This is a genomic window from Akkermansia sp. N21169 (genome assembly GCF_029854675.1).
GTDB lineage: Bacteria > Verrucomicrobiota > Verrucomicrobiia > Verrucomicrobiales > Akkermansiaceae > Akkermansia.
Genome location: NZ_JARWNC010000035.1, coordinates 1 through 115,343, shown reverse-complemented (window position 1 = coordinate 115,343; position 115,343 = coordinate 1). Strand labels below are relative to the sequence as shown.

Annotated in this window: 77 protein-coding genes, 1 tRNA gene and 2 pseudogenes (1 of these 80 running past the window's edge); 33 read left to right on the top strand and 47 right to left on the bottom strand. The window is 51.2% G+C overall.

Features of this window, described 5'->3' with window-relative positions:
• Both QET40_RS05350 and QET40_RS05345 read right to left on the bottom strand, forming a co-directional pair.
• A protein-coding gene (locus QET40_RS05350) for an NUDIX domain-containing protein (RefSeq protein ID WP_280126157.1) crosses the window boundary here: on the bottom strand, positions 1 to 678 show its 5' portion. Its footprint begins 30 nt before the window's first position; 678 of the gene's 708 nt are visible here — the first part of the coding sequence; the start codon lies at positions 676 to 678; its stop codon lies off the left edge, out of view.
• 275 nt (positions 679 to 953) lie between these two features.
• Positions 954 to 2,039, bottom strand: coding sequence for an autotransporter outer membrane beta-barrel domain-containing protein (locus QET40_RS05345; RefSeq protein WP_280126139.1), 1,086 nt, complete (start codon positions 2,037 to 2,039; stop codon positions 954 to 956).
• Positions 2,040 to 2,253: 214 nt separating this feature from the next.
• On the opposite strand from QET40_RS05345, the gene QET40_RS05340 reads away from it, so the two are divergent.
• Positions 2,254 to 3,039: a hypothetical protein gene (locus QET40_RS05340; protein WP_280126138.1), complete on the top strand. Its 786-nt coding sequence runs from the start codon at positions 2,254 to 2,256 to the stop codon at positions 3,037 to 3,039.
• 103 nt (positions 3,040 to 3,142) lie between these two features.
• Positions 3,143 to 5,698: an alpha-N-acetylglucosaminidase gene (locus tag QET40_RS05335; protein WP_280126137.1), complete on the top strand. Its 2,556-nt coding sequence runs from the start codon at positions 3,143 to 3,145 to the stop codon at positions 5,696 to 5,698.
• A 69-nt stretch (positions 5,699 to 5,767) separates the two neighbouring features.
• Here QET40_RS05335 and QET40_RS05330 read toward each other — a convergent pair whose 3' ends face one another.
• The 7 genes from QET40_RS05330 to QET40_RS05300 form a co-directional block, all read right to left on the bottom strand.
• A complete protein-coding gene (locus QET40_RS05330) occupies positions 5,768 to 7,948 on the bottom strand; it encodes a family 20 glycosylhydrolase (protein WP_280126136.1) in 2,181 nt (726 codons plus the stop codon).
• Positions 7,949 to 8,050: 102 nt separating this feature from the next.
• On the bottom strand, positions 8,051 to 10,276 hold the full coding sequence (locus tag QET40_RS05325; RefSeq protein WP_280126135.1) for an alpha-galactosidase: 2,226 nt from the start codon (positions 10,274 to 10,276) through the stop codon (positions 8,051 to 8,053).
• Between the two features lie 47 nt (positions 10,277 to 10,323).
• Complete coding sequence (locus QET40_RS05320) at positions 10,324 to 11,553, bottom strand: hypothetical protein (protein WP_280126134.1); 1,230 nt, start codon at positions 11,551 to 11,553, stop codon at positions 10,324 to 10,326.
• A gap of 18 nt (positions 11,554 to 11,571) precedes the next feature.
• Positions 11,572 to 12,933: a hypothetical protein gene (locus tag QET40_RS05315; protein WP_280126133.1), complete on the bottom strand. Its 1,362-nt coding sequence runs from the start codon at positions 12,931 to 12,933 to the stop codon at positions 11,572 to 11,574.
• A 15-nt stretch (positions 12,934 to 12,948) separates the two neighbouring features.
• Complete coding sequence (locus tag QET40_RS05310) at positions 12,949 to 14,130, bottom strand: hypothetical protein (RefSeq protein WP_280126132.1); 1,182 nt, start codon at positions 14,128 to 14,130, stop codon at positions 12,949 to 12,951.
• 19 nt (positions 14,131 to 14,149) lie between these two features.
• Positions 14,150 to 14,824, bottom strand: coding sequence for a hypothetical protein (locus tag QET40_RS05305; protein WP_280126131.1), 675 nt, complete (start codon positions 14,822 to 14,824; stop codon positions 14,150 to 14,152).
• A 166-nt stretch (positions 14,825 to 14,990) separates the two neighbouring features.
• A complete protein-coding gene (locus tag QET40_RS05300; RefSeq protein WP_280126130.1) occupies positions 14,991 to 15,221 on the bottom strand; it encodes a hypothetical protein in 231 nt (76 codons plus the stop codon).
• On the opposite strand from QET40_RS05300, the gene QET40_RS05295 reads away from it, so the two are divergent.
• From QET40_RS05295 to mgtA, 5 genes are all read left to right on the top strand, one after another.
• Positions 15,220 to 15,744 carry a hypothetical protein gene (locus tag QET40_RS05295; protein WP_280126129.1) on the top strand — a complete coding sequence of 175 codons (525 nt, stop codon included), beginning with the start codon at positions 15,220 to 15,222 and terminating at the stop codon, positions 15,742 to 15,744. The two genes, QET40_RS05300 and QET40_RS05295, sit on opposite strands and share 2 nt — an antisense overlap.
• A 35-nt stretch (positions 15,745 to 15,779) precedes the next feature.
• Positions 15,780 to 16,097: a thioredoxin gene (trxA, locus tag QET40_RS05290; RefSeq protein WP_280126128.1), complete on the top strand. Its 318-nt coding sequence runs from the start codon at positions 15,780 to 15,782 to the stop codon at positions 16,095 to 16,097.
• 206 nt (positions 16,098 to 16,303) lie between these two features.
• Positions 16,304 to 17,674 carry an asparagine--tRNA ligase gene (gene asnS, locus QET40_RS05285; RefSeq protein ID WP_280126127.1) on the top strand — a complete coding sequence of 457 codons (1,371 nt, stop codon included), beginning with the start codon at positions 16,304 to 16,306 and terminating at the stop codon, positions 17,672 to 17,674.
• A 141-nt stretch (positions 17,675 to 17,815) separates the two neighbouring features.
• A tRNA-Val gene (locus QET40_RS05280) sits at positions 17,816 to 17,890 on the top strand.
• Positions 17,891 to 18,877: 987 nt separating this feature from the next.
• Complete coding sequence (mgtA, locus tag QET40_RS05275) at positions 18,878 to 21,565, top strand: magnesium-translocating P-type ATPase (protein ID WP_280126126.1); 2,688 nt, start codon at positions 18,878 to 18,880, stop codon at positions 21,563 to 21,565.
• A gap of 118 nt (positions 21,566 to 21,683) precedes the next feature.
• Here the strand turns inward: mgtA and QET40_RS05270 are convergent.
• Both QET40_RS05270 and QET40_RS05265 read right to left on the bottom strand, forming a co-directional pair.
• A pseudogene (locus QET40_RS05270) lies at positions 21,684 to 21,872 on the bottom strand (ABC transporter permease); the annotation flags it as partial.
• Between the two features lie 100 nt (positions 21,873 to 21,972).
• Positions 21,973 to 25,947: a TIM-barrel domain-containing protein gene (locus QET40_RS05265; protein ID WP_280126124.1), complete on the bottom strand. Its 3,975-nt coding sequence runs from the start codon at positions 25,945 to 25,947 to the stop codon at positions 21,973 to 21,975.
• Positions 25,948 to 26,559: 612 nt separating this feature from the next.
• On the opposite strand from QET40_RS05265, the gene QET40_RS05260 reads away from it, so the two are divergent.
• Positions 26,560 to 27,627 carry a hypothetical protein gene (locus QET40_RS05260; protein ID WP_280126123.1) on the top strand — a complete coding sequence of 356 codons (1,068 nt, stop codon included), beginning with the start codon at positions 26,560 to 26,562 and terminating at the stop codon, positions 27,625 to 27,627.
• 108 nt (positions 27,628 to 27,735) lie between these two features.
• Here QET40_RS05260 and QET40_RS05255 read toward each other — a convergent pair whose 3' ends face one another.
• The 4 genes from QET40_RS05255 to kduI are packed head-to-tail and all read right to left on the bottom strand — an operon-like array spanning position 27,736 to position 32,091.
• The gene (locus QET40_RS05255; protein ID WP_280126122.1) at positions 27,736 to 28,890 is read right to left on the bottom strand and encodes an aldose epimerase family protein; all 1,155 of its coding nucleotides are present in this window, start codon (positions 28,888 to 28,890) and stop codon (positions 27,736 to 27,738) included.
• Positions 28,891 to 28,927: 37 nt separating this feature from the next.
• On the bottom strand, positions 28,928 to 30,373 hold the full coding sequence (locus QET40_RS05250; RefSeq protein ID WP_280126121.1) for an MFS transporter: 1,446 nt from the start codon (positions 30,371 to 30,373) through the stop codon (positions 28,928 to 28,930).
• Between the two features lie 23 nt (positions 30,374 to 30,396).
• On the bottom strand, positions 30,397 to 31,194 hold the full coding sequence (locus tag QET40_RS05245; protein WP_280126120.1) for a gluconate 5-dehydrogenase: 798 nt from the start codon (positions 31,192 to 31,194) through the stop codon (positions 30,397 to 30,399).
• Positions 31,195 to 31,248: 54 nt separating this feature from the next.
• Positions 31,249 to 32,091, bottom strand: coding sequence for a 5-dehydro-4-deoxy-D-glucuronate isomerase (gene kduI / locus QET40_RS05240; protein ID WP_280126119.1), 843 nt, complete (start codon positions 32,089 to 32,091; stop codon positions 31,249 to 31,251).
• A gap of 350 nt (positions 32,092 to 32,441) precedes the next feature.
• Between kduI and QET40_RS05235 the strand changes: the two genes are divergently transcribed.
• Positions 32,442 to 32,585 (top strand): hypothetical protein, encoded by a 144-nt coding sequence (locus tag QET40_RS05235; protein WP_280126118.1) that lies wholly within the window; start codon positions 32,442 to 32,444, stop codon positions 32,583 to 32,585.
• 42 nt (positions 32,586 to 32,627) lie between these two features.
• Here QET40_RS05235 and QET40_RS05230 read toward each other — a convergent pair whose 3' ends face one another.
• Entirely contained in the window at positions 32,628 to 32,948 is a 321-nt protein-coding gene (locus QET40_RS05230) for a helix-turn-helix domain-containing protein (protein WP_280126117.1), read from the bottom strand.
• Between the two features lie 163 nt (positions 32,949 to 33,111).
• Between QET40_RS05230 and QET40_RS05225 the strand changes: the two genes are divergently transcribed.
• On the top strand, positions 33,112 to 33,741 hold the full coding sequence (locus tag QET40_RS05225; protein ID WP_280126116.1) for an NAD(P)-dependent oxidoreductase: 630 nt from the start codon (positions 33,112 to 33,114) through the stop codon (positions 33,739 to 33,741).
• 223 nt (positions 33,742 to 33,964) lie between these two features.
• Here QET40_RS05225 and QET40_RS05220 read toward each other — a convergent pair whose 3' ends face one another.
• Positions 33,965 to 34,888 carry a tyrosine-type recombinase/integrase gene (locus QET40_RS05220; RefSeq protein ID WP_280126115.1) on the bottom strand — a complete coding sequence of 308 codons (924 nt, stop codon included), beginning with the start codon at positions 34,886 to 34,888 and terminating at the stop codon, positions 33,965 to 33,967.
• 341 nt (positions 34,889 to 35,229) lie between these two features.
• On the opposite strand from QET40_RS05220, the gene QET40_RS05215 reads away from it, so the two are divergent.
• The 8 genes from QET40_RS05215 to QET40_RS05180 are packed head-to-tail and all read left to right on the top strand — an operon-like array spanning position 35,230 to position 44,505.
• Entirely contained in the window at positions 35,230 to 35,799 is a 570-nt protein-coding gene (locus QET40_RS05215) for a TerD family protein (protein WP_280126114.1), read from the top strand.
• Positions 35,800 to 35,820: 21 nt separating this feature from the next.
• Positions 35,821 to 36,489 (top strand): TerD family protein, encoded by a 669-nt coding sequence (locus QET40_RS05210; protein WP_280126113.1) that lies wholly within the window; start codon positions 35,821 to 35,823, stop codon positions 36,487 to 36,489.
• Between the two features lie 22 nt (positions 36,490 to 36,511).
• Positions 36,512 to 37,150 carry a VWA domain-containing protein gene (locus tag QET40_RS05205; RefSeq protein WP_280126112.1) on the top strand — a complete coding sequence of 213 codons (639 nt, stop codon included), beginning with the start codon at positions 36,512 to 36,514 and terminating at the stop codon, positions 37,148 to 37,150.
• 47 nt (positions 37,151 to 37,197) lie between these two features.
• Positions 37,198 to 37,836: a VWA domain-containing protein gene (locus QET40_RS05200; RefSeq protein ID WP_280126111.1), complete on the top strand. Its 639-nt coding sequence runs from the start codon at positions 37,198 to 37,200 to the stop codon at positions 37,834 to 37,836.
• A 13-nt stretch (positions 37,837 to 37,849) separates the two neighbouring features.
• Positions 37,850 to 38,914 (top strand): TerY-C metal binding domain-containing protein, encoded by a 1,065-nt coding sequence (locus tag QET40_RS05195; protein WP_280126110.1) that lies wholly within the window; start codon positions 37,850 to 37,852, stop codon positions 38,912 to 38,914.
• Between the two features lie 5 nt (positions 38,915 to 38,919).
• Positions 38,920 to 40,299 carry a PP2C family serine/threonine-protein phosphatase gene (locus tag QET40_RS05190; RefSeq protein ID WP_280126109.1) on the top strand — a complete coding sequence of 460 codons (1,380 nt, stop codon included), beginning with the start codon at positions 38,920 to 38,922 and terminating at the stop codon, positions 40,297 to 40,299.
• Between the two features lie 2 nt (positions 40,300 to 40,301).
• Positions 40,302 to 41,780 carry a lipopolysaccharide kinase InaA family protein gene (locus tag QET40_RS05185; RefSeq protein WP_280126108.1) on the top strand — a complete coding sequence of 493 codons (1,479 nt, stop codon included), beginning with the start codon at positions 40,302 to 40,304 and terminating at the stop codon, positions 41,778 to 41,780.
• Positions 41,781 to 41,802: 22 nt separating this feature from the next.
• Complete coding sequence (locus QET40_RS05180; protein ID WP_280126107.1) at positions 41,803 to 44,505, top strand: calcium-translocating P-type ATPase, PMCA-type; 2,703 nt, start codon at positions 41,803 to 41,805, stop codon at positions 44,503 to 44,505.
• 212 nt (positions 44,506 to 44,717) lie between these two features.
• Here QET40_RS05180 and QET40_RS05175 read toward each other — a convergent pair whose 3' ends face one another.
• The gene (locus tag QET40_RS05175) at positions 44,718 to 48,059 is read right to left on the bottom strand and encodes an autotransporter outer membrane beta-barrel domain-containing protein (protein WP_280126106.1); all 3,342 of its coding nucleotides are present in this window, start codon (positions 48,057 to 48,059) and stop codon (positions 44,718 to 44,720) included.
• 169 nt (positions 48,060 to 48,228) lie between these two features.
• Positions 48,229 to 49,722, bottom strand: coding sequence for a carbohydrate porin (locus QET40_RS05170; protein ID WP_280126105.1), 1,494 nt, complete (start codon positions 49,720 to 49,722; stop codon positions 48,229 to 48,231).
• A gap of 158 nt (positions 49,723 to 49,880) precedes the next feature.
• On the opposite strand from QET40_RS05170, the gene alr reads away from it, so the two are divergent.
• Positions 49,881 to 50,987: an alanine racemase gene (gene alr / locus QET40_RS05165; RefSeq protein ID WP_280126104.1), complete on the top strand. Its 1,107-nt coding sequence runs from the start codon at positions 49,881 to 49,883 to the stop codon at positions 50,985 to 50,987.
• Positions 50,988 to 50,991: 4 nt separating this feature from the next.
• The gene (locus QET40_RS05160; protein WP_280126103.1) at positions 50,992 to 51,828 is read left to right on the top strand and encodes a deoxyribonuclease IV; all 837 of its coding nucleotides are present in this window, start codon (positions 50,992 to 50,994) and stop codon (positions 51,826 to 51,828) included.
• A gap of 1 nt (position 51,829) precedes the next feature.
• Here QET40_RS05160 and QET40_RS05155 read toward each other — a convergent pair whose 3' ends face one another.
• Complete coding sequence (locus tag QET40_RS05155) at positions 51,830 to 52,432, bottom strand: tyrosine-protein phosphatase (protein WP_280126102.1); 603 nt, start codon at positions 52,430 to 52,432, stop codon at positions 51,830 to 51,832.
• 111 nt (positions 52,433 to 52,543) lie between these two features.
• On the opposite strand from QET40_RS05155, the gene hrpA reads away from it, so the two are divergent.
• Positions 52,544 to 56,239 carry an ATP-dependent RNA helicase HrpA gene (gene hrpA / locus QET40_RS05150; RefSeq protein WP_280126101.1) on the top strand — a complete coding sequence of 1,232 codons (3,696 nt, stop codon included), beginning with the start codon at positions 52,544 to 52,546 and terminating at the stop codon, positions 56,237 to 56,239.
• Positions 56,240 to 56,254: 15 nt separating this feature from the next.
• Here the strand turns inward: hrpA and QET40_RS05145 are convergent, their stop codons facing one another.
• Complete coding sequence (locus tag QET40_RS05145; protein ID WP_280126100.1) at positions 56,255 to 59,539, bottom strand: VIT domain-containing protein; 3,285 nt, start codon at positions 59,537 to 59,539, stop codon at positions 56,255 to 56,257.
• Between the two features lie 266 nt (positions 59,540 to 59,805).
• On the opposite strand from QET40_RS05145, the gene QET40_RS05140 reads away from it, so the two are divergent.
• The gene (locus QET40_RS05140; RefSeq protein ID WP_280126099.1) at positions 59,806 to 62,427 is read left to right on the top strand and encodes a DNA topoisomerase 3; all 2,622 of its coding nucleotides are present in this window, start codon (positions 59,806 to 59,808) and stop codon (positions 62,425 to 62,427) included.
• Positions 62,428 to 62,627: 200 nt separating this feature from the next.
• On the opposite strand, the gene secG is transcribed toward QET40_RS05140, so the two are convergent.
• From secG to QET40_RS05110, 6 genes are all read right to left on the bottom strand, one after another.
• Positions 62,628 to 63,101: a preprotein translocase subunit SecG gene (gene secG / locus QET40_RS05135; protein WP_280126098.1), complete on the bottom strand. Its 474-nt coding sequence runs from the start codon at positions 63,099 to 63,101 to the stop codon at positions 62,628 to 62,630.
• Between the two features lie 40 nt (positions 63,102 to 63,141).
• Complete coding sequence (locus tag QET40_RS05130; protein ID WP_280126097.1) at positions 63,142 to 63,480, bottom strand: aspartate 1-decarboxylase; 339 nt, start codon at positions 63,478 to 63,480, stop codon at positions 63,142 to 63,144.
• Between the two features lie 65 nt (positions 63,481 to 63,545).
• Positions 63,546 to 64,490, bottom strand: coding sequence for a riboflavin biosynthesis protein RibF (gene ribF, locus QET40_RS05125; protein ID WP_280126096.1), 945 nt, complete (start codon positions 64,488 to 64,490; stop codon positions 63,546 to 63,548).
• A gap of 2 nt (positions 64,491 to 64,492) precedes the next feature.
• Positions 64,493 to 65,221 (bottom strand): tRNA pseudouridine(55) synthase TruB, encoded by a 729-nt coding sequence (gene truB, locus QET40_RS05120; protein ID WP_280126095.1) that lies wholly within the window; start codon positions 65,219 to 65,221, stop codon positions 64,493 to 64,495.
• Positions 65,222 to 65,257: 36 nt separating this feature from the next.
• On the bottom strand, positions 65,258 to 66,265 hold the full coding sequence (locus tag QET40_RS05115) for a DHH family phosphoesterase (protein WP_280126094.1): 1,008 nt from the start codon (positions 66,263 to 66,265) through the stop codon (positions 65,258 to 65,260).
• Positions 66,266 to 66,393: 128 nt separating this feature from the next.
• The gene (locus tag QET40_RS05110) at positions 66,394 to 66,558 is read right to left on the bottom strand and encodes a hypothetical protein (protein WP_280126093.1); all 165 of its coding nucleotides are present in this window, start codon (positions 66,556 to 66,558) and stop codon (positions 66,394 to 66,396) included.
• Positions 66,559 to 66,778: 220 nt separating this feature from the next.
• Between QET40_RS05110 and QET40_RS05105 the strand changes: the two genes are divergently transcribed.
• Entirely contained in the window at positions 66,779 to 69,292 is a 2,514-nt protein-coding gene (locus tag QET40_RS05105; RefSeq protein ID WP_280126092.1) for a pitrilysin family protein, read from the top strand.
• 139 nt (positions 69,293 to 69,431) lie between these two features.
• Here QET40_RS05105 and QET40_RS05100 read toward each other — a convergent pair whose 3' ends face one another.
• Positions 69,432 to 70,847 carry a glutamate decarboxylase gene (locus QET40_RS05100; RefSeq protein ID WP_280126091.1) on the bottom strand — a complete coding sequence of 472 codons (1,416 nt, stop codon included), beginning with the start codon at positions 70,845 to 70,847 and terminating at the stop codon, positions 69,432 to 69,434.
• 465 nt (positions 70,848 to 71,312) lie between these two features.
• Here QET40_RS05100 and gadC point away from each other — a divergent pair, with 465 nt between their 5' ends.
• The 5 genes from gadC (at position 71,313) to QET40_RS05075 (ending at position 88,285) form a co-directional block, all read left to right on the top strand.
• A complete protein-coding gene (gadC, locus tag QET40_RS05095) occupies positions 71,313 to 72,770 on the top strand; it encodes a putative glutamine/gamma-aminobutyrate antiporter GadC (protein WP_345783054.1) in 1,458 nt (485 codons plus the stop codon).
• 58 nt (positions 72,771 to 72,828) lie between these two features.
• Positions 72,829 to 73,743 (top strand): glutaminase A, encoded by a 915-nt coding sequence (gene glsA / locus QET40_RS05090; protein WP_280126089.1) that lies wholly within the window; start codon positions 72,829 to 72,831, stop codon positions 73,741 to 73,743.
• A 183-nt stretch (positions 73,744 to 73,926) separates the two neighbouring features.
• A complete protein-coding gene (locus QET40_RS05085; RefSeq protein WP_280126088.1) occupies positions 73,927 to 76,263 on the top strand; it encodes a PDZ domain-containing protein in 2,337 nt (778 codons plus the stop codon).
• A 212-nt stretch (positions 76,264 to 76,475) separates the two neighbouring features.
• A complete protein-coding gene (locus QET40_RS05080) occupies positions 76,476 to 85,532 on the top strand; it encodes a S6 family peptidase (RefSeq protein ID WP_280126087.1) in 9,057 nt (3,018 codons plus the stop codon).
• 59 nt (positions 85,533 to 85,591) lie between these two features.
• Complete coding sequence (locus tag QET40_RS05075; protein WP_280126086.1) at positions 85,592 to 88,285, top strand: glycoside hydrolase domain-containing protein; 2,694 nt, start codon at positions 85,592 to 85,594, stop codon at positions 88,283 to 88,285.
• 100 nt (positions 88,286 to 88,385) lie between these two features.
• On the opposite strand, the gene QET40_RS05070 is transcribed toward QET40_RS05075, so the two are convergent.
• The 4 genes from QET40_RS05070 to rlmB form a co-directional block, all read right to left on the bottom strand.
• On the bottom strand, positions 88,386 to 90,365 hold the full coding sequence (locus tag QET40_RS05070) for a glycosyltransferase family 10 (protein WP_280126085.1): 1,980 nt from the start codon (positions 90,363 to 90,365) through the stop codon (positions 88,386 to 88,388).
• A gap of 5 nt (positions 90,366 to 90,370) precedes the next feature.
• Positions 90,371 to 91,555 (bottom strand): hypothetical protein, encoded by a 1,185-nt coding sequence (locus tag QET40_RS05065; RefSeq protein ID WP_280126084.1) that lies wholly within the window; start codon positions 91,553 to 91,555, stop codon positions 90,371 to 90,373.
• Between the two features lie 319 nt (positions 91,556 to 91,874).
• On the bottom strand, positions 91,875 to 92,726 hold the full coding sequence (locus QET40_RS05060; RefSeq protein WP_280126083.1) for a metallophosphoesterase: 852 nt from the start codon (positions 92,724 to 92,726) through the stop codon (positions 91,875 to 91,877).
• A complete protein-coding gene (gene rlmB / locus QET40_RS05055; RefSeq protein ID WP_280126082.1) occupies positions 92,723 to 93,307 on the bottom strand; it encodes a 23S rRNA (guanosine(2251)-2'-O)-methyltransferase RlmB in 585 nt (194 codons plus the stop codon). The genes QET40_RS05060 and rlmB overlap by 4 nt, the downstream gene beginning before the upstream one ends.
• Before the next feature lie 249 nt (positions 93,308 to 93,556).
• Here rlmB and nadB point away from each other — a divergent pair, with 249 nt between their 5' ends.
• Positions 93,557 to 95,158, top strand: a complete 1,602-nt coding sequence (gene nadB, locus QET40_RS05050; RefSeq protein WP_280126081.1) for an L-aspartate oxidase — start codon at positions 93,557 to 93,559, stop codon at positions 95,156 to 95,158.
• Positions 95,159 to 95,169: 11 nt separating this feature from the next.
• The gene (locus tag QET40_RS05045) at positions 95,170 to 96,129 is read left to right on the top strand and encodes a hypothetical protein (protein WP_280126080.1); all 960 of its coding nucleotides are present in this window, start codon (positions 95,170 to 95,172) and stop codon (positions 96,127 to 96,129) included.
• 44 nt (positions 96,130 to 96,173) lie between these two features.
• Here the strand turns inward: QET40_RS05045 and QET40_RS05040 are convergent, their stop codons facing one another.
• From QET40_RS05040 to QET40_RS04990, 11 genes and pseudogenes are all read right to left on the bottom strand, one after another.
• Positions 96,174 to 98,078, bottom strand: a complete 1,905-nt coding sequence (locus QET40_RS05040) for a RecQ family ATP-dependent DNA helicase (protein WP_280126079.1) — start codon at positions 98,076 to 98,078, stop codon at positions 96,174 to 96,176.
• 67 nt (positions 98,079 to 98,145) lie between these two features.
• Positions 98,146 to 99,225 (bottom strand): acyltransferase, encoded by a 1,080-nt coding sequence (locus QET40_RS05035; RefSeq protein WP_280126078.1) that lies wholly within the window; start codon positions 99,223 to 99,225, stop codon positions 98,146 to 98,148.
• Between the two features lie 105 nt (positions 99,226 to 99,330).
• Positions 99,331 to 100,038 (bottom strand): hypothetical protein, encoded by a 708-nt coding sequence (locus QET40_RS05030; RefSeq protein ID WP_280126077.1) that lies wholly within the window; start codon positions 100,036 to 100,038, stop codon positions 99,331 to 99,333.
• 64 nt (positions 100,039 to 100,102) lie between these two features.
• On the bottom strand, positions 100,103 to 101,062 hold the full coding sequence (locus tag QET40_RS05025) for an AEC family transporter (RefSeq protein ID WP_280126076.1): 960 nt from the start codon (positions 101,060 to 101,062) through the stop codon (positions 100,103 to 100,105).
• Positions 101,063 to 101,117: 55 nt separating this feature from the next.
• The gene (locus QET40_RS05020; RefSeq protein WP_280126075.1) at positions 101,118 to 101,873 is read right to left on the bottom strand and encodes an HAD hydrolase-like protein; all 756 of its coding nucleotides are present in this window, start codon (positions 101,871 to 101,873) and stop codon (positions 101,118 to 101,120) included.
• Positions 101,870 to 102,472 (bottom strand): sugar O-acetyltransferase, encoded by a 603-nt coding sequence (locus QET40_RS05015; RefSeq protein ID WP_280126074.1) that lies wholly within the window; start codon positions 102,470 to 102,472, stop codon positions 101,870 to 101,872. The genes QET40_RS05020 and QET40_RS05015 overlap by 4 nt, the downstream gene beginning before the upstream one ends.
• 52 nt (positions 102,473 to 102,524) lie before the next feature.
• Positions 102,525 to 103,307, bottom strand: a complete 783-nt coding sequence (locus QET40_RS05010; protein ID WP_280126073.1) for a MurR/RpiR family transcriptional regulator — start codon at positions 103,305 to 103,307, stop codon at positions 102,525 to 102,527.
• A 185-nt stretch (positions 103,308 to 103,492) separates the two neighbouring features.
• Positions 103,493 to 103,606, bottom strand: a pseudogene (locus QET40_RS12540) (MBL fold metallo-hydrolase); the annotation flags it as partial.
• Between the two features lie 190 nt (positions 103,607 to 103,796).
• Complete coding sequence (guaA, locus tag QET40_RS05000) at positions 103,797 to 105,320, bottom strand: glutamine-hydrolyzing GMP synthase (protein WP_280126071.1); 1,524 nt, start codon at positions 105,318 to 105,320, stop codon at positions 103,797 to 103,799.
• A 25-nt stretch (positions 105,321 to 105,345) separates the two neighbouring features.
• Positions 105,346 to 106,797: an IMP dehydrogenase gene (gene guaB / locus QET40_RS04995; protein ID WP_280126070.1), complete on the bottom strand. Its 1,452-nt coding sequence runs from the start codon at positions 106,795 to 106,797 to the stop codon at positions 105,346 to 105,348.
• A 166-nt stretch (positions 106,798 to 106,963) separates the two neighbouring features.
• Positions 106,964 to 108,121 carry an FN3 domain-containing metallophosphoesterase family protein gene (locus QET40_RS04990; RefSeq protein ID WP_280126069.1) on the bottom strand — a complete coding sequence of 386 codons (1,158 nt, stop codon included), beginning with the start codon at positions 108,119 to 108,121 and terminating at the stop codon, positions 106,964 to 106,966.
• A gap of 191 nt (positions 108,122 to 108,312) precedes the next feature.
• Here QET40_RS04990 and mscL point away from each other — a divergent pair, with 191 nt between their 5' ends.
• Positions 108,313 to 108,738 (top strand): large-conductance mechanosensitive channel protein MscL, encoded by a 426-nt coding sequence (gene mscL / locus QET40_RS04985; protein ID WP_280126068.1) that lies wholly within the window; start codon positions 108,313 to 108,315, stop codon positions 108,736 to 108,738.
• On the top strand, positions 108,735 to 110,162 hold the full coding sequence (locus QET40_RS04980; RefSeq protein ID WP_280126067.1) for a cation diffusion facilitator family transporter: 1,428 nt from the start codon (positions 108,735 to 108,737) through the stop codon (positions 110,160 to 110,162). The genes mscL and QET40_RS04980 overlap by 4 nt, the downstream gene beginning before the upstream one ends.
• A gap of 30 nt (positions 110,163 to 110,192) precedes the next feature.
• On the opposite strand, the gene QET40_RS04975 is transcribed toward QET40_RS04980, so the two are convergent.
• A complete protein-coding gene (locus QET40_RS04975; RefSeq protein WP_280126066.1) occupies positions 110,193 to 111,053 on the bottom strand; it encodes an ankyrin repeat domain-containing protein in 861 nt (286 codons plus the stop codon).
• 6 nt (positions 111,054 to 111,059) lie between these two features.
• On the bottom strand, positions 111,060 to 112,541 hold the full coding sequence (locus tag QET40_RS04970) for an MFS transporter (RefSeq protein WP_280126065.1): 1,482 nt from the start codon (positions 112,539 to 112,541) through the stop codon (positions 111,060 to 111,062).
• A gap of 86 nt (positions 112,542 to 112,627) precedes the next feature.
• Between QET40_RS04970 and QET40_RS04965 the strand changes: the two genes are divergently transcribed.
• Positions 112,628 to 112,846 (top strand): hypothetical protein, encoded by a 219-nt coding sequence (locus QET40_RS04965; protein WP_280126064.1) that lies wholly within the window; start codon positions 112,628 to 112,630, stop codon positions 112,844 to 112,846.
• Positions 112,847 to 112,864: 18 nt separating this feature from the next.
• Here QET40_RS04965 and QET40_RS04960 read toward each other — a convergent pair whose 3' ends face one another.
• Both QET40_RS04960 and QET40_RS04955 read right to left on the bottom strand, forming a co-directional pair.
• Positions 112,865 to 114,325, bottom strand: a complete 1,461-nt coding sequence (locus QET40_RS04960; RefSeq protein ID WP_280126063.1) for a GDSL-type esterase/lipase family protein — start codon at positions 114,323 to 114,325, stop codon at positions 112,865 to 112,867.
• 206 nt (positions 114,326 to 114,531) lie between these two features.
• The coding region (locus QET40_RS04955) for an autotransporter outer membrane beta-barrel domain-containing protein (RefSeq protein WP_280126062.1) at positions 114,532 to 115,343 on the bottom strand (812 nt) is incomplete at its 5' end.

Genomic DNA, 115,343 nt, shown 5'->3' with positions numbered 1-115,343 from the left:
GCGTTTATCGAATTTATAATAGTGGGCAGCCCGGTGGGAAACATTGGTCTGTGTTTCGTCCAACACTTTGACGTAGGGCATGGAAGATATTTTTTTGTGAAAATTGCGGGCATCTATTTTGATCCCTGTAATGGTTTCATAGATCTTCCTAAGTTGTAGAGCCGTGAATTTGGGCGGTAGAAGTTTGAAGATAATGGCTGGTTGCCACTGTGCCATCTGACGGAGATACTCCACGGCTTCCTGCAGGATGAGATTGTGGTCGAAGATCAGCTTCGGCGTTGAATTGACCGGTACCCATCGGGCATTGAAAACTGTTGAAAATGTTTTTAACTTTGTCGAAATTCGGAATGTTGACATGAATCCGACGGTGACAACACGGTCAATATCCATACTGACTTGGTATTCCAGCCAAGCGCGATCATTGGGATTACTCGTTCTGTCCGGAGCTCCAAATGCTTTGAACTGGTGAAGATTCGACCGTTTGATGCCTGTCATTTCTTCGACAATATTGGAAGCGGCTGTTTCCAAATCTTCGTTTTCGTGAATGAGGCGACCGGGTAGTTTCATATTATTCCCTTCATGAACTCCGGTTTTTTCTACCAGAAGCGTGTGGAGGTTCGTTCCATCGAATCCGAATAGTACGCAGTCTACAGATACATGACGAAGGTACGCATTCATCATTGAATGAGGGGTTAGGGATGAATATCTTTTATATACAATACGGGAAATAAATATTTTTACTATCAAAAAATGATTGATTTTCAATAGTTTATATGAAAAATTATCATGTATTTCATGATAAGTGAAGACCTTTTCCCTTTTGTAGACAGTTCTTTCTGAAAATTTCTTGACGTGGAATTTTTACGATAAGCATTTTTCCTGTGAAAAAAATTACCCGGCCAGACTTTCCTGACCGGGTAATGAAAATGACGAATCAATGTCAGAACAATTGACTAAAACGATTGTGCGATGCCTAGTGCTGCCTGGTGTGCTGTCATGGAATCGCGGAGGATGATTTGGTATGTGAGATATATGGAAAATCCTCTGCTGCTGATGAAGCGGGAGATCACTTTGCCCTTATAGGCTTGCCGTGATGCCGGATAACCGCTTCCGTTGTAGATATCCTTATAATGGATATCGTTTTCCCACCAGTTATCCTCGAATGTGTAGTGAGGATTGTTACGGACTATATCAGGACAAAAGCTGCCGGAAATTGAATTTGTCCAAATTGCGCCACTGGAAAATGTAGCTGTATGTTCCAGAGTCAAACCGACATCGAGAGCAAGATTGTCGAATTTCCCACGGTTATCCCATCTGTTGCAACCGTCGTCATGCCAACAGCTGTCGTTGCGTTCTTGTTTGTTGTCGGCGTGGGTGTAGTCCAAACGAACGAAGGGAGCGATGGCAAAGGATTTCGTGGCTTGATAGCGCCATGTAACGGAAAGTGCCGTGTTATAGGTCCACGTATCCCAATCGGGAGTGTCGGGATGCTTGCATTCATTGCTCGTCGATGCAAAACCAAAATTCATGGACGTGATAAGGTAGGACTTTTTCCCGGTGGCAAAAAGAAGGCCGCCGTATAGGTTTGCCATGAAGGAATCTTGCGTGAAGCGGTCGCCTTCAATGGAACCATCGGGATGGTTGGGCATTTCCTTGATTTTCTGATGACCAAAGACCTGGCCGATTGAAAGCCCCAATATGCCTGAGGAATAGGGATCTCCTGCGCTGTAGTCGTATCCGAGGGCTCCACCCGCTGCCGAGTAATGGAATGCCGGGTGGTTGTTCCTGACGGATGTATTGCCAAATGCACCTAGACTGCTGAGCCAGAATCTAGAAGAGGAATCGTCATGGAAACGCTCCAGGTTGATGTGTGTTGACGAAAGTTCAGTCAGCGACTGCAAATGACCGAGTGAGGCCCACATGGAATCCAGCGATGTTTCGGGGCCGCTGGATGAATAAATATCGACTGCTCCGGCATGGTCGGGAATGAGTCCGGCAATTGCCGTCAGGAGCCATAACGTACGGAATGGAAGTTTCATGGCATTGGTGTTGAATGGATAATGGTGTGAAAATGAACACTGGTACGAATACGTACCGCCTTCTTATCAAGATAATCGAAACAGGATATTTTATTTGTGTAACGAATCGAAGAAAGAATGATTTTTTTTGATTTTATCTTAATGGTTTGGAGACATGGCTTAACTGTACCAACCCCTTTTTCAGGATAAGATCAAGGTATTCCAAATTTTTCTTATGATGACAATTACAAATACGATCGAAACGGTAGTTTTTATTCTTGGATGTTCCTGTGTTGTTGCCGGAAGGGCGATTTCTGCGGAACCTTCCGCTTGTTATACGGAAAGATCGATACTTGCCGACACAGGCATTCCTACGGTGGTTCAGCCGGAGCAGGATTGCCAGTTGGGCGTGAATATCGGTTGGTCGAGTAGATACGTGACCGAAGGAATCGACTGTTTGCCGGGTAGTTCCATCTGGGAAATAGCCCCATCCATTAAATACGAAGGAATGATTGTGTCCGCCTGGTATGCGCAGGGAGTTTCGGAATCCTACAAAGAGTTGGATCTCGTGCTCGGTTATGCCTGGCAAATTGACGGCTGGACGATCAATCCGTGGTACGAGCACCAGTTTTATCTGGATCAGGATTACAACGTCAGCAATCCTGCCCTGACTATTTCCCGCACGATAGATGACTGGTTGGAGGTTGGAGCGGAAATGCAAGTTAAGCTGGAACACAAGGTTGGAGAAGCCTATTACAGTGTGTTTTGCCAAACGGCATGGGAAGTGATGGAGCATGTAACTGTTTCTCCGATGCTCAGGTATGGCTACAATGGAGGATACAATCCGGGGGTTTCCGATGGCTCCAATTGCATCGACTATAGTTTGGGGATCAATTGGCAATATGCGGAGTCCTGTTCTCTGAAGGTATCGTTGAACTATTCACAAGCCGTTTCTTCTTTGCGCCGTGTTGGGCTTGGGGACGTTGTCTGGATCGGGCTTCAATGCGGATTCCGGTTTTGATTTCGTGCTTCCGGTGTTGATGTAATGACGGAAGGAGGAGGGTTGGTTTTGTGATAGATCATTCCCCGGACAGGCGTATTTAGTATGAAATATCTATTGTTCTATGATTATCAGCAATATTTTTCCCTGCGTAGCCTGCTTGTCCGTCTTGGTGGGATCGGTTGCGATGGCTCAGGATTGTACCGACCAGCAATTGTTGGTTCAGCGAGTTGCTCCTTTCTTCAAAGGCAGGATTGAATTTTCTTTGAATCCTGCTCTGACAAAAAGGTTTACGGTTGACGCGGAGAACGGAAGAATAAAAATTTCCGCCGGAGAGACTAAAAACCTGGCTCCTGCCCTGGGTTACTATTTGAGACATGGATGCGGATCCCATTGGTCCTGGAATGGAAACAGGATGGAAACGAAGCTCCCTCTGTCGAAATTCCATGCTGAAATCCAGGCTCCATGGGCTTGGAGGTATGCGTATAATTACTGTACTTTGTCCTATACTTGCGCCTTTTGGGGAACCAGAGAATGGGAGCAGGAAATTGACCGGATGGCGTTGAATGGCATGACTCACATGCTGGTTCAGGCCGGGCTGGAAAAGGTCTGGCAACTGACGCTTCGCGAACTTGGATACCCGGAAGATAGAATCCGGGCATTCATTCCCAATCCTGCTTCCGCAGCCTGGTGGAACATGGGAAATCTGGAAGGTCTGGGAGGTCCGCTAAGCCAGGGAGAGATCGATCGCGAGGGGGAACTGGGAAGATTTATTGTTCAGCGTATGGTCAGCCTTGGCATCCAACCTGTACTTCAGGGATTTGTCGGCCTTTTACCCCATGATTTCGACAAGTATTACAAGGGAACGGATGCCCGGTATTTCCCTCAGGGTAAATGGGTTTCCGGATTCCAGCGTCCAACGGTGATTGATCCGACAACCAAGGATTATGCCAGAATCGCAGAAGTCTGGTACCGGAATCTGGAACGCGTGTATGGTCTCAAGGCCAAGGCTTTCGGGGGAGACTTGTTCCATGAGGGCGGCAATTCAAAGGGTGTTGACTTGGCCTCCGTTGCCGGAGCTGTCCAGAATTCCATGCAAAAGGCGTCTCCTGGCAGTGTGTGGGTACTCCAGCATTGGGGAAGCAATCCGTCTCCCACGCTTTTGAGCGGGCTTGATGATGACAAGGCTGTTGTCGTATCCCTTGCCAACCGTTTGGAAACGGCAACGGATGGAAGCACAATACGTTCGTTTTGCGGAAAATCCTGGGTATGGTGCGAATTGTCCAACTTTGGCGGAAAACACGCTTTGTATGGCAGCTTGAAGGCCTTGGCTCATTTGGGAGATCTTCAAAAATCGCCTGAAAAGGAACGTCTGCTGGGGGTTGGCACAATATCCGAGGGATTGGAAACCAACCCGATTTTCTATGATTTGCTCTTTGACCGATTTTGGACCGACAGGCAGAAAAATATGTCTGACGAGGAACTGAAACTGTGGATTGCAGCCTACGTGCAACGTCGATATGGTGCGGCCTCTGAAGATGCTTCGCAAGCGTGGAATATTTTGGAACGTTCCGTCTATACGCCGGTTTCCGGACAAACAGATTGTCTGGAATCCATCTTGTGCGCCCGCCCAGGACGCCATGTTGACCGGGCTTCCAGTTGGGCTTCCGGAAGACCTTATTATCAGCCGAAGGAGGTTCAGGAAGCTGCTTTGCTGATGCTCAAGGCCGGGGAAAGCAATTCCGCCCTTTGGGGACAGGAAACTTTCCGCTATGATGTCGTTGATGTCGTCCGCCAGTTTCTGGCCGATATCGCCCGTCCTCTTCTTGCCGCAGCCATGGATGCATGGGAGAAGAAGGATGAAGCGGCTTTTAACCAGTATGCCGGAGATTTCCTGGGGCTGATTGCTGCCACTGATGAACTATGCGGGACGCACCCGATGTGGAGGCTGGGGCGTGCCTGTGAGATGGCGCGCGCCAAAGGCAAGACCCCGGAAGAAAAGAAAGGCATGGAAATTGCCTGTAAGCGGCTCTATACCACCTGGAGCGGGAAAATCGATGCCCTGAATGATTATGCCCATCGCCAGCTTCAGGGCTTGTTGAAGGATTACTATCTCACTCGCTGGAATATTTTCTTCACCGCTCACCGCGATGCCCTTGCCGGAAAACTTCCTGAACAGGATGTGATGTCGACTGTAGCCCGGCAGTTGAATGAGTTTGAACCGGCCTGGGCTACGAATGATACCCCCTATTCTTCAAAGCCGGAGGGTGATACGAAATCAGTAGCATACGACATCATGAACCGCTTTATGCCTGTTGCCGCCTCTGTCTCTTCATGGAACCAGATTGGGCGGCAATGGAAACTGGACCCTCAAACGGGAGTACTCGAATTCAATGTCTCTGACTCCATCCAGGAACCCGGAACATATGCTGCCACGTTTGTATGGAGAAACGGCAACAATGCCCTGTCGATCAGCAAGGTCTGCTTGTTTGAAGGGGATAAGCCTGTTTCCGAGGATGTGCATGCCGGGTACACTGGCGTCAAAAACGAAGCCAATACCTATATCATCCGCATTGACAAGCTACGGACCAACCTGGATGTCTATAAGCTGAAGGCGGAAGTGGAAGGTGTAGGCGGCGGTGATTCCTCGGGAGTGCTTTTGTTCCGCAAGATCAAGTAAGCTCTGGCTCTTTAGCACGAAAACCGGGCCAGCCAATTCCCTTGCCGGGGGGGGCTGGCCCGGCTGTATTTACGGTTGAGCCGGCTGGTTGGGCAGGTCAAATTTCAGGCCGGGAACTTCCCTGTAATGAAGGCCGTCCCACAGGACGGGGATGCAGCAGAAAAACCACTTTGTTTCGCTATTTTCACCTTTCCAGGGGCCGGCGACGCTTTTCACGAGTACTTCATTCAGTCCTTTTTTCAGGTGGATTGGCACCGGAGGGCGAAAGAAATATCCTTCCTGAGTCAGTGGAGCCTCTTCAATGCGACCTCGGCCCCAGCCTGTCCATGGGAGGCTCTTGAAGGGCCAATGGGGCGGAACTATCCGTTTGCGATTGATCCACACATCGCCGCCGCTGAAGTCCCAGCTGCCCTGTTCCGGAGCTCTGGCTGTCCTGTAACCGCCGGAGTGTCCCCACATGCCGTTCAGTCCAAACATGAGGTAAATATCCTGGTCTTTGGGACTGTCGATATAGGTCAGGGCATAACAAGTACCGGAGTCTTTGCCGACGGAGGAGGACATCAGTGTGGGCCAATGATTGAGGCGGTAGATCTTCCTGTGGGCATTGAACATAGCAAAGAGATGCCTGATATGAATGGCCCCTCCATAGGCAGGTTGCTCTATCCAGGATAAGGTGCGGTCTCCGTCCTGATAGCTGGGTTCAATAGAATGTTCCGGTCCGAAGGAAAGGTCATTCTTGCCATGGTGATTGAACGGACCGATCATTTGCCATGGGATATTGGCCTGTTTGACGTAGGAGAAGGGTTGCTTACGGAAGAAATGGTCGCGGTGAAAGACAAGACGGTCTTCAAAGTCTGAGAAATCCTGCCATTCTCTGGTCCCTTTTGGGGGTAATTGCGCCATAAGATCTTTGCGCTTTTCTGCTGCTCCACGCCAGAGGCGCTCGGCAAAGGTGAGAGTACAGGGATAGAAAGGATATTGTTCAAGAATTCTTCGCTCGTTGCTTAAAGCGCCATCGCACCAGACCGCCATGATGCCGCCGAGGCCCAGTCCGTTGCTCTCGGGCATTTCACAGGGTTGCTGGAAGAAGATCTGATAGACACCGGATTGAGCATCCATCCAGTCGAGATAGAAGCCATTGCAGTCAATGATGCGGGAACCCTTTTTCAAATGATGGCTCGCTTCATTTTCTCCCCAGCACATGAAGATGGCGTTGTCGTCCGGGATGGCTCCTGGGTGCCAGACGATGATATCCCTGCCTTTATTCCGTATGTAGGAAGCCATTTCGGGGATGAAGTTTTTCATTTTGACATGGACTTCATCGGAACCCATATGAAACCAGGGATCGGGGAATATATCCGTCATTTCGTCCACCACATCCTTGAGGCTGGAGATTCCTTTTTCGGATTGCATATCGACTCCGGTCGCCTTGGCGAAAGATTCGCTGTGACCGGGCATGTCGATCTCCGGGATGATACGAATGTTGAGTTTGGCACAAAATTGAACGAGATCCTTGAGTTCGTCCTTGGTGTAGTATTTGCCGGGGAGACGGGTTTTCCAATGATATTCCGGCTTTACCAGTTCCGGGTATTTGTCGATTTGGACACGCCAGGCCGGATTGTCCGTCAGGTGCAGGTGAATGAGATTAATTTTGTAAGCGGAGAGGTTGCGGGCGATTTCCTTGATGAAGGAGACGGACATGAAGTACCGTCCCGTATCCAGCATGACGCCCCGGATAGGGAAGGCTGGTGCGTCCTGGATCGAACAGTTGGGGATGAAACAGGCACCGTTCTTTCGGACGATGAGCTGACGGAGTGTTTGCAGGGCATTGAAATAGCCGCTGAAGCTGCGAGCGGCAATCGTGGCTTGCCCTTGCGGGGGAATGGTGATGGTGTAGGCCTCCGGGTTGTCTTTCTTCCATTGGTCATCCAGTTGTTCCAAATGGATAGCAAGTGTGTTACCTGCCGCATTTTTGGGAAAGGAACTATTGATGTGTCGGAGTTCGGCAGCGAGGTTTTCCTGCTCGGAGCTGGCAATGGACTGATGATTGTCGATAACCAAAGAACCGCATGCTCTCAGCTCACCCTTGCCCCAATCGATGCGGGCAGGGTAGGGAATCAGGGAGATAGCTTCTGGAGAATCGCTCTTGTGAAGGGGGGCCACTTGTACTTTTGCCTGTTCCGGGAAGGCAAAGGTATAAGATAGTTGCAGGCCCAGAATGATCAAAAGGGCACGAATGATAGGGGACATATGGGAGTCTTGTTTTGGTTATAAAACAACATTGTTCTGGATGGATGTCCAGGGCAATATGCACGAGAAGCGGATGTATCGCGGTAACGCGAATAAACGGAATCAAATCTCTTCCAATTCCAGAATAGCGGATTGGAGAGGTTTGCCGAAGTTGAAATGGACACCGTTGCCCATGAGGTAATCACCTCCTAGTTCCTTGTTGTCCAGTGATGTACGGTTGCCGGATTGATCGACGTTGAGTTCATGGATGCGGTAGCGTTTGTCGGCTCTTAACCCCTTGAGTTTAATGGGGGTGGTTTTATAGGTGAGCGTCTTATCCATGAGGCAGGCGAAGACGATAGCCTTTTGTTTGCCGTCTTTGCCATTGAGGACGTACATTAGCGAAGCTTCATTACTCTCATAGGGTGAGCGTAGACGATAGAGATCTCCTAATTGAACGGTAGGACGGATGCGCTTGTACGTTTCCAAAGCTTTTTTGGCAAACTCGGTTTCCTGAGGATTCATATCCTGGGGGCGAAGTTCGAAGCCAAGTCGGCCGGTTGTTGCAACATCAAAACGAAATTTGAGGGGTGTTTGCCTGCCGGTTTGGTGGTTCGGTGAAACCGTAACGTGGGAAGCCATGGCCATGGCCGGGAAGAGGTGGCCGATACCCCACTGCATCAGGACGCGTTCATAGGGATCCGTGTTATCGGATACCCAGAATTCGTGATGATATTTCATGGCGCCATAGTCCGCCCGTCCACCGCCGGAAGCACAGGCCTGGAAAATGACTTCGGGATGTTTTTTAGTAATGGCGTCCAATACCTTGTAGTAGCCGTTGACGTAATCGATAAACAGGTTTTTCTGGTTGGCGGCGGAGAGGTACGGGGAACCGGGATCGGCAATCTTGCGATTGCAGTCCCACTTGATGTAAACAATTTCGGGATTCTTGGAGAGGATGTCATCCATGCTGTCGATGATATACTGCTGGACGTCAGGGTTGGAAAGATCCAGGATCAACTGATTACGTTCCAGGCGTTTGTCGCGGTGAGGGAGTTGGATGACCCAGTCAGGATGTTGTTCAAAGAGTTCCGATTTGGGATTGACCATTTCCATCTCTACCCAGAGACCGAATTTAATGTTGCGGTCCTTAGCGGATTTGGTCAGGCCGGGCAGGCCGTTGGGAAGTTTCTTTTCATTGACCTTCCAATCGCCGAGTCCCGCTTTGTCGTTGTTGCGGGGGTACTTGTTGGCGAACCAGCCGTCATCCAGCACGAACAGTTCCACTCCCATGCCGGCGGCCCGTTCCATCATCGTTTGCAGAAGAGGCTCGTCAAAGTTGAAATAGGCTCCTTCCCAGGAGTTGAGGAGAGTCATGCGTTCCTGGTCGCCTCCGCGGATACCGCTTTCGCGTGCCCAGCGATGGATTTGGCGAGAGGCTTCCCCTTTGCCTTGCTGGCTGTGAGTCAGAATGAGGCGGGGGAGAGTCAGACTCTTGCCTGCTTCCAAGCGATAGGGGGCATCCTGCATGTCCGTTCCGAAGGAAGCGAACATCCGTCCGTACGGCGAGTATTTGAAACTAAGCTTGTAGTTGCCGGACCAAGCCAACGCTCCCATATATACTTCACCGTCGTCTTCCCGTGCCGGTTGACCAAGGGATAAAACGAATCCGGGCGTGCCTTCCTGGGCGGTACGGGCACCGACATCGGAAATCATGGTGAGGCAGTTGCCTTTCTGGACTTCCTCTTCCCGCATCAGGGACTCTCCTCCCCAAGTTCCGCGGAATGAGGTGACAAAATATTTGTCTGCTTTAACGTGCAAATGACCGGTAGCCCCCTGATCGATCGTAATGGCTTCCTGACCGTTATTGGTGATTTCTACCCATTGTTCGAAGACATTCGAGTCGTAGTTGGCCAGAACGTAAACCTGAACCTGGACGGGGTAGTGGGAATCCTTGAGACGGATGATGGCCAGCTCCTGTCCTGGTGTGGGTTTGGATACCTGCAGGGAATCGTACACGAGATCGAGGGAATTGGTTCCGTCTCCCTGTGTGATGGAAATGTCCAGCTCTCCGGAGCCGTTTTCCCAAGGTCCCATGGCATCCATTCGCGTGGGGTAGAGCAAGGTGGAAGAGGGAGAATCTGCATGAAGGATGTCTTCCGGATGGGCAAGCCGTGAACCGTAATAGGCGCGGTTGACTTTGTTCCCATTGACAGTGAATGTCATTTGGGAATCCTTAGAGAGGAGGTGGAAGGGCATTTGTTCGGCAACGGCATCCATGTTCAGGCATAATCCGGCGAGGGCCGCCGAAATGAGTAGTGGGGAATGAGGGGCAAATGTGATTTTCATGCGACGTTATTGTGGTGATGGAAGTTTGGCAATCGACTGGTTGTTTGTTAATCTGCAGCGATGGCGGCTCGAACGCGTGATAACGCATAAAGAGCATATCCTGTTCCGTAGAATTTGTGATAGTTGTACAGGGGGTAATCCCACCAGGAACCGTCTTTTTCCTGGAGGGGAAGTACGCCCTTGGAAACATACGCGGCATGTCTCACTAATTTTTCATGCGGTACGAAATCAAGACATTTGGCTGCGTAATAATATCCGTAAAAATAGAAATAACCCGAATTTTGAGCAAAACTCTCATGGGGCATTGGCTTTTTAAGGGCCATGCCAAGCCACCCGGAACGGCTCCAAAGACGGTCCAGCCCGTCTTCAAGTTGCCGTCTGGAGATCAGAGAAGGCTCATAACGCATCAGGGCAAGATCTCCGGCAGGCGTACGGGCGAGACTGCCTGTGTGGCGGTTAATCGGAGTTGTTGCGAATTTGATGTGTTCTCGCGAATAAACGTAAGTGCCGTTGGGTGTCCGCATGGATTTCAGAGTATTGAAGCAGCGGCGGAATACTTTCTGATTAGGTTTGAGACCGAAAATATCTTCCGCATCCTTGTAGGCCATGAAGACGGTTGCCGTCAGAAAGGAGGTGGGGGAACCGGCGGGGCGTTCGGTAAATACCTTGAATGTCAGATAGCCCCAGCCCCCGTTGATATCGGCCAAGGCATCCAGCATGCGGATGCGTTCTCTGGCAAATTCGCGGAGTTCGGCAAAGCGGTGGGAATCTTGGGGCAATCGTGTTGCCAAGGAACAGGCGGCTTCCAATGTGTAGGCATGCCCCCAGACATCGTAAACGCTCTGTGTATCGCCGCGTTTCAGTTTCGGCAGCCGGGAAAACATGAACTGCGTCGCTTTTTCCAACGCTGCCTGAACCTCGGGTGTATCTCGTTGAGGGGAAGCATTAAGGCCGATGATACAGAGACCTGTCGTACCGCTTCGGAAAGCTAGGGGGCCTGACGGATACGGGCAAAAAATGTTGATTCCCTTCGTACCGGTGTGGTCGCCCCATGATCCGTCCTTATTCTGATGGGTCAATAGGAATTGAACGCCGCGGGCAAGGGCTTTGTCCAGAGCCTCCAAAGTAGGGGGCGCTGTGTCTGGCAATTTGGGGATGGGGATGGAATCCGCCTTTTCCCGCGCCGGAGGAAGACTTGTTTGTGGCGGTATACCCCCTTCTTCGCCCCAGGCCGGGAGAAGGGTAGAACAAAGAAGAATGGGGAATATGTGCTTCATGGCCGGCAGAACTCAATCTCATGATGCCGGGCTTGAGGAAACCGTGGTACCGGCGGCGTGGGGCGATTCTACAGTGAACGGGATGGTACCACCCTGTAAAACGTCCCAAACCCGGGACATGGAATACAGAGCATATCCCGTACCGTAGAATTTGTGATAATTATACAGAGGGTAATCCCACCAGCAGCCGTCTTTTTCCTGAAGGTGAAGGATATCTTCCGAGAGTTGGGCGGCATGTCTTGGCAGATGTTCCTTGGGGAGCCAGTCGAAAGTACGGGCTGCGTAATAATAACCGTAGTAGAAAAAGTATCCTGCGTTTTGGGCGAAACTTTCGTGGGGGACAGGCTTTTTGAGTGCCATGTACAGCCAGCCGTCACGACTCCAGAGACGTTCGACATTGTCTTCCAACTGGGTCAGCGTAACGAAACCGGGATCGAAGCTCATGATGGCCATGTCTCCGGCCGGATTGCGTGCGAGGCTGCCCGTGTGCCGGTTAATGGGCGCGGTCCCATAGTACATGTGATCCCGGGAATACACAAAAGTCCCGGCGGGAGTACGCAGGGCTTTGAGCAGTTTAACGGCGCGTTTCAGAACATTCGGGTCGGAATCCAGCCCGAAGATGTCTTTGGCGTCCTTGTAAGCAAGCAAGACGGTCGATGTCAGGAAAGATGTCGGCATGCCGATGGTTTTCTGGGAAAACACATCGAAGGTATAGTACCCCCATCCTCCGTACGCTTCATCGCTTAACAAGTCGGTGGCATGAATAGCCTTGGCTGCAGCCTCCTTGAGTTCCTGAAAGCGAGGTGAATCTTTAGGGAGTCTTTTGGCTGCAGAGCAGTAGGCTTCCAGGCCATAGGCGTGCGCCCAGGTAGAGAGCAGAGTGATGGTGTCGCCTCGCTTGAGCTTGGGCAATTCGCGGATGAGGACATTAAGAGCCTTGTCTACGGCATTTTGTATGGCGGGATCGTCATGCAAGGGGGAAGCAGTCAGCCCTACGATGCAAAGAGCTGTGGATGCCAGGCGGAACGATCGGGGGCCTTGGGGATAGGGGCAAAGGACATTGAGGCCTTTGGTACCTGTGTGATCGCCCCATGATCCGTCTTTGTTTTGCCGGGGCAGGAGGAAAGAGGCTGCTTTACGGAAAGACGCCTCCAAGGCTTCGCGGGAAGGCGGAGGGACGTCCGGGACTTTGGCGATGTGAATGTTGTCGTGTTTCTCGGCAGAAATTGCTTTTTCCTGTTGCTCCGGGGAGGGAGATTCCTGGGGATTCTCCTCTCCCGTTACTGTAACGGTTTGTGTCCGGACAACGGTCTCGGCGGAAGAACAGAGGGACAATAAACCGGCTGCAATACCGGCAAGGAACAGAGATCCTGTACGCATGCTGCCGGTGGGAGTTTAGGCTTGTTGATCCTTGATGATCACCTGGACGGGCAACCCCGGAGCGAATATTTCGGCCGCAGGCGCCTGGGGAGTGATGATGATGCGGCGCTTGCCGTCGGCATCGGGAATAGGATCTGCGACGGTGACGGTACCGGGAAGCTGCTTGTTAGTGATCTTGACAATAACCTGATCGCCGACCTTCGGCGTCGGGGTGGAATCGGGCAGAACGGCTTGGATGATCAACTCGCTATCCGGGGGAACGATCGTTGCAATTTTGTCGAATGGCTCTAACTTGCCTCCGGGGCGGAGTTTCAGGGCTACGGAATTAGCAACCCATTTATCCCCGACATACCCTCCGTAAAGCAGGATACCGTCGGCAGGAGATTGGAATTGAGCCATGGCTCGATCCTTCTGCAAATCATTCAGGCGATCCTGTGCGCGTTTGAGGGCCACTTCCGCATCAGTGAGGGCAAGTTGTTTTTGCTCGACACTGAACTTGTATTTGGCCGCGACACTTTTTGCTTCAAGATCCCACTGATCGATGTTTTTCTGGAGGTCTTCTCCGTAACGATTGATCGTGCGAAGTTTAGCAAGTTCTGAGGTAAGCTTGGCTCCTTGAACGGCGAAGTCGGATTCACTCAATTCATTTTTAAGCCGGGTAAGGATGATTTCCTCCGTTTCTTCAGCTACCTGATCTTCCTTGTACATTTTGACAAGCTGGTTGAGTTCTTCCTGCTTGTAGGAAAGCTGGCGAAGAGCTTTATTGACGCGTTCTTCCTCTTCGGCAAGCATGCGAGCTTTGCGTTTTTCCTGAAAATCTTTCAAGTCTTCCTGGGCACGCTGGAGAGACAAGGTGGCTTCCTTGTTCTTTTGATTGGCTGTGGCTTTTTCCTGTTCGAGTTCGAAACGAAGCTTCAGCACATCCAGATTGCGAGCTTTGACATAACGGTCCATATCTTCGATCAGACGATCCAGACTCCTGAAGTCAGAGGAAGCAATGGCCTGACCTTGCTTGACCTTGGCCCCTTGAGGAAGAACATCAATAATGAAAATATCGGCAACGTTTTTGGGAGCAAAGGAAATAGCGTGCATTTCCTTTTTAGGTAGGAGAATACCTTGGGCGATAGAGTCGGCGAATAGAGGCATGGATGCCATGCCCGCTAAAACAGCTGTAAGGATAAATCGGGATTGAATCATGGGGTGGAAACGATGGTGTTTAACGTTGTGAAAAGGGAACGAAGCGTCCCTTGCGGGCGAGCACGACGGTCTGGAATGAGGTCTGCTTGCCTTTGTGAGAAGTGGGGACTGTGTCGAAAGAGACGTCGAAACCGGCTTTTTGCAGCGTGCGTTCCAATCGTTTATCCGGACGGGATAGGAGGATGACCAGCATGCCTCCCTGTTTCAAGGCAGCGTTGTAGTCGGTCGCCTCTGCAATTGTAAGCTGATTGCGGGAATGGGTTGAGCGCATCAGAATAGCATGGTATGCCTTGGATGTTTTTCTGGCGACCTGAAGTGCAGAATGGGATTCGATCGTGACGCGTGGATCGTGTAGCATGCCGGGGTGGAGGTTGCCCAGCAGTTTTTCATGCCACTCGACAAGATCGGAGCAGGGTTCCGCGACAATAAAACTGGCTTTTTCCTTGTTAATTTGCTCCATGGCTCCTTTGAGAAGGAAACCGAGGCCCAGACCATCAATCAGAATAGTCGGTTGGTTGGCACGTTTAATGGGTGCTGCCGCAATGGTAGCGATAGCATCGTCCCCACCGTGGGAAAAGCTGGAAGCCATTTGAATGCCGTCGGCAAGGAGGAAATAGGAATTGTCGCGTTCCCAGAGTTCCAAAGAGATTCCGGACGGAAGAATTGTTTCTGCGAGTTTTGTCAGTGGCTTCATGGAGAGGCAAATAGTACTTCCATCGTACAGAAAATGAGGTTACCTGCAAGTTTTCAACGTGTACAACACCCTCATATACGGGTAGAATGCGAAAAAAATTGCATAAATTTTCCACGAACATGATTCTTTTCTTGCATCTCAAGGGATGATAGGGGAGAAATCATAGTCAACACAAACCAGTCCACACACCTATGAGTAATCCTCCGCCTCCTCCCATCCCCGGTGGTGCCCCTGCTATGCCCCCGAGGCCGTCTGTTCCAGGAGTTCCGCCGGCTCCCGTGCCGCCGCCTTCCGCGGCGGCTGCTCCGATGCCGCCTCGTCCTGGTGTTCCCGGTGTTCCTGTACCTCCGCCGGCTCCCGGTGCTCCCATGCCCCCGCAAGTGCCCGGTGCTCCCATGCCCCCGCAAGTGCCCGGTGCTGCCGCGCCGGCTCCTCCAGCTCCTGGCGCTCCTGTACCTCCCGTGGCACCTGTTGCTCCGGTTGCTCCGGTTGCTCCGGTTGCTGACGGCGCAGTACCGCTTCGTCCTGCCGGTCTGGGTAGCGCTGCTCCCCTTGGCGGAGGATTGAAGACGATTGCTCTTGCCGGAACCGGTGCTCCCGTTGCTTTAAAGGCAGGTGCTCCTTCCGGGCCTCTTGCTTCCGGTCAGCCGACGGCTCAGTTGCCTAAAGCGACAATCGCCCTGACACCGACGCGTCCTATGTCGGCCGCCGCTCCTATTTCCTCCGTCCAGGCTTCCGTCAAAAATGTGGCTGACGAAGAGGAGGAAACCGGCACCGGCCTCCTGCTCGGTCTCTCCATTGCTTCGCTTGTGGCCGCTATCGCATTCCTCTTCATTCAGATCCAGACAGATGGTCTGGAAAACCGCGTGGAACCCGGCATGTTCGGTGATTCTGCATCTGCGGATACCATGTCTGAATGAACGAATGGAACAATACATGAGTCTTAACAGCAATCATGGCACTTACATTAACTGAATCAAACTTTCAGACGGAAGTACTCGAATCTCCGGTTCCCGTACTTGTAGATTTTTGGGCAACATGGTGCGGCCCCTGCCGCATGATCGGCCCCATTGTTGAGCAAATTGCTACGGAATTTGCCGGTAAGGCAAAGGTTGGCAAAGTGGACGTTGACAGTAACAACGGCCTTGCTTCCGCCTATAACGTCCGTTCCATTCCAACTCTGGTATTCATCAAAGATGGTCAGGTTGTGGATACGATCGTTGGGGCTACGTCCAAGGATGCCATCATGCAAAAGTTAAACGCGCTTATTTAAAGCACAGACATTTATTATTACTGACACACAAACCCGCCCTGTTGGTTTCAAACCGGGCGGGTTTGTTGTTTTCACCGGAATGTCTGAGGAATTCACTCTGGGATTAGTGCGCAGTGCTCCCTGTCGGCGGAAGAGGAAAATAGGAAAATCAGCCCTGCTGATGTATCCTTTTTGACATTTGGACCTATCCGTCATATTCCATGGACATGAACGTGAGAACGCTTGTCAAACATGCGCTGGATAGTGATGCCGAGCGCTCCGGAATTTTAATTGAAGGCTGGGTACGTACCCGGCGCGATTCCAAGGGTTTTTCCTTCCTGGAAATCAACGATGGTTCATGCCTCTCCTCTCTTCAGGTCGTGGCTGATGCCGGCATTCCCGGTTATGAGACGATTGGTCACATGGCTACGGGTTCTTCCGTTAGCATTGACGGAGACCTTGTCGCAAGCCCCGGGAAGCAGAAATGGGAACTGCGGGCCACCTCCATCCGCCTCCTTGGAGAGGCACCGGAAAGCTACCCATTGCAGAAAAAAGGACATTCTCCGGAGTTTCTGCGGTCCATTTCGCATTTGAGGCCGCGCACCAACCTGTACGGAGCCGTCTTGCGAACCCGCAGCAAATTGGCTACGGCTGTCCATCGTTTCTTCGGAGAGCGTGACTTTGTCTGGGTCCATACTCCGATCATTACTGCCAGTGACTGCGAAGGTGCCGGAGAAATGTTTCGCGTTACTACCTTGGATCCTCACAAGGATAAAGCTGCTGACTTCGAAAACGATTTCTTCGGCAAAGCTGCCTATCTCACTGTGAGCGGTCAGCTGGAAGCGGAAACCTTTGCCTGTGCTCTGGGACGCGTCTATACCTTTGGACCCACTTTCCGTGCTGAAAATTCCAATACCACTCGTCATGCTGCGGAATTCTGGATGATTGAGCCGGAAGTTGCTTTCTGTGATCTTCACGGCGATATGGATCTAGCCGAAGACTTCGTGAAATTTCTTGTTCGCGACATGTTGGAGAATAACCGGGAGGACATGGAGTTTTTCAATAAATTCATCGATAAAACTCTTTTGGAGCGTCTCCGGCATGTGCTTGACAGCCCCTTCGTCCGCTGTTCCTATACGGAAGCCGTGGACATTTTGGCCAAGAGTGGCAAACAATTCGATTACCCCGTTTCCTGGGGCATCAATCTTCAGAGCGAGCACGAACGCTATCTTACCGAAGAACACTTCAAGAGCCCGGTTATCGTCTACAACTATCCCAAGGCCATCAAACCTTTTTACATGCGCCTCAACGATGATGGGAAAACCGTGACGGCTATGGACGTTCTTGTTCCCGGCATCGGTGAAATCGTCGGCGGGAGCCAGCGTGAAGAGCGTCTTGATGTCTTGCTTGAAAATATGAAGAGTATGGGGCTTAGTGAAGAAGCCTACTGGTGGTACATAGATCTCCGACGTTTTGGCAGTGTTCCTCATGCCGGGTTTGGGGCTGGCTTCGAGCGTCTTCTCATGTTTGTGACAGGAGTTGGCAACATCCGAGACGTGTTGCCCTATGCCAGAACGCCCCGTAACTGCGAATTCTAATCCATTTCATTTCCTCCCGTATTCTTGTGCTTTCCCGGAAGCCAGAAATACGGGAGGTTTATTTCCGTGTTCTGGCCGGATATGTAAATTTTCCTTGCCAATTGTCTGCCGATTCACTACTAATCCTCCCACATAAAAAACGCGCGGTTAGCTCAGTGGTAGAGCACATCCTTCACACGGATGGGGTCACTGGTTCGAAACCAGTACCGCGTACCATCTTCATAAGCGCCTCGTAATCAAGTATTTCGAGGCGTTTTTCTTATTTGAAGTCGCGGAGGGAACAATAAAAACAGTGGAAAAACCGTTTTCCTCTGTAATAACCCAACAGGGCAAACTATTCGGCGAGAAGATTAACTGAACAACAGACTAAAAGCAATACCATGATGGGATGATGAAGACATATTTGCATGTTCTTTGATCTGTTATGGTACCAAGAGTATTGCATCCTGGAGATTTATCTCGATATTTCATTGAGAGGATGTGCTATAGAATTTGTTGCCGTAGTATTTGAACTCTTCGTTTTAGTTGTAGAATGATTTTATTGTTTAAAATTCCATGTTTTGTTCTGATTGTTTCAAAATTTGGACAACTTATTCATAATGTATTGTTTGAGATGAAAATTTTGTTGATCTATTAGACTTGATTTATTATCTAAAAGACATTAGTTTACTCCGTCCTGTAGCTTATCCGGCTAACAGGAGCGTCGGACTCCGACCGATTATGGAACCTGGTTGTGTTTTCTTTCGGAGTATATGTCAATCCCTAAAACAGCTGCTTTTTCAGCAAGCAGCTTACCCGTCTCAGGTAAGGACATGAATATATTACACAATCAAATCGTTGCCGGACAGCGATGCAAAACGGTCGAGCGGGACACCGTCTGTTACGTGCCGATTGTTTCCATACCGGAAATAAAACGGTGTATTTTGAATTTATTATCGGGGGTTGTCCGCGATTATTCCAGGAGAGGGTTTCCTCCGCCTAGTCGGTAAGACATTATTTTGTTAGGATTATCGATTGCGGAATATTTTCTCCGTAACGTCTTTGTTTTCTGATCTGCCTTGCGAGTTTACGTTTTGGCGTATCCTTTCGTTTGCCTGCTTTCCGGTGTCCGGTGAAGCGATGGCTTGTGACGGTTTGAAAACTTCTTTTGTTTCCCTGTAGCACAGGTATGCCCACACATACCGATTCCCCCCTATTCTTACTATGATTGCCAATAAGCAAAAAAGATTTCGTCAACTTTCCGGATCTTCCGGAAATATCGGTAACACTCTTATTTCCGCTGCCCGTTTGCCTGTGGATTCCCTCATGCGTGAACTGAATACAACGCTGTCAGGATTGAATGATGAACAAGTTGAACTCATTCGTTCTGTTGAAGGCGACAATACGACCAGTTATGAAAAGCAGGTTTCCATTGTTCACAAGTTGGTTGTGGCTTTTATCAATCCATTTACGATTGTCTTGCTGATTCTGGCCTGTGTGTCGTTATGGACCGACTATGTTGCCGTTGCTCCGGAAGATCGTGACCTGACGGCGGTTGTTATTATTGTGACGATGGTGACATTGAGCGGCTTGCTCCGTTTTTTTCAGGAATACCGATCGGATCAAGCGGCTGCCCGGCTTCAGGATATGGTCCAGACAACAGTTCTTGTTGAACGCCAGTCTTCAGGTAAACAGGAAATCCCCGTCGGGGACATTGTTTGCGGTGATATCGTCCATCTCGCTGCCGGCGATATGGTTCCTGCCGACATTCGTATCATCCAATCCAAAGATTTGTTTGTCAACCAAGCCTCGCTTACTGGAGAAAACGAACCTCAGGAAAAAGTATTTGAACCTGTATCCGAACGCGTTAAAAATCCTCTATCGTGCAGTAATCTCGCCTTTTTGGGGAGCAACGTTATCAGCGGTACGGCGGTAGGTGTTGTTGTAGCAACGGGAGAGCGCACCATTTTTGGTGTCATGGCTAAGGAACTTGTCAAACCCAAGGTCAAAACGAGTTTTGAAAAAGGCGTCAATTCTGTATCGTGGATTTTGATCCGCTTCATGTTGTGCATGGTTCCCGTCGTCTTTTTTATCAACGGGATCAGTAAAGGAGACTGGCTCGAATCCCTGCTTTTCGGTTTGTCGGTAGCAGTGGGGCTGACTCCCGAAATGTTACCGATGATCGTGACGACTTCACTTGCGAAGGGTGCTGTTAATATGTCTCGCAGGAAAACCATCGTCAAATCACTCCATTCCATCCAGAATTTCGGAGCGATGGATATTCTCTGTACCGACAAGACAGGAACCATTACGCAAAACAAAGTCCTTCTGGAATATCATCTCAATACGCATGGAGAAGAGGACGAACGTGTTCTGAGATATGCCTTTATCAATAGCTATTACCAGACCGGTCTCAAAAACCTGATGGACGTCGCTATCCTCGAACATGCCGGAGATTCCGACATTAGGGATCTATGTACCAGGTTTGACAAAATTGATGAAATCCCCTTCGATTTCAATCGGCGCAGGATGAGTGTCATTGTTCGTGACAATATGGGCAAAACCCAGATTGTGACCAAAGGTGCGGTCGAAGAGATGATCAGGATATCATCCCATACAGAATACGACGGCAAAGTGGAACCTCTGACAAAGGAACTCCGCAAGAAAATCCTGAGGATTACCCATAGTCTTAACGTTGACGGCATGCGCGTTATTGCTGTTTCCCAAAGAAATGTGAAGACAGATGAGATAGCTTTTTCTGTCAATGACGAACGGGATATGGTGTTGATCGGGTTCTTGGCTTTCCTTGATCCTCCCAAGGATTCAGCCGAGACGGCTATCCGTACTCTTGGAGAGCACGGAGTCACCGTCAAGGTGCTTACAGGTGATAATGACGCTGTCACGACCTGTATTTGCCGGAAGGTGGGAATGAAGGACAGAGATGCAATTCTAGGGGAGGAGATTGATCAAATGAGTGACCGGAGACTTGAGGAGGTTGCCCATACCCACAATATCTTTGCCAAGCTTTCCCCTTCCCAGAAGGCCCGTATTGTCGCAGCCCTTCGCAGGAGAGGGCATACGGTCGGGTTCATGGGAGACGGTATTAACGATGCCGTCGCCATGAAGGAAAGTGATGTCGCCATTTCCGTCGACAGTGCAGTCGATGTTGCCAGGGAATCGGCCGATATCATCCTATTGGAAAAAGACCTGATGGTTCTGGAAGACGGCATCATCGAAGGCCGTAAGACGTATGCCAACATGGTGAAATACATTAAGATGACGGCTAGCTCGAATTTCGGGAATATGTTTTCAGTGCTGATTGCTTCGGCTTTTCTCCCGTTTCTGCCTATGTTACCTTTGCAACTGCTGGTGTTGAACCTGATCTACGATCTGTCGTGTATTTCAATCCCCTGGGATAATGTCGATCCAGAATACTTGGGCAAGCCTCGCAAATGGGATGCCGGCTCAATCGGGAAGTTCATGCTCATGATTGGTCCGACGAGCTCTATTTTCGATATTACTACATACCTGTTGATGTTCTTTGTCGTATGTCCTTCGGTATGCGGCGGAGGATGGCATGAAGCGGGTATTGACCGGGCTTTGTTTATCGCTCTGTTCCATACCGGTTGGTTTGTCGAGTCCCTCTGGTCTCAGACCTTGGTTATTCACATGATCCGAACTCCTAAGTTACCTTTTATCCAAAGTCGTGCCTCATTACCCGTTTGTTTGGTAACGTGCCTTGGAATTGCCTTCGGGACCATTCTTCTATTAACGGCTCTCGGGCGGGAGCTGGACTTGACGGCATTGCCTGCCAGTTATTATTTCTGGCTCGCAATTACTATCCTGCTCTACATGGTCGTGGCCAATGCCATGAAGCGCGTATTCATCAGGAAATATGGAGAACTTCTCTAACCCCGCATAACACTTCTTCCATGCCGAAGCCATGTACCTTTGAGCGGGTACATGGCTTTATGATATCGGTAAAAGGTACCATGGAAGACTCTTTTCCTCCTTCAGCATTGCAGTACTGTCAATCAAGAGTTCTGCGGAAAAAGCGGACGGAGAAGCACATGACGATCAGGCCGAACACGGCTACGGGCCATAAAGACGGCCACAATTCCGCCCAATCGTTGCCTTTGAGAAGAACTCCCCGGACAGAACGGTTGAAATAAGTCAGCGGAAGCATGCAGCCGATGGATTGAATCCATTGCGGTAGCCCGTAGCAGGGCGAGTTTTGTATCCGGAGTTCGAAAAACACCCTGCTCCGGCGGCGTATGAGCAACCGAAGCAGGGTGTGAATGAAATCAAGTCGGGCGACCTTAGAATTTCTTGGAATTCAGCTTCCTGTCAACCAGCATGCCATCAATGGGTTTCAAGTCGAACTTGAGGTCGCGTTTGGCTTTGAACTTCAGGACGAAGAGGTCCTCGGAACCCTGTAGAGTCTTTTTGTCCCCGATGTTGACAAAGGTGGGATACAGGGCTTTGGTTCCGTTCGTATGCAACCTGTCGTTCGTCAGGTTTTCCATTTTCTGGATGTTCTTGGGTTCAACGCCGACAAATTCATAATCTGCCGGATTGTAGGGGAGGGCGAAACTCAGTGCGTTGACAAGATTAAGGTTGTCTCCCTTGACGGTAATTTCAATGATCTCTCCCTGGGAGTAGTCCTTCTTGGGAGTACTGATCACAAGTTTACCGTCCAGCTGATCGACTTTCTTTTCTTCTGTCTTTTCATCGCCGTCTTTCTTCTCTTCCTTCTTCTCGTCGTCTTTCTTGGCTTCTTCAGCGGCTTGGTCTTCTTCTTCGACAGCTTCGTCTTCATCGTCGTCGTTCAATTGAGTGGCGACGACGGAAATATCGTAGGCATCAATGAGACCGTTCTTATTGATATCGCCGTTACTGATGTAACCTTCGAAGTCGGAATCTCCCTTCCTCAGTCCCGTGTAGTTGGTGTACGAGGTGAGGTCGTTTCTATCAATCTTGCCGTCGTTGTTGATGTCGCCAGGCAGGTAGCTTTCCGTACCGGGCACCTTGAAGACATAGATTTCCTGGCCGGAACCGTATTTGCCGACGCCTTCGGTAACGTTGATCTTGATATAGCGAGCGGCGGGAGCGTCTTTGAACGTGAAGATCTTCACTTCTTTGTCCTTGGGCCATTCAAACGTGCCGGCTTCGACCCACTTGTCCTTGTCCATGCTGTAAGCGACGGAACCCTTGAGGAATGTTCCGTTGCCGGCGTCTTCGCGTGGGATGTAGTGGAACTTGTCGAGCTTGTTGATCGTCTTGAGATCCATGATGAGATCGAACGGAACAGCTTCCTGGCTGTGCTTGGTATGCCAACCGTCCTTTTCCTTGAAATCGAACAGTTTGTCGAGCGAGTTGCCCTGGCTGGGTACAGAGGCTTCACCGACGATGCCCGGGATAGCGAATTCGAGCGGGTTGGCCTTGGTTGTGGCCTTGGTTGTGGCCCAGTCGGAGTGTCCGTCCTTGTTGACGGCACGTACATCGAAGGAATACGACGTTTCGGGGACTAGGTCTTCAAACAGGAATTCCGTGCCTTTGATAGTGGAATAAATCATGCCGTCGAACTGGATTTCATAGTAATCCGCATTGGCAACGGGCTCCCAGGACGGAGTCAGAGAGTAAGGTTCGCGGGCCTCTTCCTTCACTTGTGCGTTGGCAGGGGCAGTCAATTTGCCCGATGTGATGAGACGCTTATCGGACGGAGAGAAACGAAAACCTTCCACGGTGAGGACCGTCGGGTTGGCGGTGATGTCGGAAGGGGCCAGTTTTACCAGAAGCTGAGGGTTCTTAGTAACAACCGTTTTGGCGAATTCGCTGTCTTTGGTGGCAAACCTGTTCAGGTTCGGGGCGGCATCGTAGAAGAAGACATTGTCCCGGGTGTTGAAGTCACCGAGGGATTTTGCTTCTTCCAGCTGTACGGCATCCTTGCCGATGCTGGCGGAAACCTTGCTGGTTTTTTCAGTGACATTGATGCGGAATTCCGTGGCTTTGTTTTTGACGAATCCCTTGAAGTCCCCGACTGACGGATGAATAGTGATAACGGCATTACCCTTACCGTCGGCATTGGATTCGATCAGAGTCTTGACCCCTTTGCCGGCTTTGTATGCTTCCGTTGTACCGTCGTCGTCGTATGTGGTGAACTTGGTATGTCCGTAGGGATAAAGTTCGTAGATACGGATATTCGGGTTGATTTCTGCGATGTTGTTATTCGGGTTGGCCATTGGGATGATGGCTCCGTTTTTCACGAAAACAGGCAATTTCCAGATAGGTGCGTCGATTTCGTTGTAGATTTTACCGCCGGCATATAGATCTCCGGTGAAGTAGTCGACCCACTGTCCTTGCGGCATATAGATGCCGTTGCGGATATCGTTGCCATCCTTGTCTGTTTTTGTTTCCTTGTAGATGGGGGCAATCAGGAAATATGGGCCATAAAGGAACTGGTACTGGGTTGCCTTGCCGAGGGTATAGGGGTTGGCTTCCTCCAGGAACATGGCTCGGATTATCGGCTGGCCGGTGACGGCTTCCTTAGCGATGCTATAGGTGTACGGGATGAGTTCCGATTTAAGTTTCAGGTACCAGCGGTTGATGGAAGTTGCCGGTTCGCCCAGGGCATGGGGATATTTTTCATTGGCCCCCCAACCGTCCATGTTGAGTTCCAGAGGGGTGAAGGTTTTCCATTGGAAGTCCCGGGTATTGACCACGAGGTTCTTGCCTCCGAAGATGCCATCCATGTCGGATCCGATGTTGGGCTGGCCTGACAGGCCGGATCCAATGTAGGTGGGGATATGGAAGCGGATGTATTCCCAAGCGCCGCCTGTCTGGTCACCTGACCAGATGCCGGCATAACGCTGGGTACCGGCCCAGCCGTCCAGGGAAATGATGAAGGGACGGCTGTTGTTGCCGTAGTAAGTCATAATCTGCGCAACATCGGTAATGCCGTTGAGTCCGAATGAATAACCGGCACCTACCCAGGCAACGTCCGTTTTCAGCACACGAACGCCGGCGTCGCGGACTTCTTTGACAATATCGCGTTGGAGCAGGGCGCTGATTTCCGGTTTCGGATGCAAGTCGGACTGGGTCCACAGGCCGATTTCCACACCATGTTTTTTGGCATAGCCGGCAAGGTCTTTCAGATTCTGAATGTTGCCGTCAAGGGTTTCCGTCTGGCCGTAGCCGGCACCGTATCCGTCATTGGGAAGGATCCAGCCCAGAGGCATATCGTGATTCTTGTAGCGGTCGATGACGGCGCGCGCGGAGAATTGATAGTTATCCTTCTCCCCATTCAGGGATTCCTTGATTCCTCCGTTGTCCTTCTGGCTTTCTTTGTAGCGCTTGCCGTCTTCGAACAGGATACCTTTTTCGTCTTCTTTCCAGAAATCGCGGTTATAGGCGTTCAGGTGGCCTTGGTAAAAGGCGAACTTCGGCAGCAGGACCGGATTGCCGGTGAGTTGGTAGAAGTCATTGAGGAGGGGAGTTGCGCCGTCATTGATCATGAAGAAAACATCCAGATAGCCGTCCTCATGGTGCAGATTGACAACAGACTTGTCTTTGGAACCAAAGTCATATGCGCCTTTTTTGAAAGTATGCCACAGAAGGCCATAACCGTTGGTGGACCAGTAGAAAGGAGCGGGGGAAGCAACGCCGCCATCCGTCCAGCTGTTCTGGTTTTCGATAGAAATCACCTTGCCTTTGTGAGAAAAGCGTCCGTTCTGCACGCCTCCGCCGTAGAAGTATTCGTCCGGACTGGTTTTCAGAGTCAGTTCCGCTTTATGCTTTTCCAACACGACGGGAGCGATCTGTTCGAAGGCTACAGAATTGTCCTTCAGGTTGATCACCTTCATCAGAGATGTCTTCTTGTCGATCTCGATGCGGATTTTTCCCGTGGTAATTTTGACCAGATCTCCGTCTTTATCGATATCAAGTTTCGATACCGGGCGGCGGGGATTATCAACGAGGATTTTTGCCTCGGGTTTGGCTTGAGGGTCACGGATGATTCCTCCATTGTCATCGCGGAAGATACGGAAGATGTTGTCACCGTAGAAATCGAGAGTCATGCGGTGATCCTTCCCAAGAAGGATTTCGACAGTTGTTGGATTGATCTGGCGCGCATCCGTAACGGTTTCATACTGCAGGGAGTCTTTGGCGGCATTTACGGTAGCACTTGCCGAGGCCGACGCAGAAGCTGCCGGAGCAGTGCCGGACAGAAGGAAAGACAGACTGCATCCAAGCAGGGCCGTCTTTTGGAGGATGTGATGATTAAATGGTTTTTCCATTATCTTGTTTTTTGGGAGTTTACCTATCAAATGGTGCAGAGGCTGGAAGAGAACAGTCGTGGGACGACCTGGAGGTTCGGGTTGTGGCCATATGTTGTTGTGCAATGGGGATACCGGACTATTCTGTAATTTGGATTTTCTGTATCATATCTTTTGTCTCGTATCTCACAAGACGAAAGAGTGTGTTACTGCGTTTCCTACATACGTAGGGATTAGAATGGATCTGATCAATGATTTCTGTCATGCGTGAATTTGCGAACATATGGATTACTTTCGTGTGTGGAAGGAACCTCTGAGATTACCGGTATCGCTGGCGAATGATGTCTATAGGCCAATCCTGGTATTTTTGTTTGTCTGGTGTTGGCCAATGAGTTTTGTGATTCCAAAAAATATTGGGTATCAACGTTCCTCAAAAACGGAATGACGTCATTATGGTCTTTATTTATCGGTTTTGCTCAACGAATTTGCTGATTGCGATGTATTAACTTCAAGCTGTTGCATTACAGGAAAATCCGGTGCTCCGCTCAGTTACTTGATGATCTGTGCTGTGTCCTTTGAGAGTGACTTCAAGGGTTATGGCAGTAGAAAACCGGAACTTTTATCAATCAAGCTATGAACTGGATAACTCAAACCTTAGTCTGTGCACTGGGAATATGGATGATCCTGATGGTCGTTCGGTCCGCATGTAAAACCGCCTTGATCAATTTGCCTTCCAGTGAAATTGTGACTCGCACGCTCTTACGAATCGAGTACGGCTGTTTCGTCGTTTTGAATGTCAGGAAAATGTCCCCCGAAAAAAGGCAGAAATGCCTGTATTGGTTTGGTCCGGTGTTTTTGTTTGCCTGCATCGCCACCTATTTTTTTATTACGATGTTTGGTTTTGCCCTGATTTACTGGGTTACGGATTCGGAAACGACTTGGTGGCGTTCTCTTATTTCCAGCGGGTCCGCTCTCAGTACGTTGGGATTCTCTACTCCTCCTACTTCGATGGGGCAATTCCTGGCAATCCTTGAAGGAGGAGTCGGACTTGGCATTATCGTCTTCCTGCTCACGTTTATCCCCGGTTATCAGAGTATCGTTCAACAACGGGAAGAAATGAGTGCTCATTTGTATGCTCGTACCCATTCCTCACCGGATTGCGGGGCCTTTTATGAGTGGGCCGCCACAGCCGGGTTGAAGGACAGTCTCGGGGAGGTATGGAACAAGTGGGAAGATTTCCTTCGTACCATCGGTGATACGCATTCGGAATCCCTCATTCTCGTTTTCACTCCTTCTTCTCATCTGGGGCAATCGTGGGTCGTTTCCGTTTTTACCATGCTGGATGCAGCCAATCTGGCAGCGACTACTTTAAAGGGACAGGGAAGGATCGAAGCGGAAATCTGCCTCACTGAAGGCATCAAATCTCTGGAAATGACGGCGGAATTACTCCAGATGCACCATGGACCGGCACCATCCGAATGCTTGCAAAAGGATTGCTATGATGCCCTTTGCCAAAGATTGGCTGCCAAAGGGTATGAATTGGAAGAAGACGGGGAAAAATCCTGGATTGAATTCAGAGACAACCGTTCCCGTTACGAACACATCCTCGTTTCCCTGTCTTCCACTCTGTTCGTCGATCTGAAACCAAGCCTTCTGCGTTTCAGGGAAGGCGGCGGCGATACGGGAAACGCGATTCGGTAGGAAAGCCTGTTCTTGTTTCCCCATGGATTGACATCCATGCAAAACATCCTGTTCCGGAGTTAATGATCCGAAACAGGATGTTTTTTGCTCATGAAATAGTATCCGGTCTTACCGGACGCTGAATTTGTATACCGATTCCTGGGAATATTCCTGTCCGGGGCGCAGGACGGAAGACGGAAAGTTTTTGTGATTTGGCGCATCGGGGAAGTTCTGGCATTCGAGAGCGATTCCGCTGCGGAAGTTATGCTTGTCCCCCCTTTTGCCGATGTCCTTGCCATCCATGAAGTTGCCACTATAGAACTGTAACCCCGGCTGGTCTGTCAGGATATCCATGACAATGCCGGTTGAGGGTTCATAGAGTTCGGCCGCTTCGATGAGTTCGCCGGGTTTGGCGTTCTCAGGACGGTCAAGAACCCAATTGTGGTCGTATCCTTTGCCGAATTTCAAATCCCGGTTGGGGGAGTTGATTCGCTTGCCGATGGGGGCCGGCTTGCGAAAATCGAAGGGTGTCTTGTCTACTCCGGCCAGTTCACCCGTGGGAATAGCCTGGCTGTCTGTGGGGGTATACCGGCTGCCGTGGATAGTAAGCAAGTGCGAGTTGGTGGAACTGGCACTGGTTCCATGCAAATTGAAGTAGCTGTGGTTCGTCGGGTTCAGGACGGTTGGAGCATCCGTTGTGGCTCTGTACGAGATCCTCAGGGAATTGTCGTCGGTCAATGTATAAGTGACCGATAGAGTGACGGTTCCCGGGTATCCTTCTTCTCCGTCGGGGGAAATGTAGGTGAGCTTCAGGCATTTTTCCCCCTGGGCGTTGGTGAATGGCCGTGCCGTCCAGATCCGGTTGCCGAACCCGATCTTGCCTCCGTGCAAATGATTACCTTTTTCGTTGCGGGTGACATTGTATTTTTTGCCATCCAGCGTAAATTGCCCCTTGGCGATGCGGTTGCCATAGCGTCCGACAATCGGTCCGGCGTACTTGTCCGTGGCTTTCAGGTACTCGTCCAATCCCTCATATCCCCAGACGACGTCTTTGAAGGAACCATCTCGGGAGGGTATCCACAGGCTGACTATACGACCGCCGTAATTGGTAATTTGGGCGGTCATTCCGTTCTTGTTGGAGAGAGTGTAGAGACATACTTCCCTGCCGTCCATGGTCTTGTGGAACCGGGCGAATGGCAGGGGAGTCACGCTTGCATCGGGCGATGGCGAACATGATAGCATGGTCGTCCCCAGAAGGAGATAGGAGAGTAGCTTGTATGTCATTGCCGGGACAAAACGTGTGAAAGAGGCTAATATCCGGTTAGATGATTACCGGCTTGTACTTGGGTACGAGGACTTTCATAATGATCCAGCCGACCAAATAGGCCAGGGCGCAGATGATGAACATGATGAAGTAGCCGGCTTCCAGTCCCTCGAATCCCATGAAAGTGACGTGGGCGTCTTCACAGTGGTCGAAGAGGTTGCCGGAGCCCTTTTGCAGCAGGGCGGAGCCAAGTCCCCCGGCCATGCCGCCGATACCCGTGATGGTGGCGATAGCGGATTTTGGGAACATGTCGCCGATGGTGGAAAAGATATTGGCGGACCATGCCTGATGGGCTGCACCGGCCAAACCGATGAGACAGACGGGAATCCAGACCGAGAGGGAGCCTAGCGGCTGGGCAAAGAGGACCAGCACCGGGAAGAAGGCAAAGATGAGCATCGCTTTCATGCGGCCCGCATAGGGGTTCATGCCCTTGTTGATGAAGTGGGTCGGTAGCCAGCCTCCGATGATGGAAAGCAGCGTGATCAAGTACAAGACGAAGATCATCGGGGCGCTCTGGGTAGAGTCAAGGCCGTATACTTTGCTGAGATAGGCGGGAGCCCACAAAAGGTAGAACCACCAGACGCCGTCCGTCATGAACTTGCCGACGGCAAAGGCCCAGGTCTGACGGTAGGTGAAACTCTGCAACAGGCTGATTTTTTTGCCTTCTTTCTCTTCAGTTTGTTCCACTTTGGAAACTTCGTCCTTGTCCTGCTGGATGTAGGCGAGTTCTGCGGCACTGACTCTGGGGTTTTGATCCGGCTTCTTATAAAGGAAGACCCAGAAGCCCATCCAGAGGAAGCCGAGGGCGCCGATGATGATGAAGGACATTTCCCAGCCGTAGGCTACGGCGATGAAGGGGATGGTTAGCGGGGCGAGTAGAGCTCCTGCTGTAGCTCCCGCATTGAAAATACTGGTCGAGAAGGCTCGGTCTTTCTTGGGGAAGTATTCCGCGGTAGCCTTGATCGCAGCCGGAAAGTTGCCTGCTTCACCGATGGCCAGCACACAGCGGGCGATGATAAACAGGGTAACGCTGACGTTGACGATGCGGGCGGTATCGTTGATATGGGAAATAACTTCTTTGGCTTCTTCGAATCCGACGAACCAGGTCCCGTCGAGAATGCCTGCCGTGGCAATGCCGCAGTAGGCGTGGACGCAGGCGCCCAGCGACCAGATGCCGATGGACCAGAGATAGCCTTTCTTGGTATCCATCCAGTCGACGAATCGACCGGCAAAGAGCATGCCGATGGCATAAACCAGAGAGAACAAGGCTGTGATATTGCCGTAATCGGTATTGGTCCAGTGGAATTCCGGAGCGATGAAGTCAGCCCAGGTCAGGGACAGGACCTGGCGGTCCATGTAGTTGACTGTCGTAGCGAAGAAGAGCATGGCGCAGATGATCCAGCGGTAGCGGGTCATAGTGCCTCCTTGAGATTGTGTCGTCATATCGGTATATACAGTATCTCGGATTAGTTTTCGTTGGACGCTTTACCAAGCGTGGCGAGGATGCCGCCGTCTACATACAGGATGTGCCCGTTGACAAAGTTGGATGCTTCCGAAGCCAGGAAAATAGCCGTACCGGCGAGATCCTCCGGATTTCCCCATCGTGCGGCAGGAGTGCGTTTAAGGATAAATTCGTTGAAGGGATTGCCGTTAACGCGGATGGGTGCCGTCTGGCTGGTGGCGAAGTAACCCGGTCCGATGCCATTGACCTGGATATTGTACCGGGCCCATTCCGTAGCGAGATTCTTGGTGAGCATCTTGAGACCTCCCTTGGCGGCTGCGTAGGCGGAGACGGTGTCGCGACCTACTTCACTCATCATCGAGCACATGTTGATGATTTTGCCGCAGCCTCGTTCCTTCATGCCGCGGGCGACGCGGCGGGACATCAGGAAGGGGGCTGTCAGATCGATGTTAATCACCTGGTTCCAATCCTCCAGACTCATTTCCAGAGCAGGAATGCGCTTAATGATGCCGGCATTGTTGACAAGAATGTCGATGGGGCCGACTTCCTGTTCGATGCGGGTGATGTTTTCATCAATCAAATCCTCCCGGGTGACGTCGAAGACGTAGGGATGGGCGGTAATGCCGGCAGAGGCGTATTCTTCGACGGCCTGAGCGAGTTTTTCCGGATTGGAACCATTGATGACGATGGTCGCCCCGGCTTGTCCGAGGCCGATGGCGACGGCCATGCCGAGACCGTGGGAACTTCCCGTAATGAGGGCGATTTTTCCATCGAGGCGGAAGAGATCAATTCCTTGAGACATAAGTAAAACAAAGATTGGAGTGAAAAGAAAGAAGGAGAGGATGGGAGAGGGGGGTTATTTCAGATCGGTGGCCGTGCAGCCGTCCATATCGTTGTAGTCGAGATTCTCTCCTGCCATGCCCCAGATGAAAGTGTAATTGCTGGTGGCGCAGGCAGAGTGGATGGACCACGACGGGGAGATTACGGCTTGCTCGCGCTTCATCCAGATGTGGCGCGTTTCGTCGATTTCGCCCATGAAGTGACAGACCGCGTTTTTGTCGCAGAAGTCAAAGTAGAAGTAGGCTTCCATGCGGCGGTTGTGAGTGTGTGGCGGCATCGTGTTCCAGACGCTGCCGGGCTTGAGCTCGGTCATGCCCATTTGAAGCTGGCATGTTTGCAGGACTTCCCGGACGATCATGCGGTTGATGACCCGGTGATTGCTTTCTTCCAGAGTCCCGAGTTCCAGAATGACGGCATCTTTCTTGGTAACCTTGCGCGTTGGGTACGACGTATGAGCGGGGGCGGAGTTGAAATAGAATTTGGCGGGGGCGGTCTTGTCGCAACTGGAGAAGATAATCTCTTTGTTGCCGCGGCCGATGTAAAGGGCTTCCTTGTGACCGATTTCGTATTCGGTTCCCTCGACGGAGACTTTTCCTGCTCCTCCGACATTGATGAGGCCGATCTCACGGCGTTCCGTGAAGAATTCGGCACGCAGGGCGTCGACGGGTTCGAGTTTCAAGGCTTCATCTACCGGATGAATACCGCCGACGATCAGACGATCATACATGGAATAAACCAAGTTGATTTCATCTGCGGTAAAGAGGGTTTCGATCAGGAAGTCTTCCCGGAGCCGGGAAGTATCGTAGGATTTGGCATCGCGGGGATTTGCAGCGTAACGAAGCTGAAAATTGGTTTTCATGGATAGAATAGAGATTTGAGAAATGATGTTGTTGTATTCCAGTATACGGAGAGTAAAAGCTCCATATATCAATAAAACAATGACTCCTTCCAGTTTCTCATGTTAACGCCGGATGTCCATGATTTTCTTTGAGTGGCATGATTTTTAACGGACTTTTGACGGATTGCTTTCCAAGCCTATTGACAGATGGAGGAGTTATTCTAAAGTGCGAGAATGAATTTTTTCTGGAGAATTCCCAAATGATTCTGGGTTCGCATTGGGGTACTGATTTTGCTAACCGTGGTGAGCTCTTGTGTTCACAGTACGTCTCAATCGTCCGTAATTTCTGGGCGGCGGACATCCCAGCCGTCATGCTTACCGACACCGCCTTCTTTTGCAACAAACGCTACCACGAAGCCACAGATAACCCCGACCCCCTCGACTACAAACGCATGGCCGCCTGCGTTCTGGGTTTGTATGAGGCAGTCAAGGAATGCTCGGGTATTGTCAAATAGCCGAAAACATGAATTTGGCAGAATGCCGGAATGGCCCGGGTTTTAACTGTTCTTGTTTTTGTACTCCGTTCCCCATGCGACCATGGCGTCCAAAACCGGCTTGAGACTGTAGCCTGTTTCAGTCAGTGTGTACTCCACCCGTGGCGGTACTTCGGGGTACACTTTCCGGGTAAGCAGTCCGCTCTCTTCCATGGAGCGTAAATTAGCTGTCAGAACCTTTTGAGAGACGTGCCCGACAGACTTCTTTAATTCTCCAAAGCGTTTTGTTCCGTCCATCAAATCACGGATAATCAATACTTTCCAGCGATCTCGGATAAGCATCAAAGTGATTTCGACCGGGCAAGGCGGCAGTTCTTCCTTCATAAAAGATCTATCGTTTCCAATGAGTAACTAAAGTACAATAAGGTGCTTACTTTACAAAAAGTAAGTAGAGATATATGGTATACCATGCAAGCGAAAAAGTAATCGCTCGTCATCATCTTGGAGACAAGAGGGCAAAATAAAAATAGAAATGGAGATAGGTACTATGAAAATCGCAGTTGTTTCTGCAAATGGCAAAGAGGGCAAACTAATCGTTCGGGAAGCCATGGAAAGAGGGCTTGACGTTACGGCAGTTGTACGTGGGGAAAACCGGTCCGATGCCACACAGGTAATCAAAAAGGATCTTTTCGATTTGACGGCTTCGGATTTGAAGGGCTTTGATGTCGTCATTGACGCGTTTGGCGCATGGTCTCCGGAAACCCTGCCTCTGCACGGTACATCCTTAAAACATTTGTGCGATATCGTAAGCGGGCAGGATGCAAGGCTTTTGATTGTCGGAGGAGCCGGTAGCCTGTATGTGAACCCGGAACATACTCTGCAGCTTATGGATGCCCCGGATTTTCCCGACATGTTCAAGCCTTTGGCCTCCGCAATGGGCAAGGCGCTGGAAGAACTCCGTACCAGGGATGATGTGAAATGGACGTACATCAGCCCGGCTGCCGATTTCCGGGCTGATGGAGCCAGAACCGGCAAATATATTCTGGGAGGAGAAGAGCTGCCCCTGAGCTCCAAAGGAGAGAGTACTATCAGCTACGCGGATTATGCGGTGGCGATGGTGGACGAGGCCGTAAACGGAGATCATGTCCGGCAGAGGATTTCCGTGGTAGCCGAATAACGGCTTATCTGTGACAAGCCGGCTCATCGGCTTGGTGCCTGAAAGTGAGCCGGCTTGTGAAAGAACGCGTCGAAATTGCGGTGTTCCGGGGAGCGCGGGAGGTAAACCTCCGGCTACCGAATGAGCGCTTTTTCTTTTTTATAAGTAGAGTTCCGGGCAATCGAAATAGGAAATTGCCGGTGGGAGATGCTTTTGGTCACTCGCGCTTGGATCATGCAAGAGTTTAGTGCAGAACTTTGCCTTGAAGCGAAGGAGTAGGTTGGGGGTGCCAGAACTGTTTGGCGTCTTTTTTGGATCGATGGTTCATATTAAGATATCTGTATTGAAGGAGTTTGAGGGAGGAGTGCCCCATTTCCATCTGAAGATCAGTCAAATTACGATAATAGCAGGCATGATAAGTGGCGAAAGTGTGCCGGAGGCTGTCCGCTTGCCATTTCTTTGAGACACCGTCCCATCCTGCGGCATGATGGAGCTGAGTCCATTTGCGCCTCCATCCGGTAGGGCAGATTGGAGTATCCGGAGCAGCAGGAGGACATGAGCGTAGCAAATTCCTTAAAACGGGGTGGATGGAGACTATCCGGCATCCTCCAGTCTTGCTATGGGATGAAGCAATGAGAATCGTTTTCGTATTGAGATTGATGTTTTTCCAGCGCAAGCGCTCCAATTCGTGAGGCCGGATGCCCGCATAGAGCATAAGGCCAACAGCTGCCAGGCAGGATTGATCAAACATGGTCTTCGCCTGGTGGAGCAAAGCCTGGATATCCGAAGCCTCCAGAGGTCGAATTTCGTGTTCCCGCATAGGAGGACTGTCGATTCGGAGAACAGGGTTTTCATGGCACCACCCTCGTTTGAAAGCTACCGTCATGATTCCGCTTAATATGGCACGGGCTTTGAACCTCTGCCGTGGCGTAGAGAACGATTGCTCCACGACTTCCTGACAAAAATGGCTGTCCATCTGTCGTACCATGCGCCGTTCCAATCCGGAAACGCGCAGCATCATTCTTTGAGCAAAGTAGCGGATATCCCTCAAACTCGTCGGTCGCAAGTGAGCTTTTGCCCTCAATGTTTCATCGACAGCTTCCTGGAAGGAAACGGTTCTGTCCTCATGCTCCAGCGCCTCAACGCCTCGGATTACACACTTTTGCATGGCTCTGAGGGAACTCTGTCCACCCGCCGTATAGAGATGATGCACCAACGTTGCCGCCTCCAAGACAGAAATTCCCGTGTTTTTTAGAAGTTGTTCAGCGGCCAATATTTCCTCTAAGGGAGTCCTTGTTGTTTCAGTCATACCTCCATTTGGGCACAGGATTGCCTATCCCGCATCAAGCGAAAAATGGGATGATTTTGATTTTATATAATAATTTAATATTCAATAAGTTGCTATATTGTTCGGGATCGATGAGAGCAGGATTGAAGAAATTTTTTACATCTGACCATCAAGACTGACAATGATGATGCAGGATAGGCAATCCTGTAATGTATAAAATCATGGCAATCAATTTACAAAAAGGTCAAAGGATCAGTATCTCGTTGTCGAAACTAAGTGTGGGATTAGGCTGGGATGCCAATGTTGATACCGGAAATCCCTATGATTTAGATGCGTCGGCATTCATGGTCGACAAGAATAGGCAGATACCTGAAGAAGGTTTTTTCGTCTTTTACAATAATCTGGAATCGCCTGACAAAGCAGTAATTTCTTCTGGTGATGATCAAACGGGTGATAACAGTGATGAGGGTGATGATGAAACATTATTTGTGGATTTGTACCGTATAGATACGAGGATTGAAGAAATCATCTTCACCGTGACAATACATGACTATGAGACGCGAAAACAGAATTTTGGGCAAATCCATAATTCATATATTCGTATTTGCAATACGGTTACCAATGAAGAAATTGCAAAATACGAACTAGATGAAGATTTCTCTGTAGAAACATCAGTAGAATTTGGACGTCTTTACAAGAAGAATGGAGAATGGAAATTCGAAGCAATTGGATGTGGTTATCGCGATGGACTTGAAGGTTTCGTAGAGAAATATGCGAAAGATTACATTTAATTAATACCATAAGGAATCAATATGGCAATCAGACTAAAAAAAGGGCAAAAGATCAATCTCGAAAAAAATAATGGGGTACAGCTTGCGCATTTTTGCGTAGGATGCAACTGGGGCGCCATTGAAACTACTAAGAGAGGTTTATTTGGACTCAGCAAAAAAATAGAAGAAGTAGATCTGGATCTTAGTTGCATCATGCTTGATGGAAATGGAAATTGTGTCGACTATATATATTCTCCTTTGTATCGGCAGGATTTTCTTTCCAAATATGGCATGCCGATGGGAAAAGTAGATTCGTACGATTTTGCATTGCATCATTCGGGTGACGACCTCAAGGGAGACATTGGAGGCGACGATGGATTAGATAATGAAATTATAACTGTCAATTTGGCAGGTATAAATCCAAAAATTGAACAGATTTTCTTTTTTCTCAATAATTGTGGGAAGGAAGATTTTTCTCAGATACCTTATGCAGCAATACGCATGTATGAAGGAACCCCAACAAAGGTAGAAGCAATTTTTGCTCAGTACGACGTATCTGCTCAGCCCGGATATAAGGGAAAAAAAGCCTTGATCATGGGCCGCTTATATAAGCGAGGAAACGCGTGGCGATTTGCAGCGATTGGGGATGCTTATGAAGATGCCAATCTGTGTATTACAATTGGTCGGATTTTACGTGACTATGCAAAATAATATAAACTACATATAATAAACAATGAGAAAATTACCCGTTTATCTTTTGCTTGATACATCTGGTTCCATGTTTGGAGAACCGATTGAGGCAGTCAAGAATGGTTTGCAAGTTCTTCTTGCTACACTAAGGTCTGATCCCTATGCATTGGAGACCGCCTACCTGAGCATTATCACTTTTGATTCTTCGGCTCAACAGATCGTTCCTCTTACAGAACTTTCCGCTTTCAAAGAACCAGTTATAGCTGCTAATGGTTGCACGGCATTGGGAGAGGCTCTCTGTCTCCTTTCTGATTGTGTGGAGAGGGAAGTGTCAAAAACTACGGCTGAAATCAAAGGCGATTGGAAACCGTTGGTGTTTATCATGACCGATGGTGTACCTACCGATGATTTGCAGAAAGGGCTAGATGCACTCAAGAAGTTAAAATTTGGAATGATTGTTGCATGTGCCGCTGGAAATGGAGCAGACACAAACGTTCTTAAGCAAATTACAGAATGCGTTGTATCATTGGATACAGCTGATCGAGAAACGATTAAGCAATTTTTCAAGTGGGTCTCTGCATCCGTTAGCGCCGGGAGCATGAAAGTTGAAGATAGCGGCAAAGAAGTCAATGGTCTTAGCGAATTGCCTCCTCCTCCTCCAGAAGTTAACATCGTTGTGTAGGATTAACGGCACGACAAAATATATGTAAGTCTTATGCCGTCATTACCATGTCCCGGAAACTCCCCGTATATTTATTGATAGATACATCGGGTTCTATGAAAGGAGAACCTATTGAATCAGTTAAGGTTGGTCTAGAAGCGATGTTGTCCAGTCTCAGGCAGGATCCATTTGCTCTGGATTCTGTCCACATGAGCATCATTGTCTTCGATAAAGATGTCAAACAGCTTTTTCCTCTGACAAGCTTGGATCAGCTAAAATTACCTACAATAACAACTCCTGATTCTGGACCTACTCATTTAGGGGCTGCTCTGCAACTTCTATGTCAATGTGTTGACCAGGAAGTACAAAGGACAACTAAAGACAAAAAAGGAGACTGGATGCCTCTTCTGTTCGTTATGACAGACGGCAAACCTTCTGATACATTTCTTTACAATGAAATGATTGAGCAGGTAAAAAAACGTAAGTTTGCCAGTATCATTGCATGTGCAGCAGGCATGAAAGCAAAGGTAGAACCTCTGCAAAAACTTACATCGCAAGTTTATGCTTTGGATGTAATGGATAGCGCTTCGTTTATGAAATTCTTTACTTGGGTGTCAGCGTCTATTGGAGTAGGGAATCGCAGCATTGGTGCTACAGACGATCTCGTGCTCCCACCTCCTCCTGCAGAGATTAATCTCGTGATTTAATAGGAAATTTTATATGCGAAGATTACCAATATATTTTTTAATCGATGTTTCGGAATCAATGGTTGGTGCACCTGTTGAAGAAGTAGAACAGGGTATGAGATACGTCATTCAAGAACTTAGGAATAATCCCTATGCATTGGAGACTGTTTTTGTGTCAGTGATCGTCTTTGCAGGTAAAGCCAAAATAGTTCTTCCTCTAACAGAGCTGTATCAGTTTTATCCCCCAAAATTACCCGTAGGCGGTGGTACTTCTCTTGGAGAAGGATTGAATGCCTTAATGGATGATATTGACAATTCCGTGCAAAAAACGACAGAAAAAATTAAAGGTGATTGGAAACCAATCGTCTTTCTGTTTACGGATGGGATTCCAACGGATCAATATGAAAAAAACTTTGAGCGTTGGAATATATACTATCGGAATCAATGTAGCCTGATAGCTATTTCCGTCGGAAGAGGTGCTGATGTGTCTGCTCTATCAAAATTAACAGACAATATCGTTATTTTCGATCGTGAAAATCAACAATCATATCAGGAATTTTTCGATTGGATAACAGCTTCGATAAAAACTCGGAGTATGTCTATTGCCAAGAATGGTTTTGAACAAGAAATTTCCGAACTGCTCAATGAGTCAGATCTATGCAAAATTGACTTAAAGAAAATTGTACCTGAAAAGGTGGATGATAATTATGTTGTACTTGTGGCTAAATGTCAGGAGACAAAACAACCTTACCTCATAAAATTTATAAAGAAAGTCCGGATGATGGAAGGTTTTGAAAGTTTGAATGAAATGAATCTCAACGAACGATATTTCAAATTGCAGGGCGCCTATCCCATAGACGAAAAAAACTATTTGGAATTAACAGAACCCCATTATGCCTCGGTGAAAGTTAGTACAATCGACCTGGAAGGTAGCCCATCTTGTCCCTGTTGTGGAAATAGCTTTGGAATGATCATTTGTCAGTGTGGAGGTATTTTTTGTGGCGAACTGAAAAAAACATTAAAGTGCCCATGGTGCAATTCATCAGGATACATGAAATTGATGGGTAAAAATTTAGATATCAATCGAAGCCAAGGATAAGGTGTATGAATAACTATCTTGATATTATCAAATTGGCTACTGTTGGTGAGTTAAATGAATATATTATCGAAAATGAAATTTTTTTGACTAATACATTAAGTGCGTTTGTTGAAAAGATAAGAAATAGAGTTTTTATGGAGCAAAAATGTATTTTGGAACAATATTTGGAATCATTTAATTTTTCCCTTCCAAACGCACGGGTAGCTCAAGATTACCAATACCAACTGGAATCCATTGTTTTCAAAGACTATGAAATTGTCAACATGTGGGTGCTTGGTCTAGAAGGAACCGGATTATCTTATAACCCGGATACCGGAGTTATTTCTGGACAAGCATCGGAAGCGGGAGAAATTTCCTTGACGCTTTATTATCAATTAGATGTCGAAGACGAAGAACATACCTTGTCGCGTTCCTTGATACTGGTTGTTAATCCCGATCCTCGTGATTTATGGAAAGATATTCCGACACCTTCAGGGATTCCATATTACAAACCTGATTTTGAGAAATGTTTCATCCCGCGTTTACAGGAGAATGGCAAAAATATGGTAGCTGCCAGCCTGCGTGGTCGTTCTCATGCTCATGTCGGCAAAGCTCGTGATGATCACTTTGCAATGAAATTCTGTGAGAAAACTGGTTGGTATATTCTTGCGGTTGCTGATGGCGCTGGTTCTGCGGAATATTCTCGCCGTGGTTCTCAAATAGCTTGCGATGTTGCTCTGACTAATTGTGCTGGGCTATTGGAGAACGATGATGAATCGTTATCGGAAAAAATTCATGTGCAATACCATGATCCATCACAAGCAGTAGAAAAATCTTTTTCTGATGCTCTTTACTATCTGTTGGGAAAAGCAGCTTTTAATGCCTATAAAAGCATAGAGGAAGAGGCCTCTTCACAAGCGATTCAGACGAGAGAATTTGCAACAACAATTTTAATTACTATTGCAAAGAAATTTGATTTTGGTTGGTTTGTCGCTTCTTTTTGGGTAGGCGATGGAGCCCTTGCTATTTACAGGCGCTCTGAGGATACTACATATTTAAAAATCATGGGGAAACCCGATGGTGGTGAATTTGCAGGGCAAACTCGTTTTTTGACAATGAAAGAAATTATGTATAACTCGCAGGATATAATTGCGCGGCTGAAATTTGATTTTATTGAAGATTTTACAGCGGTAATACTTATGACCGATGGCATTTCCGACCCAAAATTCGAGACTGATGCAAACTTGGAAAAACCGAAAATGTGGGATGACTTGTGGTCTGAACTATTGGCAGAAGTTCCCCAGCTTGCAGGTGATAAGGAAGATCCATCTGATGCACTTCTGAAATGGCTCCTGTTTTGGTCGCAGGGGAATCACGATGATAGGACGATTGCAATTTTATACTAAATATGGCTAAAACAATAAAACTGATAGCGGAAGATGGTTCCTCTATTGAGTTCCTGGATGATGTTATTGGATCCGGGGCGATGAAGGATGTGTATTTTAGCACAGATAAATCGTATGTCGTTGGTTTTTTTAGAGTACCACAGGATGCCAATGCGCTAGATCGTCTTCATAATATAACGGGTATTTATCGTGAGAAAATTTTTAATCAGGATGGTGGCGCCTATTGGGAAGATCTTTTTTGTTGGCCAACAAAAATTGTAAAATGGGGTGATAAGGTTGGTATTGTATGTCCTAGTTACAAAAAGCATTTCTTTTTTGAATCTGGAAATTTTAAAGGTAAGGAGAAAGAGGGGAAGTGGTTTGCTTCTGCGAAGTTACGCAATAAATTTCTGCCGGCATCGGAAAAAGGAACGTGGCTACATCATTTCCAAATGTGTATTCGGATTGCCCGTGCAGTTAAAAGGCTGCATGCAGCTGGACTTGCTCATTCGGATCTTTCATACAAAAATGTTCTAGTTGACCCTTCCAGTGGTAGAGCGGCAATTATTGATATCGATGGTTTGGTTGTACCTGGAAAATATCCCCCTGATGTTGTAGGGACACCTGATTTTATTGCTCCCGAAGTACTTCAGACTCGTTCTCTTCCTTTACAGTCTCCTCAGAAGTCGCTTCCAAGCATCAAGACTGATCGCCATGCTCTTGCTGTGTTGATATATATGTATCTGCTTTATCGTCATCCTTTAAGAGGAGGAAAGGTTAATCACGTGGATACGGCTAAGGATGAAGAAATCTCCATGGGAGAAAAAGCGTTATTTATTGAAAATCCTACCGATAGAAGCAATCTTCCTAAAGTTGATCAACTGGATAAAAGCGAGCTACCTCAGGGAGATGTAACCAAAATGCCGTATACAATTTGCGGCCCCTATCTGAAAGATCTGTTTGATAGAGCATTTATTGTTGGCCTTCATAATCCCGAGAAACGTCCTACTGCTGACGAGTGGGAGCATGCGCTTATAAAAACGACGGATTTGATGCAACCATGCCAAAATCCACAATGTGAAGCCAAATGGTTTGTTTTTGATAATTCTACATCGCCTTGCTGTCCTTTTTGTGGAAGGCAATACAAGGGAATTCTTCCCGTCCTGAATTTTTATTGTTCTTCGAGAAAAGGAGGATCGTATCTTCCCGAAAATTATAGACTTATGGTGTATGATAAGCAGTCTCTCTATATGTGGCACGTCAACCGATTCGTGTCTGCTAACGAGAAAACGAAGGCAGAAGATAAGGTTCCGGTTGCTGATTTTCATTTTTTTAATAACGAGTGGATTCTTATAAATCGTAAACTTGATAGTCTTATTGATACGGATGCAAATAGAAAAATTGGGATTGGAGAGTATGTGGCTTTGACGGACGGAAAGAAAATTTTGCTTTCCCAAAATGATGGGGGGCGGTTGATTGTGGTTCAATTAGTTAAAAATTAGTTTATCAATAAAAATTTATTATATGAAAAACAAACATAGTTATTCGGGTCTTAGCGATAAAGAAGTACTTGTGAGCCGTGAACAGCACGGATGCAATATTATCACTCCTCGCGAAAAGGAGGCGTTATGGAAACGGTTTCTCGAAAAATTCGGGGATCCTTTAATTATTATTCTTTTAGTAGCTGGGACATTATCCATTGGGGTATCATGTTATGAATACTTCATGTTAGATAAGGGCTTTTCGATCTTTTTTGAGCCAATGGGTATTTTTATCGCGATACTTTTGGCAACGGGACTTGCTTTTATTTTTGAGATCAAGGCTGATAAAGAATTTACATTGCTCAATAAAATAAATGATGACGAGTTGGTTCAGGTCATTAGAAATGGATTTCTTACTGTCGTACCGAAGCGTGATGTCGTTGTGGGCGATATCGTCAGAATAGAAACTGGAAATGAAATTCCGGCAGACGGGGAATTGCTGGAGTGCATGTCATTACATGTGGATGAATCTTCTCTCACAGGAGAACCGATTTGTTTCAAGAGTGTTGTGGAACATGATTTTCAAAAGGATGCTACTTTCCCTACAAATCATGTGATGAGAGGGACAAAAGTTATGGAGGGATACGGCATTTTCAAAGTTCTTCACGTGGGGGATCAAACGGAAAATGGCAAAGTCATGGAAGCTGTACAGATTGATGACAGCGTATGTACACCTCTTAATGAGCAATTGGATCGTCTTGGTTCTCTTATCGAAAAGGCAAGTTATGCATTTGCTGTGTTGATTATTGCAGGGCGTCTTTTTGCTTATTTCCATCAGTTACCGTCGTTAGATACTTTTACATGGATGGATTTTTCTCTCTATATCCTGCAAACAATAATGATTGCTGTAACACTTATTGTTGTTGCCGTTCCCGAAGGGCTTCCCATGGCTGTTACGTTGAGTTTGGCATATAGCATGAGACGTATGCTACAGACAAATAATTTAGTGCGCAGAATGCATGCATGCGAGACGATGGGCGCAACAACCGTCATTTGTACTGATAAGACAGGTACGTTGACGCAGAACTGTATGACAGTTGCCCAGACCGACTTTTATGGCCTAAATGATCGTAAACTCGATGATAGTGAAATCGGCCTCTTAATTAAAGAAGGACTTTCTGTCAATTCTACTGCGTCCCTCGATCAATCCGCTACTGCCCGTTCGTATGCAATTGGCAATCCTACTGAAGGGGCGTTACTTCTTTGGTTGGCAGGTGCGGGAGTCGATTATCGTCAGCTTCGTGATCAATCGGAGGTTCTGCAGCAGATTCCTTTCTCTACGGAGCTTAAATATATGGCGACGATTGTGGATTCGCAGCTTCTTGGGAAAAAAGTGCTTTATGTGAAGGGGGCTCCTGAAATTGTATATTCTCTTTGTTCTCGGACAAGTGGTAATGCCACACAGCTGGAAATTGATGCTCAGTTAAGTAAATATCAGGCTCAGGCGATGAGAACTCTTGGCTTTGCCTACCGTATTCTTGAGTCCGATGAGTCTCCTATTGTCGATGGCAAAATTGCTTGCAACAATCTTACATTTCTTGGGATTGTTGCGATTTCTGATCCTATTCGGATTGAAGTTCCTCATGCAGTCAAAGAATGTGTTAATGCTGGAATCAAGGTCAAAATTGTCACTGGAGATACCTCTGGTACAGCTAAGGAAATTGCGCGTCAGATTGGGTTGTGGGAAGAGAACGAACCTGAAACAAGCCATATTACTGGTGCCGAACTAACTACTCTATCAGGAGCTGAATTAAAAAGGAGATTATCTGAAGTAAAGGTGATTTCTCGTGCTCGTCCTATGGATAAGCGGTATTTGGTAGAAAATCTTCAATCACTGAACGAAGTTGTCGCTGTGACGGGAGATGGAACCAATGATGCCCCGGCACTTAAAGCAGCACATGTTGGTTTGTCGATGGGAGATGGCACATCTGTTGCAAAAGAGGCTAGTGATATTACAATTATTGATAATTCCTTTAGCAGTATCGCACGTGCCGTTATGTGGGGCCGTTCTTTATTCCAGAATATTCAACGTTTCATTTTATTCCAGCTGACAGTCAACGTTGCAGCATGTTTTATCGTTCTTGTCGGTTCTTTTATGGGAACGGAATCTCCTCTTACAGTGACTCAAATGCTCTGGGTTAATTTGATTATGGATACGTTTGCGGCCATGGCCCTTGCTTCATTGCCTCCCGATGAAAGCGTGATGAAAGAATCTCCCAGAGATAGGGAATCTTTCATTATTAGTTCTGATATGAAGAAAAACATTATTGCTGTAGGTGGGTTGTTCTTCTTATTTCTCTGGGGACTTCTTTATGTATTGCAACATGCATCAATTAATCAGATGTCTGATTTCCTTGATATTAAGTTTGAAGACGAGAATCATTTGTCGCCTTATGAGCTTAGTGTATTTTTTACTATTTTTGTTTTCCTTCAGCTTTGGAATCTTTTTAATGCGAAGGCATTTAAGACAGGACGATCTGCTTTTCATTTCAAAGGTTGTCAGGGTTTCTGCCTGATTGTTGCCCTGATCTTCGTAGGGCAGATTGCAATCATTTCTTTAGGAGGGAGTTTATTTAATATTGTACCCCTCTCGCTGTTGGATTGGCTTGTGATCATATGTGCAACTTCTGTTGTCCTAGTGATTGGAGAAATGATCCGGTTCTTCGGTAAAAAGGAACAAGTATAAAAGATCTCTAGGATTGACTGGAATATTAAGTTACTTTTGGTTATCGTAATATTAATCTGATTACATGCTTTGTCTCCTATTGGATTTCGACCAATAGGAGGCAAATTTATGCATATATGGCATGACTGCCATGGGTAATTGAGACATTTTGATCTGATTTTACCTTCACCAAACAGGCCTGGATAATGTGGTGGAAGTACCAGGGATATGGCTTAGAATGTCCAGGTGAGTGAGATGTTGCCGTAGATGCTTTCGTCTCCATGCATGTAGAGTTCGTTGCCGGCGTTGAGTTGGAGGGAGATGGCTTGATTGATGCCGAGAGCGACTCCGGCTTCCAGGGCGATGCTGTCGCGGCCCGGGAATTTGACTTTGTTTGAAAAGCCGTAGTTGCTGGCGGCAAAAGCGGTATCGGTGGTGCCGGCACGGTTCATGAATTCATGGTTCCAGGTGGCTGAGGCTTTTGCCAGCCAGGAGGATTGGCCGCTGATGGTTATGGGACTGGTGATGATCTGGCCACCGAGTCGGGTTCTGAGGGATTGGTAGGCGTTGGAACCCAAGGCAAGGCGCGAGGCTTCCGAACCGTTTTCCGTGCAGGATGGGCGTGTTGCCAGTCCGTAGTCCAGGGATGCCAGCGATCTGGCGATGACGGAACCCAGGTCTTTGTCGTACGAGCCTTGCAGGCGGATGGTTCCGGAGAATCCGGTCCAGTCCGCAGAGTGGCTGGCGTCGTAGCCGTTGAACGCGATTTGGCGCTTCATTCGCATTTGGTCGATTCCGGCCCGGCCGAGCAGGGCCAGTTTGAAGCCTTCCGGCTGGGGGGCGTATTCGAGTTGTCCGCCCAGCATGAAGCTGTTGCCTTCCAGTTTGCCGTTGGTGTCGCCACGCATGTTCAGGTAGTTGAAGATGGCATGTCCTCCGTAATGCAGTTTTTCGCTGGTTTGCCGCCTGATGCCGACCAGGGTTCCGATGTTATACGATTTGTATCCAATGCTTCCCGGCTGGTCGTTGCCGTTTGTGTAAGGCTGGATGAACAGGTAGTTTCCTTGTCCGGAGTTGATGTAGGTTTTTGTGCCGGAGAAGACGGTGTCTGACAGCATCCGCTGCATATCCAGAGTGGCTAGTGCCGCGGCACCGTAGGCATCGGCAGACAAGCGGGGCAGTGCAAAGCGGATGTCGCTGCCGTCCTGTGCAGAGAAGTCGAGCGCACCGAACAGGGAGCGCATTTTTTCTGGAGACGCTGCCGCGATGTGGTCCAGGGCTCGCCCCGTTTCCCGGGCACTCGAGGAACTCACTTCAGCGTATTGGCTGTAGGCATTGGCAGCACGGTTTGTGGTGACGACGATTCCGTGGTGTCCGGTGGTACTTTCCTGACGGGTGGTGACGGCGAGCGTCGGTGACATTGGATCACAGACCAGGGTGTAGTCGGGCAGGAAGTCGCCAGTGACTTCCAGAGGTGTAACGGAGAAGGAATCCCGGTAGTAGCCGCGTTGCAGTGCCAGCTCCAGTGTTCCTTCTATTTGTGCATTTCCGTCGATGGCGATGAGGTCATGTTGGCCGGAGTCATTTAATTCCATCAGGAGACGGCCTGTTTCCGTCTGCACGAAGTTTCCCTGGATGTTGACGGTACCGATACTGTTGCCCGGGGAGAGTGTACCTTTGTTTTCTATGAGCTCATCTACACGGTATGTTCCGTTACCGGTCAGGGTGGCACCATGTTCTACGACGACTGACAGGATGTCGGCACTACCGTTGTAGGAGAGTGTTCCTCCTGCCACGCGCATGGCGATCCCGGTAGGACCGGAAATTTTTCCGTCGTAACGCATGGAAAAGGATGCATCTGGCTGCTCCATGGCTTGTCCCAGGGCATCGGCCATTTTGCCGAAGGTCAGTTTTGTAATGAGTCTATCCGAGCTTACGGCTTGGAGGTTGTCGTTGTTCCAATCCCATTCTGAAATGATGTCTCCGGATACGGAGGCTCCGGCCATGATATTGATCTGATCCACATAGGCGTTGTTGGAAATGAAAATTGCCGCTTTGCTTCCCGCAAGGCTTCCGGTGACGTCAAAACTATCCACCAGTGCACCCTTGAGGGCATCCAGCAAGGGGCCTTGTATCCATGACTCCTCGCCATCGTGCCATTTGGATCTCATCCATGATCCCCGCCATTCATCCTTGTCTCCCATTGCGTTGCTTCCGAAATCGAATCGGGCTGAGATTCCCTTTCTTCCCAAGGCTTGCAATGAGCCTCTGTGGACGACATGGTGGTTTCTTCCGTAGGCAACCAAAAGGGCATTTCCTTCGGTACCATTGGCATGGACCCTGACGTTTGGGTCAATGGTCAAGGTGTTTCCGCTTCCGTCCATACGGATGCCGATACCCCATTTTCCAGAGGAAAGCAGGTCGGCTGTCTGCCGGATGGTGTTGTGGCTGCCATAAACGTGAAACCCTGTGCCATAGGTAGTGGGGTTGTATTGGCCTTCCTTCCATCCGGTTCCTTCTGCATTTCGGGCATAATAGGGGTTCTTATTGATGTAGGTCAGTCCATCGTTGTACAGGGAATTTCCGTAAAAATTGCGGCGGTCCAGTTCCAGCCCGCAATCTTGCATGACAGCCAGTTCCGCTTCCATCAAGATATTCCAGTTTCGGTAGTCTTGGTGACTCATCAGCGAATTCTGCAATTCGATGTGGCTGAACTCAGGGTTAGAGCATCCAAATTCATTTTCTTCCCAGCCGTTAACGGGAAGTCCGGCTACCCGGTTTTCCGTGGAGTCATCCGGCCAGGCTAAAAGAGCTCCCTGCAAGACTTCTTCGACATGGTTTCCGGTAAAATAAACTCCGACATGAGATGATTTTCCGTTTGTTACAAATGCGGTTCCATCATCTTCCTTACTGCCTTTTTCCGTGATGATCATCCCGTCTTGCGCTGCATGACCATAGATGTCACGCAGGCCGGCATTCCACAAGGATTTCCCTGTGAAGGAGAATAAGGTATTATCGCTGTTAGCATCGGTGTCGCATACCAATCCCAAGGCATGCATCATTTCATGGACGAGAATGGAGGGGAGATTCGCTTTTTCTCCGTTTTCCGGGAAAGAGGGCATAGGAGACGTGTTCCATTCGCCATTGAAATATTGGGCATGATCAACTGTGATTAGAGCCAGGGCACCGTCCAATTCCGGATCCCCTAAAGGAGGATTTCCCGTCAACGCGGAACTCAGCATGGTATATCCATTGGGTAGATAATCGCTCGTTGCAGAGGCGTTACCATCATATTCACCCTCGGTGACAATGGCAATATTGAGAGGCGCTTGGTTCTTTGCCTTGGGCGTCAAGATGGAGGCCCAGTAGGAAAGTCCGTCGATGATGGCAGCCTTTTCCCTGTCATTTAATGTAAAGTCCGAACCGTCTTTCTCGGGGGCGGCCTCCGGATGCTCGCCCGGATTGTAAAGGTAGAGTTGGAAAAACGGAGTTCCGTCGGAACCGGGAACATTGAGAATATCAATGGCTTGCCCTGACGGAATGCCTGCCAGGATGGACAAAGAGAGGAACTTCAAGATAGTAGAAAATTGCGACATATATTATGGGTATAGAAAAACAACCCTGAAAATCAACTTATTTTCTAAAAATTCAAATAAAACGGGCTGAATCACGACATGGGTACCTGAGATGATCCAGCCCGTCAGGGAATGTACGAGGTTATTGAACTTCGGGGAGAAGGTGTGTTTACCAGGTCCAGATATTTTGGATCTGGAGGACAACATCTGTCTGGCCGCGTTTGCCGTGGATCGGGTTGTGAACGACCTGGATGTCGGGTTTAATGGTCATGGTAGGAGTCATCTGCAGGGTGTAGGACAGTTCGGCGCCGTATTCATTGTTGTTGGTATAGGGGCCGTTGTCCTTGGCACCTCGCTGCCAGAGGACGCCTAAGCCGAGACATCCGTTATTGGCTGAACGAAAGATCCGCCATGAGGAGGTCTTTGAGAAAGGAGTCATCCACAGGAGGCCGGTGGCCGCACTGTATTGGATGCCTGTGACGCGGGCGGCATTGTCATCGGCGGCACCGGCGGTCAGAAACCAGCCGAGGGTGCTGTTTCTGCCGAGTTGTTGCTGGATGTTTATGGCGAGACCGCCGCCGTTGTCTCCCTGGCTGGTGGTCCAAAAGGGTTGGATACGGTAGGCTCCTGGCCCGAGTCCTGCCAGGTCTTCCGTGATCCAGCCGATTTCAAGAACATTGCTCCAGTTGTTGGAGCTGATGTAGTTAAACGGGTTGTGTCTGACAGGAGTGTTGTTTGATGTGCTGGAAATCATCATGTAGAACGATTTGTTCGGCTGCCAGGCGATGTGGTAGCCCCAGCTGGAGGAGGAAAGGGGGAGGGCTTGTGTGTTGTTCAGGGAGGAGTTGTCGAAAGGCGCGGCATAGATATTGTGATCCAGGAAACTGTCTACTTCGAGAAGGCCTGCCATTACGACAAGCTTGCCTTTGAAGGCCGTGTAGCCAAGGCTGAGGTTTTCAAAATAGGGATCGCCGAAGTTGTAGAACCCGGAGACGAGCTGGCTGGCGCCCATGCTATTGTTGGGGGCTTGCCGGTTCTGGTTGAAGCCGAGTCCCGGACCGTATTCCAGGTCGGAGATCAGGAACAGTCCATTTCCCGTGTGGGAATCCCGGAAGAAGGTTACGTTGGTTTGCAGGGACAGATTGTATACCGGGAAGGAGCGCTTGTTGCTACGGTCGGGAAGTTCGCCTGCAACATAAGAGTAGCCAAAACCGTGCGACAAGGAGTAGGTGACACCGTACTGCGAGACTTCTTTTTTGATCTTTTGCATGCTGGTGGACAGGGCGTCTTCTTCAAAAACGGCTCCCGGTTCGACACAGGTATTGCCAAGAACATAGAGACTGTCCAGGTAGGGCATGAAATTCAAAGGCTGGGACGGGAAGAACTGGAGTCCTCCCCCGGAACCGTGCCGGCTGACGCCGTTGGCGTTCAAGGATGCTTCCGGTGTTGCCGCCCCTTTGAATCGTTTAAGGATTTGTTCATTGGGCGTCATGGCCTTTTGCAGGCTCGGACTGACTTCCTGCGGGCTGAGTGGCTGGATGTCGGTGCCAAAGCGGCTTTGCTGGTATTGGGGTTTGTCAACCGGAGTGGATACCGCTGCCTGGCCTGCTCCGCACAGGAAGGGGAGAAGGCACAAAACGAGGCTCTTTTTGCTACTGCTCATGTCTGTCATGACAGTTTTCGACCGGAAGGTGCTGAATAATAATGACACTTCTTTACAATGGTTTGTAAAATTTCAAAATCCTGGTTTTACATTTTCCCGATGTGGGAACAGGCACTATTACGGCTTGCACGGGAAGGCATTCCCTCTACACTTGCACTATGTCCTCTACGAGCCTTCTGAGAGCATGGGCGCAAATTGATACGGATGCCATCCGGCATAATTTGAATGTTGTACGCCGCGTCATGGCAAACCATGCCATGATGGCTATTATCAAGGCCGAGGCTTACGGTCACGGATTGGAGGGCGTCGCGCGGGCTCTTGATGATGAGGACTGCGCCTTCTACGGTGTTGCAACGATTGCGGAGGCGGCTCGCGTGCGCGATGCCCATTGCAAGACTGTTCCTTTCATCCTCGGTCCTTGCTTCCCGGAGGAACGCGAGGTTATTGTCCAGAACGGCTGGCGGACGGCTGTGGCGAGCATGGAGGAAGCGGAACATTTCAATTCCCTCGGCCAGTTGTACGGAAAGCCGGTACATGTCCATATTTGTGTGGATACGGGCATGGGACGCAGCGGATTTCTGCCGACGGAACTTCATGGACTGACGGAAAGGTTGCGGCAGTTGCCCCACCTGCATCTGGAGGGGATTTTCTCCCATCTTTCGGCGGCATCGGAAGACATTACCTTCACGCATCAGCAGATCGACAGTTTCAAGGAGGCCGTTAACGAACTTTCCGCGACTTACGCCTACGAATACCGCCATCTTTGCAGCAGTGCGGCGATGTTCAACTATAAGGTGCCTTCGGCCAACATGGTGCGCCTAGGCCGCCTGCTCTACGGCTATTCCCCGATGCCTTCTCCTTACAATAAGGAACTGAAGCCGACGATGACCTTGTACAGCCGCGTGACGATTGTACGTACTCTGCCGGGCAACCATGGGGTATCTTATAATCATTGCTACATTACCAAGTACTCTACTCGAGTGGCGACCATCGGCATCGGATATGCCGACGGTTATCTGCAGTATCTTTCCAACAAGGGTTCCCGCGTGTACGTGAACGGACAGTATTGTCCTGTACTGGGCCGTATTACGATGGATCAGATCATGGTGGATGTTTCCTATCTCGAACAGGAAGTCCGTCCCGGCGATGTTGTGGAAATCATGGGGCCCCACGTCAGCTGGGAGGAATTGACGGTCCGCGCCGGGACAATTCCCAGCAATGTGTTGACGAGCATCAGCGCCCGAGTGCCCCGCATTTACGTTTGATCCCATGTTGAATATCGGAACGCATCTTTCGTCCGCCAAGGGTTTTTTGAACATGGGTCGGACGGCAACGGCGATCGGCGCCAATACCTTCCAGTTTTTCACCCGCAATCCGCGTGGCAGCAAAGCAAAAAAACTGGACCGCAGCGATCTCGACGCTCTTGTTGCTTACTCCCGCGATCATGACTTTGCCCCGGTCCTGGCGCATGCCCCGTATACGCTTAATGCCTGTTCTACCGGGGAACGTGTCCGTGAATTTGCGGAAGAAGTCATGCGGGACGATCTTGCCGTGATGGCTCTGATTCCCGGCGGCATGTACAATTTTCATCCTGGCAACCATTTGGGGCAGGGAGCGGAAGCGGGAATCGAATTGATTGCCGGCATGCTCAATCGCATTATCGCTCCGGATCAATCGACATCTATTTTACTGGAGACTATGTCCGGCAAGGGAACCGAAGTGGGGCGTTCGTTTGAGGAACTGGCTGCCGTGATAGAGCTGGTCGAATGCCATCATTGCCTCGGCGTGTGTCTGGATACCTGCCATGTTTTTTCTGCGGGCTATGATATTGTCCACGATCTCGATGGCGTTTTGGCCGAGTTTGACCGCGTTATCGGTCTGGATCGCCTCAAGGCTATCCACCTCAACGACAGCATGATGCCTTTTTCCGCCAACAAGGACCGCCATGCGGGCGTGGGCGAAGGGTTGATTGGTCTTCCCGCCTTGGAGGCCGTCATCAACCACCCTCTGTTGCGGCGCCTGCCATTTTATTTGGAAACTCCGCACGATCTCGACGGTCACGCGGCAGAGATTGCTCTGATGCGTTCCCTGTTCCGGGAGGAGTAAATTACTTTTCCCGGGCTTTTGCCCTGATTCTAGCTTCCTCTGCTTTTTGGGAGAGTTCCTTCTTGAAGGCTTTCCAGTCGATGGATTTCAATAAGGCGGGTAGATTCCCGTAAAAGGTTGAATGGAAGCCGAACGGGCCATCGGTAAATTCGCGTATGGCGTCGTCGACCGGCCACCCTTGTTTGACGATGCGGTAGGCGGCGCAGACGACTCCCGTCCGGTCAGAACCATGCCAGCAGTGAATGACGATGGGTTTGGGCGCCAGTTCGACGGTCAGAAGGCACTCCATCAGATCGTTGCGAGTCAGTTTGCCGGCGGCGACGGGATAGTGGTAGAGTTTTAGCGTTGTTTTGGCGGCTTTCCGGTTGTCCGAATGGTGTTCGCGGAGGTTGAGTACACTTTTAATCCCCTTTTTCTGAAAGTCGGCGAAACCTTCGTCGTTCGGTTGGGCGGAGCGGTAGAAATGGGTATCCAGACGGTAACAGTTATCAGTGTCTTCGACTTCTATTTTTTCCGGCAAGGGTCGGTTGGCCTGAGATTCTGCCGCCTGGGAAAGGGGAAGAAAAGCCGGAAGACAGATGAGGCAGAGCAGGGCAATTCGCATACTTGCATGATAGAAAATGGGAGGATGTTGTCAAACATCCGCTCTTGCGGCAAAGTGTTTGGCATGGTACAAGGCCGCCTTCCGTTTGTTGGGAATTCCGTTTTGTGTCCGATGGCGACTATTGAATATCCAGATCTGCCTGTGGCTCGTCACAAATCCGTGATCGAGGAGGCGTTGTGTGCCCATCAAGTTGTGGTGGTTGTCGGTGAAACGGGTTCAGGGAAAACGACCCAGCTCCCCAAAATGGCGCTGGAGATTGTCGGAGACAATCGGCGGGGCCGGGTTGGCTGTACCCAGCCGAGACGAATTGCCGCCGCTTCCGTCGCTCGTCGCGTCGCTGAGGAAATGAAATGCGAATTGGGTTCCCTCGTCGGCTACCAGGTGCGTTTCGAGGACAAGATCAGCGAGGAGACTTTGCTCAAATTTATGACGGACGGGATCCTGCTGGCCGAAATGCAGAAGGATCCCGACTTGCGGCAGTATCACACGATCATTCTCGATGAGGCCCATGAGCGCAGTCTCAACATAGACTTCCTGCTGGGCTACCTCAAACTGCTGACAAAGAGGCGCAAGGATCTGCGGATCATCATTAGTTCCGCCACGATGGATGCAGGAGGATTTTCCGAGTTTTTCGGCGATGCTCCCGTCATCAATGTGGAGGGGCGTACATTTCCCGTCGATATCCATTACCTGCCTCCCGCCTGGGAGGATGAGGAGTTGCCCGACCATGTCGGGCGTGCCGTCAAGTGGCTGAACGATTACGATGCCAGGGGGGACGTTCTTGTTTTTCTGCCCGGCGAACGGGAAATCCGCGAGACGGCGGAAAAGCTGGAGGGGATGAATCTGTCCCGGACGCGTATTCTGCCTCTGTTTGCCCGGTTGGGCCTGGCTGACCAGCAGAGGATTTTTCATCCCGACGGCTCGCATCGCCGCATCGTGCTGGCGACCAATGTGGCGGAAACGTCCCTGACGATTCCCGGTATTGTGTACGTAGTGGATTCCGGACTGGCCCGCGTGAGCCGGTACAGTGCTGCGCGACAGGTACAAAGGCTCCAGATTGAGGAAGTGTCGCAGGCAAGCGCCCGACAGCGGGCCGGGCGTTGCGGCCGTATTTGCGAAGGGGTCTGTATCCGCTTGTACAGCGAGGAGAATTGGGAGAAACGAACCCCGTTTACGGATCCGGAGATTAAGCGCAGTTCGCTGGCCGGAGTTCTGCTGAAGATGAAAGATCTCGGATTGCCCGAGATCGGGGAATTTCCTTTGCCCGATCCTCCTTCGTCGAAACTTGTAACGGAAGGCTACCGAACTCTTCGGGAAATCGGGGCCGTCGATAAAAAGAAGCAGCTGACCCCTGTCGGTAAAAAACTCGCCCGCCTGCCGATTGATCCCCGTCTGGGGCGCATGCTTTTGGAAGCTCAATACGAACGAGCCCTTCCCGAAGTTTTGGTTATTGTTGCCGGACTGAACATCATGGATCCGAAGGAGCGTCCGGCTGATGTGGCAGACAAGGCCGATGTTGCTCATGCCCAGTGGAGGAATGAGGATAGTGATTTTCTCTCCATGCTATCCATGTGGAAAGAAGTGCGGCAGTTTCGCGAGGGCTCGCACTGGAAGCGTAACCAGCTCCGCAAATGGTGCGCCCCCCGTTTCCTGAACATGATGCGCCTGATCGAGTGGAGCAATCTTCACGAGGATCTTTCCCGGCTTGTCCGGGAAACGCTGAGATGCAGGATTCCCGAATTGGAAACCGATGATGAGCGGATGGCCAGCTTTGCCATGATTCATCGTAGCATTCTGGCTGGCGTACCCCGTCAATTCGGATTTTGGAACCCGGAAATGCGCGAGTATAAGGGGGCCGGCGGCCGATCATTCGGCATTTTTCCGGGGTCGGGGCTTTTCAAACGTAAGAAACGCCTGGAGTGGGTTATGGGTGTCGAATTGGTGGAGACCTCCCGCCTGTGGATGCGTCGCTGTGCCAAGCTGGATCCTGTCTGGGTGGAACAGGTAGCTCCGCAACTCTGCGAATATCATTATGCCAATGCCCGGTGGGATAAGGCGCAAGGGGCTGTTTATGCCACGGAACGCGTTGTGTGCGGAGGGTTGGCTATTCTGGACAATAGACGCGTTCATTACGGGCGCATCTACCCGGAAAAAGCCCGTGCCATTATGATCCGGGAGGGATTGCTTGCTGATGGCTTCCGGGAAAAGCCCCCTTTTCTCAAGGAGCTTGAACGCGTCCGAGACGAGGTGAAGTCCATGGAAATCAAACTGCGCCGTCCCGACCAGGTTTGGTGTGAAGACGGTGTTTTCGAGTTTTACGACAAAGTGATCCCGCAGGATATCTGCACGGAAAAGGCTTTCCACAAATGGCGGCGTTCTCTCGGTAAAGGGGAGTCGGTTCTCAATATCCGTCCTCAGGATGCCATGTATGCTTTGTGGTCGGAGGATGAGCTCGACGGTTATCCGGATGAGATTTCCTGCGACGGCCAGGAGTACCCCGTGTATTACCAGCATGATCCCGGCGCGGAGGATGACGGTGTGACTTTGGGCGTTCATATCGACCAGCTAGAGTCTTTTCCGGACTGGCTTCCCGAGTGGGGAGTTCCGGGCAATCTGGCGATGCGTGCCGAAATGCTTCTGCGGACATTGCCCAAGGATTTGCGCGTTCCGCTCCAGCCGATCGGCCAGAGAGCCGCTGCTTTTGTTTCCCTGCGCAAGGGATTAGTGCCGGATGGTCCGCTGGCATCGCGTCTTGCCGAATTCGTCGAAATGGAAACCGGACGGCATTGCGGCGCCAGGGACATCAACATGGAAGTGATTCCGGCTGAGTTGATGACCAAAATCTGGGTTTGCGATGATGCCGGGCGTGAACTTGCCATCGGAACGGATGTAGACGAATTGCGCCGCCGTCTGAAGGTACAAGTCGAGAAGCGCTTCTCCAAGTCGGCGGCCAAATTGTGGTCTCGTTCGGGAATGAAAACCTGGGATTGCGGCACTCTTCCCCTCCGTGAAGATGTGGGAGGCCGTCCCGGATTTGTTGCTTTAACCGATGAAGGAGACAGCGCAGGCATCCGCGTGTTCCCGACAGAGCGCGAAGCGGAAGCTTCCCACCGCCTGGGTTGTATGCGCCTGGCTTTCCTGGCCATTCGGGACCAGGTCAACCACCTGAAGAAAAAATTTCCGCTGGGATTGGAAGGCAAATTATCTCTGGGTATTATTGGTGCAGCCCCCGTGAGCAACATCGAGGATATGCTCCTGGTAGCGGTGGAAGGCGGGATGGGATCTCCTATGCCGAGAAGCGGGGAGGACTTTGCCGCCGCCCTTATGCGTGCCCGGCAGAACCTCTTTGATGCGGCACGCAAAGTGGGCGAGTTCTGGGAACAATGGAGTGCTGCCGACCATGCCGTCCGCGACTTGGCCGCAACGCGGGGCAGGGAACGTTATTATGACCGCATTGTGGCGGATCTTCGGGAACAGATGGACTGGCTGGAACGCGAACACTTTGTTCTCAAGGCCGGGTGGCAGCGTCTGCCGGATATGGTCCGTTATGCCCGCGGCATTGCGGAGCGTTTGCGCCGCATGGACCGGCAACCACTTGTTCGCGAGTTGGAACGCATCGAGCAGTTCCACGGCATAGCTGCCCGCTGGCAGGCCGTGCAAGCCTCCCATGCGGATGCTGTTGACTGGGAAGATTACGGGTACCTTCTGGAGGAATACCGGCTCATGGTCTTTGCTCCCCAACTGGCTGCCAAGGGGCGGGTTTCCGTCAAGAAGCTGGAGCAGGCCTGGGAAGCTCTTTCCGAGTAGGAAACGTCAGGGAGATTACCGGGCCGGCAGTTTGATGATGGTTCCGGTCACGGGCAGGGTTGGCGAGTTCCATCCGTTGAGTGTAACGATTTCTGTGGCTCTGGTCTTATCTCCCAGTTCACGTTCGGCGATGGATTCCAACGTGTCTCCTTTTTTGATTTGGTAATCGCGGGTAACAGCTATGGAACCTCCTTCTTCGTGAGAGTAAGCCACGTCGCCGATGTGGACGATGTCATTCTTGTCCTTGAGCCGGAAGACGAGAGTCTGGCTCTTTTCTTCAGGGCGGGCGTAGTCGGTGTAGACTTCGGCATACAGGGTTACGGGTGCCAGCATTTTCTGGGAACGCGAACCGTAGTAATTGGCTTCGATCTTATAATTCCCCGGAACGGCTTTGCGAATCATGAATTCCTCCGGCCCGTAACCGTCGGTTACGTCGCGTGAGAGATGTCCCCCCGTTGACGTCCGGTTGTGGCTGTAGATGCATTTTTCACCAAAGCGGTCCGTAGCCCACAGATCCATGTCCGAATTGTCCGTGTCCCAGTTGATGACGACGCGGATATCTGTCGCGATCGGAGTGATGAAGGCTGGATCCAGCCCTTGGGTATCCACCGGCCTGCCCTCTGCTTTTGCCCGGGCGATGATACGATTCATCTCGACGAGAACGATTTGTTCAATCCCCCGGAAACGGGGATGCATCGGTTTTTCCAGAACAAGTTTCAGAGTATTGAACGCACCCTGACGGTCTCCCATTTCATCGAGGACAAGGGCGAGGTCGCGGTAGGATTGAGGTTCTTCCGGGAACATGTCACGGACTTTGTCAAACATGTCCTTTGCGGCGGCAAGGTCTCCGAGGTAACGCAATTTGTAAGCCAGGACTCGCATTAAAGAACGGTTTTCGAGTTCCATTTCCGCCAGGTTGGTAAGGATTTGGATAGCGGTTTCACGATCTCCCTTTTTAGCGAACCATTCGGAACAGTCGAGGTAGAAACCGGGGGAATCTCCTTGTTTTTCCTTGAGTTTGAGATAGGTGTCGAACGGAGTGTTCGAAGAGTCCAGAGCAGCAAGGTAGGGTGAATCCGGATTCCAGGCTTTGACACTGATGGAGGGCCCTTCTTTCGGAGCTTTCTGTTTGGAGCTGGTCGTACGTTCAGAGCTGGCCGTACGTCCGAGATCTCCGTTGCCAGTCAGGAGTCCGTTAAATGCCGCATGGCCTTGGCGTAGAGAATCTGGTGCTTCAGCGAAAGAATCTCCGGCTTCTTCTTGTCCAAGAACGGGGACTGCCGCGGGAGCAGGCGTTTCCCAAGCGGAATCGACTTCGTTCAATTGCCTGGCCCGTTCTACAGACATTCCTGCCGCCGGGCTTCCATAGGAAACATCTCCTTCTTCAGATTTCCCCCTTTTTGAGGAGGAGACAACCGGGAAGTCCTTCGCATACCACGTGGTGAGGTCTTTCCAGCCGTTTAGGGCGGCTTTCAGGTTATCGAGGCGGATTTGATCGGCTTCCAGTTCTTTTCGAGTATGTACCTTGATCATGGCTTCGTCATAGAGCTGGCGTTCCTTTGGTGCGGAGGCAGGTGGGCGAACCTTGTAACGGAGGTATTGGTCAAGGGATTCCAGGACGAGCAGCGAAGTACCGGGAGTGACGATACCGTAGTCCTGCCCGAGTTGGGACAAAGCTTCCTTTGTGGCCGGACTTGACGGTTCCAGCATGAGTTTGACCAGCATATTCTGGCCGTAGAATGAGCGGAGCATTGTTCCCGGCCTGGCCGAGGCCGTATCGAAGTTCGCCGTACCGGAGGCGACGATTTTACCGTCGGGCGTTTGGACTTCAAGTTTAACGTTGTGAACTCCATCCGGGAGAACGGCTGTCCAGACGAGGCTGTCGCCGTAATGGAATTCCTGTTTGTTGAAGGCTGCCTTCTTCCAAGGTTGACCGTCTACGACGGCGCTGGCGGTAAGGGGGGCATACTTCATGGATTCCAACGCCTGGTCGGTTGTTGCCTCCGCCAGGTTGAGGATGTTCATGTTCTGGCGTCGGAGGGCATTGATATCCGCTCCGGATTTGGCGATGAGAGCATATGTTGGTACGGAAACCGTCGGAGTGCTGGAAGCGTTCTGCATGGCCCCGAGGTTAACGATGCCGTCGGTAACGACGAAACGTATTCCGGCCCGGGTATCGGCTTTCAGGAAGGAGTCAAAATTACCCGTACCTCCGTCGTAGCGGATACTACGGAGGAATTTCAGCAGTGTTTCCGCATTGCTACCGGAGACAGTGAAGGGGACGGGATCGGCCAATTTGTTGCGGAGAAGGAAGACTCGTACCGTTTTGTTCTGGTCTGCCGTCTGCTCAAAATATTTTTTCAGCAGATTCAGGGTTTTGTCGAGATCGGCTTTGACCATGGAACCGGAGGCATCCCAGGCGATGTCGATAGTGTCGGGCGAGGGCAAGGACGGGGAGGTGCCGGCTATCGGTGGGATGATTAGGGAGACGGCGGCAAAAGTTTCGCCGTCGTAGGTTTCCAGACCGCTTTTCAGCTGGCCGTTTTCCAATCCTTGGATCTGTTCGGAGGGTAGAGATACGACCAAGTCTTCGGTCATCGAAAGGTTATTCCATTCCGATTCGGCGACGAAGACTCCCTGCCAGTCCTGAAAGTTGAAGTTGGACAGTGTGGGGGACGAAAGCGTTGGTTTCCGGTTATCTTGCGACTCGATGCGCAACTTGAAGGCATCGAGCTTTCGCGGGAAATTCAAAGGCAGACGGTACACCGGCGCGCCATTGTCTCCGATGGGGAGAATGGACGTGTATCGCAGACGTACCGTGCGCGTTCCCTGGGAAGGGATGGGATAGATGCGAGTTTTGAAACTGTTGCCTCCGGACCATTCCACAAGACCGGGGTCGATATTCTTCCGTTGTTCCTCTTCAAAGACAACGCGGGCTTTTTCCTTTGTCACCGGAACGCCGTCTACGAGGTGCCCGTTGATGTCAAGGGCATAACCTTGCAGAGCCGCTTCGTCCGGCAGAGGATAGTACAATTCTCCTTCCAGGACTCTGTCGTTCGGATTCTTGAATGTAAGAGTCACGGTCGTTTCAGCCAGAATTCCGTTGAGGCGAGCCGAGACTTCCGCCCGGGAAATAGAGACGGGTTGTTCCTTTCCCGGTTTGGAGACGACCAAGCGCGGTATAAGAGCCTCCCGATCGGGAATGACCCGGCCGGAACCGGATGCGGAGGCCTGTCCGTAAAGGCAGGGAATCATGGTCCCCAGAAGGAGGATTGCAACCGTGGAGGGTACTTGTTTCATGGCTGTGGAAAGGTGGAATTCAAAAAAAGAAACCCATTACACCTTCTTTAGCGGAACGCATACTGTTCAGCAAGAATTTTAGGGTAACATTGAGGTAACGGAGCAAATCGGGCGATAAAACGTCCTATATTGCATCGAATACGCATTCTTGAATTGACAAATGTCCCGTCTGAGCGCTTAGGAATTTGCAACCAAAACGCCTGTCGCGCAAAAATGTCTTTTGTTCGAGAAGCCAAATACGATTTCCCTTCCCCTTCCCGTTGCCCATGTCCAAGATTCTCATCATCGCAGAAAAGCCCAGCGTCGCAACCGACCTCGCCCGAGTATTGGGCAAAGAACTGGGTAAGTTTACCCGGGACAAGAGCGGCGCTTTTTTTGAAAATGACCAAGCCGTCATTACTTCCGCTGTCGGGCATCTTCTGGAACAGAAAAAACCGACGACGGCCGAGGGCAAGTCGCTTCCCTGGAAGTTCGACTATCTGCCCGTGATTCCGAATAAATTTGAACTCGAACCGATCAAGCAATCGGAAGACCGTTTGAAGAAAGTGCTTCAGCTTGCCCGTCGCAAGGACGTTACCGAAATCGTCAACGCATGCGATGCCGGCCGGGAAGGGGAGTTGATCTTTAACAATATGGTTCGCTTCGGCAAGTGGAGCAAGAAGATGCGCCGCCTCTGGATGCAGTCCATGACGGACGAGGCTATTCTTACCGCCTGGCACAACATGCGCAGTGAGGAAGACATGGCTCCGCTTACGGACGCCGCTATTTGTCGTTCGGAATCCGACTGGCTCATTGGTCTCAACAGTACGCGTGCCCTGACCATTCTGCAATCGCGAGGCGGCTTCAACATCACGCCTGCCGGTCGCGTCCAGACGCCGACGCTTGCCATCCTGGCCCAGCGGGAACAGGAGATTCAGGCCTTTATCCCGGAGCCTTATTCCGAAGTTATTGCCTCCTTCAAGGTGGCAGCCGGACATTATGAAGGCAAGTGGGTGGATCTCTCGTGGAAAAAGAGCGAGAATAAGCCTCAGTCTCGTCCGGAACGAATTTGGAATGAACAGACTGCAGAGGAAATCCGTAGCCGTTGTGACGGCAAGACTGGTATTGTGACGGAGGAAAAGAAACCTGTTTCCACCATTGCTCCCCTGTTGTACGATCTGACCTCCCTCCAGCGCGATGCCGCTAACCGTTATGGGTTTTCCGCGCGGAGGACATTGCAGCTTGCCCAGGAGTGTTACGAAAAGTACAAGGTGCTGACCTATCCTCGTACCGACTCCCGTTATCTGCCGGAAGATTACGTCGGCAAGGTATACGGCATTGTAGGATCCGTTGCCGGAGACGACAACGATTTTTCCCCGTTTGCCCGCGACATTCTGGACAATAAGCGCGTGAAGCCCAACAAGCGTGTGTTTGACAGTTCCAAAGTCAGCGATCACTTTGCCATCATTCCGACGGGCAAATTAGACAAGCTTTCAGCCGATGCCCAGAAGCTGTTCGACATGGTAATGGCACGCTTCCTGGCAGTTTTCTTCCCCCCTGCCATTTTCGAGGACACGAAGCGCACGACGCGCATCACTCATCCCGGAGGTATTGTGGACGCATTCAATACGACGGGTCGCGTACTTGTGGAACCGGGCTGGCAGGCTGTCTATGGTCGTAAACCCGGTAGTACAGGCAAGGAAGACCTGGTTCCCGTCCAGCCTAACGAGCAGGCGCTGGTGGATCGCATTGATGTCAAAAACTCCATGACCAAGCCTCCTGCCCGATACACGGAAGCTACTCTTCTGGCAGCTATGGAAGGGGCCGGCAAGCTGGTGAACGACGACGAACTGCGGGAAGCCATGAGCGAACGCGGACTGGGAACCCCGGCGACGCGTGCGTCGATTATCGAAGGCTTGATTTCCCAGGAATACATCGCCCGGGAAGGCAGGGATCTATTGGCGACGCGCCGCGGTATCGAATTGATCGAACTTCTAAAGCGTGTCGGCTTGGAAACCCTTACGTCGCCCAGCATGACGGGCGAATGGGAATACCAGCTCAAACGCATGGAGCATGCCGCTCTTGACCGCGAATCCTTCATGAAGGGAATCAAGGAACTGACAGGCGACATTGTCGAACGCGTCAAGCAATTCAAGACGGATATGCAGCAGGTCGAATTGCCGGAATTGCCGTGGACGTGTCCCGTGTGTGGCGCCGAAGGGTTGAAGAACACGATGGATGCCGTTTCCTGCCGCTCCTGCAAGTTCTCCGTTCGCAAAACTATTTCCGGGCGGGATATGACCGAAGATGAACTTGCCGGTCTCGTCGCCAACCGCAAGACGGATATTCTTTCCGGCTTTACGTCGCGTTTCGGCAAACCGTTCGATGCCGGCTTGGAACTTGATGAAAAGGGCAAGGCCAAATTCTACTTTCCGCAACGTCCCGAAGATGCCGAGTCCGGCGACAGGGAGGAACCGGTTGTCGTGGATCGTGTCGTTGCCCAAAACGGCAAGGAATACGATATCCAGCAAACCTCCAAGACCTGGAAACTTCCGGATATGGAATTCGGCAAGACGAAGGGGGTCAGCGTTTCCCGTACGATTCTCGGAAGAACGATTACTCTCGACGAGATTAAGGCTATTATTTCCGCAGGAAAGACGGCTCTCCTCAAGGGCTTCATTTCCCAGCGTACGAAGCGTCCCTTCGACGCCTACCTTGTCCTCAATGCGAAAACGGGCAAAGTAGGGTTCGAGTTCGACAAGACGGAACGCCCCGCCAAGGCTGGGCGTAAGACAACGGCCAAGGCTGATTCTCCCGAAGACAAGGCTCCTGCCGCTGAAAAACCGGCGAAGGTTGCCCAATCGGCCAAGACTACGCCTTTGACCAAGCGGAAGACATCCAAGAAGTAGCCTGCGTTGTACGGCAAGGTTTTCTCCAAGAGGGGAGGGCTGTTCCGAATGTTTCCGGAATGGCCCTCTTCTTTTCCGTTACGGAAGTTAGAGGGAAACCTGAAGTGAAATCGGTAATCTTTGGCGGGAAAGAAGAAGGCCGTTTTGCAGGAGATACAAAACGGCCTTGAAAGGTAATATGTCCTGGGAAGAGATAACTCTTATTTGCCAGGTTCCTTGGCAGGGGCGGAGGCAGGCTCTGCTGGTGCCGGTGTTGCGGGTTCGGCTGGCGTAGGTGCGGGAGTTTTGTCTTGCTTTTGCTGTTGCTCCTGAAGGAGTTCCATAACTGACTTTTTCTTCTCATCCTTGGGCGCATCGGTCTTTTCGACTTGGGACGGTGCGTTTTCCACTTGGGACAGGGTCGGTTGGTTTTCCTTGTATTTTCTGTTAAGGAGAATGCAAAGGACGAATGCGATCAGCATGAACAAAGTTCCCAGGTAGATCGTGGCTTTTTTCAGTACGTCCGTGGTACGGGCACCGAAAGCCTGGTCGGTCAAGGCTGCGCCGAAAGCGGCGCCGAGTCCTTCCTGCTTGGGCCGCTGCATGAGAACGACGATCAGCAGGAGGATGGTAACGATCAACTGGGCGACGAAAATCAGGTTGATACCAATGTCGAGGAAGGAGGCGAGAATCATGAGTGGAAGAGTATGGAAAAGTGAAACCGTTTTGTAAAGGCTAGGAAATAATTTCGTTATGTTCGTTGCAGACAATTTTTGTCGGAGTAATGCGCTCTTCGGACATGGCAAAGGACATAATGACGACTCGTTCCCCCGTCTTGATAAGATGGGCGGCTCCGCCGTTCATGATGATATTGCCGGTTCCCGGAGGCCCTTCGAGAGCGTAGGTTTCCAGCCTGTTGCCGGATGTGACGGATGCGACGAGGACTTTTTCCCCCGGCCACAATCCTGCAGCGGCCATCAAATCCGATGGGATTTCGATGCTGCCTTCGTATTCAACGTCGCCGCGGGTGATCATGGCGCGGTGAATTTTCGATTTGAGCTGTTGCACAAACATGGTGGTCGGGAAAAGGAACTCTTCATTGACGATAAGGTCAAGTCGAGATCTTGTTTTTCTGTGTCTTAATCGTTTTCTGCCAGGATTTTCCGCGCTTTTTGGCAATCGGCTCCGATTTGAGCCCTGAGGGCGTTCACTGAAGGAAACCGCTTTTCCGGACGGAGGAAGGCAATGCATTCTACGGTAAGTTCTTGCCCATACAAATCGCCCTGCCAGTCAAAGAGATGGACTTCCAGAAGGATTTCTCCTGTTCCGGGTTGTTCTACCGTGGGTCTTTGCCCCAAGTTGGCGATGCTGGGGACGGGATTTTGCTTGTCCGGCAGAATGGTGCGCACGGCGTAAACTCCGAATGGTGGGAGTACTTCATTGCCGGGGCGGATATTGGCAGTCGGGACACCTAGAGTACGAGCTAGTTCTCGGCCATGAATGACGGGACCGGATAGGGTATAGGGTCTTCCGAGAAGGCGGGAGGCGGCATTAAGATCTCCAGAGGTGATTTTATGGCGGATTTCCGTACTGCTGACACGGCAGCCGTCTCGTTCAACCGGAGGGATGGGGCAGATGGAGAAACCGTCTTGCTCGGCGCGAACGCGCAGGAAATCTACGTCTCCGGAACGGTCATGCCCGAACTTCCAGTCACAGCCGACGGAGATTCCCGCGAGGTTGCCGGCCGATTGCAGGGAGTCAAGGAATTCCCGGGCACTCATGGAGGCCAGGGCTGCGTTGAAGGGAAGAGAAAGAACGATGTCGATGCCCAGTTGTTCCAGAAATGCCATTTTTTCCCTCTCTCCGGAGAAAATGCGCCTGGGCGCCGCTTCTGGCCGGATAGTAGTCAGGGGATGAGTGTCAAAGGTAAGGACTCCGGCAAGGTCGCCGCATTTCCGGGCTTCGTTGACGGCGGAACCGATGACGGCATGGTGGCCGGTGTGCAATCCGTCGAAGACTCCCATGGCCCAGTGAATGGGGCGATTGATTCCGGTCAGTTCGTTGATGGAACGCAAGATTTTCATGGTCAGGCGTCGATACCCCGCATTGCGGCAATTTCTTGGATTGAGATCAGACGATTGTAGAGTTCCTCTCTAGGAGCCGTTTTCAGTTCGGAGATAGTGACGGCTCCCTCAACGGAAAACTTTCCGGATTTCGTACGTCTCAGGGCACTTAGGTGAGCACCGCATCCGAGAACCTCTCCGATATCATGGGCGAGCGAACGGACATAGAACCCTTTGGAACACTGCACGGTGAAGTCGATTTCCGGAATTTCCAAACGGCCTATCTGATAGCCTTGCACTGTGACGGCACGCGGTTCCCGGGCGATTTCCTGTCCTTTACGGGCCAGTTTGTAGAGGGGGACACCGTCTTTTTTGATGGCGGAGACCATGGGGGGAATCTGATCGAAGTTACCCTGGAAGCGCAGGAAAGCAGCGAGGATATCGGTTTCCGTGATGCCGTCGGTGGGTTTGGATGAGATGATTTCTCCTTGGGCGTCGTAAGATGATGTTTCTACGCCGAGAACGATAGTGCCTTCGTATTCCTTGTGTTCTCCCATGAGGAGATCCTGGAGTTTAGTTGCTTTGTTGATGACCAGGATGAGGAGTCCCGTGGCCATGGGATCCAGCGTTCCGCAATGACCGATTTTCTTGATGCCTAGGGAACGCCTGGCGATGGCGACGACGTCATGGGACGTCATGTCGGGTGCTTTGTCGATGAGGAGGACTCCGCTGGGGGCTGTTGCTTGATCCATGGGGTAGGGACGGGTTCTGTGGAACAATAAGGGTGGTCAGGAAATGAGGGAGACGGCTTCTTCCAGCACGGGCAATACTTTGGCACGGGCTTCTTCGATCGGACAACTCATGCGGATGCCGGCGGCCATGGCGTGGCCACCTCCGCCGAAGCGGGAAGCGATTTCACTGACTGAGACGGCGGGAGTTTTGGAACGCAGAGAGATCCGGATTTTACCATTGTCCATTTCTTCCAGGAAGATAGCAAGGAGAACTCCTTCGATGGAACGCAGGATGTCGATCAGTCCGTCGGTGTCGTCTTCCGTGACGCCAAGACGGTTTTTACAGTCGCGAGTCAGGCTGAAGCTGGCAACGCGTCCTGCAGCGTTCAAGTGAATGCCGTTGAGGACTTCACGGTTGAGCATGAGCTTTTTCCAGGGAATTTCCTGGTAGAGCTTCCGATTGATGTCGTGAACATTGACGCCTTGACGGAGCAAGTCTGCCGCGATTTCCATCACCTCGGGTGTCGTGCGTTCATACTGGAAGGATCCCGTATCGGTCGAGATGCCGATATAGAGGGCATCGCGCATGGCGGGAGACAACGGAATTTCCAGTGCCAGAAATAAATGGTAGAGGATAGCGCACGTCGAACATTCCTCCGGGATGATGCAGTTGAGATCGGCGTATCGGTTGTTGGTTTCGTGGTGATCGATATTGACCGAAACAGGGGCGGGAACATTGTCCCGGATGAGAGCCATGCCTGGGATGCCGATGCGTTTGATGTCACCATTATCGAGGACGATAATGGCATCGGGCCGATCCGCGTAGTCGACCGTGCGGATGATACTTTCAGATCCCTCCATGAATTTGAGGTTGGAGGGAACGGCATCTTCGTTAAGCATGGTTACCTGTTTGCCGAGAAAATGCAGGGCTCCTCCCATGGCAATAGTGGCACCGAGGGCATCTCCATCCGGGCGGAAGTGGGCGATGACGGCAAAATTCTTCCCGTTGTGGATCAGGTTCCGGAATTGTTTCAGGAAGGATGGCGGAATCGGCTGGGTCTTCATAAATCTGCGAATGGAGGGAAGTGTAGACAAAAAAACCGCGTTCGGACAGTGCCAAACGCGGCTTGAAAATTTTTAGATGCTCAATCCTGTTCCGATCTTGCCGGTCGAGGATGATGGGCGGCAAGCAATTACTTCTTGGACTTCATCACGATCGGAGCCACATCGGTGGGTTGATCCAGATCGTTGAACTTGGGCATTTTGGCCAGCTTGGGAGCACCAGGATCCTGGCAGCAGCAGGAAGCGAGGATACCGGCGGCAAAAGCGGACAGAGCGATGAGAGCAATGTTCTTCATTGTAGTATTGGTGTTAGATGATCAAAGGGGATGAAATCGGTCTTTCAGAAATAAACATGATTGACAGCTTCTAGTCAAACAAAATTCTAATTCCTGCTGGAGTCGATTGTCAGAAAATGCAGTGAGGTTCGTTTTGCATGACACATGTGGTTGGTGGAATCTGTCCTCCATGCCCGAGCGTATTCTTGATTGCCAGGGACATCCGTGGGATGGTTAAACCATGTTCGCCTCTCCTTCCACTGTTGTCCACCAGCTAGGCAACGGCCTGACTCTTCTTGTAACGGAAGAGAAGTCCCATCCGGTCGCATCGTTCCAATATTGGGTTGGAACGGGTTCCACCAGCGAAGGGAAATGGCTTGGTTCCGGCCTTTCGCATTTAATTGAGCATATGGTTTTCAAGGGGACGAAGTCCTACTCCGGCCAGGAACTGGCTTGCAAGGTGCAGGAAATGGGAGGACTGTGGAATGCGTATACGAGTACGACCAAAACGGTGTACTACATCGATGGCCCGTCCGCTTCATGGCAAGAGTTTTTGAAATACTTGACGGAACTTGTGTTTTTCCCGGTTTTTCCGGAAAAGGAACTGGAGAAAGAGAAGGAAGTCGTCCGGCGGGAAATGGCGATGTATGATGATGATCCCGATTCCGTGGCCTACAACCAGCTCGTTTCGACGCTCTATTGCAAACACCCCTTGCGCTGGCCGGTTCTAGGTGTGCCGGAAAGGTTCGATAGACTGACTCGCGACGACATTGTTCAGTACCATGCGGATAGATATTGCTCCAATAATGTGTTCTTGTCTGTTGCCGGTAATGTGGATGCCCGGGAAGTTATTGCGTTGGTAGAGGAATTGACTCAATCAATCATTCCGGGAGCTTTGGCATCCGTTCCTGTACCGCGTGAAAGCCACCAGTGGGGAAGCCGGACGGCGCGCCGCGAGTTTGCCATTCCTTATTCCAAACTGGGCCTTGCCTGGAGAATGCCCGTGCGGTCTCATCCCGATAGTCCGGCTTTGGCCATTCTTGCCCGCATTCTGGGAGGAGGGAGGTCGGCATGGCTATATGAAAAATTCCACGACAAGCTTGGCCTAGTGTACGATATCACGGCGCATATTAATCAGTCGGAGCAGGATGAAGGAATTTTCGTTATTTCTGCAGATACCGACCGGGAACACCGGGATGAGGTTGTGCGAATGATCCGGGAGGAAGTAATTGCTCTGACCTCGGCTGACTTTGATCGTGACATCGTCCGTATTTTGAAGCAAACGAAAGCGAATCTTCTGCGTGGTTTGGCTTCCGCTTCCGGACTTGCTGAGGGTGTGGCTACCCAGTGGTTTGGAACGCGCAACCTCAATTACACGGCCGAATGGCTTCAGGCTTTGGAACGCGTGTCGACGCAGGATATCCGCAGGGCTGCATCGGAGTGGTTCCGACCGGAGTGTCTGACGGAGGTGAGTCTTGATCCCATCGGCAGTAATGCTTCCCAGGAGTCCGACGCCGAACGGGACTGTAGTGAAGAAATTGTTTCTCGCGTATTGCCGGGAGGCTTGAAAGTAATCGTCAAGCCGGATAGAAGGCTACCGCTGGTGAATGCCTGCTTCGTCGTCAAGGCCGGAAGTCCGACAGAAACGGCGGAAACGGCCGGTATCTGTTCATTGATGGCGGAATGTCTGTTGAAGGGGACGACATCCCGTGATGCCTCGCAGATTGCCCACGATCTGGAAAATCTCGGCGGCTGTATCCATGCGGCCTCCGGCAATAACTCCATTACAATTGGAGCCAGCGCCATGTCGGAGGATTTGGAAACCGTCCTGGATCTGCTGTCCGACGTTGCCATTCACCCCGTTTTTCCTCAGGATGCGCTTGAAAAGGAACGTGAAACGATGATTGCAGAAGTGGAGGAAGAGATGGAGGATCCCCTTTCTGTCGCCTTCCGCCGATTGAGGTCGGAAGCTTACGGGGATATCGGTTATGGCAACTCCCCTTCCGGGACGCCGGAAAGCTTGGAATCCTTGAAAATCGAGGACATACGAGAGCATCACCGGAAATTGTTCACGGCAGGCAATGCCGCCCTCTGTCTGTCGGGGGATCTTGACCCGGAAATTGCATTCGCCTTGGTGGAACGTTATTTTGCCGACTTGCCTCCGGGTGGCTCATCCGCCTGCATGGTGAGTACTCCTCCCCAGAAGACAGGAGAGGTTGTCGTTAGCATGGACAAGGAACAATCCGTTGTCGTCCTGGCTGTGACCGGGGTAGATGTCATGTCGGCAGAGAGTCCTCAGGCCATCCTTTTCCAATCATGGTGTTCTGACATGGCAGGACCGATTTTCATGCGCATCCGGGAAGAATCGGGGCTGGCTTATTATGCCAGTTCGTCTCTGTTCATCGGTTTGGATACCGGTAATATCCTGTTCTATGCCGGGACGTCGAAGGAAAAATTGCAAGAGACCCGGCGTTTACTTGAGGTGACTTTGCAGGAAATCTACAACCGCGGAATGAGTGTCGAAGAGTTGGAGCGTACCCGGGCAACGGCCTTATCCGCTCGGTTGCTGGCCCGTCAATCCAACAGTGCCCTGTGCCAAATGCTGGCTCTGGATGCCTTGTTCGGCTTGTCTCCCAATCATTTTGAAGAACAGGAAGAACGCATTTCCGCTATGACGGTGGATGAGATGAATCTCTTTATCCGTGAGAGACTGGATCCCGGTAAACCCAGAACCTGGGCGATTGTTGAAAATTGACCTGACAGTTGTGGCGTTGCGGTAATACAGTAATGGGCTGTCTCAGTCGGATTTTTCAATCCTTCGTGAGACAGCCCCTTGTTTTGTGACGAGTTCTGCCGTTTCCGGTACGGAACCGGTGTGCGACGGAGATGTCTGTTTATTTGGCGTGGTTGAAGGAGGTTCCTTCTGCCGGCGTGGTATGAACGGCTTGCGGATGTTTGCCGAGGAAGTCCATGAACCTCTTCATATCCGTCAGGAACAGATCCGCCATGTCCATGGTGAATCCCTGGCGTACCATGACTCGCATAACTGTGATTTCTTCGCAGTCCGGAGGCAGGGTGAAGGCCGGTACCTGCCAACCGCGGGTACGCAGCTTGTCCGAGAGTTCGAACAGGTTGTAACCGGGATCGTAACCATCTTTCATGTAAAAGCATACGGCCGGGATACTCGTCTTGGGGTCGCCGCTGGCGATGAAGACAAAGTCTCCCAATTTGGCAATTTCCTGTGCGAGATAGGTGGATACGTCGTATGCGGCGGTATGGATGTTCTTGTATCCTTCGTAACCAAGACGGATAAAATCGTAGTACTGGGCGATGATTTGTCCGGCGGGGCGCGAGAAGTTGATAGCGAAAGTCGGAATTTCGCCGCCGAGGTAATTGACGTTGAAAATCAAGTCTTGCGGGAGTTCCTTTACGTCTCTCCAGATGACCCAGCCCACACCGAGTGGTGCAAGACCATACTTGTGGCCGGATGTACTGATAGATTTGACTCGCGGGATACGGAAGTCGAACAGGATATCGGGAGCGCAGAACGGAGCCAGGAAGCCGCCGCTGGCACCATCGACATGGATATCAATATCCAGACCGGTACGTTTTTGCAAGTCGTCAAGAGCGGCTGCAATCTTGTCGGGATATTCGAAGGCCCCCGTGTAGGTGACTCCAAAGGTCGGGACGACGCAAATAGTATTTTCGTCAATTTGCTCGAGCATGCGGTCTACATCCATGGCAAACTTACCCTTTTCCATGGGGATTTCACGCATTTCAATGTCCCAGTAACGACAAAATTTGTGCCAGCAGATCTGGACGGGACCGCAAACAAGGTTGGGCTTGTCGATCGGTTTGCCGGCAGCTTTCCGTTTTGCTCTCCAGCGCCAGAGGGCGGCCATACCGCCGAGCATGCAGGCTTCACTGGAGCCGATGGAGGAACAGCCGATGGGCTTTTCATCCGGTGAGGCATTCCATAGATCGGCAAGCATGGCGACGCACCGCATTTCAAGGACGGCGGTCTGCGGATATTCATCCTTGTCGATCATGTTTTTATTGATACTCAAATCCATCAGTTTCCTGACTTCGGCTTCGTCCCAGGTCTGGCAGAACGTGGCCAGATTTTGTCGGGCGTTGCCATCGAGGAGAAGTTCGTCGTGGACGAGCTGGTAGGCATCTTCAGCGCGCATTGCGGATGAAGGAATTTTTGTTTTGGGCAGAACCCGGCCGGCTTCCGGTGATCCAAAGATGGATGCGCTAGCCGGTGCCGGCTCCGCATTCCTATTTTTATTGCAATCGCATGTTGACATAATTAATTTCCTTTAAGTGAATTTTTAGACAGACACTCGGCCGAAATGCGCTGTCATGTAGGAATAGAAAGCTCCCGATGAAAATTCGTTCAGAAGAATTATATCGGAATGTCATTTTTACGGGTCTCTATAGATTTATAATTTTTTTTTCAACAGGTGCCGGAGAAAGGGAGTCTTCATAGACATATATTGCGGCTGGAAACGATCATGCAGCTGGCTTGTGGAAATATCCCCGGATACCGAAAAGTGGCTTCCCGGGTAGATTTTTCACAGGACGATTTCCCGGGCGGGAGGCAGAAGTTGCCGATGGTTTCAAGACAGTCGTACAAGAGCCGGTGTTTTTCTTCGAGAGAGGCCCTGGCATCGAACTAGAAACAATATGGTTCCATGAACACAACCACACAAAATCATTCCGGGTCTTCACCCGTGAAGGTTGGTGGATCCCCTACCAAATCTCTTGTCGGGATGGGGGTTTTCACCTTGGCGATGATTAACATTTCCGCCATCGTCAGCCTTCGCGGCATGCCTGCGGAAAGTACGTACGGACTCAGTTCCGTCTTCTATTACATTTTTGCAGCAGCATTCTTCCTCATCCCGGTTTCCCTGGTAGCGGCCGAGTTGACGACGGGCTGGCCGCAAAAAGGTGGAGTATTTCGATGGGTCGGTGAGGCATTTGGTCCCAAGTGGGGGTTTTTAGCCATTTGGCTTCAATGGATTGAGAGTACGATTTGGTTCCCGACCGTTTTGACGTTTGCCGCTGTTTCTCTGGCGTTCATCGGTCCCGACCAGAGGTGGGACGAAGCCTTGGCAGCCAATAAATGGTATGCATTGATCATTGTTCTTGCCGTTTACTGGTCGGCAACATTTCTGAACTTCCGAGGGATGAAAATGTCCGGGATGATTACGAAATGGGGGACGATGATCGGTACGGTTATTCCTGCAGCCGTATTGATCCTTTTCGGTGCCTATTACTGGCTTTCCGGCCACCCGGTGCTGATTGATATGAGTGCAGACAAGTTGATCCCCGACCTGACGAAGTTCGACAATATTGTATTGGCAGCCAGTATTTTCCTGTTTTACGCAGGGATGGAAATGTCTGCCGTGCACGTTAAGGAAGTCCGCAATCCCGGGCGGAATTATCCGTTGTCTATTTTGATCTCCGCGATTATTACGGTCAGTATCTTTGTGTTCGGCACATTGGCTATTGGTTTCATTATTCCTGAAGCCAAGATCAATCTTGTTCAGAGTTTGTTGATTACTTACGATGAGTACTTTAAAATGTTCGGACTGTCATGGTTCGGCGGGATTATGGCTCTGTGTCTTGCCGTGGGCGTACTCGCTCAGGTGACAGCGTGGGTCATGGGTCCATCCAAGGGCTTGCTGCAAGTCGGGATGGCCGGTTACTTGCCTCCTGCCATGCAGAAGGTGAACACCAATAACGTCCAGACAGGTATTCTGTTCATTCAGGGAGGGGTGGTTACGGTATTGTCAATTCTGTTTGTTGTTATGCCTTCCGTTCAAACTGCTTATCAAATTATTTCCCAATTGACGATTATCCTGTATCTGATCATGTACATGCTGATGTTTGCCTCCGGTATCTATCTGCGCCATTCGGAACCGGATGTTCCGCGTACGTTCCGCGTACCTGGCGGCAAGTACCTCGGAATGTGGATTGTCGGAGGGATCGGCTTGCTGGGTAGTCTGGCTGCCTTCCTCGTAAGTTTTATTCCTCCTGCCCAGATCCCTGTCGGCAGCCCGTTGCTTTACATTACGATTCTGGCGATAGGAATGATTTTCTTTGCCGGGATACCGTTTATTATCTTCGCTTTGCGCAAGCCTTCATGGAAGCGTGAACTGAACCCCGAGGATGCTTTTGAACCCTTCAACTGGGAACAGAAGAAGTTGGAAGACTCACAAAAGTAAGGAGGCATTACCCGCTATGAATGAGATATTAACATCATTTTCCTGGAATTCACAGGCCATGCATTCTTCCCTCGCACAGGCGAGGGAAAAATATGCCGACGACCATGGTGGCAGGAATGCCAGTTACATTCCTGCGCTTGCCCAGGTTTCCTCGAATTTGTTTGGAATTGCCGCCGTGTCTTGTAACGGAGACATCGTAGAAGTCGGAGATGCGGAAGTCCCGTTTGCCATTGAATCCATTTCCAAGGTATTCAGCCTGGCATACGTGATCGACCAAATCGGTCATCGGGAATTACTGAGCAAAATCGGGGCCAATCCTACAGGAGAGCCTTTCAATTCCGTGATGGCTGTCGAACTCCATCATGGAAAGCCGCTAAATCCCTTGGTAAATGCCGGAGCCATGGCAACCGTCAGCTTGATTCCCGGGAAAACTCCGGATGACATCTGGAACACTATTATTTCCAATCTGGAGGCTTTTGCCGGTCATTCCCTGTCAGTAGACGAGGAGATCTATCATTCTGAAAGTGAAACGAATCAGCACAACCGGGGCATTGCCTGGCTGCTGAAAAGCTACGGATATTTCTACAATGACCCTGACATGATCGTGGATTTGTACACGCGTATGTGCTCCGTGAAGATTACGGCGCGGGATCTGGCTGTCATGGGGGCGTGTTTTTGCAACGGAGGCGTCAATCCTGTGACGGGGAAGCGTGTCGTCAAAGATACCAATGTTCCTCCGGTTCTTGCAGAGATGTGTATGAGCGGTTTGTACGATTCTACCGGGACATGGATGTACGAGGCCGGGGTACCGGGTAAGAGTGGCGTTGGAGGCGGCCTTCTTGCCTGTGCGCCGGGCAAATTGGCTCTGGCGTCTTATTCCCCGCCTCTGGATGTCGCGGGCAACAGTGTCCGTGGACAGAAGGCATTGAATCGCATTATTGCCGAGCATGGCCTCAATTTGTTCCTGAGCTGACTTGTTCCGTCCGTATCTTTCCGGGGGAGTGTTCCGCAGGATGGAATGCTCTCCCGGAATTTTTGAAATTTAATGAAAGGAAAGATAGAATGTCGGGGTAAATATGGTTGACGCACACCTGCTTATCCTATGAATCTTCAAGAACTTTTTTACTTTTTGCCGTCTTTTCTTCTTGTCGGAAGTATGATTTCATCTCCTGCTGCTGAGATCTATGTGTCTCCTGCAGGAAACGATACCGGGACCGGAAGTGCGAATGCTCCTTTTCAATCGGTCCATGCAGCATTGGAAGCCGCTCGGATTCAATCCGGGAAAGGGGAGAAAAACAACACAATTTTCCTTCAGGACGGAACCTATTATTTGACCCGGCCTCTTGTACTTCATCCGGAGGACTCCAATCTGACAATCAAGGCATTCAATCCCGGAAAGGCCATTATAAGCGGTGCCAGGCCGCTTCAGATTTCCTGGGAACCCTATCGTGATGGCATCATGAAAGCTTCCGTTCCCCGGAATACCCGGATGGACGCTCTGTTCATCGATGGAAAACGTCAACGCATGGCGAGGTATCCCAATGCCAGAGGCGGAAAGGATATATTTGACGGCTATGCTGCAGACGCTGTTTCCCCCGAACGCATTGCCCGTTGGCAGCACCCCGAAACGGGCTTCTTCCACGCTCTGCATATGAGCAGGTGGGGAGGGATGCATTACAGGATTACAGGGAAAAATGCGGACGGTTCCGTTTCTCTTGAAGGAGGCTGGCAGAATAACCGACCTTCCGGCCCGCACCAAACGTATCGCTTTGTCGAAAATATTTTTGAAGAACTGGATACTCCCGGCGAGTGGTATCTGGATGAAAAGGAATCCATTTTGTATTTCTATCCGGAGACTGGAGTGGATTTATCTCGGGCCAAGGTGGAAATAACTGTTTTGGAACGTCTTCTGGAATTCAAGGGAACACAGGAAAACCCGGTTCGCAACGTCCATGTGCGGGAGCTTGTTCTGACGCAGACGAATCGTACTTTTATGAAGAACAAGGAACCTCTTTTGCGGAGTGATTGGACGATTTACCGCAACGGGGCCATCTTGATGGAGGGAACGGAAGGCTGTTCCGTTACTGGTACGGATTTTGCCGACCTGGGAGGGGATGCCGTATTCGTCAATAATTACAATAGAAAGGTTTGTATTGAGTCCTGCTACATTCACGATATTGGCGGAAATGGAGTAGCTTTTGTCGGGGACAGGGATGCCTCCCGTTCTCCGCGCGACTACAAGGACGCTGGAAATTTTTCATGGGATACGTTGGACAAAGCTCCCGGACCACGCAGTGCCGATTACCCTGCTGACTGTATGGTGAAGGACTGTCTAATAACACGGACCGGACAAGTGGAAAAACAGACTGCTCCCGTGCAAATTGCTATGGCGGAAGGTATTCAGGTGATTCACTGTTCGTTGTACAATGTCCCCAGGGCGGGTATCAATATCGGAGACGGTTGCTGGGGTGGTCATCTTATCGACGGGTGCGACATTTTCGATACCGTGCAGGAAACTTCCGACCACGGTTCGTTCAATTCCTGGGGGCGCGACCGGTTTTGGAATCTCAAGGGTCTTGATATGAACGATTTAACGAACTGGAATGAGATTCGTGATATCCCTTTTCTGGATGCCCGCAAGACGACCATTATCAAGAATAGCCGCTGGAGATGCGACCATGGCTGGGATATCGACCTCGACGACGGTTCCGGGAATTATGAGATCTTCAGCAACCTATTGCTCAACAGAGGGTTGAAGCTCCGGGAAGGTTTTGGCCGTAAAGTGTACAACAACATTATCGTCAACAATGCTCTTCATCCTCATGTTTGGTACAAGCGTTCCGGCGATGTGGTAGAACGCAACATTTTCTTCGTAGACGGATATTTCCCGGCTGGCGGCATGCCCTCCAAACCATGGGGAGAAAGACTGGATTCCAACTTTGTCCATGTGCCGGGTATGAAGGGAGTGCGGGAAGCGCATGGTCTGCAAGAAGCGTCCGGCAATGATGTCCATTCAAAAATGGGAGATGCCCTTTTTGTAAATCCGTCGGGAGGCGACTACCGGGTCAAGCCGGGTTCTCCTGCCCTCCAAACAGGATTCCGTAATTTTCCGATGGAGTTCGGCGTTGTTTCCCCGAGGTTGAAAAAGATAGCGAAAACACCCGTATTGCCTTCCTACAATCCGGCTGTACCTGGAGGAATGCCCCAAACGGAATCTTTTGCTTCCCTGGGCATGGAGGGGCGCAGCATCAAAGGAATGGGGGATGTTTCCGCATACGGACTTTCAGGCGAAACGGGCGTTCTGATTCTGAAATTGGAACCTTCCGGGAAACTGTATCGTGCCGGTGTCCGCCAGGACGATGTCATCATTGCTATCGATGAAAAGCCTGTCAAAAATACGGCATCTCTCTACGACAGGCTCAAAAATAAGAAATCAATTCATATGACAATTAGTAGGAAACAATCCGAAATGGAGATTGAAATAAATTTGTAAATTTTTGATTCAAAATAAATATAAAAATAAAACGATTCCTTGTCTTTTCCTAGAATTAGGAATCGTTTTTTTTGTCTAAAAATTGAATTTGAATAACTTCTTTCAGTACGGTTTTATCTTGAAAAAAAAGAACATTTTGCTATATTCCTATTCTCGGTATTTTGATTGATGTCCATCGGTGCCGTTTCATACTCTCTCCCTCATCTACTCCCATGAATGTTCCCTTTTTTTATCATGGATTCTGGAAGCTGGCCCTTCCTCTGTACTCCCTTGTCTTGTACATTCCTGCAGAAGCAGGTATCCTTTCTCATCTCGTCGATTTGCAAATGTATCGCGATTTTGCGGAAAACAAGGGAATTTTTATTGCCGATGCCGACAAGATCGTCGTACGCAACAAGAACGGTGTCGTTATCGGTACGATTGAACACATGATGAATTTGGATGGGGTGGCCGATGCTCATGCGGGAGAAGCGGCGCTGGTGGGAGGGCCCGGTTTTATTGCGACGGTTTCCCACGATTACGACAATGCGGAAATAACGTTTGCCAAACGGTTTGGAGCTACGTCGGGAACGCCGTTCTACGATTCCTACAGGACTGTCAGTGTTTCCAATGGTTGGGGGGATCAATTGGATTATAATTACGATTACCGCGTTCAGAGATTGTCCAAGATTGTGACGGAGGCGACAGCGGCCGCCTACCTGACGGACAGGGAATATCTGGATCATATGTCAGGAAGGCTTTGCGTCCGTGTGGGGTCGGGAACCCAGCAGGTAGCTTATCCGGGCGGGGTTAATGAAACCATTGCCGGAGGGTATGCCTATTTGACGGGAGGGACACTGCGGTTTGAGGGCCAGGCTAAATTGTCTCCGGCATTGAGCCCGGTGGTAATAGGAAATGCCCGGACGTACGAAGCATACCGATTCTGGTATTATTATGACGAACCCTCGGCGGATTCTCCGATGAATATTGGCATCCGGGCCGGGGATAGCGGAAGTCCCTGCTATTTTTACAATCCGAAGACCGACCAGTGGGAATGGCTGGGAGCCGGACAGTCGGGCGGAGGAGAAGGATATGGCGGCTTTAGCCAGATGCGTTCCGGTAATTTCTGGGCGGTGGATTTGATCTCTTCTTATGACCGTACATTCTCAAGTATATCGAACGGAGGAAATGTTATCTGGAATGTGCCCGGTACTTCCTCGGGTAACGGGACGATCGTCCAGGGAGGGAATACGCTAAATTATGTCGGTCTTGCCTCCGGTTTTCGCGGGGATACGTCGACGAATGGAAACAAGGCATCGAACGATATGATGGATGCCTGCCATAACCTCGTGTTCGGAGGGGCGGGAGGCAAGATCGTGTTGCAAGGGTCGGTCGATATGGGAGCCGGGTCCCTCACTTTTAATTCCGACTATACGCTTTCCAACGGAGGGGTTGCCGCACGGCGGTTGAATTCGGCGGGATTTGTCGTGAACAAGGGGGCGGTACTGACAACGGAGTTGACGGGAGCTCCTGGAGACGAATGGCGCAAAATCGGAGAAGGGACACTTATTGTCGCGGGCTCCGGCAACAACAGCGCTTCTTTGAATGTAGGAGGGGAGGGGCTGGTGGTATTGAACCGGACGGGAGGAGCTGCTGCTGAAAGCGTGAAACTCAATGGCGGCAATGTCATTGTACGTCTGATGTCCGCAGGGCAGATACGCAACGGAATTGTTTTCGGCCACCGTGGCGGAATTCTCGATTTGTACGGAACGGACATGGCGGTATCGACCATTACGCATTTGGACAATGGGGCGGTATTTGCCAATTTGAAACCGTCTTCGACATCTACCTGGACATATTCTGGGGGAACATCGACGTATCTCGGGAGTTTTACTGACGGAGGTTCTTCTGCTGCCGGGTTGCTGAATGTGGTTGTTGCTCCATCTTCGGAGCAAGCTGTTTGGACGCTTTCCGGCGATGTGGATAACAGGGGGAGCTGGGCTGTTAATGGAGGGACACTTTCCGTGGATGGTTCTCCGACGATTCATGCTGCGGGTTATGTGGATCCGAATGACTGGCAGGATGCCGTGTTCAATACGGGTAACGTGAGTGTCAAGGGAGGGGCTCTCTTTCGGGCTGGAGCGCATTCTATCGTTCATTCTCATATATATGTTTCGAATTCTGGTTCTTATGCAATCAGGGAATCGTCCTTGCAAAAGGGGGATATTGTCTTGCAAGGGAGCCTTTCCGCATATTTGGCGGATATCCGGCAGGGAGCGGCTCGTCAGGAGGGGCAAGTGACGGGAGCAGGCCTGTTGACCAAGACCGGAACCGGTACGTTGGTGTTGGCTGGGGAAAGGAGTTCCATGAGTGGTTCCAAAAAGGTGTCAGAAGGTCTTGTCAAGGCAGTGTCTCTCCAGGCACTGGGGACGGGAATCGGCGATTGGCTTGTGGAAAAGGGCGGCGTACTGGGAGTGGACAATACGGAGATTGCTTCCGTGCTGAATAGAATCGACGAGACTTCTACCGGTACGTATGTCCTGAATTCCGGAAAGATTGACAATGTTCCCCTGCTTTCCGGTTGGAATGATTTGAATCTGGGTACGGCGGATGCGACGGCACTCGGGACGTTGGGTACGACGGACTCCCTGGCTCCCTGGACAACTGATGGAGGTTGGAGGCTGGGCGGAGGCGGTGGTGAGCTGACGTTGAATCTTAAATTGTCCGGTTCCGGTACACTGTATGTCGGAAATGGTGCCAATTCCGGGAGATTGATTTTGACCAATATTTATAATAGCGATGCCGCGAGCGGATTCGATGGGAACATTGTGCTGAGTTCGGGAATGGAATTGTTCTATACCGATATTCGTGCTCTGGGATCGAAGACGAAGAATATACTTGTGGAATACGGCAACGGTTTTGACCTCGGGAATAGTCCCGCCGAAGCGATGGCCCATGTTTATGGCGATTCTAGTGGGATTCTCTATTTTGGTGCTGATTCGGCAAGCGATTACAATTTTGGTTCCCTGGGGCTGAATTCAGTTGCTTTGGGAACGACCGGGAAGGTAACGCTGAGTGGTACTTTAACTTCGGAGACGGGAGGATTCCGTTTCGGTGGTTCCGGTACTCTGACGATTGTGAAAAATTTGTCTGGGACGGGAGGGCTTGTTTTTGATTCACAGGGTTTGGGAACGGGTGGGATCCTTGTTTTACAGGCAGATAATTCGTATAGGGGTAAGACGGAAATTTACTCGGGGATGACTCTTCAGGTGGGCTCGGGTGGTTCGACGGGAACTCTTGGCGGGGGAGAGGTACTGAATGAGGGAAACCTTGTATTCAACCGTACAGGTGAAGTGATCCAGTCGGGAGCGATTGATGGAGGGGGAGTCTTGACGAAAAAAGGAAGTGGAACACTGGTGTTGACGGGTGCCAATTCATACAAGGGGGGCACATTAATTGAAGAAGGGATCCTCAGGATAGGCAACGGCATGGCGTCCGGAAGTGCGGGATCCGGGGACATTGTTAACAATGCCATGATCGTTTTTGACAGGACCGGCAACTTTCGTGTAGATGCTTCCATCTCAGGGACGGGATCTCTTGTAAAGAATCAGACCGGAACCATGTCTCTTGCCCATTCAACTTATTCGGGGGGAACAACCGTAAATGGGGGTATTCTGGAGCTTGGCAAATATAACATGGGAAGTGAGGGGATGATTCGCGGAATTTTAACAATCAATAGTTCCGGGCGGGTAAATTTGAAATCTGGAGATAGCCTCGGATACAATGGCGACAACAAATGCGTGAGTACGATCAATCTGAACGGAGGAACACTGCATTTGGTCGACAGCGGTAATCAGACCTTCAAAAAGACAGTATTTAATTTGACGGGTGGTGTTATCGATGGTGTTTCCTCCGGCAATTTCGATGTCTGGACGGATTCCGTCATCAGAGTGAAGGCGTCCGCCAAATCGTCGGAAATTGCCAACGTTGCACTCAAACTTCGCGATGAAAACAGTACGAGATTCGAAGTTGATGATGGTGCTGCGGATGCCGATTTGCTGGTGTCTTCAAGAATCATCAATTCCAATGCTGCCGTAGGGGCATTTACGAAGGCCGGTGCCGGTACGATGGTGCTGACCGGTACCAATACGTATACGGGTACGACGACAATTATTAATGGAACGTTGAGACTTGGCAATGGCGGAACAACCGGCAAGCTGGGATCGGGTAGTGTAGTGAATGATTCGATCCTGGAAATCAACCGTTCGAATGAATACGTTCTGGCAAATGCCGTGTCCGGCAAAGGCGATTTGATTCAGAATGGAACCGGGACTTTGGTTGTGTCCGGCATGAACACGTACGGAGGAAAGACCGTGATTCGGAGAGGGATTCTGAGTGTCGGAGAAGGTGGCACTACCGGGTCGTTGGGGAGCGGCTCCATAGAGAACGATAGCATACTCAGATGGAACCGGTCCGATACAGTGTCTTTAAACAATGCCATATCCGGCACCGGAAGCCTCTCCAAAATTGGTTCGGGGACACTGGCTTTGAACGGGGTTAATTTATACCGGGGAGGAACAATACTTTCGGCAGGCCGCTTGGTAGCCGGTTCTGCTTCTGCATTTGGCCTTGGAGGAATTTATCTGGAGGGAGGTACTCTGGATCTGAATGGCAAGACAACCAATAATGATCTGGAAGTCAGAGGTACGGCTTCATTGTTGAATGCCGGCTTCCACAAGGGAAGTCTGATGATCGGGAAGGGAGGGGCACTGACTGTATCGGGTACGGCTAGGGCTGATTCTCTGTTGCTGGATCAGGGCAGTGTATCAGGAGGGATTCTGGAGGCTTCCGTATTTATCGTCTGCTCCGGAACTGTTTCTTCTCGTTTGTCCGGTGCCGGTACTTTGAATAAGGAAGGTTCCGGAACAGTGATTCTGGGCGGCAGTCAGACGTATAGTGGAATGACGACTGTTGCCGACGGTCTGTTGAACGTTGCGGGATCGTTGGAAAACTCGTCCGTGACGGTCCGTTCCGGGGCTGTACTGGACGTGTCCGGTAGTGTCTGGAAAAATATAACGATTGAAGACGGCGGTTCTTTGAGAACAAATGCGACAGGGATGGCTCTCCGCCCTGGACAAACGCTTGCCGCCGGGCATGCATCAGGCACTTGGAATGATATTGCGGGCAGTCTGTCCACAACTGAGGGAGCCGTACTCGATGTTAATGGAACACTAGATATTTCGGGTAGTCTGACGTTTAATGGAGGCAATGTTCTGTTAGGAATTAATGAATTGGTGAATGTAGGCGGTACTCTCACTGTGCTGGGGACAACGGATCTGACTCTGGATCTGGGTAACTATTCTCGCGGCGAATATGATTTGATGGACTACCTTGCCTTGTCCGGGGATATATCGCTTCTGCAGTTGACGGATTCATCCGTGGTTCGTTCCGGTAAAGGACGGACCGATTACTACCTGCGAGGTGATGCCGGAACGCTGAAATTGATTGTGGATGGTTCTCCGCTGACGTTGGCCTGGTCTGCCGGGAACGGTATCTGGGAAGAACAGGGGGACAGGACATGGATTGTTTCAGGAGCCGGAGATTCTCATCCCGACTCCCGATTCTACACGGGAGACAATGTCGTATTCGACAGCGCGGGACAGGTGACGATCCGTAATACGGTGACGCCGGGAAGCGTTTTGGCAACTACTTCCGGCAATGTGACGTTTCTGGGCACGGGAATGATCGCCGGAGCCGGAAGTCTGACGATGTCGGGATCCGGAACATTGACGATGAATACATCCAATTCCTATTCCGGAGGAACGGTCCTGACTGCGGGGCGTCTTGTTGCCGGAGGGGGGCTTTCTTTCGGTTCATCCGCGATTTCTTTACAGGGTGGTATTTTGGATTTGAACGGCAAATCCGTCGCTAACGCATTGAATGTAAGAGGAACAGGAACCTTGATGAATGCGAGGGCATTCCGTGGTACTCTAACAGCGATATACGGCACTCTTTCGATTTCCGGAGTGGCACAGGCGGCTTCTCTTGTAGTGGATGGCGGAAATGTATCCGGCGGTTCCCTGTCGGCTGATGCGTATGAACTCCGGTCCGGTAATGTCGGGACGGTTTTGACGGGATTGGCCGGTTTGTCAAAAACGGGTACCGGCACGGCTACTCTTTCCGGTACTCAGCTTTACTCGGGGACGACGGTGGTAGAAGCAGGCAAGCTGGTACTGTCTGGGAATTCGTCAATCGTTTCCGATGTCAATGTACAGTCCGGAGGCATATTTGCCATGCAGGGCAAGGCTCTGGGAGACTTGAACATTCATTCCGGAGGTAGACTGGATCTTACCGGAAATACGGATTGGGTGCTGGAAAACGGTAACTCTCTTAATGCCGGACGGACCGGTACGGCTGCCGTGGATATTTCCGGTAATCTGAAAATGGGACAGGGTGGTGGAATCCATGTTGCCGATTCAGCCGTTGGGAAAATGACAATTGATGGGGATCTGGTTCTTGGAGGCGGTACTCTTTGTTATACGTCCGCCGGGGGAATTCTTGATTTAGTCGACGTGAAGGGAACCTTGTCCGTAACCGGGCAAACGATGGTAGATATTGATGTGACCCTGACGCGCGATGGGACATATACCCTGTTGACTTACGGGGGGCTGGCTGGCGAATTGAACCTGCTTGGCGTTCAGGATAAAGGAACGAGATCCGAATACATCGTCTCCTCATCCGAAGGGAATAAAGTCCTGCTGACTGTTGTCGGAAAGGCCGAAGATTTATCTTGGGATGCAGGTGGTTCAGGTTCCATGACATGGGGGGTCTTGGATGCGGGAGATCGCTGGGGAGGGACATCCAATCCGGATAATGCTTTTCACAACGGTGACCGCGTTTCTATTGTCAATGGCGGCACGTTGACTGTTGTCGGGCGAGTGGAGCCGGGAAGGGTAATTGTCTCCGGCAACAAGAATGTATGCCTGACGGGGACGGGTTCTCTCGTTGGCGGCGGAAAGCTGGTGAAGACCGGTTTCGGTGTGTTGGAAGTAGGCGTGAGGAATGAGTATACGGGAGGGACGGTGTTGGAACAGGGAGGCTTGCTTTTGACTGTCGATTCGGCACTGGGAGTCGGTCCCCTGCAAATTGCCGATACCTTGTCCGGGAGGAAAACTGTTACATTGGATAGGCCGGGTGGAGGAACCATCCGCATGCAGGGAGACATTGACAACGAGGCTTCCAATGCACTCGTCCTAGTTGCCGATGGAACAGCGGCTGCTGTAGAAGGCTCTCTCATTAACCGCGGGACGTTAGAGACGGCAGGTAATTTATCCATTGCCGGATTGGTTGCCCATTCGTCTTCTCAAACGATTCTCCAGGCAGGAAGCAATTTGACCTCTGGTTCGGAGACTGTGTTGAAGGATGGTGCCTCCCTTCTCCTAAAGAAGGGAAATTCTCAGCAGAAATCTACCGGTTACTACGGAGATGTGTCAGTGGGGCATGGAGGAACGCTGATTCTGGAAGCCAGTTCCGGCGTTGAAGGCGATGTTCGGATCCTTTCTGGTGGAGTAGTGCGCGTTTCGGGTGAAACGACAGTTGCCGGAAATTACAGCCTGGAACAGGGAGGAAATCTAACGATTGCTGGGAATTCTGTCCTGAAGGGCAATGTCAGTGTCTGCGATGGTGCTTCGATGGTGCTTGGGCAGGGCTCCGGCGTTTTTGGTGCTCTGGTGCTGAATGATTCCTCCAAATTGTCCGTCGCAGGTAATACAGCCTTGACTGGCGATGTGGTACTGACTGGCAGGAACCAGCTCGATATCGCCAACGGTGCCGTCCTGGGAGCCAATTTGAAGCTGGCAACTGGAGCAGAATACACGATGCGCGATGGTTTACGCCTGGGGGCTTCGCTGATGGCGGAAAATGGCAGTAACTTGACGATTGACGGATTTGTGAAGCTGGGCGGTGACTTTGTAGTCTTGCCCGGAGTGTCCCAAAAGGCTCTTTTCCTGAATTTCCGGATGACGGACGCTATGATGCAGGCGGATGCCGTGCATCCGGTGCTTTCACTGGGCGATGGAGCCTCGTTTGTGCAGATGCCCGGAGGCTTGTTGGCCATGCGTTTGGACTTGTCCGGGGTATCGGAATCCTTGCTGGATGTCCGACCCGTCGTGGTGTCTCCTGGTTTGTCTGCTTCAGGGCAGGCTGTGCTGGACGGAGGGAAACTGGACATCCTGTTCCGCGACGGTCGCATAACGACAGTGACGCGTGATATTTTTGCCTATCTTTCCGGAGCACCTCTTCCGAACCCCGATGATGGATCCAGAGCTCCGGTCGGAATCGGTGAAATAACGTCCAATACCCTATGGTCAACAACATTGGAACTGGGTTCCATGGCTGATTCGATTCGAGGTCGCGATGGATATTCCAGGATCAGGATGGGGGATTCCCGGAGAGGAGGATCCGTTTGGATGACGACGGTCAGCCATTTCTTTAATTTGAGCGACGACGGGATAATCCATGGATATGACTATCAGGCTCACGGTCTTAATATGGGCGCCGACTGGAATGTTGACGGACGTTGGTCTCTGGGGGCATCGTTCGGTACGGTTTCCGGCAAGAACAAGATGTCCGGTGGTCTGGGTGATTCCGATCAGGACGTGATGTCGGGTGCCTTGTATGCAGATGTTCTGTGCTTTGCCAAGAAACGCGATGTATTGATTCTGAGTACGGTATTTGGGTATGCCGCATCATCGGTCGACGGAGTGCTCCAATCTCCGGATTTAGCTGGAGACGCATGCAAGGGGTCCTGGGATGGTTCTGCCTGGATGTTTGATATGCGTGCGGATTGGATCCATGCCGTATCCGAACGGACGCATGTAAACATATTTGCCGGATTCCAGTACATTGATGCCTCACAGGATGATTTTTCACTGAAAGGCAGCCGGTATACTTACGACTTTCGTGATGTTTCCATGTCGGTGTTGCGTGCCCGGCTTGGGGCTGGTATCAGCCATGCTACATCTCTGGCCGGTAAGGGAGTGACCCTTCATGCCGAGGCTGCCGTCCTTCCGGATATTGCCCGCGATGCTCCGGAAGCGCGTGTATCTGCTAATGGTGCTATTCCCTGGGCGGCTACGGGAAGCGAACCGGGGAATGTGGCGTTGCGTTTGGAGGTGTCGGCTGCTTGTGCCTTGTCTCCGGATTGGACATTGTCTGCGCGGTACCGGATTGAAGCAGCGGACAAGAGTACGAATCAATCTGCCGGGATCGGTGCCAGCTTCACGTTCTAAGTACATTTTTAGAGGGAGAGGATAGAATTACGTGAATTGGAGCGTATATTTGGTTTGAAATGTATCAATCTCTGATCTCTTTGACATTGTGCTGTACCTGGATAGCGGGTGCGGCCGACACCGGTATTACCAATGCCTTCGAGGATTTGAAGCACCAGGGGACGATTCGCGAGGAAGATTCCCCGATGCGAGTGGGTGCTTCTACGGAGGCCATGGAGGCTCTTATACAAAGCGAACCGGAAGCGCAATGGTTCTGTTTTCCGGATCAACGGGAAATGGCGTTGCGAGATTCCCGGATATTGCCGAAGAGGTGGGCGGATATGTCTTCTTTGCGGCGTGGTGTCTTGACGGTAAAGACTAGTCCCGGGGAGTATTTTGTCTATCAGCTTGGTTTGTTTGCAGCTCGTGCTGACATGAAGGACGTTAGCGTCGAGTTTTCTCCACTGAAGAATGACGAGGGACAGGAAATTTCCCCCAGAGGGATGACGTGTTTCAATGCCGGCGGCGTGGATGTCTACGGAAAACCGTTTCATCGTGCCGTCAATGTCGTCCGGGGAAACCTTCAATCGTTATGGATCGGTGTGGATATCCCGGATAGCGCTTCCGGCCCATACAAGGGGACGGTGACAATTACTCCCCGAGAAGGGCTATCCCGAACGGTCGCCGTGACGTTGGATGTCCAGGGGCTCCCGGTTCGGGCGCATGGAGATGACGAAGGGTACCGGATGTCCCGCCTGCGTTGGTTGAATTCTTCTATCGGACACGGAGATAAACCGACGGTTCCTTATACTTCGCTGGCAGTCATACCTTCTGAGAGCGGGACTGATATCCAGTATTTGGGTGGTGTCCTAAGGCTGGGACGGAATGGACTGCCTTCCATGGCCCGGACATTCTACAATGAGGCCAACACGCTCATCCCTCGGGCGCAGAACGATATTCTTGCCGATGGTATGCGCCTGGTTGTTGAAACCGACAAGGGACCGGTGACGTGGACTTCCGGAGAACTCAAAGTGGCCCGGGAATCGGACGGCAAAGTTGTATGGACGGCTCAATCGGTTGGCAGCGGAATGGAATTGATCTGTACGGGAACATTCGAATTCGACGGTTTTTCCGATATCCGGTTGAATTTGAAGTCCGATCGCGATTTGGACGTCAAGGATGTCCGTCTCGAAGTACCGTTTACGGAATATGCTTCCAAATATTTCATGGGGCTGGGGCGACGGGGGGGATTTTTCCCTGAAAAGGGAATTGATTGGAAGTGGAATGTAGAGAAAAAACATCAGGATTCCTTTTGGATCGGTAATGTGAATGCGGGAATGCGCATGCTTTTCAAGGGGGATGGTTATAAACGACCTCTCGTCAACGTGTATTACAAGTATGGGCGACTGAGACTTCCGGAATCTTGGGGCAACGGAGGCGAGGGAGGGATCAGGATTGCTCCGGATGGCAAGGGGAAGGTTCTGGCCGGGATTTTCACGGGACCGCGTACGCTTAAGGCTGGTAAATCGCTTGATTTCAATATGGAATTGTTAATAACCCCCGTGAAACCCCTCGACTGGAAACACCAGGTGGAGGAACGGTATTATCACAGTAATTCCGACGTCAGCTCCGAGTATGTAAAGGCTGCCCGAGACAAAGGGGCAAATATCATCAACATCCACCACAAAAAGGACATTTATCCCTTTATTAACTACCCCTACTACGATGCGTCTGTCGGAGATCTCAAATCCTTCATCGGGCAAGCTCATCAGGAAGGACTGAAGGTTAAAGCTTATTATACCACCCGCGAAATCAGCATCAAAATCCCCGAAATATGGGCTATGCGCAGCCTAGGTGGAGAGATAATCATGGACGGCCCCGGCAAGGATGCTACGACGGTGACAAACCCCAAAGGACCGGACAAGTGGCTCGTAGACAATTTCGGAACGCATTTTGTCCCGGCTTGGCACAATGCCTTCAACCACGGCAAATATGCGGGAGAAATGGATCTTTCCGTTCTGACAACTCCGGATTCCCGGTGGAACAATTATTATCTGGAGGGGCTCGATTGGATGGTTCGTAACATTGGCCTGGACGGTATCTACATCGACGACAGCGCTCTTGACCGCGAGTCCATGAAGCGTGGCCGCAGAGTGCTGGATGCGGACGGCAAACGCCGTTCCGTGGACATGCACAGTTGGAACCACATGAATGCCTGGGCCGGCTATGCCAACTCTCTGTTGATCTATGCCGATCTGTTTCCGTTTATTGATCGCCTGTGGATCGGGGAAGGATTTTCTCCTAACAGTTCTCCCGACTTCTGGATGGTGGAAATCTCGGGTATCCCGTTCGGCATCATGAGTGAAACTCTCAACAGCCATAATTACTGGCGGGGTATGATCCACGGTATGACTCCGCGCCTGGGATGGAGCGGAGATTCTTCGTCCATCTGGAAAATCTACGATGCCTTGAACATGGCGGAGGCGAGGATGCTGGGCTACTGGAATCCCTCTTGTCCGGTCATTGCCTCATCTCCCGATGTTAAAGCAACGGCATATGTGATGAAGGACAAGGCTCTGGTCGTCCTGGCCAACTGGACGAACAAGGATGTGGATACGGTCCTGACGCTGGATGCCGGGAAACTGGGTTTTGTACCCGGTAAGGCATCCCTGCCCGATATGCCAGGGATTCAGAATATGGAAGCCTCCATTGACTTGTCTTCTACCCTGTCCTTGAAGGGTGGTAAGGGGATGTTCATTCTTTTGGAAAAATAGAAGGAACTTGATTTCCTAGACGATACCGATATTTACCGCCGGTTCCGTGACGGGGAACCGGCGGGATGCGGAGGTAACGTTCATAGAACAAAGTTGGATCTTATTGTTGTAGCCTGTATCTCCCCGGTGTCTCTTGCGTGAAAGTCTCCGTGCCCCAATGGTCCCATTTCAGGGAAATCTCGAGAGGAGAGGAGGATACAATATCCGCTTCCTCCTGAGAGTTATCCAGTCTTTTTGCCCTTCCTTGAAATAGTCTTGCACTAGAGGTCCATTTGTCGTGGATCAGATCGACAATGAGTTCATGGTTTATTTCATCATTTGGAATCCGATTGCATTGCCGGAATTCCTGGGAGAGCATTCCTCCTCTCATGACAGATGAGTTACTATGCTGAATGATGAGGTGTTGCCGAATGCCCCGGCGTTCCAGGAAGGGAGCGATGTTGCCGCAGCCGTAATCTATCATGAGAGACTTGAACAACTGATCCTCGGCGAAACCGATGGATCCAAATCCGGTTTGTCTCCGGCATTTTTCCAACATTGTAGTTAACAGGCCAGGATTCTTTTCCAGAATTAACAATTCCTGGATGATACGCGCCGACATGACCTGGGCAGCTCCGGTACATAATGGATTTGTCCGGCACAGAATGGGAATTCCGTCCGATCTCTTAAGAGCATGTCCTCCCGCCCGGTACCAGCTTGAATACCCTTCCGGCAGAGTTGCATGAAAATCGCTGATGTGACGCATGTAGTCCGGGCAGTAGAAATCATCGTCATCGATTTTGGCGAACAAGTCGTAACCGGAAATATCGATGTCTTTCACCGTATCGAGGAAATTGGAAAGCTGATCCTTGTTGGGAAACAGACGCAACGTCAATTTCTTTGCATCAATGAAAGGCTGGACATACGGAAATACCAATTCTTCCGCTACTGATGGCGGTACTCCCTTTAAGGCGGCGAAGACATGCAAATGGGGATAACTCTGGTGCATCATGCATAAAATCTGCCTTAAAAAATCCTCTACTCGTTTGTAGGAGGAGATACACGCCGCGATGCGGAACGGTTTTTCGCCGGAGGCATCCGATGGTAGTCCGGGATCTTTAACCTCGTTGAGCCATGGTTTGCCGTCGTCATATCTGGGCATCATGGGATAGTTATGGAGAATGAAACCTTCGGAGATAAAAGGTGGCCCTGGCGTTGTTGCTCGGATTGAACCAGTGGAGATCAAATGCCGGAAAAAAGCTTCTATTTCAGCCTTGTAATTCCCTATGTTCATTTGTCCTTTCGTAAAAATCGGTTCCCGAAAATAGGATAGATAGGCTTCTTCATTCTGATCCAAGTAACGGATGTAATCGGACAATTCGTCGAAGTTGCGAAAATCCCGTGCGTGGACAAATCTCCTGGGATTGAAATCTTGGATGACGTCTGGAGCTCCCCAGTAGATCGGAAGGCTCCCGGCCGCCAAAGCATCGGTAAGTTTTTCGGTGACATACCCGCGAGAAGGGTAATTCTCGAAAGCGATTGTAAATTTGTATCCGGAACAGAATTCGAGTTTGTCTGATGCGGATATTCCCATATTATTCATGCATTTGCCTGCACAATCGACATGTCTGTATCGTGACAGCGTTTTCAGAAAGAGGATGCGTTCACTGGCTTTTCCGTTGGAATAGACAAAGTTGCAAAACTTTCGATGCCGGAGGACAAGAGATTTCGAATCATTTGGAAATTGTTCAATCCTGCCCGAATTCAGGATATAGTTGCAGAACATCCAATGGGGTAGACGAAAATGCCGCTCCGGTGCTCCACTTCCATCGTGCATGAACGTCAATGCATAGTCGCATTCGTTCCACAGGGGCATGAGTGATTCTCCCGTATAGAAGACCTTGGTCCCCCGGAAAGAGCGGTGACTGTCGCCAAAGACGGAATAGATCAGGACATCCGCATGTGAGGGATCATCTTCAAGCACGGCATTCAACCGGGTTTGGAGGATGAAGGAAAGTATGTTACGGCGAAGATCGAAATTGGGCCAGAAATCGGCAAAGGCGATTTTCGGTTTTCCTTCCAATAAAGATGCAGGATTCATTGCAATCAGGAAGTTAAAGAGGGGTTGTTTTCATCAAAAGGAAGGTGGTCGCAACAGCCGAAGCGTTGCATGACGGCGGAAATGTCCATCTGATCCGTTTGAGTGTAACGGCGTAACTGCATCATGACTTTCCGACTCAAAACGGGAGAAAGAAGTCCGCCGGACGGGGAGTTTCCCCGGTAGCTGCTGAAACCGTTTGGTAACAGTTGATGGAATTCGTGAATCGAACGGAAATAAGCAGGGTCGGGAAGTTCTGATGTTTCTACAGGAATGAACAAGTCGAATGCTTCGATTGATTTCTCGGGAAGAAACCATTGGAAAGGCGAGGGGCGGGAATGGAATTGAGAGGATATCAGGGAAACGCACCCCTGCTGGATTTCTTTATGGAACAGGGATGAGAGATGGAGACGGAATGAGTCGGAGGGATCTTCGGGTGAAACAGCCACATGAAAACCGGGATACGATTGTTTCAGTAAACGGATCAGGGAATTCCGGGTTTGTTCCTCCTTATCCATGCGGAAGAGGATACAGCTGTTAATGTACCGGTTGCTCATGGATCTGGTGCGTTGACGTTGATAGAAAAGATTATGTCTGGAAACCCGGATATTGAGTTCTCCAAAATGAGCTGCCGCACCCAAGGCAATGTCGGTTGGCAGACGGTAGTGAGAAAAGACTCGGGCGACTCGTTCCCGGCTTCGGGCAGGGATGACCATGGCATGTGTCCCCCACACATACGGGCAATCCGGGTCTCGAGATTTCGTCTGAAAGGGGGTAAAGACAGGAAATTCTTCTTCTGTTACGCCAGCACAAGGGTGTGATGAAAAATAGAAAAACAGCCGGAAAATATCTGTTTCCGGATGGGATGCCAATTCCTGTTTCAGGGCGGATTCCAAACGGGCATTGTCAATTTGCGGGTAGGCGTCGCTTTCCCCGAAAATGACCATATCATCATCGTCAAAGCGATGATCTCTCAGCATCCGTATAAACGAGGCTCTCAGCGAACGAACATGGGAACGTTCGACCGAGGCGGGGTTTCTGCCCAAGTAGCGGGCACTTTCCTGTTCTTTGGCATCCGTCAGGCAAGACGTGTTCCGGATAGATGGATAGGGCAGAATCTCATACCCGGCACCATGAAGAGCGGCAGCTCCTTCCAGAAATTCGCCCGGCGATGAAATTAATACGCATTTCATCACAAATTCTCCTTCTGAGTTTTCTGTTCCAAGAAGAAACCTGGGAATGTTCGGTAATATTCAAATATGCAGTCCATATGCGTTATTGGTCGTTTGTTTGTGCAAGGAACTGTGAATTCCTTACAAACGACTATTATTCATTGGCATACGATTTTGACAAACAGAGAAAAACAAGTTTTACCGAACTATTTGTATATAATGGCAAAGCCAGAGAAGATGTGCTCGTGGCGATACCCTATCTTGCTGTCCAGGGTAAGGTAGCTTTTCCATTCACTTTGAATGTTCAAGGGAGTATCCCTTCATGCCGGGCAGTAAGAGGCTATTCGTTCAACGGGCGAATGGTGTGCCGGAAGGCTGTTTGCCCCCAACCGTCGGCAGATACTTCACGGACTTCCAGAGAGAAGTCTTTGACTTCTACGGCGTAGCCTGAGGCGTATTGGAAAAGAGCGCCGAGGTTGACGTAGAGTTTGTCTTGGGAGAAGTGGATGTCGCGGCGGTGGAGATGACCGTAACAGATGACTTCGGCTTCCGGTAGGAAGCGTTTGCGAAAGTCTTTAATGCGGCTTCTCATCATGAGCCAGGCGCGGAGGATCTGAAGCGGCCTTTCCGGAGGCCAACAGGCGTGCTGGAAGAAGCGAACGGGTTTGGAGCGTTTCCATGTCGGAACCTTGGCCGGATCTTCAGGGCAGGTTGGCGGCAGAACGAGCTTGGCGATGGTTCTGGCGAGTTCCATCCTGTGTTCGAGGTTGATATCCGCATCCTTGTACTCGCGGATGGTGCGCTTGTACAGAGCCTTGTTGTTCAGGTACTCACGTCCCCAGGGGGAGACCTGTTTGAAGAGGCAGTGGCCGTGGAGGGCGGCGATGCGACCATCCAGGCAGGTAAGAACGCTGTGTTCTTCATCGGGGTCGTGGTTGCCGGCCAGGATGATCAATTCGACGCCAGCCTCGGAGCACATGGTTTCGAAGTCCCGGCGCAGTTTCCCGGCGCGTTCCAGGAAGTCTTCTTCCCGAGTTTCGGAGAAATCCCCGCAGATGACAAGTATCCGGCATCCTTCCAGCAGGAAGCGTATCTGTTCCACATCGCGGATAGCGGATTTGGCATGCCCGAGGTGGAGGTCGGAGATGAACCGGATGGTTTGGCCGGGAAGGGCGGGCAGGTCTTTCTTCATTCGGTTTTCAGGGAACGCTGGCGGACGGCTTCATAGAGGCAGACGCCCGTTGCTACGGATACGTTGAGGCAGGGCACGAATCCCTTCATGGGAATGCGAATGAGGAAATCGCAATTTTCTTCCGTCAAGCGACGCATGCCGTCGCCTTCCGCTCCCATGACGAGAGCCGTCGGCCCGGTAAAATCCATTTCGTAGAGGTTGCGGTCTCCCTTGTCGGATGTGCCGACGATCCAGACTCCCAGGTCTTTGAGTTCTTTTATTGTACGAACCAGATTGGTGACCTGGACGAACGGGACTTTTTCCGCAGCTCCGACGGAGACGCGGAGTACAGTGTCCGTGATCCCGACGGATTTATCTTTGGGGGCAATGACGGCGTCGACGCCTGCGCCATCCGCCGTCCGCAAGATGGCGCCGAGATTGTGCGGATCCTGGATACAGTCAAGAATCAGGAGGAGAGGGATGGTTTTGGCACGGACGATATCTTCCAAGACCTCTTCTCCCAGTGCCCTGACGGCAATTGTCGGTGCCGGGTTGACATGCTTGTTCTGACGGGCATTGTGATCGTTTCCGCGCGGTCTCATTGTGCAGGGATTATCCTGTTTCTGTCTCAATTTCCAGCCAAAAGACCGTATTCGTTACTTTTATAGAAGGTTGAGGAAACGTATGGAATCGTCTTTCTTATCCCGTTTCCGGGAGTGATCGGGAAGATGAATGGGGAGAAGTAGACATCGGGGAGATATATTGTTTCTCCCGTATGGTACCGGATTGAGTGTAATTGAGGCGTGACTTGTCCCGGAGGGGGGCGTAGAGTCGCCCCCGGAGTTCAACACATGAGAACAAGCGACTTCCTCGTCATTGGATCCGGTGTGGCCGGATTGAGTTTTGCCTTAAGGGCTGCCAAATATGGCAGCGTGGTTGTTATTACGAAGAGCAGTGCGCTCGAATCGAGTTCCGCGAAGGCTCAGGGCGGTATTGCCGCCGTGATGGACAAGGACGATTCGTTTAAAGAGCATATCGAAGACACATTGGTAGCCGGTGCCGGACTTTGCGATGAAAGTGCTGTCCGCGTTATTGTGGAGGAAGCGCCGGATGCCATTCGCGAGTTGCTTGACTGGGGAGTTGCCTTCGACCAGGAAGAAAATCATCATTACGAACTCGGACGCGAGGGCGGGCATTCGCATCGCCGGATCCTGCATGCAAAGGATACGACGGGATTGGAAATCAGTACCAAACTGCTTGAAGCAGCCAAACGTTCCCCTAATATTACGCTGTTGGAACACCATTTTGCAATCGACTTGATTACGACGGGCAAGCTGGGCCTCGTGACGGAAGATCGCGTGTTGGGAGCCTACGTTCTGAATCGTGAGACGGGAGATGTGGATATTTTCCGTTCCGACCGCGTTTTGTTGGCAACTGGCGGTACTGGTCGTGTGTATCAGTACACGACCAATCCGAATTCTGCTACGGGCGACGGCATCGCGATGGCTTGGCGTGCCGGGGCGACAATTTCCAACATGGAGTTTGTCCAGTTCCATCCCACTTGTTTCTACAACAAGCGAGCCGAAGGGGCGGAGTCCCGCTCATTTCTGATCTCCGAGGCCGTGCGCGGTGAAGGAGGGGTGCTGATCGGTGCGGACGGACAGGAATTCATGTCCCGCTATGACAAACGCAAATCCCTGGCTCCCCGCGACATTGTGGCGCGAGCCATTGATTCGGAGATGAAGCGGACAGGCAGTCCGTGCGTGTTTGTCGACATTTCCCATAAGCCCGAGGGCTTTGTAGAGGAACGCTTCCCTTTGATTTATGAAACGTGCCGCAAGTACGGTATTGATCCTGCACATGAACCGATTCCGGTTGTCCCGGCTGCCCATTACCAGTGCGGCGGTGTCTTGACGGATATCAACGGTCAGTCTACTCTGAGAGGTCTTTTCGTTGCCGGAGAAACGGGCTGTACAGGATTACACGGCGCTAACCGTTTGGCTTCCAATTCCCTTCTGGAATGTGTCGTTATAGCCAAACGTTCTTTGAAGTCGATGTTGACCAAACTTCCTCTGGGGCGTGGTGAACCCCACGAATATCCGATTCCGGAATGGCACCATGGCGATACGGCTCTGCCCGATGAGCTTGCCATCATCTATCACAATTGGGATGAAATCCGTACGCTGATGCAGGATTACGTTTCCATCGTCCGGACGGACAAGCGCCTCAAGCGGGCAGCGGCCCGCTTGCGCATGCTGCACCGGGAAGTCAAAGAATTTTATTGGGGATATAGAATTACGCCGGAAATACTTGAACTCAGGAACCTGATTGCCGTAGCATCACTTATCGTGGATTGCGCAATCAGGCGCAAGGAAAGCCGTGGCCTGCATTATACGTCCGACTATCCCGTTCCTGCCAAGGACAGCGCACCGTCCACAATACGACGTTGGTAATTCCCCCGTAGATGCGCATTTTCATTCCAGTTCTCATCCTGATTGGTACATCCTATGCAGATATCCAGTCTTCCCCTTCTTCTCCAGAGGGGAAGGTGAAAGGTCCTATTGTGGCCGTACCGACACGCCGGAATGTCCCCTCCTCGCCATCACCCCGGGTATCAACATCTTCCATGCCATCGGCAGGTTCGTCCGGAAGAGCGCACTCCGCTGTCCCGAAGGTACCGATTATAGAACCCAGAAGCCGGACTTCCATCGTTAACGGGGTTTATCCCTGGCGGAAAAACATTACAGCTACGGTTTTTTGGGTCGGAGAAAGTGCTACGTGTCGCAATCCCGTTTCCAATGACAAGAGTTCCTGGGATGCTTCCTGGCAGGATAGTTTCGGAGGGTTTGACGATCCGGATCCGACGAAACGCGGATTGAATAGGCCGGCGGGATTTATTCCCAAACAGAATCCGTTTTACGTTGCCTTACCGTACAATGATGTTTCCAAGGGGCGTCACAAGCCGGAGGCGTCGCGCGTGATCCCGTGGTTCAACCGGGATTTCGAACGACCGGGCAAGAGCGTTTGCAAGGGCAAGTGGGTTCAGATCTGGTACAATGGTAAATATTGTTTTGCCCAATGGGAGGATTGCGGCCCGTTTACCACGGAAGACTGGGAGTATGTATTCGGAGATTCTCCTCCGAAGAACAAGGCCAATTTCGGGGCGGGAATTGATATTTCTCCTGCCGTCCGTGACCACCTCGGCATCAAGGGAGGGCATGCCGTTGTCGATTGGCGGTTTGTAGATTTCCACCGGATCAAGCCGGGCCCTTGGTCGAAGTACGGAGACAACAATCCCTTTCAGCGTCCCGAACTGGCTCCCGAGAAGATTCGTACGGATCGTCTCAAACGCCAAAGAGATGGCATTGAAAAGAAGTTGCTCCAGTCCGACATTGATAAATTGAGGCGGGAATTGCAGGGTTAAGTAGCTTGTTTTGCCGGCCTCGGAGTAGGCTTTCTTTATTACATTTAACGCCCCAGAATGGCGTAGGCTTCCGTCCATACGTCATCCCATGGAAGGTGTGCCAGCGCTCCGTAGAGAGGGTGGCTCCAAAGCCTGGCCCGCATAGCGGCCGGGCCGGGCTGGGCGATGAGGAAGCGTGTGAGTTGTTCCGCCCGGGCCAGCGAAGGGAAGTTGCGGGCAACGAGTTCTGCCAGGGCCAGGCGTTCTTCGTCCGTCATGGCGGTAGCAGGGCGTGTTTCTGGGATTTTCATCTGGTCATTCCGACAGGCGGAACAGTGACCGCACGGGGAACTGGGGAATCCGAAGTAATAGTCGAGATTGGCACTGAGACAGGATCCGTCAGTCAGGAAGCGCATGATGATGTTAAAGCGTTCCTGTTCGTGTTGCATGCGTTCGTACATCAAACGGACGTAGCGGTCACGCCAGACGGTCGGAGGCAGTGCGTCGGGCGAGGGTTCCAGCTCTATGGCGATTTGGCGGAAAGTCGTCTTCCATTCTCCGGTGGCGTCCAGATCTGCAAGCCAGGCACAGGCCTCGGCAAAAGAGATTCCGAAGGCGATAGCCGCATCCTCGACTTCACCTTCGCGGTGAGCGTCCAACCAATGCAGACGTTCCGTTTCTTCGTGGTTCCGTCCGGAGAGGATAGTTTCCAGCGGGAAAAGGGGTTTGACTTTGTAGTACTGGTAGCCGGAGCCGGTTTCTTTCAGCGCGCCTTCCCTCTTCAGGTCGAAGAGAAGCCTGTTGAACACTGTTTCCGGAAGATCCGATTCCGTTGTTGCTGCATAGTAGGAAACGACGTGTCTTCCCCGGATGAGCAGGCGGGACAGGGCGACTTCCAAAGACCGCTCATCCGGCAGAGATGCGCGGATCCGGTTCCCGGCGGCGATCGTGTCTCCCGGAGAGATGAAGATAAGGCTCTGGGCGGGCTGCCCGTCGCGTCCTGCCCTGCCTGATTCCTGAACGTAGGCTTCCGGTGATGTGGGAGGATGGAAGTGGACGACGGAGCGTACATCCTGTTTGTCTACTCCCATGCCGAAGGCGATGGTAGCGACAAGGACATCGGTTTTCCCCGCGAGGAAAGAGTCTTGGATGCAGGCTCGGGCTTCCGTCGGCATGCCGGCGTGGTAGGAACGTGCTTTGATTTGGCGATTCTGAAGCCATGCGGCCAGGTTGTCCGTGTCTTTTCGGGTACGGACATAGATGATGCCGGGGGTATTGCCGGGAGACTGCAGAAATTCAAGCAAAGCATCATTGCGAACCTCTTCATCGACGAAGCGTACGCTACGGCGGATATTTTCCTTGCTTGGCGGAAGGCAGAAGGCGTCGTTTGCCCGGATGTCGAACAGGCGGATCAGGTCTTCCCTGACGCGGACGGTAGCCGTGGCTGTTAGAGCCAGAACTGCATGAAAAGGGCGCGTTTTGGCATAAGAGGGCAGTCCCAGGTAATCCGGGCGGAAACTGTGCCCCCATTCTGACAGGCAGTGAGCTTCGTCTACGACAAACAATCCAAGGGGGACCCCTTCCATGGCTCGTTGGAGTTCCTGTCTTTCCAGGGATTCCGGAGCGACGAATACCATGCTCAAGGTTGCGGAGGAAATTGCATGAAGGACCTCGGTTTTTTCTTCATCCGTCAGTGAGGAATCATACCGTGCTGCGGCAATTCCCAGGCGGACGAGGCTGTCTACCTGGTCGCGCATTAGGGCGATCAGGGGAGAGACGACTACCGTCAATGCGTTCAGCATGACTGCAGGAAGCTGGTAGCATAAACTTTTCCCCGATCCCGTGGGCAGGACCCCCAGACAAGAGCGTCCGTCCAGGATTGTTTGGATTATGTTCCTTTGCAGGGGGCGAAAATCCTGTTTTCCAAACAGGGGAAGAAAGGATTCCGGAGTTTGCAGAGGATGTGGCATGAGATGCATGGTACAGTTCAGGCCGACGGATGGCGAGTCCGGTACCTGTCACGCCGGGGTTTCCGGTTTACCCGATCAGATATTTGCCGAATCTGGGAATAGAAAGCAGTCTGGCAATCAGGTAGGTGATGACAATGGTGCTGATTCCGATGGCAAAAGTACTGATGGGGAAGGGAAGTGAAGCGTTCAGAAGTTTGAACATCATGTTCAGAAAGAAGATGTGCATTAAATACATCCCGTAACTGGCTTCGGAAACCTTCCTGAAAAATGCATAGACGCGACCCTGGGAGGAAGGAAGGGCCTTAAAGAGCAGGAAAATGCCCGTACACATCAAGGCAACGTTGAAGGTGCAGAAACGCCAGCTCAATTCCAGTTCCGGTACCAGAACGGCTGTTTCCGTGCGATGATGGAAAACTCCGGCTGTAATGGCATAGCCTGCCAGAAACAGGAGTAGTCCGGTGACGACGTTCCGCCGGGGACTCCAGTGGATGTAGGTTCTGATATAGTGGCCGAGAACAACGTAACCGATAAAACCGGAGAAATACCAGAGGGTTCCGAATTCATTCCAGTCGCATTCGCCATAGAATCCCGGGACAAGTTCTCTTCCGTAATGATAGAAGGTTGTCAGGAACCAGACTGCTAGAAAGGCAAGTTCGAATTTTCGGGAACATTCCCGGAGCCAGGGTGAAATAACAGGCATGAACAGGTAAAGCCCGAGCAACATGTACACAAACCACAAATGACCGCTAGCATCGGTAAAATTGTAGAGCAGGCGTTGGAGATTGCCTGTAGCCTGGTCAGTGGAAATTTCTCCCCAGGACAGCGGCAGGAGTGCGTATAGCAGGGACCAGATAGCGAAGGGGATGACGACACGCGTAAAACGGCGGCGATAAAATTGTCCGGGACTTTCCCTCAGAGGGACAAGCAAATAACTGGATACCATGACGAATAAAGGAACGGCAATGCGAAGGGCACTTGCAAACCACGTGACCCATCCTGTTGCTTCCGGTCCCGAAAAGTTGACTTTTCCGCCTTCTCCGATGTAATAAAATTCAAAAGAATGGATCAGGATGACCATGCAGCAGGCTGCTGCGCGGAGATAATCGAGGAAGACGATTCTGTCTTGTTGTACCGGTACCGTGTTCATGGGAAAAAGAAACGTTGGAGATGACCGTTAACTACGGTGACTAACCGGCGTTTCTTTCAGATGCGGTACCCTGGTCTTTTTAGTGTAGGAACTTCCGGCTCCCTGCTATAGCGAATTACCGAACAGGGTGGAACCTGACATGGTCCCGGGACGCATCGTCGGATCGTTACGCTGGTCCTTCATGTCGAGAGGGTCGACGATGGAATCAGGGTCTTTGCCGGAGGTTGGAGAAGGTGTCGTCTGTTTCGGTTGTCCGGTCGTTGAGGATGACTTCCCGGGATCCTTTCCAAAAGGAGTGATCGGTCCGAATGAATCCGGAACGGAGAATTTGCCGGAAGTCGTATCGTCGTCCCTCCAGAGATACGACTTCCGGGAAGAGACTTCTTTGTCGTTGATCAGCAACGTGACTTTCCAGGTCAGGACGGGACCTTTTGTGAAGTATTCGTCCCCAATCACCGTAAAACATGTTTTTTCTTCTCCGCCGCTGCGGCCTTTAGGGAAGGAAATGATTTTTTTATGGACTTTGGAGCCTGTGTTCCCTTGTTGATATTCGAAGACGAGCCGGGCCGGGAGTTCCGGTTGCCCGTCTGTCCACGTGACGTAATAATACTGTCCCAGACGATTGCGGCGTTCTTTGGCCGTGATGGCTCCGTACATGATGTACGTTGTCTGGGCTCGCATGAGACCGGTTTCGAATGCCGAGGAATCCGTGGACTTGACGGGAACTTCCCGTACGGATTCCAAGCGGGATTCGTAAGTGCATGAGGAAAGCGCGCAGAAGGCGCCTGCGCAGAGGGCGGGAAGCAGTCTCATGCCGATATTGAACCGTGGCTGCTTCCGGGTGTCAAGGCCGGAGCAGGTCGGCGGCTTGCAGAGTTTACAGGACAAATTTGAAGCCAACGGCCAGCCAGACAGGCAGGGTGAGGAAGGAAACGAAGGTCGTTACCAGGCACACCTGCATGGCCAGTCCCGGGAGTCCTCCGAATTGTCGTGCGATGATGACCGGAATCATGGCGGAGGGAATTGCCGATTGGATGACCATGATCTGCTTGATCTCTGTACTGAAGGGAAGCAGCCATGCCAGGAGGAGGATCAATACCGGGGCGACTATCAGGCGCCCTACGATGCCGCTGATAATTGTTTTGGGTTTCCATTCGACGCTTTTCCAGGAATCGTACATGGTGGCACCGAAAAGAAAAACGCACAATGGAATGGCGCAGTTGCCCAGCATCTGCAGCGTCTGTTTGATGGGGGCTGGCGTTACGTAGCGGTCAATGCCTGTCCAAACCAGGAAGAGACCGAGCGTTACCCCGATCAGAGGCCCGCGCAGGAAGACTTTCGGAGAAATATTTTTGAATCCGCCGGAGAGGATAATGAGTCCTACCGTCCAGATAGCGATTTCACAACCGGTGTTATGGGTCATTAGGATACCCATCATCGGATTGCTCGGTGTGGTGAACATGACCGCAATGATGGGGATGACGAAGAAGCTGTAGTTCTGAATACCTGCCGCCAGAGTGAAAGTACGGAGTCCAGTACCGATATGGTACCCGAACAATTTGCCGACGAGCCATGCTGAGGCGATTCCCAACATGCACCCGGCAAAGCCCGCTCCGGCCGCTTCCAGCGAGAAGGCCGGGCTGCGCAACATCTCGTTGCCGAGCATGCTGGAGAGTACAAGACAGGGGTAGCAAATATCAATAGCCAGTTTGCTGATAGGCTTCTCGTGGTTCGGGAGCAGCCAATGCATTCTTCTGGCCAGCCAGCCGAGCCCGATGATGAGATAGACCGGAATAATAGCCAGGAAGGCGACGGCAACGGGATCGGTAGAGTTCATACTGTTTGTTTTTTGTTTGCCGCCCTGTCCGGGTGATCGAGGGCATCAAGGGGGATCAGCTCCGTGGCCTTATCTCATCCGATTTGATCCGGTAATTCGAGGGATTTTTCCGGCATGAAATTGATTTGCCGGGCGGGTTGTTGAACTGGGGATGCCGGGGAATTGAAGGGAGGTTGATATTTTTGGTCAGATAATTGCACAGTTCCCGGACAGAGCGGAACACACGGGAAGGATTGGCCGCTTCCAGTGCAGGGATGTCTGCCGTTGTTCCCCAGGCGGCAGATAGACAATCGACTCCGGCTTCTCGACAGGCGGAAATATCCGATACGGTGTCTCCAATGTAAAGGAAGTTGTCCGGACGGAGGCGGAATTGGCGCATGAGGTCGACGATGGCCGGTGCTTTACTGGAATACTTGTCCGAACCGGTTTTGATGGTACAAAACAGACCGGACATTTTGAATTGTTCCAGAGTGATGCGACAGCTTTCCTTTCCCTTGCCCGTGACGAGGGCAAGACGAATTCCCCTGGCATGCAGGGTATCAAGCAGTTCGAGGATACCGTCGAACGGACAGGGGCATTGATCATGCAGGCGGCGATAGGCAGTGAGAAAGTCCCGGAGGGCCTCTTTCCATCGGTCATGGACGATTTGGCGGATCATACCGGTTTCATTCAGTCCGAAAGTCTGGACGATTTCCGTTTCGCTCAACCTATGTCCGGCATGCGGGGAAACGGCTTCTTCAAATGCCTGGAGGCACATTGGAATTGTATCCCCGATAGTACCGTCCAGGTCAAAGGCGATCATTTTGATCATTGTTGTTGTGTTCCATTGATGTTCCTGATGACGCGACAGGGATTGCCGGCGGCGACACAATGGGAAGGGATGTTCCTCGTGACGACGCTGCCTGCCCCGATGACGGTACCTTCTCCGATGGTGATTCCGGGGAGAACGATAACCCCGCCTCCCAGCCAGCATCCATTGCCGATGCGAACCGGCAGGGCGCGGGTATGGCAGAAGTAGGCGCCACTTTCCGGATTCCAGTCGTGAACGAGTCGTTCCTCCAGATCGATTGGGTGGGTCGCCGTGTAGATTTGCACGTTGGAAGCGATCAAAACATTGTTGCCGATCCGGATTTCATTGCAGTCTACAAACGTGCAATTCATGTTGATCGACACATTATTGCCGAGGTGCATATTGCGGCCGTAATCGCAGAGGAACGGTGTTGCAACTGATACGTTCGTCCCCATGCTGCCGAAGAGTTGCCGGAGAAGGTGTGTTTTTTCCTGTTTCCGCCCGTAGGGCAGGGAATTGTAGGATGCGAGCAGTTCCCGGGTTCTGTTTTTGTAGTCCAGAAAGATCGGATTGTGGCAGTCGTAAAGTTCACCTGCCAGGCATTTTTCGAGTTCAGTCATAGTACCCCGTATCATGAGGAGTGCTCCGTGACATCTCAAGTAACAGGGTGTTTCAAATTTTGGGGAAGCGGGGAGGAGTTTCTTCAACAAGTCTCCGTGCAATTGCCTCTATGATAAACAGGGCGGGGACTTGAGTCGTCGCGTTGTATCCTCCGTTGATCCTTTGCTGTTTAACGTTGTAGTCGATATTCTCGTCCGACAGATGGGCCAGCGTAGTATTCGGAGAATTGGTAATGCTCAGGATGCTGCATTGCCGGAGACGGAACTGCTGGACGATATCGATCACTTCTCTCGTTTCCCCGCTTTCGGAAAGGGCGATGACGACTGTATGTGCGTCCTCGGATTCCGTGATGGGATAATGCGTGTCTTCCAGACCGATAGAAAATTTTCCCAGGTTGGAAAAATACCGGGCTCCGTATTTGGCTAAAGTGCCGGATGAGCCCTGTCCGACGAAGATGACTTTTTGCGCGGTACGTACCATTTCCACCGCCTGGCTGATTTTTTGTTCGAAGGCACTGGTGGCCGTCCTTTGAAAATACAGCAGCAATTCCCGCAGATCCTTGCGGGCCGGTATTTTTTGAATCAGTTTCCTTTCCCTTTCCAGATGTTTCTTGAAATCGGAATACCCTTCGCATCCCACCTTGATGCAAAACCTCAAGATCGACGATGTGGACATATGGAGCTTGGCTGCCAGCTCGCGGATAGTCATGTAGCGGACCTGGCCCATGTGGGCAATGACATACTTGTAAATCCTGATATCCGTCTCATTGAATGCATGGACGGTTTCATAAGGGAACAGGCTGCTGCCATCGTGCTGGGAAGATTGATCATTCATGGTAGCAATCCAATTATCGACTCATATCCGATTTCATATTCCTCGTCAATCAGGACGTAAGGAAGACCGTATTCGTTGCAAGCCATGAGATTAGCCCTGTTTTCAGCAATGAGTTCATCCTGGGATGGAGTATTACCGGGAAGGCGTTTTTCCGTGATGTTGGCAAAGGCTTGGATGTCTTCGAAATTTCCACCGCCTCCATCAACCATGAAGTATTTGCCGTTTTCCTCCAGGACAAAACAGGTGTTATAACATTCTGTTACAAGGGCATTGCCGGTTCCCAGCATTGTTAAATTCATAAATTGTCACCTCGAAAATGAATCAATGGAGTGCGTTTTGTCGGAGTATACGCACTTCTTTCCATGTATGCTATCACGGATTTCTGCATTTGCCTAGCTGGGAAAGAGCCGATAAAATACCCTGCCGAATGGAGATCCAGCAGGGTAGAAAGCTTGTCTTGATGTGGGGGGAGTACGCTGTTTTCCAGTATTATTCCCACTCGATGGATGCCGGGGGCTTGGTAGAGATATCGTAGAGGACGCGGTTGATGCCTTTAACTTCGTTAAGGATCTTGTTGCTGATTTCCCGCAGGAGGCTGTAGGGCAATTCCACCCAGTCGGCGGTCATGGCGTCTTCCGAGACGATGGCACGGAGGTTGGTGGCGAATTCGTAGGAACGCTCGTCGCCTTTGACTCCGACGGTCTTGACGGGGATGAGGCCGGCGTAGGCTTGCCAGATTTTGTCGTACCAGCCATGTTCTTTGAGTTTGCCGATGAAGATGGCGTCACAGTCGCGGATGATGTCGAGACGATCTTTGGAAACGGCTCCCGGGCAACGCACGGCGAGTCCGGGGCCGGGGAAGGGATGTCTCCACAGAATGTCGTGTTCGATGCCGAGGGCGGCGCCGAGGGCACGGACTTCGTCCTTGAAGAGTTCCGCCAGTGGTTCCAGGACCTTGCCTTGGGCCTGGAGTTCCAGAATTCGGCCAACGCGATTGTGGTGCGTCTTGATGGTAGAGGCTTTGGACTTGGCGTTGGAAGCGCTTTCGATCACGTCCGGGTAGAGGGTCCCCTGAGCGAGGATTTCGGCATCGCCGACAGCGTCCCAGAAGACGTCAATGAAAAGTTCTCCGATGATTTTACGCTTCTTTTCAGGTTCCGGTACGCCGGCCAGAGCATTGAGGAAGCGTTCCGAGGCATCGACGGTTTCAATTTCGACGCCCATGCGCTTGAAATTGGCGCGGACTTCATCAGCTTCGTTTTTACGGAGGAGACCGTTGTCTACGAAGATGGCACGGACATTGACCTGGGCTTCGTGCAGGAGGACGGCGAGGACGGTGCTGTCCACTCCGCCGGAGACGCCGCAGACGACCTGCTTGTCGCCGACGCGTTCCTTGATTTCGCGAACCATCTGGTTTTTGAAGTCGCCGATGTCGAACTTCTGGAGGTTTTTCGCAGTGGCAAGGAAATTGCGCAAGATGGTGTTGCCTTCATGCGAGTGGGTGACTTCCGGGTGGAACTGGATGCCGAAGCAGGTCTCGCCCCATTGCAGGGAGACGGGAATGCCGCTCTGGTTGCGAGCGATGATGCGACAGTCTTCCGAGATGTGGTCGACAGTGTCGGAATGGCTCATCCAGACTTGGGAGGTTGGGGAGACATCCTTGTAGAGGCCTTCGCAGGCACAGGGACAGAGGTCGGCGGGGCCGTACTCGCGCTTGTTGCTGGGTTTGACGGTACCTCCATGCTTGATGTTGAGGAGCTGCATGCCGTAGCACACGCCCAGGATGGGTACGTTGAAGGAGGTCAGCCACGTGTAGTCAAGATCGGGAGCATCGGCATCGGACGTGCTCTTGGGACCTCCGGAGAGAATGATGGCTCCGGGTTCTACGATATGGTCCAGATCTTCCAAGGCATACAGTTTGGCACTGTAGCCGAGTTCGCGTACGCGGCGCACGATGAGCTGGGTATACTGGGAGCCGAAGTCGATGACGGCAACGATGTGTCGATCGTCCATGGATATTGGGGTCGGTGGGGAAGGATTAGCAGCTGTAGTTGATGGGCTCTTCCGTGATCTGGATGTCGTGCGGATGGCTTTCCTTCAAACCGCCGGATGTGATCTGGACGAAACGGGCTTTCTCGCGGAGGTCGGCAAGATTGCGGGCTCCGACGTATCCCATGCCGGAACGGAGCCCGCCCATGAGTTGGAAGGTGACGTCGCCGAGCGTTCCTTTGAACGGAACCCGGGCTTCGACGCCTTCGGCGACGAGTTTGCCGGAGCTGTTTTGACCATAGCGGTCTCCGGAACCGCGGCGCATGGCGCCGATGGAGCCCATGCCGCGGTATTGTTTGAAGTGACGGCCCTGATAATGGACCATTTTGCCCGGGCTTTCTTCCGTTCCAGCCAGGAGACCTCCCAGCATGACGAGGTCGGCGCCGATGGCAAGGGCTTTGACGATGTCTCCCGAGTAGCGAATACCTCCGTCGGCAATGACGGTGACTCCTGCAGGCCGGGCCACGCTGGCTACTTCCTTAATGGCGGTGAATTGGGGCATGCCAACGCCGGAGATGATGCGCGTCGTGCAGATGGAGCCGGGGCCCACGCCTACTTTGATGGCTTGAACACCGGCATTGATAAGATCGGAGGCTCCTTCAGCCGTGACGACATTGCCGGCTATGACGGGTTTGTCGGAAAGTTCGCGCAGTTTACTGACGACTTCCATGACGCGGGTAGTATGACCGGTGGCGGCGTCGATGAAGAGAGCGTCCGCTCCGGCCTCAATCAGGGCTTGGGCACGTTCGTAATATTCAGGGCCTACTCCGACGGCGGCTCCGCAACGCAGGTGGCCGCTGGAGTCCTTGGATGCGTCGCCGAACATGGCGCGTTTCTGGATGTCGGTTTCGGTGATGAGGCCAGCGAGACAGCCGTTGGCATCAATGAGTGGCAGTTTTTCGATGCGGTGCTTGTAGAGGATGCTGCGGGCTTCTTCGATCGTGGTCGTAGGGGCGGCCGTTACCAGCTTGTCGAGGTGGGTCATGACGTCATCGACACGGGTTCCCTCGTAGTTGTCAATGCCGCGCATGTCGCGTCCGGTGATGATACCCTGGAGTTTGTTGTTGGCATCGACGACCGGGAAACCGGAAAATCCGTGTTCGTTCATGATATCTTGCACTTGGGCAAGCGTCATGTCCTTGGAGACCGTGAAGGGCTTGGGAATGACCGCGTTTTCGAAGCGTTTCACGCGGGAGACCATAGCTGCCTGCACATCGATGAGATTGTTGCGATGGATGACTCCAAGGCCGCCTTCCCGGGCGAGGGCGATTGCCAGTTCGGACTCGGTCACTGTGTCCATGGCGGCCGAGAGAACGGGAATCTTCAAATCAAAACCGGGAACAAGCTGGGAGCTGAGATCGGCTTCACCAGGGAGGATGGCGCTCTTGCGGGGCAGCAGGAGCACGTCGTCAAAACTTAAACCAATGTTAAAATCCGCCATGCGCGAATCTAATCTCTTCGGGGTCCAAAATCAAGACGAATTCCGTGCTTTGAATTGGAAAACATGCAAAGATTCCTGTTGCTGACGTAGAAAACGTTTTCCGGGACACCATGGCCATGCTTTGGCGACGGCCATGGTGTGAGGCCGGGTATTTCCCTGCCGGTTTTTATTTGCGGGGAGAGAATTGTTCGGTACGGAGCTCCTTTTTGTCCTTGTCGTAGTGAATGACTTTCATTTTCTGCGGATTGGCCGAGATGATGACGGCTCCTTCATTGTCGTTGACGAGGATGGGGAAGGGGACGTCTTTCTCTTTGCCGCCGGGTACGAAATAGTTTTTGTGGGTGTGGGCCGAGATCATGATGTCTACACCTGCTTTGGCCAGTGTGGGAACGAACATGGAACGGACGAGCTTCTCCGCATAGCCTTCTTCGACAAGGGCAGGAATGTGGATGATGGCAACGCGGTATGGAGCGGTCGTGAATTCACGTGTCCGGACAGCCTGTTTCAGCCATGCCTCCTGCTTCTTGAGGTAGGGGGCGAAATCGGTGACTCCTCCGAGTTCTTTTCTGGTGTCGGCTTTGTCTTCGCCGGCATCCAGCACAACGAAACAGACGGGACCCTGACGGAGCAGGAAGTAATATTCGCTGCCACTGTTGGGAGGGAATACATTGGGAAGATCCAGCGCGTTGCTACCGCGGTTTTCATGATTTCCGCGGACAAAGACGAAGGGAACATCCTTGGCGAAATCTTTGGCAGGATCGACGGCTACTTTGTAGAGCTGATCCTTGCCGCTGAGGTAGGAGACGGTATCCCCGTTTAGAATGCAGAAATCCGTTTTACCGGGTTTGACGTGCTGTCCGAGCAGATTGACGAGGCGTTCGGAATCCCCATGGATATCGTTGATGATGAAAACTTCGCATGTTTTGCTGGAAGGATTTAGAGTACGGAATGTACCGTCTGCCGGTTCTGACGAGGGCGGGATGGGATCTCCCTTTTTACCCCGGTCTCCGGCAAAAACCTTGTATTGGTAGACAGCGCCCGGTTTGAGACCGGAGATTTCGACCTGGTGAGCATTGGTTTTGGTGCGCTTGAGGCCGTAGCGGGAATCCATCAGGATAGTCCGGTTCGTCGGTTGATCCTTGTCCCACAGTTCCACCCAGGCAGCTGTAGGTTTTTCCGTTGTCCACATGACGGTGGCACTGTCAGGGGCGATTCTTTGGAGATAGGGGCCATGGACGGTGGGTTCGTATGGTTCATCGGCATGTGCGGCTATCGCTGTGCAGAAAAGAGAGCAGGACAGGAGGGAAAGGGTCAGTTTTTTCATTGTATATCTGTTACTGCAAAATAGATATCGATCTTTCATGCGGGAGGATAAAATCTCAATTGCTCCTATGATTTGATCAAGGATCCCGGAGGAAAAAGAGGCTCGTGGGAAATTATGAGGACGTTTCAGTCCGAGGGGTTGACTTTGTTCAATTTGATTGTTAACAGAGGGTTCGTAACAGGAGAAAAAATATGGTTAATAAGGATATTCCCAAAAAGTTCATGCAGGAGTTCAAGGCTTTTGCTATGAAAGGCAATGTGGTAGATCTTGCGGTGGCCGTTGTGATCGGCGGCGCCTTCGGCAAGATCGTCAATTCCCTTGTTGCGGACATCATCATGCCTCTGGTCGGTTTGTTGACCGGCGGTCTTGATTTGACGAAAGATGTTTGGGTTCTTCGTGCGGCGGAGGACGGTAAGCCGGCTTTGACGCTGGGCTATGGCCTGTTTCTTCAATCCGTGATTGATTTTGTGATTGTGGCGCTGGCTATTTTCATCATGTTGAAGATTTTGATCAAAGCTCGTCTCCAGCAGGAAGCCAAGCCGGCTCCTGCCCCGGTCAAACCTGATGATGTCGTCCTGCTGGAAGAGATCCGCGATATCTTGAAACAGCAGAAATGACTTCTTTATCCACCGACTCCGCACATCGGGAAAAAGCAAGGGCGGCCATTTCATCCGTTTTGTGGTCGCTCTTTTTGACGGGTATCAAGATTTGGGCGGGTCTTGTAACGAACAGTCTCGGTATTCTGTCGGAAGCCTTGCATAGCGGATTGGACTTCTGTGCGGCGGCAATAACGTTCTATGCTGTTCGGATGGCGTCGCGTCCGGCGGACGACGACCATCAGTATGGACATGAAAAGGTGGAGAACCTTTCTGCTCTGGCGGAAACGGTGCTGTTGCTGGTAACGTGCCTATGGATTGTCTGGGAGGCATTGGACCGTCTGATCTTTGGAGCGGGGTCGTTGGAACTGACTTGGTGGGCATTTGCGGTAGTTGCGGTGTCCCTGGCCGTGGACATCAACCGTTCTGCAATGTTGCGCCGTGTGGCGAAGGAGCACAAGAGCCAGGCCTTGGAGGCGGATGCCATGCATTTTACGACGGATATTTATTCGTCGGGAGTCGTCTTGCTGGGATTGGTTTGCGTGGGATTGTCGCGTTTTGTCGACGAGGGAAGTATCTGGCGTACCATGCTGGAGAAGGCGGATGCGGCAGCGGCTCTTTTTGTGGCCGGGATTGTTTGCGTTGTGGCGTGGGGGCTTGGGAAACGTTCGATCCATGCCTTGATGGACGGAGGATCGTCCGAAGTGAATGAGAAGATTTGTTCGGAATTGAGGACCAGTGCTCCCGAGTACCCGCTGTTGAGTCTTCGTTCCCGGGATATAGGTGCTAAAACCTATGTGGAAATGACAATTGGAACACCTCCGGAGTTACATGTGGAGGACGCGCACGAAGTGACGGAACTGATGGAGTCTCTGGTGCGCAAGGTTGTTCCTGATGCGGATGTTTTTATTCATGTGGAACCTTGTAGCATGCCTTTGCATGCATCTCCTGATATGGTGGCTCATGCTCTTGCTTTCCGTTACCATGTCCGGATTCATGGGTTTAGCGAAATCAGGAGGGGAAATGACCTTGTCCTGTTCATGGATGTGGAGATGCCGCCGGATATTTCCCTGAGAGAAGGTTATTCACGTGTCCGGGCATTCCAGGCTGATTTGGAGCAGGAATTGCATGTGACTGAAGTCGTGCTACGCATTGAACCGGACAAACGCGACTGGCCGGGGAAGTCGGACATAGGGAAGTTTTCCGAAGAGGAGGTCAGCCAGGTTGTGGAGAAACTTGGCAAGCAGATTCCCGACATTGTTTCAATTCGTGAAATTCGGTCGGATATCGTTAGCGGAGCCCCTATGATTGCCGTCCATGCGGTTGTTCCGGGCAGCTTGTCCATTTCCAAATGCCATGAGCTGGCTTCCGTTTTTGAAAAACGAATTCATACCGAACTTTCGTTTATGGGCAAGGTGGCTGTTATTCTTGAACCGGAAGAATAATTGCCGCATTTCTTTGTGTACCCGGCTGTTTCAGGCTTCAGGCGTTTGTCCTGTTTTCTGCGCAATGAGGCGAATAGTATTACGGAAGGCTTCGCCGCGTATATCGACGTATTTTCCCGTTGAGCTGCTTGTCTCGGTTTGATCTGCATCGTTAGCGGGATTGTCGGGAACCCATACCTTGGTTTTCGTCAGATCGAAGTTGGCCAGGTAAGCAGTGTATGCCAGCCGGGCAAGATCCAGTGCAGATTGACCATTCTTGTTTTTAGCATTGAGGTCGGCTCCGGCCTCAATCAGGAATGCGATGGATTTGTCATTGCCGCGCATGGCTGCCAGCATGGCAGGCGTGTAGCCATTCTTCTCCGCAAGATTGATATCCAGGCCCGCTTTGATTAATTGCGAAGTCACGGAGGGCAATCCGCTCCAGGATGCCCAGTGCAGAGCGGTCCATCCGTCATTGTCGCGGGCTTTGGCATCAAGGCCGGAAACGGCGAGAAGTTCGGTCGTGTAATAATGCCGGATCTTGTCCTTGGCGTAGGTAAGTTCCGGGTTGTTATAGTGGGTGTAGGCTGCCCACATGAGAGGAGTGCGTCCGCTGAAATCGGGAGTGTTGGCAAGCTTGGCGGCTTCCCCGTTATGATTTTGGCCGAGGGCCTGCAGGAAAACGGGGTCTTTACCGTCGATCAATTGGCCTTTTTGGATGGTTGAGATGAGAGCCTGGGCATCATTGGTGACGGAAAATGCTCTTTGGATGCCGATGGCGATCCCCATGAGAATGCCACTGAAAAGGAGTAGGATGCAAAGATCCAGGAAAATGATTCCCCAGCGGATCCCGTGTTGCGTGTCGGATTCCTCATTCATGGTATCGGAAGTGGATTGAGAATGGTCGGTCATAGGAAATCAGGCGTCTTGTTGAATGGCTTCGGCTTCGGCAGGGGGCGGAGGCATCGGTTCCAGCTCTTTAGCTGCATCTTCTTCCGGATGGTCGGAGGCGATCGACTTCCTGGTTAGGATAATGGCAATCGGGCTGAGGACGGCCAGAGTCAGGTAAATAAACCACATGAACGAAGGCGATTGCCAGAATCCGATATGGCCGGTGTCCATTTTGGCGGCGATGCCGTCGTAGCAGAGATAGCTGATCAGCAAGCCCCCGATGACACCGTTGATCGGCTTGGCAATGAACATCGGCAAAGCGGCAATCGACATGTAGGAAGCGACTTTGTCTTTAGGGGCGACGCGTGCCACATACTCTGAAAAACGTGGCGAAAACAGCAACTCGCCAAAGGCGAAGATGACGATCTGCGTGATAATGGCAACCAGAAAGGCCTGGGATCGTGTCTCGATGCCCGGAATGATGTAGTACCACTCAATGGGAACGGCCATGAAGACGAGGGAGAAAGCCGAGATCGACATGCCGACGATCATCAGCTTGACTGTTGAGTATCTGTTAATGATCGGAATGAGCAGAATCAAGCCCAGAACGATGATCATCGGGTTGAGTGAATTGACAAAACCCAGTGCAAAGTCGTCATAGATCGTTCGCGAGTAATACTGGGGCATGATCAGGAACTGCAACGTGAAAACGATGCGTACTCCCAGCGTCAGTACGAGGAAGATGATCAACTTGCGGAAGGCGGATTCTTTCCATACTTCGGCGAAGAGCTGGAGCGGCCTGCGCTCCTGATCCTTTTTCTGCATGCGTTCGCTGGGCTCGGCATAGTAATCGTCGTCGAGGAAGCGCGTCAGGATGAAGACGATGATGCACATAACTGTGCCGAAGTTGATGACATAGTAACAGCCGTCGACATCGCCGTAAGCTTTACGGAAGCCGTCCACGATAGCCCAGCCGGACAACCAGGCGGCGATATTCATGAAAAGATAGTAGAAATTAAAACCTGTTGGCCGGACTTTGATCGTTGTAAAACGCCGGATGGATGTCTGGATAACGGGACTCATGAAGGCTGTACCGAAGGACATGATGAAAATGCCGACCATGACGATAGGTCTGGAGTCTTCTATTTTCAAGTGCATGATATCTGTGGCGAAGTTCGTCCCGAGTCCCAGGAAAATTCGCCCGATTAGTAGCAAAACCAATCCGATGGTATAACTTTTCTTGATGCCGATAATATCGCAAATCGTTCCTACGGCAAAAACCAGCGCCGAAATGAAAAGGGTATAAAGACCGACCCACAGGGTGGAGGAGGCATCGTCAAATCCACAATACTTGTTCAGAAAGAGCGTGAAGATCGTGATCATGGAAAAGTATGCCAACCCGTCGAAAAACTGGATGAGGTTGGTAATCCAGAAATTACTGGATGCTTCTTTGAGAACCTTGAATTCGGAGAAGTATTTGACGATGGCGTTTTGATGGTCGTTGCTCATGTAGGCAAAGGGGCAAGGCTTAATGATCGGTTTTTCCCCGAGCGATTGCTGCGAGGCGGAAAGACGGAGGAGAAGTAGAAAAAGAAATGGGCACAGTCGCCTGTCTGATGGGAAGACCAATCATGATGGGACAGTGTGCGTTCATTGATCAAAGAGATATAAAAAAGAATTTTTCCGGTTCTGAAAGTGGGGTAGTTCCCGGGCAGATTCAAGCATTTTCTTCCCGAAAGAACGAAGAAAAGAATCCGGGAATTCAGGAAAAAGACAATATAACTTATTGGAATTTAGTGATTATATATAATTGATCTTCCGCTCTCCAGCATTCAGTCGGGCTGGGAATCATCTCTATTTTTTAACAAACGTTCAATAAATGGATGGATTGTTTCAGCCATGAGGCGCTGGCCTTTGGTATCAGGGTGAAGGGGGCCTGCTTTTTGTCCGTTGATGACGACGACATGGGGATCGTAGAACAACTCTGATCGGAGGGAGCCGTCCGGGTTGAGGAAAACGTGGCGGATATCCAGGAAAGTAACATCGGAGCGGTCGGAATAGAAGCGTGCCAACCGGTCGTTGACTTTCATATCGGTCTGGAATTTTTTAACGGGTTCGGCTGCTGCGGGGACATGCCAGTGATGGATGTTGCTGGGCAGGATACCGATCAGAAGAATGTGTGATTCCGGGAGTTTAGCCCGGACTTTATCGACGACCCGGCGGATGCCTCGGAAGGTTTCCTCCTCCGAGATTCCCTGGCCCGTATCGTTGGTTCCGATCATGATTTGAACAACTTTCGGGGAGATGTGGTCCAGGATGCCCTGATTGCCGATGCGTGCAAGAACATCATCGGTTGTATTGCCGCTGACTCCAAGGTTAACGGCATTGTACGGGGTGTAAAATTCTTTCCAGATAGGAAGGAAGTCCTGATAGGGAGGTTGGGCTTTGTGATAGTTGTCCGTGATGGAATCGCCGATGGCGGCCAGTTGGATTTGCTCGGGGGCTATGCCGTCGATCGTTTCGGGTCGTGGAACCTTTCCGCCTTTGTAGGATGAGTCGATGCGAGAGAGTGTGCCGGCTATTTCTTCTCCGAGAATTCCATATCCCGTTGGTTTCAAGTGAACACCGTCTGATGTGCAAGTATTGCGGATGATACCGGGTTCATTGCTTTGGAGGGCCAGTCCCGGATTTGCGAAAAAGATTGTTTTGTTGTCGGCGAGGCTGGCGAGATGCTTGTTCGTATCGGCGATGACCGGGCCGAGTTCTTTTTCCCGGCGGGGGAGGATTCCCAGAATGAGAATTTTCGAAGCCGGCGTTTTTTGACGGATGAGTGAGACGAGGGCTTTCGTATTGTCGGCACATGCTTGGGCTGAATCTTTACGATGCCCGAGATTGTTGGTTCCTATCATTAGAATAACGACGCGAGGGGAAATACCGTCCAGTTCTCCCTGTTCGACGCGGTAGTAGGCGTTGTCGACATAGTCGAATCCGAACCCCATGTTGGTGACGGTATGCGGTCCAAACAATCTTGCCCATGAGGCTTGCCCATATTGGCCGAACCAGTCTGCCGGTTCCCCTCCCCAGTGGTGGGTGATGGAATCTCCGATAATAACATATTCCGGTTTGACGGATTGATGGCGCAGTTTAATCGCTTCATGCCGATCTGTCCATGTATAGGAAGTCTTGTCTCTGTCCTGTGATTCAGGTTTTAGTGTAGACGGGACGGCTTCCGTTAGATGCGTCAGGCATGGCGCCAGGACAAGCATGGCAAGAAGGAGGAAATGTTTCATCATGATGGAGGTCTTTTTTAAAGTACTAAAAATACTAATGTCCCTCGTCCGCCAAATCAAGTCCTTGTCGATAGTCTTCGTACTGGATCATGGCGATTGTTGGGCTGGATTTCAAATCATCAGGCATTTTAAAACAGTTTGGGGCGACCCCTCGTTATGTGGAGGAGCCGCCCCGCTGTGTTTCTCTTTTATTGCGTCTTCTGTTCCTATCAGAAGTTGTACCGGTAGCCTATGCTCCCGTTGGCCGAGGTCATCCGGCTCCGCAGGTCCGCGTTGGCTTCCACAAAGATCGTGCCCTGGTCCCCGGTCGGGATGCTCAGTCCCGCACCGAATTGCAGGCCCGTCGTCCCCGCCTTGCTCCCCTTCACTCCACGGCTGAAGCCGGGCGCCCCCACGAAGCCCACCTGCGCTTCGTTCCGCGTGTCTCCGAAGTCCTGCGACACCTGCGCCCGCACTTCCGCCAGGGATTCGCGACCAAACAGGTTGCCTCCCGTCAGGCCCATCCAGCGTACCCCAGCCGAGACGGTGCCCGTCGTGGCGTCCATGCCGCCGGCGCGGAGTCCCGCGCTGCCCGCACCCTCTTCCGTGTAGTCGTCCACGCTGCTCTTGAGGATGGAGACGTTGACGAGGGGCTGGAGGATCGCGCTGTTCTCTTCGTTGAGACTGATGTCGTAGGTGCCTTCGTACATCGCTCCCCATACCTGCCCTCCGGGCGTGCCGTGGCCGGTGTAGCTGCCCAAGCCGCAGGGAACGGTGCGGTCGATATCGCTCTGGCTCCACCCCGCCGTCAGGATGACGTTGTGGCCCCACTTGCCGCTCTGGTAGCGACCGAAGAGGTTCACGTAGTAGACTTCCATGTCTCCGCTGAGGGAGTCGGCCGCCGTCGAGGTGAGTTTCCCGTAGCTCGCCGTCATGGCGAGCCCCGCGGTGAATTTGCTGCTGAGGTTGGCGTCGACCCCGAAGGTGCCTCCCCAGGTGTTGTACTGGTAGCCCGCTTCGTCCCCGTCGGTGTTGAGGCGGT

What these genes read in the sequence shown, in the direction of transcription:
- secG (WP_280126098.1), bottom strand. Translation starts at nt 63,101, where the DNA reads ATGATTCTCGCCTCCTTCCTCGACATTGGTATCAACCTGATTTTCGTC.
- QET40_RS05220 (WP_280126115.1), bottom strand. Translation starts at nt 34,888, where the DNA reads ATGCAAAAGTGTGTAATCCGAGGCGTTGAGGCGCTGGAGCATGAGGAC.
- QET40_RS05260 (WP_280126123.1), top strand. Translation starts at nt 26,560, where the DNA reads ATGAACTGGATAACTCAAACCTTAGTCTGTGCACTGGGAATATGGATG.
- hrpA (WP_280126101.1), top strand. Translation starts at nt 52,544, where the DNA reads ATGGCGACTATTGAATATCCAGATCTGCCTGTGGCTCGTCACAAATCC.
- rlmB (WP_280126082.1), bottom strand. Translation starts at nt 93,307, where the DNA reads ATGAGACCGCGCGGAAACGATCACAATGCCCGTCAGAACAAGCATGTC.
- QET40_RS05010 (WP_280126073.1), bottom strand. Translation starts at nt 103,307, where the DNA reads ATGAATGATCAATCTTCCCAGCACGATGGCAGCAGCCTGTTCCCTTAT.
- QET40_RS05305 (WP_280126131.1), bottom strand. Translation starts at nt 14,824, where the DNA reads ATGAAGCCACTGACAAAACTCGCAGAAACAATTCTTCCGTCCGGAATC.
- QET40_RS05040 (WP_280126079.1), bottom strand. Translation starts at nt 98,078, where the DNA reads ATGCCACATCCTCTGCAAACTCCGGAATCCTTTCTTCCCCTGTTTGGA.
- QET40_RS05190 (WP_280126109.1), top strand. Translation starts at nt 38,920, where the DNA reads ATGAATAACTATCTTGATATTATCAAATTGGCTACTGTTGGTGAGTTA.
- QET40_RS05065 (WP_280126084.1), bottom strand. Translation starts at nt 91,555, where the DNA reads ATGAAATGCGTATTAATTTCATCGCCGGGCGAATTTCTGGAAGGAGCT.
- QET40_RS05035 (WP_280126078.1), bottom strand. Translation starts at nt 99,225, where the DNA reads ATGAACACGGTACCGGTACAACAAGACAGAATCGTCTTCCTCGATTAT.
- QET40_RS05180 (WP_280126107.1), top strand. Translation starts at nt 41,803, where the DNA reads ATGAAAAACAAACATAGTTATTCGGGTCTTAGCGATAAAGAAGTACTT.
- guaB (WP_280126070.1), bottom strand. Translation starts at nt 106,797, where the DNA reads ATGGCGGATTTTAACATTGGTTTAAGTTTTGACGACGTGCTCCTGCTG.
- QET40_RS05140 (WP_280126099.1), top strand. Translation starts at nt 59,806, where the DNA reads ATGTCCAAGATTCTCATCATCGCAGAAAAGCCCAGCGTCGCAACCGAC.
- QET40_RS05100 (WP_280126091.1), bottom strand. Translation starts at nt 70,847, where the DNA reads ATGTCAACATGCGATTGCAATAAAAATAGGAATGCGGAGCCGGCACCG.
- QET40_RS04980 (WP_280126067.1), top strand. Translation starts at nt 108,735, where the DNA reads ATGACTTCTTTATCCACCGACTCCGCACATCGGGAAAAAGCAAGGGCG.
- QET40_RS05060 (WP_280126083.1), bottom strand. Translation starts at nt 92,726, where the DNA reads ATGAAGAAAGACCTGCCCGCCCTTCCCGGCCAAACCATCCGGTTCATC.
- QET40_RS05310 (WP_280126132.1), bottom strand. Translation starts at nt 14,130, where the DNA reads ATGATTCAATCCCGATTTATCCTTACAGCTGTTTTAGCGGGCATGGCA.
- QET40_RS05245 (WP_280126120.1), bottom strand. Translation starts at nt 31,194, where the DNA reads ATGTCTCAAGGAATTGATCTCTTCCGCCTCGATGGAAAAATCGCCCTC.
- QET40_RS05085 (WP_280126088.1), top strand. Translation starts at nt 73,927, where the DNA reads ATGATTTCATCTCCTGCTGCTGAGATCTATGTGTCTCCTGCAGGAAAC.
- QET40_RS05130 (WP_280126097.1), bottom strand. Translation starts at nt 63,480, where the DNA reads ATGTTTGTGCAACAGCTCAAATCGAAAATTCACCGCGCCATGATCACC.
- QET40_RS05195 (WP_280126110.1), top strand. Translation starts at nt 37,850, where the DNA reads ATGCGAAGATTACCAATATATTTTTTAATCGATGTTTCGGAATCAATG.
- QET40_RS05045 (WP_280126080.1), top strand. Translation starts at nt 95,170, where the DNA reads ATGCGCATTTTCATTCCAGTTCTCATCCTGATTGGTACATCCTATGCA.
- QET40_RS05105 (WP_280126092.1), top strand. Translation starts at nt 66,779, where the DNA reads ATGTTCGCCTCTCCTTCCACTGTTGTCCACCAGCTAGGCAACGGCCTG.
- QET40_RS05185 (WP_280126108.1), top strand. Translation starts at nt 40,302, where the DNA reads ATGGCTAAAACAATAAAACTGATAGCGGAAGATGGTTCCTCTATTGAG.
- QET40_RS04970 (WP_280126065.1), bottom strand. Translation starts at nt 112,541, where the DNA reads ATGAGCAACGACCATCAAAACGCCATCGTCAAATACTTCTCCGAATTC.
- QET40_RS05215 (WP_280126114.1), top strand. Translation starts at nt 35,230, where the DNA reads ATGGCAATCAATTTACAAAAAGGTCAAAGGATCAGTATCTCGTTGTCG.
- QET40_RS05115 (WP_280126094.1), bottom strand. Translation starts at nt 66,265, where the DNA reads ATGAAGACCCAGCCGATTCCGCCATCCTTCCTGAAACAATTCCGGAAC.
- QET40_RS05160 (WP_280126103.1), top strand. Translation starts at nt 50,992, where the DNA reads ATGTTGAATATCGGAACGCATCTTTCGTCCGCCAAGGGTTTTTTGAAC.
- QET40_RS04960 (WP_280126063.1), bottom strand. Translation starts at nt 114,325, where the DNA reads ATGATGAAACATTTCCTCCTTCTTGCCATGCTTGTCCTGGCGCCATGC.
- QET40_RS05145 (WP_280126100.1), bottom strand. Translation starts at nt 59,539, where the DNA reads ATGAAACAAGTACCCTCCACGGTTGCAATCCTCCTTCTGGGGACCATG.
- mscL (WP_280126068.1), top strand. Translation starts at nt 108,313, where the DNA reads ATGGTTAATAAGGATATTCCCAAAAAGTTCATGCAGGAGTTCAAGGCT.
- QET40_RS05070 (WP_280126085.1), bottom strand. Translation starts at nt 90,365, where the DNA reads ATGAATCCTGCATCTTTATTGGAAGGAAAACCGAAAATCGCCTTTGCC.
- QET40_RS05340 (WP_280126138.1), top strand. Translation starts at nt 2,254, where the DNA reads ATGATGACAATTACAAATACGATCGAAACGGTAGTTTTTATTCTTGGA.
- guaA (WP_280126071.1), bottom strand. Translation starts at nt 105,320, where the DNA reads ATGGACGATCGACACATCGTTGCCGTCATCGACTTCGGCTCCCAGTAT.
- QET40_RS05255 (WP_280126122.1), bottom strand. Translation starts at nt 28,890, where the DNA reads ATGACATACAAGCTACTCTCCTATCTCCTTCTGGGGACGACCATGCTA.
- glsA (WP_280126089.1), top strand. Translation starts at nt 72,829, where the DNA reads ATGCATTCTTCCCTCGCACAGGCGAGGGAAAAATATGCCGACGACCAT.
- QET40_RS05230 (WP_280126117.1), bottom strand. Translation starts at nt 32,948, where the DNA reads ATGAAGGAAGAACTGCCGCCTTGCCCGGTCGAAATCACTTTGATGCTT.
- QET40_RS05025 (WP_280126076.1), bottom strand. Translation starts at nt 101,062, where the DNA reads ATGAACTCTACCGATCCCGTTGCCGTCGCCTTCCTGGCTATTATTCCG.
- QET40_RS04965 (WP_280126064.1), top strand. Translation starts at nt 112,628, where the DNA reads ATGGGCACAGTCGCCTGTCTGATGGGAAGACCAATCATGATGGGACAG.
- QET40_RS05300 (WP_280126130.1), bottom strand. Translation starts at nt 15,221, where the DNA reads ATGGGAGCACCGGGCACTTGCGGGGGCATGGGAGCACCGGGAGCCGGC.
- QET40_RS05225 (WP_280126116.1), top strand. Translation starts at nt 33,112, where the DNA reads ATGAAAATCGCAGTTGTTTCTGCAAATGGCAAAGAGGGCAAACTAATC.
- asnS (WP_280126127.1), top strand. Translation starts at nt 16,304, where the DNA reads ATGAACGTGAGAACGCTTGTCAAACATGCGCTGGATAGTGATGCCGAG.
- nadB (WP_280126081.1), top strand. Translation starts at nt 93,557, where the DNA reads ATGAGAACAAGCGACTTCCTCGTCATTGGATCCGGTGTGGCCGGATTG.
- mgtA (WP_280126126.1), top strand. Translation starts at nt 18,878, where the DNA reads ATGATTGCCAATAAGCAAAAAAGATTTCGTCAACTTTCCGGATCTTCC.
- QET40_RS05335 (WP_280126137.1), top strand. Translation starts at nt 3,143, where the DNA reads ATGATTATCAGCAATATTTTTCCCTGCGTAGCCTGCTTGTCCGTCTTG.
- trxA (WP_280126128.1), top strand. Translation starts at nt 15,780, where the DNA reads ATGGCACTTACATTAACTGAATCAAACTTTCAGACGGAAGTACTCGAA.
- truB (WP_280126095.1), bottom strand. Translation starts at nt 65,221, where the DNA reads ATGGATCAAGCAACAGCCCCCAGCGGAGTCCTCCTCATCGACAAAGCA.
- QET40_RS05210 (WP_280126113.1), top strand. Translation starts at nt 35,821, where the DNA reads ATGGCAATCAGACTAAAAAAAGGGCAAAAGATCAATCTCGAAAAAAAT.
- QET40_RS05250 (WP_280126121.1), bottom strand. Translation starts at nt 30,373, where the DNA reads ATGACGACACAATCTCAAGGAGGCACTATGACCCGCTACCGCTGGATC.
- QET40_RS05295 (WP_280126129.1), top strand. Translation starts at nt 15,220, where the DNA reads ATGCCCCCGCAAGTGCCCGGTGCTGCCGCGCCGGCTCCTCCAGCTCCT.
- QET40_RS05235 (WP_280126118.1), top strand. Translation starts at nt 32,442, where the DNA reads ATGCTTACCGACACCGCCTTCTTTTGCAACAAACGCTACCACGAAGCC.
- QET40_RS05020 (WP_280126075.1), bottom strand. Translation starts at nt 101,873, where the DNA reads ATGATCAAAATGATCGCCTTTGACCTGGACGGTACTATCGGGGATACA.
- QET40_RS05205 (WP_280126112.1), top strand. Translation starts at nt 36,512, where the DNA reads ATGAGAAAATTACCCGTTTATCTTTTGCTTGATACATCTGGTTCCATG.
- QET40_RS05330 (WP_280126136.1), bottom strand. Translation starts at nt 7,948, where the DNA reads ATGTCCCCTATCATTCGTGCCCTTTTGATCATTCTGGGCCTGCAACTA.
- QET40_RS05315 (WP_280126133.1), bottom strand. Translation starts at nt 12,933, where the DNA reads ATGCGTACAGGATCTCTGTTCCTTGCCGGTATTGCAGCCGGTTTATTG.
- gadC (WP_345783054.1), top strand. Translation starts at nt 71,313, where the DNA reads ATGGGGGTTTTCACCTTGGCGATGATTAACATTTCCGCCATCGTCAGC.
- QET40_RS05110 (WP_280126093.1), bottom strand. Translation starts at nt 66,558, where the DNA reads ATGAAGAACATTGCTCTCATCGCTCTGTCCGCTTTTGCCGCCGGTATC.
- QET40_RS05170 (WP_280126105.1), bottom strand. Translation starts at nt 49,722, where the DNA reads ATGAGCAGTAGCAAAAAGAGCCTCGTTTTGTGCCTTCTCCCCTTCCTG.
- QET40_RS05345 (WP_280126139.1), bottom strand. Translation starts at nt 2,039, where the DNA reads ATGAAACTTCCATTCCGTACGTTATGGCTCCTGACGGCAATTGCCGGA.
- QET40_RS05265 (WP_280126124.1), bottom strand. Translation starts at nt 25,947, where the DNA reads ATGGAAAAACCATTTAATCATCACATCCTCCAAAAGACGGCCCTGCTT.
- alr (WP_280126104.1), top strand. Translation starts at nt 49,881, where the DNA reads ATGTCCTCTACGAGCCTTCTGAGAGCATGGGCGCAAATTGATACGGAT.
- QET40_RS04975 (WP_280126066.1), bottom strand. Translation starts at nt 111,053, where the DNA reads ATGACCGACCATTCTCAATCCACTTCCGATACCATGAATGAGGAATCC.
- kduI (WP_280126119.1), bottom strand. Translation starts at nt 32,091, where the DNA reads ATGAAAACCAATTTTCAGCTTCGTTACGCTGCAAATCCCCGCGATGCC.
- QET40_RS04990 (WP_280126069.1), bottom strand. Translation starts at nt 108,121, where the DNA reads ATGAAAAAACTGACCCTTTCCCTCCTGTCCTGCTCTCTTTTCTGCACA.
- QET40_RS05080 (WP_280126087.1), top strand. Translation starts at nt 76,476, where the DNA reads ATGAATGTTCCCTTTTTTTATCATGGATTCTGGAAGCTGGCCCTTCCT.
- QET40_RS05075 (WP_280126086.1), top strand. Translation starts at nt 85,592, where the DNA reads ATGTATCAATCTCTGATCTCTTTGACATTGTGCTGTACCTGGATAGCG.
- QET40_RS05320 (WP_280126134.1), bottom strand. Translation starts at nt 11,553, where the DNA reads ATGAAGCACATATTCCCCATTCTTCTTTGTTCTACCCTTCTCCCGGCC.
- QET40_RS05015 (WP_280126074.1), bottom strand. Translation starts at nt 102,472, where the DNA reads ATGACTGAACTCGAAAAATGCCTGGCAGGTGAACTTTACGACTGCCAC.
- ribF (WP_280126096.1), bottom strand. Translation starts at nt 64,490, where the DNA reads ATGAAAATCTTGCGTTCCATCAACGAACTGACCGGAATCAATCGCCCC.
- QET40_RS05200 (WP_280126111.1), top strand. Translation starts at nt 37,198, where the DNA reads ATGTCCCGGAAACTCCCCGTATATTTATTGATAGATACATCGGGTTCT.
- QET40_RS05155 (WP_280126102.1), bottom strand. Translation starts at nt 52,432, where the DNA reads ATGCGAATTGCCCTGCTCTGCCTCATCTGTCTTCCGGCTTTTCTTCCC.
- QET40_RS05325 (WP_280126135.1), bottom strand. Translation starts at nt 10,276, where the DNA reads ATGAAAATCACATTTGCCCCTCATTCCCCACTACTCATTTCGGCGGCC.
- QET40_RS05030 (WP_280126077.1), bottom strand. Translation starts at nt 100,038, where the DNA reads ATGAGACTGCTTCCCGCCCTCTGCGCAGGCGCCTTCTGCGCGCTTTCC.